This is a genomic window from Allobosea sp. (assembly GCF_030695125.1).
Classification (GTDB): domain Bacteria; phylum Pseudomonadota; class Alphaproteobacteria; order Rhizobiales; family Beijerinckiaceae; genus Allobosea.
Genome location: NZ_JAUYTP010000008.1, coordinates 227,504 through 335,032 on the forward strand (window position 1 = coordinate 227,504; position 107,529 = coordinate 335,032).

A 107,529-nucleotide genomic window follows, 5' to 3' on the forward strand; every position below is an offset into this window, starting at 1 on the left:
CGAGCATGCCGAGCCCCCCAGTCGCGCCGCCGATCAGGAGCTGCCAGGCGGCGATCGTCAGCGCCGGCGCGCTCACCGGCCAGCGCTTGCTGACGATGGTGCCCAGCGCCCAGCTCACGCTCGCGATCAGTGCCAGCAGTAGGCCGAAGGAGAGGCCGCCACCGGCGATCAGGGGCAGGCCGAGGCAGGCCAGCCCCGCCATGCCCAGCCCGAGCCCGACCAGCCGCCGCCGGTCGATCGGCTCCGCCAGGCTGAAGCGCGCGAGCAGCGTCGCCCAGATCGGCATGGTGAAGGTCAGGATCGCCGCGCGCGAGGTCGGCGCGGCGAGCTGCGCGAAGGCGAGCAGGATGTTGAAGGCCGCGATCGACAACAGCCCGGCCACCGCCAGCCGCAGCCATTGCGCCCGCGGCACCGCCAGCGGCACGCCGCGCCCCAGCGCGACCGCGACGAGGAACAGCCCCGCGAAGGTCATGCCGCTCGCCCGCAGCGTCCAGGGCGCGATCTCGGTCAGCGCGATCCGCACCGCCGGCCAGTTGAAGCCCCAGAGCAGGCCCAGCAGCGGGACGAGCAGCAGCGAACGACTAGGCGGTTGCGACATCGTGCGACTATGCGCGGGCCGCCGCGCGCGGCGTCATGCGATTTCGGATGCGGCCCGATGCGTGATGGGCATTGGGCAGGCCGTCATGGTTGGCCCGCCTGCAGGATCAGCACCTGCGTCTCTCCGTAGTCGCGCCGCTCCAGCAATTCGAACCCGTCGGGCAGCGCGATCTCGACATCGCCGGCCTCCTCCAGCACCACCAGCGCCCCAGGCGCGAGCCAGCCGCCGTCGCGGGCGGAGATCAGCGCTTGCTCGCCGAGGCCCTTGCGATAGGGCGGGTCGCAGAACACGACCGCGAACGGGGCCATCGCCGAGATCGCGCCGAGCTTGGTCGCATCGCGCCGGAAGACGCGGCTGTGCCCAGCCAGTCCCAGCGCCATCTGGTTCTCGCGGATCAGGCCGCGCGCCTCGGTGCCGTCATCGACCAGCAGCGCGAAGGCGGCGCCGCGCGACAGCGCCTCGAAGCCGAGCGCCCCGGTCCCCGCGAAGAGATCGAGCACACGCGCGCCGTCGAGCGGGTCGTCATAGGCATGGGCGAGCACGTTGAAGAGGGATTCGCGCAGGCGGTCCGAGGTCGGACGGATGCTCCCGATCCCTGGCTTTGGGCCAGCCAGCGCCCGCCCGCGCAAACGTCCGCCGACGATCCGCATCGGTCAGACCTTGACGATGATGCGTGGAAACACGCCGTCATCCTGGGGCCACCGGAGGTCGTCCCGGGATCGATCGAAGGACGCGACGGAGCCCGATGATGGATCCCGGACGGCGCGGCTTTCGCCGCTTGTCCAGGATGACGGTGTGGTTTGGGCGACCATTGGGATCGATGCCCTCAGTCCCGCTTGCCGCCGGCGCGCGGGCCCTTGGAGCCGCCGCCGGGACGACCGCCGCTTGGGCGGCCACCGCCGGGACGCCCGCCACCGCCCGGCTTTCCGCCGAAGGGGCGACCGCCACCGGGCTTGCCACCGGGTTTGCCACCGAACGACCTGCCGCCACCCGGCTTGTCCCCGAAGGACTTGCCTCCGCTGCGCTCGCCGCTACGGCCCGCGGGCCGCTCGCTGGAGCGCGCCGCATAGCTGCGGGGCGCGCCGCCCGGCTTGTCGTCGAACCGGCGCGGCGGACGCTCGCCACCCTCGCGCGGAGCCCGCTCGGGCCTGTCGCCGCGGGGCGCGCGCTCGGGCCGCTCGCTGGAAGGACGGTCGCCATAGGGCCTGTCGCCGCCGGCTCTCTCGGGTCTCGGCGCCCGCGCGGGACGCTCAGTGCGCGGCCCGGCATCCTGCCAGGGCCGGTCCTGCGTGCGGTCGCGATCGCCGCCTTCGATGCGGGGGCGTCGGGCGGGGCGCTCGCCGCCGTTCGCCCGCTCCGGCGCACGAGGGCTGCGTGCCTCGGCCGCTGCCGCGCCGCGCTCGCTGCGCGGCAGCCGGTCGGGCCGTCGCTTGGGGTTCACGCCGTCGCGCGCCGGTCTTTCCGCGCGAGCCGGCCGTTCCGCACGCTCCTCGCGGGGTGCGGCGCCGACGCGCTCGACCAGCACGCGGCGGCCATTGGGATCGGCGATCGCCTTGTCGCGACGGCGGACCACCTCGCCGCCGGCCTCGCGGGTCTGGCGCTCGGCCTTGGGATCGGCGCCGCGGCGCGGGGCGGCCTTGCGCTCGCGCTGCGGCTCGGCTTCGGCATCGCGCCACACCGTGCGCTTCCACGGCTTGTCGCTGCGGTCGTCGAGCGAGGGCGTGCGCTTGGCGTCGCTCTGCCAGCGCTCGCGCTCGGGCTTGCCGTCGCGGTCGCCGCTCTCTCGCCGACGCGGGCGGTCGTCGCCGCTGGGCGGGCTGGGGGGGCGCGGGGGAGCCGCCGGCAGCTCGTCACGGCGCGGCGCCTCGAAATCGACGCCGGCCTTGGCCATCAGCTCCTCGCCGAGCTGGTCCTTGAGCACGCGCGAGCGGATCTCGTCGACCTCGCCCTCGGGCAGGTCGCCGAGCTGGAACGGCCCAAAGGACACCCGGATCAGCCGGTTCACGTCGAGGCCGAGATGCTCCAGCACCGTCTTGACCTCGCGGTTCTTGCCCTCGCGCAGATCGACCGTCAGCCAGGTGTTGGAGCCCTGCTGGCGCTCGAAGCGCGCCACGACAGGGCCGTAGGACACGCCGTCGATGGTGACGCCGTCGCGCAGCGTGTCGAGCCTGTCCTGTGTCACCGAGCCGAAGGCGCGCACGCGGTAGCGCCGCAGCCAGCCCGTCTCCGGCAGTTCCAGCATCCGCGCCAGCCCGCCATCATTGGTCAGCAGCAGCAGGCCTTCGGTGTTGATGTCGAGCCGCCCGATCGAGAGCACGCGCGGCAGATCCTCCGGCAGCGCCTCGAACACGGTCGAGCGGCCTTCGGGGTCATGGTTGGTCGTCACCAGCCCGCGGGGCTTGTGATAGAGCCACATCCGCGTGCGCTCGCGCGCCGGCAGCGGCTCGCCATCGATCAGCACCACATCGTCGGGGCCGATATCCCGCGCCGGGCTTTCCAGCACCCGGCCATTCACGGTGACGCGGCCCTCGAGGATGATCGCCTCGCTGTCGCGGCGCGAGGCGACGCCGGCGCGCGCCATCACCTTGGCGATGCGCTCGGGCTCCTGGATCAGCGAGGGCAGCAGCTTGGCGTCGGAGACCGGCGCGGGCGCCTCCTCGCGGGCCCGCCGCGGACGCGCGGGGCCGTCGGAGCGGGGTTTGTCGAAGCGCTTGGGTCCGGCGCCAGGTCTGCCCGGACGCTCACCGCCCGCACGCTCGCCACGCGGCGCAAAGCCCTCGCGCGGCGGGCGGCTCGAACTGCGCTCGCCCTCGGGGCGGGCCCGGAACGGACGCTCGGCGGCGCCTTCGCGGGGCGGTCTGCTGGAGCTGCGCTCGCCATCGGGACGGGCCGTGAACGGGCGCCCCGCGCCGTCGGCACGCGCAGGCCGTTCGGGCCCGTCGCTGCGGCCGCGGAACGGCTTGCGCTCGCCGCCGGCCGAGCCGCCCGCGCGCGGGCCCTTGCCGCCGAAGCCGCCGCCGCCGGGACCGCCGCGAGATCCGCCGCCACTGCCACCGCGACCGCCGCCGGTTCCGCCGCCCTTGCGCGGGCCCCGGCTTTTCTGATTGTTGTCGTCGCTCATGACTGCTCCTGAGCGTGCCGCGCCGAAAGTGCCAGGCACTTTCGCGAAAAGGTCAGCTCGAAATCTGTGTGTAGCCGGCGCTTGTAGCAGAGCGACCCTGCGCCTGCGAGCGCCAAAACGGAGGTTCCATGCCGCAATCGCGCCCTGTCCCGGCGCCCGACCCCATGGCGCTCGCCTTCGACGAGGCGCGTGCTGCGGCCGCGCGCGGCGAGGTGCCGGTCGGCGCGGTCGTCAGCCGCGACGGCGTCGTGCTGGCGCGCGCCGGCAACCGCACGCTGGAATGGAAGGACCCGACCGCCCATGCCGAGATGCTGGCACTGCGGCTCGCCTGCGAGACGGTCGGCTCCGAGCGTTTGATCGGCTGCGACCTGCACGTCACGCTCGAACCCTGCCCGATGTGCGCGGCGGCGATCTCCTTTGCGCGCATCCGCCGGCTCTATTTCGGCGCGGGTGATCCCAAGGGCGGCGCGGTCGAGAACGGCGTCCGGCTCTACGCCAGCCCGACCTGCCACCATCAGCCGGAGGTCTATGGTGGCCTGCGCGAGAGCGAGGCGGCCGAATTGCTGCGCAGCTTCTTCAGGGGCCGGCGCTGAGGCGGGTCAACCCGCGAGCATCCGCTCCGATCCGGCGGGCTCAGCCGCCGGTGGCCACCATCGAAGCGGTGCCGTGCGAACCGAGGCCGTGACCGTCCGTGCGTGGGCTGGCGGCTTCGCGCGCCATCGGGTGGTCAGGCAGAGCCCCCTCCATGACGAGGGCCAGCGCATCGATCGCGGCCAGGGCATCGCGCCGGGCCTGCTCGATCTCGCCGATCTGCGCCTGGGCGTAGAGCGCGCGTGCGAATGCGGCGATCTGCGTGACGCAGCAGAAGATCGCATCCTCGACCGGTGGCGAGAGGACAAGGAAGCGCAGCACGCGTTCGAGATGGGTTTCGGCCGCGGCGCCGAGCGTCTTGGCGTTCAGGGCGCCGGCGCGAAAGACCGCGCTGCGCAGCGTCTCGATTTCCGATGTCAGATAGTTCTGCACCTCGTCGGCCATGCGCGCCTCCGCGACGGAAGATCGGAACGTCCGAGCCTTACCATGCGGCAGAATGGCTGGCGCGGCCGGCGCGCGAGACCGGTTAGCCGCTGGTCAACGCAATGCCGTCAAATCGCCCCGTCTTGCGGCGAGGCTTGATCCCGGCACCGAGCCGATGGCGGCGCGCCGCCGATGACGAGACGTCTCGTGAAGCGCCCTCGCAAGCGAGCGTAAATCCATCGTGCCGATCGGTCGTTCCGAAGCGTTGTTGGTCTCCGTTCGATCGGTCGGCGAGTCTGTCTGGCAACAGCACCAGATGATCGATTTCGCCAGTGCCTTGTTTTTGCCTCGGCATCGATTTATCAGGATCGCCGAACCGCTCAGCCAGACCATGTGATGGTGGCTTGAGCCTTCCATTCCCCCTATCATGTCAGGTTAGTAATGCGTTGTATTGTTGCGGCCGTGATCTTCACGGTCTCTGTGCCTGTGCTTGCGCAGGCCGAGCCCGTGATCCAGCAGGTATCCTTCCAGCCCCAGGTGAAAAGTCTTCGCTGTCTCAAGCCGGAAGCGGTCGCGATGATCAGGGAACTGGTCGAGAAGATCGGCGCGATCGAGATCACCTCGACCTGCGGCGGCCGCCACGCCCGCAACTCGCAGCACTACCGTGGCAAGGCGATCGATTTCCGCCCGCTGGCGACCACGCCGCGCAAGGCGGCCGCCATCGCCAAGACGCTCGACAATGTCGGCGGCGTCGGCTCCTACTCCAACGGCCTCGTGCATGTCGATGTCGGCGACCGGCAACTGGCCTGGTACGGCATCAAGCGGGCCAGCCGCCGCTACGCCTACAATGCGCGCCGCTGAGGTGTCGTGTCCCGCTGCGGAGCGTCAGCCGGCTGCCCGCAGCACGAGGTAGCTCCCCAGCGCCAGAAGCCCTGCGAAGAAGCAGAGCTTGAAGGTTTTCGCCGAGATGCGGCTGCGGATCATCGTCCCGGCCGCCATCCCGGCGAGGGCCGGCAGCAGCGCCAGAGCCGAGTGCCACGCCACCTGCAGGTCGAGCGCGCCCGCCCCGACCAGCCCGATGGACAAGGCCAGCGTCGAGACGAGGAAGGACAGGCCGAGCGCCTGCACCAGTTCGTCCTTGTCGAGGCCCAGCGCCTGCAGATAGGGCACGGCCGGCAGGACGAAGACGCCGGTCGCCGCGGTCGCGACGCCAGTGGCGACACCGATGAGCGGCGAAAGCCAGCCCTCGGCCCGGGCCGGCACGCGCAGCTTGGCCGCCTTCAGGCCGACCAGCGCATAGATCACCAGCGCGACGCCGAGCCACAGCGTCGCCGCACCGCCCTTCTGCTGCTCCAGCAGGCCTGCACCCGCCCAGGTGCCAACGCCGATTCCCGCCAGCATCGGCCACAGGCGCAGCAGGGTCGTCCTCAGCGCGGGGCCCCTGGCCACCTGCCAGCCATTGGTGACGATGTTCGGCACGGCCAGCAGCGCCGCCGCCTGCGCCGGCGCCATGATCACGCCGAGAACACCGATCGCGATGGTCGGCAGGCCGAGCCCGATGACGCCCTTGACGAAGCCCGCGAGCAGGAAGGTCGCCGCGATGAAGAGGATGAGGCTGAGATCGGTCATGAGCCGGTTGTGCCATTGCCGACGCGCCCTGTCGCGAGGCGACGCTACGGTGAGCCACGTAGCGTTCCCGCTTGCGGGCGTGACCCAGCAGAGCATCATGTCGCGATGAGCACGAACGGCCCCTATCTCGCCGAGATCGCCCATCTGATGGGTGACCCCGCCCGCGCCAACATGCTGCACGCGCTGATGGATGGCCGCGCCCTGACGGCCAAGGAACTGGCCTTCCTCGCCGGCGTCGCCCCCCAGACAGCGAGCGGCCATCTCGGCAAGCTGATGCAGGGCGGCCTGCTCGCCGTGACCGTCCAGGGGCGCCATCGCTATCACCGGCTCGCCGGTCCCGAGGTCGCCCAGGCGCTCGAAGGGCTGATGGTGCTGGCTGGCGCCGGCACAGGCGGGCGTCGCCTGCCGGCGCGCGTCGGCGCAGAGCTGAGCCAGGCGCGCACCTGCTACGACCATTTCGCCGGCCGACTCGGCACCGCCATCCACGACGCGCTCGTAGCGGGCGGGCATCTCGCGGTCGCCGAGGGCGGCTATGGCCTGACGGCTTCGGGCGAGGCCGTCTTCGCCGCGCTCGGGGTCGCCCGGCCGGACAAGCCGCCGCGCCGCGCGCTCCTGCGCCCCTGCCTCGATTGGAGCGAGCGCAGGCCGCATCTGGCGGGGCATCTCGCTGCCGCGCTGGCCTGCCGCTGCTTCGAGACCGATTGGGTCCTGCGCCGCAAGGACAGCCGCGCGGTGACGCTGACGCAGGCAGGCCGGGCGGCGCTCGCTTCGGCGCTGCCGGGCTTCGTCTGCGACGCGCCGGAGCCCACCGAAGCGCCGGTAGGATGCGTACCCGAGGCGGTCGCCTGACGCCGGTCCGGCGCGCTCAGAAGCTGACGCGCAGCTGGGCCGTGCCGCCGACGCGCCGTGTCTGAGCCGACAGTTCGCTGTCGAGGCGGACCCCGAGCGAGACGCGCTCGCTCAGCCTGGCGTCGAGGCCTGCGGCCAGAAGCGCGCCGTTGCGATCGGGTCGCGCGCCCGCGATCGCGAAGCTCGCGCCGGTTAGGCCCTGCAGGCTGGCGGTCAGGCCGGCGTCGCGCTGGAAGTAGTGCGCCCAGGCCGCCCTGGCGAAGCCTGTGAGCGGCACCCCTGCGAGAACCATCTGCGTATCGATTTGCAGGCCGAGTTCCGAGCGGCTGGTCAGATCGTTGCGCTTGGCGACGGCGAGCGCGCCGGCCGCGCCGCCGGCCGCTGCCTGCTCGATGAAGGCCGGGCTGCGCAGATGCACGGCCTGCACCGCGGCGAGCGGCGAGACCGAGACGCCGTTCCAGTCCAGCATCCGCGCACTGGCCTGCAGCCGGCCGCTCCAGGCGGTGCTGACATAGCCCGAGGTCAGCACGCTGCCGAGAGCCGGGATCGAGCGGGTGGCGTCGTTGTCGAGCCGCGCATACCCGGCGGCTGCGGCGAGATCGATCGGGCCGAGCCGCGTCACGCCGTAGAGTCCGGCCTGGAAAACGTCGCTCTCGACCTTGCCAAGACCGTGCGCCAGCGAGGACCGCGCGTGGCCACCGGACACGGCGAGGCCCGCGATCGTGCCCGGCGCGATCGAAAGATCGATGCCGACCGACAGATGCGCGTCCGCGAGATCGCGGGCCGCCGAGCCGGTGCGAGCGATCCCGTCATGGCGCCCCAATGAGCCGGAGGTCGCGCCCCAGAGCGCGTAGCGCGGCGCATCCAGAAAGGCAGGGCGGGTCGATCGGTCCGAGCCCTTGCTGTCCATGGCGGAGAATGCGGCCGTCCCGGGCCCGGGAAGGCCGCTGGCCGACAGGCGCCCCTGCAGGCTGGTATCGAGCATCGAGCCGAGGAACTGGCCGGCGGCGGAGGTCGCGATGACCGGTGCCGCAGTATGGGCCTCGCCCGAAAGCTGGTTGACCGCCGCCGGGATCGCTGCGGCCGGCAGGTTGTAGATGCCAAAAAGCGACGAGACGTTCGCGCCGCCGGCGACCGCGCGGTCGAGCGCGGAGGCGACGGCATAGGCGTTGGACGGTGCACCGACGCCCAGGGTCCGGGGCGCCGACCCCGCGGGTTGCGAAACGGGGCCGGGCATCGGATCGCTCATGATCGGCGCGAGCGGCTTGGGCGTCAGCGTCAATTGCACCGTCTGGCCGGTGTAGCTGACGGTGCTGGCGACGCCGTCGCCGAACGAGCCTGTGGTATCGACGGTCGCAAACGTGCCGCTGCGACCGCCCGCGGCCGAGAGCAGCGTGTAGGCGCTGTTGAAGCTGTAGCTGCCGCCGAGAGGCACCAGGCGCAGTGTGCCGTTGAGCGTCGCGGTGCCGGTGACCTCGACCCGGTCCGCGACGGGCCCCTGTACCTCGGCGATGTAGAGCGAGCCGGCGTTGAGGACGAGGTTGCCGGCGACCGTCAGCGTGCCCGGCGAGTTGCCCGGCGAAATCGTGCCCGACACCGTTGTCGAGGGCAGCGTCCCGGAGCCGCCCACCGTGGCGCCGGCAGCGACCGTCACGCCCGAGGAGGAGGTGATGGAGCCGTTGACCACGAGTGTACCGGTCGTGATGACCGTCGGCCCCGTATAGGAACTCGTGCCGGCGATCGTCGTCGTGCCGCTGAAATTCTGGTTGATGCCGCCGGCGCCCGAGATCGTCCCGGCGAAGCTGGCGGCGCTGTTGTCCCAGGTCGTCAGCGTCTGGCCGCCCGCGATGGTGACGAGGGCCCCCGTCACGCCCGAAAGAGAGCCGATCGTCTCGCTCTGCGCGATGGCCAGCGTCGCCCCGCTGTCGATGGAGACGCTGGAACTGTCGCCGATGGCGTTACCGCCCGTCGCCGTCAGCGTGCCGGCCCTGACGAAGATCGGCCCGGTCGCCGTATTGACTCCCGACAGCGTCAGGTTGCCGGCGCCCTCCTTGGTCAGGCTGCCGCTGCCGCTGATCGCTCCCGAGAACGTGCCCGCCGTCGTCTGGTTGAAGACGACCGCCGCGTTGTTCGCCAGCGCACCGCGGATGCTGGCGGTCGTTCCGGTCAGCGTACCGGCCGAGACCGTCGTGCCGCCGGCATAGGTGTTGGCACCCGTCAAAGTGAGATTGCCGCTGCCCGTCTTGGCAACCGCGCCCGCACCCGTGATCGCGTTGGAGACGGTGACATCGGACGGCTGGGCGAAGGTCAGCGAGCCGGCCGCGATCGCGATGTTGCCGATCAGGCCCGACGTGGGGTTGCTCAGCGTCAGCGTGTTGGCACCGCCGGTGAAGCGCAGCGCATCGAGGCTGCCGCTGCCGGTGCCGGCTGCGATCGTGCCGGAATTGACGATGGTGAGGTTCTGCCCGCTGATGCCAACGCCCGCCGCTCCTTGCGGGCCGTTCCCGGTTCCCCCGTCGCCCCCCTGGATCGTCCCGCTGTTCGTGATCGTCGCGCCGGTCGTCGTGTTGACGACGATGCCGGAGCCGCCCGTGCCGCCGGTGCCGTCGTCGAGCGACGGGGAGTAGCCGCCGCCGGCGCCCGTGCCGCCATTGCCGCCACGGCCACCGGTGATCGTGCCGCTGTTGCTGATGGCCGTGCCGTTCAGCACGACGCCGGCACCACCGCCGCCGCCCCCGCCGCCGCCGGTCCAGCTATCGCCGTCGGCGCCGTTGCCGCCATTGCCGCCTCGGCCGCCGGCGATGGCGCTGGTATTGGTCAGGGTCGTCGTGACTGTCGCCCCCCGGCCGCCGCCGCCGCCGCCACCGCCCGCGCCTTGTGCGCCGTCCGACCGGCCGCCGCCGCCGCCGCTGTCGGGGCCGCCGCCGGTTCCGGTGCCCTGGCCGTCGGGGCCTGTGGCGCCGCCCGCCGGGCCGCCGCCGGGTGCTCCACCGCCATTGACGCCGCCTGCGCCGCCCGTGCCGCCGGTAAAGCTGCCATCGCCCGCAAGGCCGCCTGTGCCGCCGACGCCGGGAGTCGAACCCGATGCGTTGCCGCCATTGCCCCCATCGGTGCCGACGAACTGGGCCTGGGCTGGCCCTGTGGTGGCGACGACGAGCGCGGGCAGGCAGGTCCCGGCGGCCAGGAACAGCAGCAACGGAAGCAGGACGGCGGAGGGCGCAGACGGATGGGAGGGCATGTTCGCAAGCGAATCAGGAGGGAACGAGTCCGCACGCTTGCCGTGGACAGCCCGTTGAGGAAATGAAAGATCGTGTCTCGCATCGATCGAGGCATCGATGCGGCAGAAATGGCACGGATGAACCGTGATTACGTAAGGGCAATTAACTTACGGTTCGGAACTTAATTCTGTCGATGAGCGCCGAATGCTGCTTCCAATCTGCGCTTGACCTCGTCTTTCACCGGCTCCGTCGCGTCCAGGATTGCCTTCGCCTTGAAGAAGTCGAGCCCGCCGATGCCGTCGGCTCCGGCGCGGATCAGGATGTCAGGGGGCTGGCGCTCGATCATGCGCTGCACGATCGTCCGCGTCAGGATCTGGCTGACGCCGAGCATGGCCTCCAGCGGGCTTGGAACGCGGGTCTCGCTGACCGTGGCGGGCGCGCTGGTGTCGACCGCCATGACAATACGGCCCGGCGCCATCAGCCGGTCATAGGGCAGCGGGTTGATCGCCCCGCCATCGATCAGCACGCGCCCCTCGATCACCACCGGCCGGATCAAGCCGGGAATGGCGAGCGAGGCCGCGACCGCCGGCGTCAGCGGGCCCCTGCTCAGGGCAACCTCGGCATGGAGATGATAATCGGTCGCCGTCGCCAGGAAGGGCATCTTCAGATTCTCGAAACGGTCCGGCACGGCGTCCGGCCAGAACAGGTCGAGCATCCGCTCGCCATCGATCAGGACGGGGTTGCCGAGCCCGCGCATCAGGTCGGTAAACTTGCCGACGCGGGCATCGAGCAGCCGCGCGATCACCTTGGCCCGGTCGCGGAAGGCCATGGTCACATGCTCGCGCAGCTCGCGGCCCGACAATCCGGCGGCATAGGCGGCGCCGATGATCGCGCCCATCGAGCAGCCGGCGATCAGGCTGGGCCGGACGCCGAGTTCGTCGAGCGCTTCCAGCACCGGGATATGGCTGAGGCCGCGTGCGCCGCCGGCCCCGAGCACGAGGGCGAGTTCGGGCTGGCCGGGCTGCGGCTGCGGCACCACGGCCCCTTCATGCGGCGTGATATCGGGAGGGCGGGGCTGGCGGCGCGGCATCACCCGAATCTGGCCCTTCGCCCTGTTTCAGGCAATGGGTTGCGACAGGAAGGGCGCGAGCGCCGCCAGGGTCGCCTCCGGGTTCTCCTCGGGCAGGAAATGCCCGCTTTCGATCGCCTGTCCTTCCGCCTGGGGCGCGAAGGTCTCGCGCCAGGTCTCGAGCGGGCTCGCGCCCTTCGCCGGGATGCCGGCCTCGCCCCACAGGATCAAGGTCGGGCAGAGGATGCGGGTGCCCGCTGCGAGATCGATCCGGTCATGCTCGACATCGGTGGTCGCGCCGGCGCGATAGTCCTCGCAGGCGGCATGGATCCGGGCGGGGTCATTGAAGGACTCGCCATAGGCCTGCATCGCCAGCGGGTCGAACAGCGCGAGCGATTTCGCCCGCGTCCAGCTCGCGATGGTGTGGTCGAGCCAGCCCAGCGGATCGCCTTTGATCAGGTTCTCGGGCACCGGCTCGGGCTGGGCGAGGAACGTCCAGTGATAGACCTGCATGGCCCGGCCGGCATTCATGCCGTCCCACATCGAGACCGTCGGCAGGATGTCGAGCAGCGCCAGCCTCTCGACGCGGCCGGGGTGGTCCAGCGCCAGGCGGTAGGCGACGCGCGCGCCGCGGTCGTGGCCGACGACGGAAAAGCGCAGATGCCCGAGCGCCTGCATCACCGCGACGATGTCCTCGCCCATGGCGCGCTTGGTGTAGGTCTCGCGTCCACCGTCGCCATGCGGCGCCATCGACCAGCCATAGCCGCGCAGATCCGGGCATACCACGGTATGGGTCCTGGCCAGTTCGGCGGCGATCTTGTGCCATTCGGCATGGGTCTGCGGAAAGCCGTGGATCAGCACGACCGGCGGCCCCTCGCCGCCGACGCGGGCGAAGATCTTGCCGACCGGCCCGCTGATCCAGCGGCCGGTGAAGCCGGGGAAGAGGCTGTCGAGATTGCTCATGGGTGGGCTCCGGTCGCGGCAGCCGAGACGATGTCGGTGTGGATGAAATCGCTCCCCTTGTAGAGCAGCGGTGCATTCAGCGATTTGGCGAGTGCGTAGGAGAAGCAGTCGCCGAGATTGAGCCTCGCCGGGTGGCGGCCCTTGCCGAAGCGCAGGAAGGCTTCGCTGGCCAAAGCCGATTGTTCTGTATCGACAGGCAGCTGTTCGATGGCCAAGGTCTGCAGCGCAGCCGCTAGCCCTGCCACGCTCAGGTTCGCGATCCGCGATGACAGGACCATGAACGTCTCGACGAAGGTTACGCTCGAGCAGTAGCTGATCGGCCTCGCATCGAGGAGATCGGCTAGGACCGAGGCCCCGGCCTCCTCGGTCAGGATCGCGACGATCGCGGAGCTGTCGACGACGAGGGGGCCTTGCGTCACGAAGGCAGGCCGGTCTCGTCGTAGCCGATGATCTCGTCATCCGTCCGCGGATCGTCGATCCGGTTGGCCCGAAACTCGGCAAGGATCGCTTCAAGGCGGGCCCTGTCCACAGAACCGGATCGCCGCTGCTGCGCAGCGGGCAGCCTCGCCAATCGTTCTTCCGCTGCGATCGCGACAGCCTCGGCGATCGTCTCGCCGGTGCGGCTCGCGAGTTCGCGCACGACGCGATCGGCGCGGTCGTTCTTGATCATCAGCACCATGCTCGCCTCCAGTATAGATCGAGCCTCGTACCGTTATATAAGCCGTCGCGCCTTGCTTGTCAGCCTTCGCGCTCGCGCTTGACCGCCTGCCAGCCGATGTCGCGGCGGCAGAAGCCCTCGGGCCAGTCGATCGCGTCGACGCCGCGATAGGCGCGCGCCTGCGCCTCGCTCACCGTCTTGCCCAGCCCCACGACATTGAGCACGCGCCCGCCGCTGGCGACGATGTCGGTCGCGGTCTGCTTCGTGCCGGCATGGAAGACGAGCACATCATCGAGTGCCGCCGCCTTGTCGATGTCCTTGATGACGCTCCCGGTCTCCGGCTTGGCCGGATAGCCACGCGCGGCCAGCACCACCGTCAGCGCGGCCTCGTCCGACCAGCGCAGTGTGATGTTGTCGAGCACGCCGTCGCAGGCGGCGAGCAACGCCGGCACGATGTCGCTCTTCAGCCGCGGCATCAGCACCTCGCATTCGGGATCGCCGAAGCGGACATTGTATTCGATCAGCTTGGGGCCCTGCGCGGTGATCATCAGCCCGGCATAGAGAATCCCCTGAAAGGGCGAGCCCCGCTTGGTCATGCCCGCGAGCGTGGGCATGATGATCTCCGCCATGACCTGGGCTTCGAGAGCCTTTGTCATCACCGGAGCGGGCGAATAGGCGCCCATGCCGCCGGTATTGGGGCCGGTGTCGCCGTCGCCGACGCGCTTATGGTCCTGCGCCGAGGCCAGCGGCAGGGCATGTGTCCCGTCGCAGAGCGCGAAGAAGCTCGCCTCCTCGCCGATCATCCACTCCTCGATGACGACCTCGGCACCGGCGGCGCCGAGCCCGCCGGAGAACATCATCTCGATGGCCTCATTGGCCTCATCGAGCGTCTCCGCCATCACCACGCCCTTGCCGGCGGCGAGGCCATCGGCCTTGATCACGATCGGCGCGCCCTGGGACGCGACATAGGCCTTGGCAGACGCCGCATCGGCAAAGCGTCCGAAGCCGGCGGTCGGAATGCCGAACTCGGCGCAGAGCTCCTTGGTGAAGGCCTTCGAGCCTTCGAGCTGGGCTGCCGCCTTCGAAGGACCGAACACCTTGAGGCCGGCCGCCACGAGATCGTCGGCAAGGCCGGCGACCAGCGGCCCCTCGGGTCCGACGACGACCAGCCCGATGCCCTGCAGCTTGCAGAAGGACGCAACCGCGCCATGGTCGGCGATGTCGAGCACGACATTCTCGCCGCATTGCGCCGTGCCGGGGTTGCCCGGCGCGATGAAGAGCCGGTCGCAGAGCGGCGAGGCCGAGATGGCCCAGGCCAGCGCATGCTCGCGGCCGCCCGAACCGATCAGAAGAATCTTCATCGTCGTCTCCTTGGACACCCGTCCACCCTCGTCATCCCGGGCGAGCGAAGCGAGACCCGGGATCCATTCCGGAACGGGTCAGGCATGGATCCCGGATCTCCGCTGCGCTGCGTCCGGGATGACCCGTAGGGCGACGCTCGCCGCGATGCTGGGGCGGCAATAGCCGCCGCGCGGCGCGACGGCAACGCTTCTGCGCCCGCTCCGGTGCCGCTATGGTCGCGGCCATGGACAGCGAATCGCCAAAGCCCGTCGGCAACACCCCTGAATGGTCGGTCTCGGATCTGTCGGGCGCGCTCAAGCGCACGCTGGAGGACGCTTTCGGCTTCGTGCGCGTGCGCGGCGAGATTTCGGGCTATCGCGGCCCGGTCGGCTCGGGCCATGTCTATTTCTCGCTGAAGGACACCAACGCCAAGATCGACGCGGTGATCTGGAAGGGCGTCTTCGGGCGGCTGAAGACGAAGCCGCAGGAAGGCCTGGAGGTCATCGCGACCGGCAAGATCACCACCTTCGCCGGCAAGTCGAGCTACCAGATCATCATCGATTCGATCGAGCCCGCCGGCATCGGCGCGCTGATGGCGCTGCTCGAGGAGCGCCGCAAGCGGCTGGCCGCCGAGGGGCTGTTTGCGGAGGAGCGCAAGCAGCTCATCCCCTATCTGCCCCGCGTCATCGGCGTCGTCACCTCGCCGACCGGCGCCGTCATCCGCGATATCCTGCACCGGCTGGAGGATCGCTTTCCCCGCCATGTCCTGGTCTGGCCGGTGCGGGTGCAGGGCGAGACCAGCGCGGCCGAGGTCGCCGCCGCCATCGCCGGCTTCAACGCCCTGCCGGAAGGTGGGCGCATCCCACGGCCGGACGTCATCATCGTCGCCCGCGGCGGCGGCTCGCTCGAAGACCTGATGGGCTTCAACGAGGAGATCGTGGTGCGCGCCACAGCCGCCTCGCTGATCCCGCTGGTCTCCGCCGTCGGCCACGAGACCGACGTCACCCTGATCGACCATGCCGCCGATCTGCGCGCACCCACGCCGACGGGTGCGGCCGAAAAGGTCGTGCCGGTGCGCGCCGAGCTGATGAGCCTCGTCGCCGATCTTTCGCGCCGCCAGGCCGGAGCGATGCGCCGCCTGTCCGACCGCAGGCGCAGCGATCTGCGCGCGCTCGCCCGCGCCTTGCCGGGGCCGGAAGCCGTGCTGTCGGGTCCGCGCCAGCGGCTCGACCTTGCCGCGACACGGCTCGCGCCGGCCCTGGCGCGCAATGCCCGCGTGCATGAGCAGCAACTGGCGCTGGCGTCGCAGCGGCTCGCCCGCCAGTCGCCTCTGGCGCGGCTCGCGGGCTTCTCGGCCCGGCTCGACGGCCTGTCGAAGCGCCTCCTGGCCGGGCGGGACGCTCTCCTGCGGGCGCAGAGGGAGCGGGTCGGTCGCGCCTTCGAGCGCGTCGCCGATCTCGATCAGCGTGCAGCCCGCGCCCTGGCGCGCAGTGTCGCGCAGCGCGGTGAGCGCTTGCCCGCTATCGAGGCGAGGCTGGCGCGCGCCTTCGCCCAGCTCGTCGCGCGTCGGCGCGATCGTCTGCGGTCATCGACCTCCCTGCTGGCCTCGCTCGGGCCAGAGGCGGTCCTGGCGCGTGGCTATGCGCTGGTTCGCGATGACGCTGGCATGCTCGTGCGCGAGATCGGTCAGGCGCGGCCCGGTCAGGCTCTCAGCGTGCAGGTCGGCGACGGACGCTTCGGGGTCGTGGTGGCGGGTTCGGGAGAGGGGCCGCCGCGATCGTCGCGACCGCCGCGGCGGAACATGCCCAAGGCCGGTCAGGGCGACCTGTTCTGAACGGGGGCTTCAGAGCCCCTTCAGAAACGCCTTGACCCGCGCGATCGCATCCTCGCGCGCGGCCGGATTGGTGCCGACGGTGGCCTTGCCGGTTCCGGTCGCGGAATAGGCGATGTCGCTGCGCTCCTTCACCTCGCGGCGCGGATGGTCGAAATCATGCAGGGCGCCGGGATAGATCACCAGGTCGATCGCCTCGCCACGCGTCCGGGCGGCCTTGGTGAGGAAATCGCAGGGCGCTGCGGGGGTCCAGTCGTCGAGATCCCCGATCAGCATCAGCAATGGCAGGCGGGCGGCGAAACTGCCCGATTCCAGCTGTCCGCGGCAGCCCGGATAGAAGGCGATCGCGCGCGCGAAATCGGGCCGTTCGTCGGCAGGCCGCCGGTCCTTGCGAATGGCGGCCAGAACTGTCGAGCCGCCGCCAGACCAGCCGAGCAGGGCGATCCGGTCGGGACGGATATCGCCGCGGGTCTGCAGCCAATGGCGCGCGGCCGCCGCATCGGCGACGCGCTCGCGGCTCGGCCGGACCGTCAGTTCCTTCACGCCGCATTGCGAGCCGAGTTTGCGTGAGCCGAAGCTGTCGGGCATCAGCACGAGGAAACCGTCCTCTGCCAGGCGTTCGCCCCAGTCGGAGTGCCGCAGCGAGAGCCTGCCATTGTCGCGCCACAGCCCGCCGCAGCCATGCAGCGCGACGACCGCGCGAAACGGGCCCGGACCCTTGGGGCGATAGAGCACGGCATCGAGATCGCCGTCATAGCTCGGCAGGCGCACGCGCTCGTAGCCGCCGGCCAGGGCAGCATGCGTCAGAAGCGCCAGCCCCGTCAGGACCAGGGCGAAGCGTGCGAGGGTTGGCATCACGAAGCTGGACATCGTCGGCAGGAGCGCTATCACGAAGCGCCGATTATCGCGACAAACCTCTCATCGATCAACGTTTTAGATATATCATCATGAACATCAGCGAACGCCCCCCGGTGCCGGGGCCGGAAGCCGCGCTCGACTACGGCCATGGCGAGTTCCGCGTCGTGCGCCCCGGCGCCTTCGTGCGCTGCGCCGTCACCGGCGCGCCGATCCGGATCGAGGATCTGCGCTACTGGTCGGTCGATTGGCAGGAGGCCTATGCCTCGCCCGAGGCCGTCCAGCTAAGGCTGCGCCGGGCCGGCCGCGCCTGAGCCGCCGGGCATCGCGGCTGCGACCAGCGCGCCGATCCGGTCGCGCTCTTCGAAGACGAGCCTCACCGGCACGGGCACGAGCCGGCTGCGCTCGGCATCGGGCCAAAGCGGCGACAGCTTGACCATGTCCTTTTCCGTGGTCGCGACCAGGCTGTCATAGAGCTGCGCCTCCGCCACGATCGCCAGCACATCGTCTCGGGTGTAGGCATGGTGATCGCCGAAGATGCGCTCCGCCACGATCCGCGCCCCGGTCTCGCGCAGGGTCGCGGCAAATTTCTCCGGCCGGCCGATCCCGGAAACGGCCAGGACCGCCTGGTCTGTCAGGCGAGACACCGCGTCGGGCGCGGTTTCGAGCCTGGCCTGCACGGTCGCGATGCCGCGCGCCTGCGCCTGAGCCGCCACCGCTGCGCCCGCCGCGCCTCCCCCGATCACGAGCACGGCATCGGTTGCGCCCAACTGCCCGTCGAGCGGTGCGCGCAGCGGGCCCGCCGGCAGGCAGTGGCCATTCCCGACGCCCGACGCCCCATCGACGACGGCGATCCGCAGCCGCTTGGCGAGCGCCGGGTTCTGCAGCCCGTCATCCATCACGATCACGCGCGCGCCGAGCGCCTTGGCCAAGGCGGCGCCGGCGCGCCGGTCGCGCGCCACCACCGTCCGCACATGTCGCGCCATCAGCAGCGGCTCGTCGCCGACAGCGTGCGCGGCGTGATGGGAGGCGTGAACTTCGACCGGCCCGCGCAGCGTGCCGCCATAGCCGCGCATCAGCACGAAGGGGTTGTCGCCGCGGCGGGCCAGAAGCTCGGCCAGCGCGATCGCGGTCGGCGTCTTGCCGGCCCCGCCCGCGACGAAATTGCCGACGCAGATCACCGGGATGCCGGGGTCGTTGCCCGCGGCCTGCATCCGCCGCAGCGTGATCGCGCCATAGAGCCAGCCGAGCGGCGCCAGAAGCCAGGCGAGCGCGCCGGCAGGCCGCCACCAGAAGGCGGGTGCGCGCATCAGGCGGCGCCGTCGCGCTGACCCAGCGCGATCCGCATCAGCAGTGGCTCCAGCGCCTGGATCGTCCGGTTCAGCGCCCCGCCGAGCTCGGCGCTGGTCTGGGCGGCGGCGCGGGCGGCCTGCCGGGCGCTGGCCGGGTCGCTGAGCCAGCGGTGCACGGCGCCCGCCAGCCCCTGCGCATCGGCGACCTCGCGCGCACCGCCATCCTTGTCGAAGGCGGCGAAGATCTCGGCATTGTTGTGAACGAAGGGGCCGTGCAGCAGCGCGCAGCCGAGCTTGGCGGGCTCGATCGGGTTGTGCCCTCCGATCATCGGCACCAGCGAGCCGCCGAGATAGGCCACCTGCGACAGCCGGTAGAACAGGCCGAGTTCATTGACCGTGTCGGCGATGTAGAGCTCGATCTCGCGCTCCGGCAGCTGTCCCGTGGCGCGTCGCGCGACAGCGATGCCATTGGCCAGCGCCAGGGCCTCGATTTCGTCGCCGCGCTGCGGATGGCGCGGCGCGATGATCGTCAGCAGCTTCGGCAGATAGGGTTTGATCCCCAGATGCGCGGCGATGACCTGCTCGTCCTCGCCGGGATGCGTGCTGGCTGCGACCCAGACCGGCCGCCCGGTCGTCAGCCCGTCGAGGATCGCCAGCGTGTCGGCATCGGCCGGCGGGGCGGGCACGTCGAATTTCAGGTTGCCGGCGACGCTGACGCGCGGGGCGCCGAGCTGCGCCAGCCGCTCGGCATCGCCCTGCGACTGGGCGAGGCAGGAGTTGAAGCAGGAGAGCAGGAAGCGGGAGGTCCGCGGCGCCTTGTACCAGCGCGCGAAGGAGCGCTCCGACATGCGCGCATTGACCAGCACCAGCGGCACCTCGCGCTTGCGCGCCTCGATCAGCAGATTGGGCCAGATTTCCGACTCGCAGATCAGCCCGAGCGAGGGCCGCCAGTAGTCGAGGAAGCGGCGCATGTAGCGCGGTACGTCGAGCGGCAGATACTGGTGGATCACGCCGGCCGGCAGTCGCGCCGCCAGCAGCTTGGCCGAGGTCACGGTGCCGGAGGTCACCAGCACGGTCAGCCCGCGCTTCTGCAGCCGCGCGACCAGCGGCAGCAGCGTCACCGTCTCGCCGACGCTGGCTCCATGCAGCCAGACGAGCGGCCGGTCGGGCCGTCTGACGCCGGGATAGCCGCGCCGTTCGGCCAGCCGCGTCGGGTCTTCCTTGCCGCGCCGTCGCCGCCAGACGAGGAGCCCCGCGGCAGCCGGCTCGAACAGGCCCGTCAGCAGCCGGTAGCTCGTGAGGATCGGGCCCTTGCCGCTCATGATGGGTTGCCCACAGCGGCGCCCTCGGCCGGCCTCAGGCCCGCGCCGGGGTCCTGCGCGCCGACCAGCGCATATGCGCGCGCATGGACCGCGTCGAGCCCGGCCTGGAGCGCCAGCCGCGCGGCCTCGCAGGTGGCCTCGTCGGCGTCGCGGTCGACCTGGATGGCTTCGCCGACGACGATGGCGCCGCGGCCGAAGGGCAGGCCGATCGAGGCCCGGTCCCAGCTCTTGAAATCGATGCGCCGGCTGGTCACCACCGCGATCGGATGCACCGGCCGGCCCGAGGCCCGCGCCAGCTGGATGATGCCGGGCCCGGCGACGCGGGCCCTCTTGGGGATGTCGGCGGTCAGCACCATGGTCTCACCGGCCTTGAGCCGCTTCATCATGGCGAGGAACGCGCTGGCGCCGCCCTTCTCGCGGATCTTCTTGCCGAGCGCGCCCGAGCCGCGGATCGCGCCGATGCCGAGCTGGCGCAGCGCGACCGCGTTGAAGCCGCCATCGCCATGGCGCGAAACCAGCGAGCAGGCCGGCATCCAGTCGGGCCGCGAGAACGGGATCATGATGTGCTGGCCATGCCACATCGCGATGATCAGCGGCAGCTCCGGCCGGACGCGGTCATAGATATCCGCCGGCTCGACGACGAACCGGTTCGTGCGCTGCACGAGGCGCAGATAGCCGGCCAGTATGCGGCCGAGCGTCTCCTGCGCCACGCGCGTCTTGAGAATCGAAAAACCCATGAAGCTTGCGTCGAAGCCTTCAAGTCTCGGGGTCGAGCAGGCGGTGCAGATGCACGATGAAATAGCGCGTCTGCGCCTGGTCGACCGTCGCCTGGGCCTTCGCCTTCCAGGCGGTATGGGCGCTGGCATAGTTGGGGAACACGCCGACGACGTCGAGCTTGGCGAGATCCTTGAAGGTCACGCCCTCGAGCGAACTCAGCTCGCCGCCGAAGACGAGGTGGAGAAGCTGTTTCTGTTCCGGTTCGGCAACCATCGATCCCTCCAGCACGAATAGGCGCGGTTCGCGAACCGCGCGGCCTCAGTTAAGCTATCCGGGCGTCGGGCGCGAGGGCTCCAGGGCGGGAAGCTGCACCCGATCGGCGATTTCTGAGACGATCGAGGCGTCAGCTGCGCTGCGGCTGCGCATCGCGCAGGCGCTGCATGGCCGAGACCAGCGGCTTCGACAATCCGCCGCCACTCGCCACCAGCAGGCCGTGGACCGGGGTCGCTCGGTTGTAGACCACTGCCTCGCCGGCCGCGCCCGACATCCGGCCGCCGGCCTCCTGCAGGATCAGATCGGCCGCAGCGAGGTCCCAGTCGCGGGAATCCGCCGAGATCAGCCCGGCATCGATCGAGCCGTCGGCGATCCGCGCGAGCCGCAGCGCCAGCGACGGGATCTTGTCGACAGGCTCGAAAGGCTCGATCCGGGCCAGTGCGTCGAGCATTGGCTTGGGGCCTGCGATCCGGGCCACGCCGAGCGTGGTGATTGCGGTGGCCGCGATGTCGCTGCCGTTCTTCTGGGCGCCGCCGCCGCGCAGGGTCGTGTAGGTCGCCTCGCTGGCCGGCGCATGGACCACGCCGAGGATCGGCACGCCCTCGTCGAGCAGCGCCACGCAGACCGCCCAGTCCGGCGAACCGCTCATATAGGCGCGCGTGCCGTCGATCGGATCGACCACCCAGACGAAGCGGCGCGACAGCCGCAAAGCGTCGTCGACCGTCTCCTCCGACAGCCAGGCCGCCTCCGGCAGCAGCACCGACAGCCGGATGCGCAGGAAGGTGTCGACGCCAATATCGGCTTCCGTCACGGGCGAGCCGCCGCTCTTCGACCAGGTCCGCGCCGCCGTCTTGGCGCCGGGCCGGAACAGGTCGGTGGCGATCGCGCCAGCCTCCAGGCAGCTCTCGCGGACCGCCCTGAGCAGATCCGGTGCGATGGGTAGCGGGGGCGTGCTCATGGGCTGTCCGTACGAATGGCGCTGCTGCGCTTCAAGCCGAAAATGCGCCCGCGCACCGAAAGATTCCGTCAATCATCATGCATGAAACAGGCCATCGGGGCGCTCGGAACGCCCGAAACACGGTCCCTTAACCCAACCGCTTAAGCGCTCGGAGAGAGCTGCGACGCAATCTCGACCTGCAAGCACGAGAGCCCCGCATTCGCACAGAGGGCTCCGCTGCGGCAGGGATTACAGAGAGGCGTTGAACCCATGGCCAGAGTCACCACGGCCGCCGGGGAGCTCGGTTTCATGCCGAGTCTCCCCGGCTGCGCGATCGATCCGACGATCGTTTCCAGCAACCCGATGCCGGCGCAGCCACAGGCGCCGCGCATCGAGCGTCTCGGCTCGGTCCGCATCCTGCGCGCCGGCGCCGGCTGGCGTGGCGTTTCGCTGCGGTTGGCCAATGCCACGGGCGACGACCAACTGTTCCAGCTCGCTTTGACGGCGGGCGACGGCCGCTCGGTCACGATCGCGACGGTCGACCAGGACGACGCCGTGGCGCTCTGGCGCGATTGCGGCCGGGCGAGCGGCATGCCGCTGCTGCTCGAAACCAGCGATGGCGAGATCTCCGAGCCCTTTCCGCAGATCGGCCCGCTTGCGCTGGGGCCGATCCGGGTCCGGCGCCGCCATGCCTTCCTGAACGGCCGCCGCCCGCGCTTCCTGGTGCGGCGCAAGACCGGCAAGCTCGCCGAGCGGCCGGTCCTGGTCGGCGGCGACAGGCTGACGGACTGAGGGGCGCCCTTCAGAATGCGGATCGGGCGAACGCATCCAGCGCGAAGCCCGCCGCCAGCAGCAAGCCCGCATGCCAGTTCGAGCGGAAGAGCGAGAGCGCGACCTGCGCGCTCGCGCCCTTGAGCTTCGAGACCTGCCAGCCGAGATGGCCCGCAAAAGCGGCCAGACCCGCATAGGCGAGCGGCCCGCCGCCGGCGCTCCAGGTCGCGAGCCCCGCCAGCACCACCGCCAGCGCGAAGCACAGCGCGATTGCCTCCCGTCCATGCGCGCCGAAATAGCGCGCGCTCGACTTGATGCCGGCGATGACGTCGTCCTCGATGTCCTGCATCGCGTAGATCGTGTCGTAGCCGACCGTCCAGACGACCGCCGCGGCGTAGATCAGATAGGCTGGCGCATCGAGCCGCCCGAACACCGCGCTCCAGCCGAGCAGCCCGCCCCAGGAGAAGGCCAGCCCCAGCACGAACTGGGGCATGTTCGTGATCCGCTTCATGAACGGGTAGACCGCCACGATCGCCAGCGACGCGATGCCGGCGGCGATGGTGAAGGCATTGAACTGCAGCAGCACCACGAAGCCGACGAGCGAGAGCCCGACCATGAACAGCGCCGCCGCCTTCGTCGTGATCTGGCCCGAGGGCAGGGGGCGGCCGCGCGTGCGCGCCACCTGCGCGTCGAGCTTGCGGTCGATGATGTCGTTGAAGGTGCAGCCGGCGCCCCGCATCACGACCGCGCCGATCAGGAAGAGCAGGACATGCCACGGGTTCGGGTAAGGCTGCCCGGCGGCGATCGCCGCCAGCCCCGCCGCCCACCAGCATGGCAGCAGCAGGAGTTGCCAACCGATCGGGCGTTCGATTCGGGCCAGCTTCAGAAATGGACGAAACCGCCGCGGCGCGCGCGTATCGACCCAATGGCCCGTGAGGGCGTCGGGCAGGGGAGCGTCGGCGACCGGCACGTCAGGAATGGGCTTCCCAGGCGCCGGCATGGCTGTCCCGTGTCGAGGTCAGAGCGCGCCCTGGGGGATGCGCATGCCGCCCCCGGTGATCGCATCGCCGCCGCTGAACGGATTGCCGCGGCCCTGCGCCTGTTGCTGGGCCCGCCGCATCATCTCGGCCTGCTGCTTCACGGCGTTGCAGGCCTGAGTGCGGACAGCGGCCGCCTTCTGGTTGTCCGCCTTCATGCCATCGATGAAGGAGGGCGGAATCTGGCACCAGTCCTGGTTGTCCGTGGCGAATTTGACGGTGGCCGTGCCGTTGTTGACCAGCCGGCCCATCGTGCTGCAGGCCTGCTGCGGCGTCAGCTTGCGCTTCGACTTTTGCGCGGCGTTGAGCGAAGCGACCAGCGACTGCCGCTCCTGGAGCAGCGACTGGATCTTCTCGCAGCCCGAGGCCTGCGCGCGCGCGGGAGCGGCGTCGATGAAAGCGGCCGTTGCGAGACCGATCGTCGCAAACACTCCGGATGCCAACCTGCGCCGCATTGTGATTCCGCTCCGAACTCTCTGCGCGGGCGCCATGCCCCTCGCGATTTCCTTAACAGCAAGGCCGTGATAGCGCCAAGAACCTTTGCAGGTCCACACCGACCATTGCAGATACCCTCGTCGCGTTCACGTGGCAGACAAGCTGAAGATTGCCAGATAGGCCCCGATTGTGGCGGTTTTCGCGCCATGGGCCGGGCGCTGCCGTCGCAGGGGCGCGAGATGGCCTGCCGGGCGGCCGAAAGGAACCAGTCTACCCATGTCGATTCCAGATTTTGCCCGCTATCGTCTCTGCCTCGACCATGACCTCGCGGCGGATGTCAGGCTGCCGCTGGAGCGCGATCAGGCGAACTATCTGATCAGCGTGCTGCGGATGAAGCAGGACGACACGGTCCTGGTCTTCAACGGGCGCGACGGCGAATGGCTCGCGGCGATCACGGTCGAGGGCCGCAAGCAGGCGAGCCTGACGCTGCTGAGGCCGACGCGCGCCCAGCCCCCCGCGCCCGATCTGCACTACCTCTTCGCGCCGCTGAAACAGGCCCGGCTTGACTACATCGCCCAGAAGGCGGTCGAGATGGGGGCGGGCGTCATCCAGCCCGTCCTGACCCGACGGACCCAGGTGGCGCGGCTGAAGTTCGACCGCATGCGGGCCAACGCGATCGAGGCCGCCGAGCAGTGCGGGATCCTGTCCTTGCCGGAGATCCGGGCCGAGCAATCGCTCGACGCCGCCCTCGAAGCGCTCGATCCCGGCCGGATTCTGGTGTTCTGCGACGAGGCGATGGCGCAGGAGAGCCCGGTCGCGGCACTGTCGCGCGTCGCGCCGGGGCCGCTGGCCGTGCTGATCGGCCCCGAAGGCGGCTTCGATGCGGCCGAACGCGCCAGGATCCTGGCCAGGCCGGCGACGCTGCCGATCTCGCTGGGGCCGCGCATCCTGCGCGCCGATACGGCCGCCGTCGCCGCGCTGGCGCTGGTCCAGGCCGTGCTGGGCGACTGGCCGCGGGGCTGATCGCGTGCTTGTCGGCGCGGGGCGCCCCGTCCCAGCCCCGCGCGGCCTGCATGGCGGTTGCGGCGCCCGTCTTCCAACGCGTAGCGGAGGTCGTTGTCGCGCGTTCGCTCCTCGCCTATGTCTGGCGCTCCTGGAGCCTGATCCCCCCTGCCGTCGGCGCGGGCGGACGCCCGGCTGCCTTGTTGTTCTGCCGGAGCGCCCATGGCTCGCGATGTGTCCGATTCGACCCCGATCGTTTCCAAGGACGAACTGATGTCCTGGATGGCCGCCGGCGAAAAGCCGTCCTCGGCCTTCCGGCTCGGCACCGAGCACGAGAAATTCCCGTTCTACACCGACGATCTCTCGCCCGTTCCCTATGAGGGACGAGCGGCGGCCGAAGGGCGCCCGGCCGCGGGCGGCATCCGTCATCTCCTCGAAGGCATGCAGGCCAAGCTCGGCTGGGAGCCGATCGTCGATGCAGGCCACATCATCGGGCTGGCCGGTCCCGATGGCGGCGGCGCGATCTCGCTGGAGCCCGGCGGCCAGTTCGAGCTTTCGGGTGCCCCGGTCGAGACATTGCACCAGACGGCGGCCGAGCTCGCCGGGCATCTGGCGGATGTGAAGGCGGTCGCGCAGCCCCACGGCATCGGCTTCGTCTCGCTCGGCCATTCGCCGCTCTGGACCCGCGCCCAGACGCCGATGATGCCCAAGAGCCGCTACAAGATCATGGCGAACTACATGCCGAAGGTCGGCACGCGCGGCCTCGACATGATGTTTCGCACCTGCACCGTGCAGGTGAACCTCGATTTCGCCACCGAGGCCGACATGGTCAAGAAACTCAGGGTGTCGCTGGCCCTGCAGCCGCTGGCCACGGCGCTGTTCGCCGCCTCGCCCTTCAGCGAGGGCAGGCTCAATGGCCTCCAGTCGATGCGCTCGGAGATCTGGCGCGACACCGACAAGGCCCGCTCGGGCATGCTCGCCTTCGCTTTCGACGCGGCCATGTCCTACGAAGCCTATGTCGACTGGGCGCTGGACGTGCCGATGTATTTCGTCAAGCGCGGCGACACCTATCATGACGTCGCCGGCGCCTCCTTCCGCGATCTCCTGGCGGGAAAACTTCCGCAACTCCCGGGTGAGACGGCGACGATTTCCGACTGGGCAAACCATCTCGGCACCCTGTTCCCCGAGGTCCGGCTCAAGCGCTTCCTCGAGATGCGCGGCGCCGATGCCGGCTCGCCGGAGATGCTGAACGCGCTGCCCGCCTTCTGGGTCGGCCTGCTTTACGACCAGGCGGCGCTCGATGCCGCCTGGGATCTGGTCAAGGGCTGGAGCGAGGACGAGCGCCAGGCGCTGCGCGACGCCGTTCCGTCGGCGGGACTCGCGGCGTCTGTCGCCGGCCGCACGCTGCGCGACTTGGCGCGCGAGGTGCTCGCCTTGTCGCGTGCCGGCCTGGTGCGCCGCGCCCGCCGCAGCGAGGCCGGCGCCGACGAAGCCGGTTTCCTCGACCCGCTCGACGCCATCGTCGCTGCGGATCGCACGGTGGCGCAGGACCTCGCCGCACGGTACGGGGACGCCTGGGGCTCGCGCATCGAGCCGCTCTTTACCGAGCTGAAACTATAGGAGGCGGCGAGGCGGTTCGCTTCGCATTGTCGCGCCGGCATTAACCGTACGTCAGTCTTCCCCGGTCAAAATGGCGACATGCGAACTGTGTCTGGCAAATGGCTCGATTTTCTCCGCGACGAGAGCGGCGCGACCGCCATCGAGTATGGCCTGGTGGCCGTTCTGATCTCGACGACGATCATTATCTGGGCCGCGCAGATCGGCGACTCGGTCAAGGCGTTCTTCATAGCGGCCGCCACCGGCATCAAATCCTGAGCCGGTCGGCCGGCGCCGCTACTCAGCAGCGGTCTTGAAACTCGCCAGATTGTCCAGGCTCTGGATGATGTGCTCGGCCAGCGCGTTCGACAGCACCGAGGGGTCGAAACGCGTCCGCAGGAGCCCGATCTTGCATGAGGGCAGCGCCGCATAGCCCTCCGACGGCCCCAGGATCCGCATGCCGGGCCGCACCGCGCTCTCCGGCAGCACCGACACTGCCAGCCCCGCGACGACGGCGGCGCCGACCGCGGTCGAGTTCCAGCTCGCATAGAGCACGCGGAAACGCCGCCCCTTGCTCTCCAGTGAATCGACGGCCGCCTGGCGCCAGTTGCAGTTCGGTCGCCCCAGCGCCAGCGGCAGCGGGTCTTCCTCATGCACGGCATGGCGCGCCGAGGTCACCCAGAGCAGGGGCTCGATGCGGATGATCTCGCCCTGGCCGCGGCTCTCGACATGGGTGACGATCGCCAGGTCGATGTCGCCGGTGGCGATCCGCTCGGCCAGCATCGGTGTCGGCTCGCAGACGACCGTGACCTCCGCGCGCGGGTTGGAGCGCGCGAAGCGCGCCAGGATCTCGGGCAGGTAGCGATCGGCATAGTCGTCGGGCACGCCGAGCCGGATGCGCCCCTTGAGGTCGGCATCGGTGAAGCTCGCGACGCATTCGAGGTTCAGCCGCACGATCCGCCGGGCATAGTCGAGCAGCCGCTCGCCATCCTCGGTCAGCTTGGCGTGACGTCCGTCACGGCCGAAGAGCGGCCGGCCGACGCGCTCTTCCAGCCGCTTCATCTGCATCGAGACCGCCGACTGCGTCTTGAAGACGATCTCCGCCGCGCGGGTGAAGGAGCCGGTGTCGGCGATGGCCACGAAGGTCTTGAGCTGGTCGGCATCGAGCACATGAGCCATCGGGACCCCCGGCAATCGGTTCATCAATATCCGTGTTGTCCGGCATCATAAGCATTCGTTTGGCTGATGGCTAGGACAAAGCTATCGTCACGCCAGTTCTTGGTCTCTGCCAGCGGCGCGTCCGGGCGGGGGCGAGGAATGCCTGTCGCTGTCGATCCAAAGGAGGCCGTCATGCTGCTCATGACCATCGCCACGAAGTTGCTCTCGTCCGTTTCGGCCGGTGCCACGCGCGTTGTCACCCTCGCGATCAAGCCGGCGGCGTTCCTCGTGAAAGCGCTCATCCATCGCCGAGAGGTGATGCGCCTGGGCGAGCTCGACGAGCGGGGCTTGAAGGATATCGGCCTCGTCCGCTCCGATCTCGACGGCGCGCTCGCGGTGTCCTGGCTGTCGGACCCCTCCGTCATCCTGGCCGAGCGGTCCAGTGCGCGCTCGGGCGCCGCGTCCCTGCGTCGGCAGGTCGCGCTTCAGCAGATCGCGTTGCGGGAGGCCCCCGCGACAAAGGCGGCGAGCGCCGCGGCCCAGCCCGGCGAGGCTGGCCGCATGCCCGCCCGGCCCGCGGTCTCGCAGGCTCTCGAGGTTAATCCGGTTGCGTGCAGTGCCTGACCCCTTGGGGCTGCGCGTTCCTGCGGGCGGGGGCTTCGTGCCTCCGCCCTTTTTTATGCCGTCCGCCGTCAGCGCTTCTGTCCGCCGAACATCGTGTCGAAGATCGACTTCATCGCCTGCTGATGGCTGTCCTGGACCTGGCGGCCGGTCTCGAACATCTGGTTGAGCGCGTCGAGGCCGATCGCGCCTGGCCCGGCCTCGGCCGGGGCGGGTGCGTCTTCGGCCTCGCGCTCCGGGGTGCGGCGCGGGGAAGGGGCGGCGCGCGGCGCCGGTTCGGGCTGCGGTTGCGCGCCGCCCAGCATCCCGGTCAGGATCTGGCCGAACATCCCGCCCATCTGGTCCATGCCCATCTGCCCGCCCGGCATCTGGCCGCCGCCGAAGGGGCCGCCGCCCTGCGTCTGGCCGCCGCTCGGCGCCTGTCCATTGCCGAACATGCTGCCGAGGATCGCCTCGAGCGGGTTGGCGGGGCTTTGCGGCTGCGGCGCCGGCTGCATCCCCGGCATCTGGCCGCGCATCATCTCGGAGAATTGTCCGAGAATGCCGCCGAGACCGTTGCTCTGCATCGATTTGGTCAGGCCGCCCATCACCATCGCGGCGATGACCGGCAGCATCTGCTTCAGCACCGCCTGGGCGACGCCGCTGGTGGCCGCCGCCTGCGCGGCCACCGCATTGCTGACCTCCTTCGAGCCGAAGAGCTGGCTGAGGACATCGGTGCCGGCGCTGCGGGCATTGTCGGGGATGCCGTCGCCATTGGCGTCGAAGATGCGGCCGAAGGGCGAGGCCGTCATCATCTGCGCCAGCGAGCCGAAGGCGTAAGGGTCCTGCGTCTGGCGCTGCAGCCCCATCGAAAAGGCCGGCAGCAGCGCCTCGATCGCGGCCTGCGTCTGCTGTGCATTGAGGCCGTATTGCCGCGACAGGTTCTGCATGGCCTGGCCGTTCTGGGCCTGCTGCATCATCTCGAACAGGTTCATCATGGCTTGGCCTTGGGCTGCTGCGCGGTCTCTCGCCGCCTGAGCGGCAAACGATAGCAGTGTCGGGGGGCGAGGCAAGGCGCAGCCTGCGCGCCGCGAGCCGGCGCAAGCGGTGCGTATGGCCTCAGCCGGTCGCCCTGGCCTCGCGTTCCAGCCGGGCGATGCCGCGATAGGCGAAGACCAGCGCCAGCACGCCGAAGGCGACGGCGCCGAGCGCCGAGCCGACCAGCGCGCCCTTGGGCCCGCCATACTGCGCGCCGAGCCAGGCCAGCGGCATCGTGCCGAGCGTGGCGCGCCCCCAGCTGAACAGCGTCGACAGCAGCGGCATGCCGAGATTGTTGAAGGCGGCGTTGGCGACGAAGAGCAGCCCGACGAAGAGCCACATCGGCCCGGCGACGAGGCAGAAGAACATCAACAGCTCGCCCGTCAGCCCGGTGGCGCCGAAGGCGCTCGCGATCGGCCCTCGCGCCAGCGCCAGGATCACCCCCGAGACGATGACGCAGCCGATCGCGAACTGGGCCGAGGCCGTCAGCCCGCCGCGCATCCGGTCGAAACGTCCCGCGCCCCAGTTCTGCGCCAGGATCGGCCCGACGGCGCCGGTCAGCGCAAACAGCACCCCGAAGGCGACCGGCACGAGCCGGTCCATGATGGCGAGCGCGGCCATGGCGCCATCGCCGAAGCGGGCGAAGATGCCGGCGAAGACGGCGTTGGCGATCGGGTTGGAGAGGTTGGTCAGGATGGCCGGTCCCGCGATGGCGAGCGTGGCGCCCCCGTCCCGGCGCAGGGCGGCCAGGCTCGGCCGGGCGACCATGTCGTGGACGCGAATGGCCCCATACAGCCCGGTCGCGACGATGATGACGCGCGACATCACGATCGCCCAGGCCGCGCCGTCGGGCCCCAACCCGAAGCCGAAGATCAGCAGCGGATCGAGCCCGGCCGTCGCGATGCCGCCGCCCAGCGTCACGAACATCGCCCGGCGCGCATCGCCGACGGCCCGCAGCACGCTCGACAGCCCCATGCCGACCGCCATCAGGACATTGGAGGGCAGCACGATCCAGAGGAAGGAGAGCGCCACCGCATAGGCTTCGCCCCGGGCGCCGAGCAGGCGCAGGAGCCAGGGCAGGCAGGGCAGGGCGACGACCGTCAGCACGAGCGCCGCCAGCGCCATCAGCGTCAGCGTCGAGGCGGCGAGCCGCCGCGCCCCGGCGCGGTCCCCGGAGCCGAGCGCCCGCGCGGTGAGCGCCGCGACTGCGATCATCAGCCCGATATTGATGGAGATCATCAGGTAGAGCACAATCGTCGCGAAGCCGACGCCGGCCGTCGCTTCCGGCCGGCCGAGCCAGGACACGTAGAGCAGCGACAAAAGATCGACGACGAAGATCGCCATCAGGCCGATCGCGCCTGTCCCGGTCATCACCGCGACATGCCCCATCAGCGAGCCGCTGACGAACAGGGCGGTGCTGGCGCCGGCCTTCGCGCTCAAGCGGGGCTCCCGTCGCGCAGCCGGTCTGCGCCGACTATCGGCGCCATCGGCAGGAAACTGGGGCGGGACATCTCGGCCATGCAGGCGTCATCCGGATCGATCGAGGAGGTCGCGGCGCAGGCGCAGCCGCCATCGCCCCTGTCTAGGCTCGTCCGTGCGCGCAGGCGAGAGGCGATCTGCCGCTGGCGCCAGCCGCCGCCATGCGGGCAGCTCCGCGCCGGGCTTTCTTGACATCGTCCGCGCCACGCCGAAAGAAGACGCCACGCCCACCGGATCGTTTTCGTGACCAAGCCGCCGCTCGACATCCTGCTCTGCGCGCCGCGTGGCTTCTGCGCCGGCGTCGTGCGCGCGATCGACGCCGTCGAGAAGGCGCTGACGCTGCATGGCGCGCCGGTCTATGTCCGCCACGAGATCGTTCACAACAAATACGTGGTCGAATCGCTGAAGCGGAAGGGCGCGGTCTTCGTCTCCGAACTGTCGCAGGTGCCCGATGCGACGCGGCCGGTGATCTTCTCCGCGCATGGCGTGGCGAAATCCGTGCCCGCCGAGGCGCAGGCGCGCAATCTCTTCGCCATCGACGCGACCTGCCCGTTGGTGACGAAAGTCCATCGCGAGGCCGAGGTCCACCACAAGCGCGGGCGCCATATCCTGCTCGTCGGCCATGCCGGCCATCCCGAGGTGGTCGGCACCATGGGGCAGCTCCCGCCGGGGGCGATCACGCTGATCGAGACGCTCGAGGATGTCGCGGCGCTGGAGCCGCCCGCCGGCGCGCCGCTCGCCTTCGTCACGCAGACGACGCTCTCGGTGGACGACACGCGCGGCATCGTCGAGGCGCTGCAGGCGCGCTTTCCCGCGCTGATCGCGCCGCACAAGGAAGACATCTGCTACGCCACCACCAACCGCCAGGAGGCGGTGAAGCGCGTCGCCCCGCTGGTCGAGGCGCTGATCGTCGTCGGTTCGCCGAACTCCTCGAATTCCCAGCGCCTGCGCGAGGTTGCCGAGCGCGCCGGCTGCCCGGTGGCGCGCCTCGTGCTGCGCACCGACGAGATCGACTGGGCCGCCTTCGGCGCCATCCGCACGCTCGGCATCACGGCCGGCGCCAGCGCGCCCGAGGTTCTGGTCGAGGAAATCATCGACGCGTTCGCGCAGCGCTACGAGGTCCGCGTCGAGACGGTCTCGACTGCCGACGAGAACGTCTTCTTCCCGCTGCCGCGCGCCCTGCGCGACGCTCCGGCCGCGGCCGAGTGAGCGGCTCCTTCAGAAAGCGATCCCTTGGCCGTCTATACCGAAGTTCCCGATGACGAACTGGCCGCTTTCGTGGCGCGCTACGGCATCGGCGACCTGCTCGCCGTGAAGGGCATCGCCGAGGGCGTCTCCAACTCGAATTTCCTCCTGCACACGACGCAGGCCTTCTTCATCCTGACGCTCTATGAGGAGCGCGTCGATGCCGCCGACCTGCCGTTCTTCATCGGTTTGATGGAGCATCTGGCCGATCGCGGTCTGATCTGCCCGCAGCCGGTGCGGATGCGCGACGGGCAGGCCGTCGGCCGGCTGGCGGGCCGCCCGGCGGCGATCGTGACGTTCCTGGACGGCATGTCGGTGCGCCGGCCCAACGCCGCCCATTGCGCCGAGGTCGGGCGCGGGCTTGCCTTGCTTCACCAGGCGGGGGCGGATTTCCCGATGGCGCGCGCCAATGCACTGGCCGTGGCCGACTGGCGACCGCTGGCGGAGCAGGCCGGCGCGGCGGCCGACACGGTCTCGCCCGGCCTGTCGCGCCGCATCGCCGCCGAGATCGACGCACATGAGCGGCACTGGCCGCAGGACCTGCCGCGCGGCGTCATCCATGCCGATCTCTTCCCCAACAACGTCTTCTTCATCAAGGACCGGCTGTCGGGCCTGATCGACTTCTACTTTGCCTGCACCGACGCCTTCGCCTACGATCTGGCGATCTGCCTGAATTCCTGGTGCTTCGAGGCGGATTCCTCCTTCAATCTGACCAAGGGCCAGGCGATGCTCGCCGGCTACGAGAGCGTGCGCCCGCTGACTCAAGCCGAGATCGAGGCCCTGCCGCAGCTCTGCCGCGGCTCGGCGCTGCGCTTCCTGCTGACGCGCCTGGTCGACTGGCTCAACGTCCCGCCAGGCGCGCTGGTGCGACCGCTCGACCCGCTCGAATACGACCGCAAGCTCGTCTTCCACCAGCGCGTCGCCGACGCGCGCGACTACGGGCTGAGACGATGAGCGGTGCGACCATGACTGACGCTGTGGAAGTCTGGACGGACGGCGCCTGCTCCGGAAACCCCGGCCCCGGCGGCTGGGGTGCGATCCTTTCCTACAAGGGCACGCAGAAGGAGCTGTCGGGCGGCGAGGCGATGACCACCAACAACCGCATGGAGCTGATGGGCGCGATCGCGGCGCTGGAATCGCTGACGCGGCCCTGCACCGTCGCGCTCCACACCGACAGCCAGTATCTGCGCCAGGGCATCACCGCCTGGATCTTCGGCTGGAAGAAGAACGGCTGGAAGACCGCCGACCGCAAGCCGGTCAAGAACGAGGAACTCTGGAAGCGCCTCGACGCCGCGCTCAAGCAGCACAAGATCGAGTGGAAATGGGTCAAGGGCCATGCCGGCGACCCCATGAACGAGCGCGCCGACGAACTGGCCCGCGCCGGCATGGCCCCGTTCAAGCCGGGGCGGTGACGATCGCGGCCTGAGCACCGGGGCCGGACCCGCGCCCCATCCCTTCATTCGAATGGGGGATGTGCCGGCGGTGCTGCTACGCGACCCTGATCCGCTCCAGGTCGGGCGGCATGGAAAGCACGCGATGAAGCACCTCTGCGTCCTGGCTCTGGCTCTCGCGGCCCCGCTGCCGGCCGTCGCGGAAGCCTTGTTCGTCTCCTGCGACAATGGACGACGCTGCGCACGCGCGCCCTGCCCGTCGCGGGACGTCGTCCTGTTGCCGTCGGGCAAGCGCTATGCGCTGACCGCCCCCCGCCTCGAGGATGTCTCGCCGGCCGATCTCCGACGGCTGGAGCAGGGGCATGGACTCTATGAGGGAACGATCGTCCTCGGCGGCATCGTCGAGGACGGGCCTCCGGTTCGGATCGTCGCCAGGCTGGTGGTCCGCGCCGCGACGGCACGGGAGGCGGCGCTGTGTCGCCGGAAGGCGTCGCGCTGACGTCCGATCGCGCCGCCGCGTTCGCGAAGAGGTCTTGCGTCGAAGCGGCCTCAGACCGCCAGCCGGTTGACGTCGATTCGCAGCGTGATGACGGCGCCGTCCTCGCTCCAGTCGCGCGTGACGCTGCCATTGAGTTGGGACTGCATGCTGCGCATCAGCATCTTGCTGCCATAGCCGCTGGTCTCCGGCGGGGCGGTGATGCGCGGACCGCCATGCTCCGTCCAGACGAGGACGAGTTCCTCGCCATCGACGACGCAGGCGACGTCCAGCGTGCCGGACGCCGCCGACAGCGCCCCGTACTTCACCGAGTTGGTCGCCAGTTCGTGCAGCACCATGGCCAGCGACGTCGCGCCGCTCTCGCCGACCGACATGCGCGGCACCGAGACGCGGATGCGCCCGCTGAACGCGGCATCGTCGTTGTAGGGCGCCAGCAGGATGGTCAGCATGTCGCCCAGCAGCGCGCCGTTCTCCTTGCGCCCCGGCACCGGCCGGACGAGATCATGCGCCCGCCCCAGCGCCGAAAGCCGGCTGATCAGCTCGCCGGCCATATGCCCGGCCGAGGTGGCGGAGCGGGAGCTGATCGAGGTCAGGGCGGTGGCCATGCTCAGCAGGTTCTTGACCCTGTGGCTCATCTCGCCGGCGAGCAGTTCGTTGGCCTCCTCGGCCTGCTTGCGGCCGGTGACGTCGAGGAAGACGCCATACATGACGCGACCCTCGATGTCGGCGTCGTCGCCCTGGCCCCGCGCCGAGATCCATTTGACCACGTCGCCGATCATGATCCGGAAATCGATTTCATAGGGCCCGACGATGGCGCGCGTCGCGGCGAAGGCTTCGCGCACCCGGTCGCGATCGGCGGGATGGATCTTGGCCGAGAGCTCCTCGAACACCACGATCGGTGCGGGCGGCAGATCCCACATGTCGAAGCCGTGGCCGTCCATCGTGAACGCGTCGCTGTCGACGTTCCACGACCACAGTGCGATTCCGGCGGCATCGATCGCCAGCCGGAGATGTCGGGGCGACCAGCGGGGCGGCTCGACGAGCGGCGCCATTTTATCGAGTGCTTTCAATGAAGAAACCGCCAGGGCCGTATACGACAACGATGTATTACCATTATCGCGCTAAAATGCGTGAACTATATCGGTATCTGCCGGTTATGCTTTCCTAACGAGAGTTGTCGCAAATGCCTGAAATTGTCGTTCTGATCGTGGATGACGAGCCCCTCATCAGGATGGACCTGGCCGACATGGTCAGGGACGCCGGCTATGCCGCGCTGGAAGCAGCCGATGCCGACGAGGCGATCAAGCTGCTCGAAACGCATCCGGCCATCCGCATCCTCGTCACCGATATCGAAATGCCGGGGTCGATGGACGGCCTTAAACTCGCCGCGGCCGTGCGCGAGCGCTGGCCGCCGGTGGCGATCATCGTGACCTCCGGTCGCATCCTTCCGGCCACCGCCGAACTGCCGACCGCCACGGCCTTCCTTGGCAAGCCCTACAACAGCGCGAGCATGGCGGCTGCCCTCGGCAAGGCTGCCGAGACGGTCCGGCGCGCCGACGACGCCGCGTGATAGCCCTCTGACGGGCGCCGCGCCGCGCGGTGCGAAACCCGCCCGTCAGATATAGGCGATGCCGTCCGTCTGCAGCATCTTGCGCTCGGCGGCGACGCCGAGCCCGTGGCGCAGCGTCACGACAGTGCCCGGCTGGGCGTCGGTGAAGCTGATCTCGGCGTCGAGCTGTTGGGCAATCGCCTTGACGATGCTCGTGCCGAGCCCGCCCTTCGTGTCTGCGGCGGTCGAAGGCATCCCGATGCCGTCATCGCTGACATTCAGCGCCCATTCGGTCTCGCCGGCGCGATAGGTCACCTTGATCTTGCCGCCCTGGCCATCGGGATAGGCATGCTTGAGGGAGTTGATCACGAGCTCCGTGACGATGAGTCCGAGGCTGATCGACATGTCGGCATCGACGGTGCTGTCGTCGATCTCGGTCTCGAGCATCAGCAGCGTGTGATCGGGGATCATCGAGGCCGCGATGCTGCGGCAGAGATTGGTCAGGTAACCCCGCAGAGGCACCCGCCCGAGTTGCGACGTCGCCAGCTGCTGCTGCAGCGAGGCGATCGACATCACCCGGCTATGGGCATCCTGCAGATGGCCCCGGGTTTCCTCCGACTGAACCTTGCGTGCGCTCTGCATCAGGATGCTGGCGATGATCTGCAGGCTGTTGGCGACGCGGTGCTGCAACTCCTGGAGCAGGATCGCCTTTTCGCGAAGCAGGTCGTCTTTCTGCTTTTCGCTGCGGCGGGCGTCGGTGACGTCGGTGACCGACAGCAGGATCTGGGCCTCCCCCGCCCCGGTATAGGCGAGCTTGTGAGCGTTGATGATCAGGCGCCGCGGATCGTTCGCGCCGCGTTGCAGGGTCATCTCATAGCCTTCCACCTCGGCGAAGCCCGAAGCCGTGGCTCTCAGAAGCCCGTCAAGCTGCGGCACTTTCCACTCGCCGGCCCCGATCATACCCATCTGCTGCCCGACGATACGGGCCGGATCGAGCTGAAAGGCGCGGCAGAAGGAGCGGCTGGCGACGACGACGGAGAGCTCCTGATCGAGGAGCAGGAGCGGAGCGTCGGATGTCGAAATGACCGCAAGGGCCAGCCCGAGGGCCAGTTCGGGCGGGGCCACGGTCGATGAGGGGGCCATGAATGGCCTTTATGACTGCCGTGAGCCTTCGGAGTGAAAGCGGAAACCACAGGTGTCACTGCGGATGTGGGCCGTCTCGACGGACGGACCTTCTCCTCGTTCGATCACTCTAGCACAACTGTGGGTGCAGCGCGGCACAATCGCACGGCAGGCCCTCAGGGCGAAGGGTGGCCATGCCCGGTCGCGGCCGCGCCATGCGGCATCAGTCTCAGCGCGCCCGCGATGATCAGGACCGCCGCCGGCAGCACCAGGTAACTCGCGTCGAGCGGGGTCTCGACGCTGGCCATGTCGGTCGCGAAATCGACGATCAGAAACACCAGGATCGCCTGGCAGAAGGTGCTCTTGAGCTCTCCCATCTCGCTCGGCTTGATCCAGCCCGGCAGGCTGTGCGTGGCGAACACGCTCTCGTTGAGCACGAAGGAGGCCAGCACCTTCGTGCCGAGCAGCATGAGGATGATCGCAAACAGGCATTCGTCGACCGTCTTCATGATCAGCGACACCGCGCTCTTGGCATGGTCCTGCGCGAGCATGGCGCGGGCGGCTGCGACGACATTCGCTCCGGCTTCACCGAGCAGGACGAGCGCGCCGCTCATCATGCCCAGGGCCGCCAGGGCGATGATCGCCCGAATGGCAAGGCTCGCTGCACGCATTGTTTCGTCTCCCCCGTCAGCGCCTCACGTCCCTGCGGGGACCGGAACGGGATAGGGATCGAGGCGCGGCCCGTCCATGGCTTTCGCGCACCGCGCTCTCGGACTGTCAGCCCAGCGGCTGGCGATAGACGATGAAGCCGGACTTGTCGGCGACCTTGTCGTAGAGCGCCTGCGCCTGCGCGTTGCTCTCATGCGTCTGCCAGTAGACACGAAAGCACCCCTTGGCCTGCGCCATCTGCCTGCCCGCCTCGATCAGCGCCCGTCCCGCGCCGGTGCCGCGCGCTTCGGGCGCGGTGAACAGATCCTGCAGGTAGCAGATGTCCTTCGTGTTCCAGGTGGTGCGGTGGATCACCCAATGCACGAGGCCGATCAAAGCGCCCTCGCGCTCGGCCACGAAGCCGCCCATCGGCTCGGCACCGCCGGTCAGCCGCGCAAAGGTGGCATCGCTGATGTCGGACGCAATCGAGGCTTTGTAAAAAGTCAGGTAGCCCTGCCAGAGCGGGTCCCAGGCGGCGCGGTCATCGGTGGTGAGCGGGCGGATGGTGAGGGCGGTCATGGCTTAGCTCCGGCAATGATCCCCAACGCTAAGGCGGGCCGCGCCGGCTGTCTCATGACGAAGCGAGATCGGATCGATCAGCGGTGGGAGAGGGGTGCGGGTGGGGCGAGCTTCTGCTTCCGACCCGTTGCGGACATGTTTTGAACAGCGCCGCTTGATGCGACGAACCCAACTTGTCGCTAGATGTGATATCGATCGAGCCAGCGAGACAGCCCTACAGCATTTCTCATATGACGAACTCATCCTATCGCGTGTTTGGCACGCTGTTATGTTCATTACTGGCTGCGCTATCGCTCTATTGCGCCTCGCGGTTAGATTGGCTTGCTATCCCGCTCGCCCTATTCGCCATTTTATCAGCAATATCGGTTGGTCGTTACGCCGCTTTTGCCTTGATTATCGTGGCCGCTTTCGTGCTGGTCGGATATTTTTCGAATGCGTTTTACTTCATCGATTTTGCGGCTTCACAGGTACGCGGGTTAGATGCGGCCAAGCTCGCCGGCAGTCATTCGATGAAAGGGCGCTATATTTTGAATAGCGGCTTCCTCGACGTTTCGCGGCATATTGCGGTGATTGAAGGCGATGCTGCAGACCTCGATGCCTTTCAACGCCAATCGTCGCTATATCTGACCGATCTAAGCCGAGGAGCCTGCAGAAACACAATCGTCCGGGTCACACAGCGTGCCACGGTCGTCGACTCGTCCTGTCAAGATGGTGCAGAGCGCAAGAATTAAATGTCAGCTCCCGACCCATAGCGGACGGGATGTACGGCCCTCAGCAGTCACGTTGCCGCATAGATGGCGGGATGTAGAAGCTCGATGCGATGATAGGCGTGATCGCGGACGATGGATCATCTAACGGTCCGGCGCATGCCATTATCACGCCCGTCCTTCCAATTTGAGGAATCTGAGGGCATGAGCCTTGACGTTTTATCTTCAAAACAGAAGCATCAGAATTGCCACGAACTATGGATACAATTCGTGCTTCAAACGCGAACTCAGCATTCTTTTCGAAAATGCTGACTACCATGACTTCAGCTATAAAATTACCTCTCAAGTATGAGGCGCTGCTGTGGAGATAGCCTGACGCTACCCTGCATGCGCTCGCTGGGGTCGAGACGGCGGCTGATGCTACAGCTAAGATGATCACATAAAGGATTCTTGCGAACGCCATACGCACTCCACCTGTGTTTTGCCTGCTTCTGACCCATAGCCGACGGACGCGCCCCTCAGACGGATCACCCCCTCCCACACAGCAAAAAGCCCGCGCCACCCTTGCAGACGACGCGGGCTCGATGAGGGAACGCCTGCGCTCAGAGCTGCTTGAGCAGCGCCTCGGCGCCGGAGATCTCGGCCTTGCCCGGGCCTTCCTCGATGTTGAGCGCGGTGACGACACCGTCGTCGACGATCATCGAATAACGCTGCGAGCGGGTGCCCAGGCCGAAGCCCGAACCGTCGAGCGAGAGGCCGATCTCCTTGGCGAAATCGGCATTGCCGTCAGACAGGAATTCGATCACGCCGGCAGCGCCGGTGGCCTTGGCCCAGGCGTCCATGACGAAGACGTCGTTGGTGCTGGTCACCATGATCGCGTCGACGCCCTTGGCCGTGATCTCGGCGGCCTTCTCGATATAGCCGGGCAGGTGGTTCTTGTGGCAGGTCGGCGTGAAAGCGCCGGGAACCGCGAAGAGCACGACCTTCTTGCCCTTGAACAGATCGTCCGTGGTCTTGGCCGCCGGGCCGTCGGCCGTCATCAGCCGGAAGGTCGCCTGCGGAAGCTTGTCGCCCACCTTGATGGTCATCGTGCCTGTTCTCCGTGAAGCCTGCGGCCAGCGCCGCAAGGCTGACGAATTAGGGCTTGGCGGCTGGTATGTCGAGGTCGAGCCGGGTCTCGATCGCCGATGGCTTGCCGCGCACCGTGATGATGAAAGGGACGGGGCCCGCGCTGCCCTTGGGCCGATCGACGATGCGCAGCAGCGCCACCGTCGTGCCGTCCGGCTGGGCGCTCAAGGTCGGCTTGCCGAAGGACCACATCCCGGCCCCCTCGATGAAGACGTCCTCGACCTTGCCCTCTGGCGGGGCCTGCAGCAGGAGGCGCAGGCCGGGCTCGATCGCGCCCTCGTCGAGCTTGGCTTCCAGAATCGCGAGCTTGCTCTTGCTGGCGCCCAGCTTGACCGGCGCCGGCACGCGCGCCTCGAAGCTCTCCAGGCGCGGCGAGGTCACGGAGGTGACCCCCGGCTCCAGCCAGAGGCGCGCCTCGCCCTTCACGGGAATACAGATCTTTTCGCAGACGGCGAAGTCGAGCTTCAGCACCAGCATGACCGGCTTGGCCGGGTCGGCGGGCTGGACGGAGACCGGGATCACCACTTCGCCGACATAGCCCAGCGAGTGGCCATTGCCGTCCTCGAATCGCTCGGGCGCCGGCCAGCGCACGTCTAGGCCGCCGATATTGGTCGATCCGCTCCAGTCGAACACCGGCGGCACGCCGAAATCGCCGGGGCTGCGCCAATAGGTCTTGTAGCCCGGTGCCATCACGATCTCGACGCCGACCCGCTGCTTGCCCGAGGCCGCGGTGGCGCCCGCGATCAGCCGCAGCGATGCGTGGTCGCCCTTCGACCACGGCGACATCGCCGCCTCCTGCGCCTGCACGGGAGCGGCCAGGACGACGGCGACGAGCGCCAGAAGGGTCAGAATACGTTTCACGCCCGATATTTAAGGGCTGCGGTTGGAAAATGCGACCGAAACCCGCGCGCCCGGCCGAACAATCGCGTGATCGCCCCGTCGCCGCTGCGTCCGGTCGCGCTTGCGCCTGCGGACCGGCCTGGCCTTGCGGCACAGTGCCCGCCGATGATTTTCAGCGCGGCCACCCTGTTTCCAGCGCGAGGGAAAGTGATCTAGCATGATGTCATGAAGATCGGCTCCCACCAGCGACTCAGCGGCCGCAGCTACCTCGACGGGCAGTGCCTGATCGCGATGCCCGGCATGGCCGACACGCGCTTCAGCCGCAGCGTCGTCTATGTCTGCGCCCATTCCGAGGATGGGGCGATGGGCATCATCGTCAACAAACCGGCTGCCGATACGCGCTTTCCCGATCTCCTGGTCCAGCTCGACGTCATCCCCTCCGACGAGCTGATTCGGCTGCCGAGCCAGGCGGAAAAGCTCCAGGTGCTGCGCGGCGGCCCGGTCGAGACCAAGCGCGGCTTCGTCCTCCACACCGCCGATTTCTTCCTGGAATCGGCGACGCTGCCGATCGATGACGGCATCTGCCTGACCGCGACGCTCGACATCCTCAGGGCCATCGCCATCGGCAGCGGGCCCGAAAGCGCGGTGCTGGCGCTGGGCTATGCCGGCTGGGGCGCCGGCCAGCTCGAATCCGAGATCCAGGCCAATGGCTGGCTGCACTGCGCCGCCGACCCCGCTTTGCTCTTCGACGACGGCATCGACACGAAATACACCCGCGCGCTCGGCAAGATCGGGATCGACCCGGCGTTCCTGTCGAGCGAAGCCGGACACGCCTGAGGCGATTGGCCGTCTACGGCCTCCGCCGATCGGGTTCGGACAGCAGAGCCGCGTGGATGCAGTCGGCAAACGGCCCGTAGCGCCCGGCATGCGCGGCCTTCGACGCCTCCATCCAGCTCTCGCGGGCGATGCGGGTCAGGTCGATCGGGTGTCCGGCCTGTCGCGCCAGAGCCTCGAGGTAGAGCGCCTGCGTGCGCCCATTCCCTTCGCGAAAGGGATGGACATAGTTGAGGTCGCCGATGAACTCGCCGGCCTTGTCGGCGAAGGCGCGCGCCGAGAGGTTGCGAAGGTAGCCGGCCGCGACGATGCGCCGGTGAACATCGGCCATCCCGGTGGTGATGTACTGGCGGAACTGGAACTGGTTGCCGCCCTTGGCGATCTCCACGGTGCGAAGCTCGCCGGCCCAGTCGTAGACATCCTGGAACAGGTGGCGGTGGATCGCGCGGAGGTGAGCGAGATCGAAGGTGCCGGAGGGGATGCCGTCCTCGATTCGCTGGACGACCGAGCGTCTTTCGTAACGATCGAGCTCGATGGGGTCGGTCAGACCAAGCTTGTTCTTTAGGACCCTGTAGTCGGGCGGATAGCAGTAAACGGGGTCGCTCATTCTGCCGCGACTGCGGACTGCGCTTTCACCGCTTGATCGCGGATATAGGCCCGCCGCCTGTCCGGCGACCAGCCTTCGCGCTCGAACATCTCAAACATCTCGATATCGGCGGCATCGAGCGGATTGTCCTCGATCGCCTGCAGATGCATAGCGACCCGCCGCCGCTCGCGTGCGCGTTCGGCGTCCGCCTCTGCCAATCGATCCGGCGCGTGATCCATGGCTCGCACCTTACCAGATGGGCCCTCTGAGAGCCACCGGCTTCATCACCGCGCGCTTACGCCGCCTCGCTGGCACTCGCAGCCGCCGCGCCCATCAGTCGGCGCGCTTCGGCGGCGCTCATCGGCTGGCCGAAGATGTAGCCCTGCGCGTACTGGCAGCCGAGCTGGTAGAGCTCGATCGCATCCGACTCCGTCTCGGCGCCTTCCGCCACCACATCCATACGCAGATCGGCGGCGAGCTGGACGATCGAGCGCAGGATCACCGGCGGCTTGCCGTTGCCCATCTGGCGCACGAAGCTCTGGTCGACCTTGATCGTGTCGAACGGAAAGCGCTGCAGATAGGACAGCGAGGAATAGCCGGTGCCGAAATCGTCGAGCGAAAGCCCCGCGCCGAGATCGCGGATGCGCGAGAGCATCTGCGCGGCATATTCCGGGTTCTCCATCACCAGGCTCTCGGTGATCTCGAGCTTGAGCGTGCCGGGCAGGATGCGCCGCCGCGCCAGCACGGTCTTCACGTCATGCAGCAGATCGTGGCGCAGCAGCTGCCGGCTGGAGACGTTGACGCTGGCGAAGATCGGCGGGTCGACGTCGAGCGCCGCCTGCCAGGCCTCGAGCTCGCGCGCGGTCCGGTCCATCACATAGACGCCGAGATCGACGATCAGCCCGGTTTCCTCGGCGATGGCGAGGAAGTCCTGCGGCATCAGCCGGCCCTCGCGCGGATGGTCCCAGCGCACCAGCGCCTCGAACCCGGCGATGGTGCGGTCCTCCAGCCGGACGATCGGCTGGTACATCACCTGGATCTCGCCGCGCTCGATGGCCCGGCGCAGATCGCTCTCCAGCGCCAGCCGGTCGTTGCGGTCGGTCCGCATCGCCGGCACGAAGACCTCGATCTTGTTGCCGCCCTGGCGCTTGGCATGGCCCATCGCGAGTTCGGCGTTCTTGAGCGCATCGTCCTTGCGGGCGGCGGGCGCGGGGTCGAACAGGGCGAGCCCCACCGAGGGCGTCAGCAGGATTTCGCGCTCGGCGAAGGTGATCGGCGTCGAGACGGCGCGGCGCACCAGTTCCGCCAGCGCCAGGATGCGCTCGGGGTCGCGCTCGGAGACCAGGATCATCGCGAAGATGTCGCCGCCGATGCGCGCCAGCGTGTCCTGCGCCCGCAGCAGACGGCCGAGCCGCCGCGCCAGCGTCAGCAGGATCGAATCGCCCGCCGAGAAGCCGACCGATTCGTTGACTTGCTTGAAGCGGTCGATGTCGATCACCAGCACGGTCGGGCGGATGTTCTCATCGGCGCTGGTGAAGCCGAACACCGCCGTCAGCCGGTCCTGGAACAGCTTGCGGTTGGGCAGGCCGGTCAAATTGTCGTGGACGGCGTCGTGCAGCATCCGCTCCTGGGCGGTGCGCTGCTCGGTGACGTCGGCGAGCGTGCCGATGACGCGGATGACCTCGCCGTCCGAGCCGATCACCGGCCGCGCCTTGAGGTTGAACCAGTGGTAGTTGCCGCCGGCCGCGCGCAGGCGCAGGTCGAGATTGAGCTTGCCGCGGCGCTGCTCCAGCACGGCGTCGAGCGAGACGCGGTAGCGGTCGCGATCGGCGACATGCATGTGCTCGAACCAGCGCGAGGCCGAACCTTCGAGCGAGCCGCGCGGCAGCCCCAGCAGCGTCTCGATCTGCGGCGAGACGAAGATCTTGTCGGCGCTGACGTCCCAGTCGAAGACGAGGTCGCCCGAGCCCGACAGCGCCAGCGCCCGCCGCTCGGTGTCGGAGACCAGCCCCTGCGACAGGCCGCTGCCGGCAAAGGCATGCTGGATCACGGTGAAGCCGATCAGCAGAACGATCAGCACGAGCCCGCCGAGCAGGGCAGGCGCGACCAGATCGCGCTGGAACTGGCCGGTGACGGTGAAGCCGGCCGCGGTCACCCAGACCGCGAGCAGGAACCAGGTCGGGATCAGCATCACCGCGCGCTCGTAGCCATGCGTCGCCAGATGCAGGATCAGCACGAAGCCGACCGCCGCCACGGCCGCGATCGATATCCGCGCAATGCCCGACGCCATCGGCGCATCGAACACCGCCAGCCCGACGAGAGCGCCGAGCCCCAGCATCCAGACGATGGTGACGTGGCTGTAGCGCACATGCCAGCGCGCCAGATTGAGATAGGCGAACAGGAAGACCAAAAGCGTTGCCGCCAGCACCACCTCGGCACCGGCGCGATAGATCCGCTCGATCGCCGGCGTGAGGGGGAAGATGCGCTGGAAGAAGCCGAAATCGAGGCCGGCATAGGCGAGCACCGCCCAGGCCAGCGCCGCGGCCGCGGGAAAGATCACCGCGCCCTTGACCACGAAGATGATCGTCAAGAACAGCGCCAGCAGCCCGGCGATGCCGATGATGATGCCCTTGTAGAGCGTCAGCCCGTTTGTTTTCTGGCGATAGGCCTCCTGCTCGTAGAGATAGAGCTGCGGCAGGTTGGCGGATTTCAGCTCGGCGACGAAGGTCACCGTCGTGCCGGGGTCGAGCGTGATCAGGAAGACGTCGGCGTCGGGGCTCGCCTCGCGATCGGGCGAAAGGCCCTGGCTCGCGGTCACGGCTTCGATCCGGCTGTCGCCGAGATCGGGCCAGATCACGCCCGAGCCGATCAGCCGGTGAAACGGCGCGACCAGAAGCCGGTCGATTTGCTCGTCGGAATCATTGGTCAGCGCGAACACGATCCAGTCCGGACGCGCGCCTGATTCGCGCGCCCGCACCGCGATGCGGCGCACGATCCCGTCGGGCCCCGGCGCGGTCGAGATCTGGATGACGTCGCCGTCGGATTTGTTGCGTTCGACGACATTGGTCAGGTCGAGCACGGCGGCATCGACGGGCACGCGCACGGCCTCGACGGCGGCTGCGGGCCCGGCTGCCGTGAGGACGAGCCAGAGCACGAGCCCGACAAGGCTGAGGCCGAACCGGCACACTCGGTCGGGGAGGGTCAAGCTGCGCTCGGGTCTGTGGCGGGGAACGGTCATGCGGTCTTCGGCGTCAGTCCTATCGGCGGCTCGTGGCAAGGGCAAGGCATCGGCGGAGGGGCATGGCCGGCCCTGCACCGACGAATCCGTCACCGCGCCTCGCCCGGCAGCCTGTCGCTCGCCAGCGCCGCGTAAAGCAGGTGGTCGGCCCAGGCGCCGTTGATGCGCAGATAGGACCGGGCCAGCCCCTCCCGCTGGAAGCCGACGCGCTCGAGCAGGCGGCGCGAAGGCTCGTTTTCGGGCAGGCAGGCGGCCTCGACGCGGTGCAGCGCCAGATCCTGGAAGGCGAAGCGCAAAGCCCCGCGCACGGCCTCGCTCATATGTCCCTTGCCGGCATGGCGCGCGCCCATCCAGTAGCCGAGCGTGCAGGCCTGGGCGACGCCGCGCCGGACGAGCCCGAGCGTCAGCCCACCCAGCAGCGTCTCGCTGTGTCCGTCGAGGATGAACAGCGAATAGGCCTCGTCGGACGCGATCTCGCGGGCGGCGCGCTTGACCCGTAGCCGAAACGAGGTCCGCGTCAGGTCGTCCTCGTTCCAGACCGGCTCCCAAGGCGTCAGGAAGGCGCGGCTTTCGGTTCGCAGCACGGCCCAGGCGGCATAATCGCTGGCGGCCGGCGCACGCAGGATCAGGTTGGGCGTGCGGATCAGCGGTCGAGACGGTGGGTCGGTCGCGAAGCGGAAGAGCGCCATCCCCGTCAGTCCGTCGCCCGGGCCGCGTGCTTGAGCCGCTGGGCCGGCGGCAAGCCCTGCAGGGGGCCCACCGCCGCGATCGTCGGCTGGTGGCCGAGCAGCGAGCGCCCGGCGGCCCGCACATCCTCCAGCGTCACGGCGTCGAGCCGCGCCGCCAGCTCCTCACGCGGAATCGCGCGTCCAAACAGCAGCACCTGGCGGGCCATCTGCTCAAGCTTGCCGCCGGGGCTCTCCAGCGATGCCAGCAGGCCGAGCTTCATCTGGGCCCGCGCGCGCGCCACCTCGGCCTCGGTGGTGTCTTCCGCGGCCTGCCGCAGGCAGGCGAGCGCGACCTCGATCAACTCGCCGACATCCTCCGGCGCCGTGCCGGCGCCGATGCCGAAGACGCCGCAATCCGAGAAGGGCCAGTGGAAGGCATCGACCGCATAGGCGAGCCCGCGCTTTTCGCGCACCTCCTGGAACAGCCGCGACGACAACCCGCCGCCCAGCACCGAGGAGAAGATCTGCAGCGGGTAATGCGCGCCGTCCTTGAAGGCCTGGCCGGGGAAGCCGAGCACCAGATGGACCTGCTCCTCGTCGCTGCCGATCCGGGCTTCGCCGCCGCGATAGTGCCCGTCCTCGCGAGCCGGCAGGGTGGCGGGGCTGGGCGGCAGGGCGGAGAGGTGCTCTTGCGCCAGCGCCACCAGCTCCTCGTGATCGACGGCGCCGGAGGCCGCCAGCACCATGTTGCCGGCATGGTAGTTGCGGGCGAGATAGCCGCGGATCGCGTCGGGCGTGAAGCCCTTGACCGTCTTGGCGGTGCCCAGGATCGGTCGGCCCAGCGGCTGGTCGGGGAAGGCCGCCTGCAGGAAGCGGTCATAGACGAGATCGTCGGGCGTATCCTGGACGGCGCCGATCTCCTGCAGGATGACGCCCTTCTCGCGCTTCAGCTCCTCTTCGGTGAGAGAGGAGGCGGTCAGGATGTCCGCGAGGATGTCGACCGCGAGCGGCAGGTCGGAGCCGAGCACGCGGGCGGTGTAGCAGGTGTATTCGACCGATGTCGCGGCGTTGAGATCGCCGCCGACGCTTTCGATCTCCTCGGCGATCTGGAGGGCGCTGCGCCGGGCCGTGCCTTTGAAGGCCATATGCTCGAGCAAATGCGCCAGCCCATGCTCATGAGGCAGCTCGTCACGCGAGCCCGAGCCGATCCAGATGCCCAGCGAAACCGTCGCCGCATGCGCCATGCGCTGCGAGACGACGCGCAGGCCAGACGGAAGCGTGGTCAGTCCGACATCGGGATCATGCGCGCCGCGCACGCCGGTCGCCGCGACCTCGGCCGCCTCGGCGGGCCCCGTTGCGCTCATCTCAGCCTGTATCTCCACAATCGTTTTCGCACTCATGCCGCGGCGCTCCGGACGGCCCGGGCCTTGGCCCGCACGAAGGCCTCGATCGCGCCTTGGTCGTTGGGCAGCGAGGAGAACCGCTCCTGCCGCTCCATCAGATCGGCAAGATGGGCCGGGAGAGCCGGCGTCTCGCCGCTGGCGAGCTTCACAGCGGCCGGGAACTTGGCGGGGTGCGCGGTCCCCAGCACAATCATCGGCGTCGCGAGGTCCTTCAGCAGACCCCCGCGCGCGGCCGCGACGCCCACCGCCGTATGCGGATCGAGCAGATAGCCTGCCTCGCGCCAGGTCCGGCCGATCTCGGCAGAGGTCGCCGCCTCGTCGATGCCGACGGCGTCGAACTCGGCGCGGATGGCGGCCAGCGGTTCGGCTGCGATCTCGAAGCGCCCCGATTGCTGGAGGGACTGCATCAGCCGGCGCACGGCTGCGCCGTCCCGGCCATGCACCTCGAACAGCAGCCGCTCGAAATTCGAGGAGATCTGGATGTCCATCGAGGGCGAGGTTGTCGCGTGCACGCCCTTCATCTCATAGGCGCCGGTGGCGAGCGTGCGCGCCAGGATGTCGTTGCTGTTGGTGCCGATCAGCAGGCGCTCGATCGGCAGACCCATGCGCTTGGCGACAAAGCCGGCCAGCACGTCGCCGAAATTCCCGGTCGGCACGGCAAACGAGACCTTGCGGCCAGGGGCACCGAGCGAGACGGCCGCGGTGAAGTAATACACCACCTGCGCGGCGATCCGGGCCCAGTTGATCGAGTTCACGCCCGACAGGCCGATCTCGTCGCGGAAGGCGTGGTGGTTGAACAGCGCCTTCACCAGGTTCTGGCAGTCGTCGAAGGTGCCGTCGACCGCGATGGCATGGACATTGTCGGCCTCGACCGTCGTCATCTGCCGACGCTGCACGTCCGAGACGCGGCCCTGCGGATAGAGGATGAAAATGTCGACCCGCTCGAGCCCCTTGAAGGCGTCGATCGCTGCGCCGCCGGTGTCGCCTGAGGTCGCGCCGACGATGGTGGCTCGCTCGCCGCGCAGCTTCAGGACATGGTCCATCAGCCGCCCGAGCAGCTGCATCGCGACGTCCTTGAAGGCGAGCGTCGGGCCGTGGAACAGCTCCAGCACGAAGAGATTGTCGCCGATCTGGTTCAGCGGGCAGACTGCCGGGTGCCGGAAGGTGCCGTAGGCCTCCGCGATCATCGCAGACAGCGCGGCCCCCTCGACATCGCCATCCGCCAGCGCGCCAATGACCCGCTCCGCGACCTGCGCATAGCTCTGACCGGAGAAGCCGGCGATCTCGTCCTGCGTTATCGCAGGCCAGCTCTCGGGCACATAAAGCCCGCCATCGCGGGCGAGCCCGGCGAGCAGCGCATCGGAAAAGGAGAGGGCGGGAGCCTCCCCGCGGGTGGACACATGCAGCACGGCGTCTTGTCTCGGTGATCGGGGCAGGGCGTGATCGTGGGGGAAGCTATAGGCCCGTGGGTCGCGGAGGGCAAAGGGCGAGCGGCACGCAAAGCGGCTAGAGACAGGGCACTCCGTCATGCTCGCCCTCGTGGCGAGCATCCACGTCTCGATCATAGGGCTCGACGCAAGAGACGTGGATGGTCGGGACAAGCCCGACCATGACGGCGAGTAGGCTATGGATTGCCTTGTCCGTCTTTCCCGCGCCCCTGCCAGGCAAACGCCGCAAACACCCCGATCAGCGTCGCCGCCAGCCCGAACCAGGTCAGCGCATAGGAGAGGTGGTTGTCGGGGATGCGCGCGATCAGCTCGTTGGCATCGACGCCGGCCGGGGGCGTCAGCCCGTCGCCCTGGCGCTCGGCCTCGAGATAGAACGGTGCCGCTGCCCCGATACCCAGCGAGGCGGCGATCGCTGCCGGATCTCGGGTGTAGAACTCGCGATTGGCCGGCAGATCGGCCGGCGTGAAGGAGCCGCGGCCTTCCGGCGCGCGCAGGAAGCCGGTGACGGTCGCAGGCCCCGAGGCCGGCTTGATCTCGCGCAGCCGCCCTTCCGGCACGAAGCCGCGATTGACCAGGATGACGCCGCCATCGGCGAGCCTAAACCCCTGGAAGATCCAGCGGCCGAAGCCGGCAAGCTGGCGTGTTCCCCGTTCGCCGGCGGCGATGGTCGTGCGGACCCCGGCGAAGGGGCCATCGATGAAGGTTCCCAGTGCGCTCACCCGCGTCAGGTCGAGCGTGGCGGGATCGAGAGAAGCCCAGTTCGCGGCGGCCGGCATGGCGGCGGGCGCGCCGGCGGCCTGCGCGGCGAGCCGGTCGATGAAGACGCGCTTCTCGCTCATCCGCGCGATCTGCCACGCCCCGAGTGTGCACAGGATGGCAACACCGAGGATCGACAGCAGCGCCGGCCAGAGCAGGCGGGGACGGCGCGGGGAGAGGGCGGCCGAGGGGGCGGTCTCGCTCACTTTTCGAGCCTGCCTTCCTGCGCCTTGTGGACATATTGCAGCGACACCGCGAGGCCTTTCATCGGGCGCAGCAGGGCGAGGCAGACGATCACCGCCAGCGGCAGCCAGATCGCCAGATGCAGCCAGATCGGCGGCTCATAGGCGATCTCGACATAAAGCGCCGCGCCCAGCACCGAAAAGCCCGCGATCAGCATGATGAACACCGCCGGCCCGTCGGCCGAATCGGCGAAGCTGAAGTCCAGCCCGCAGGCCGCGCAGCGCGGGCGCACCTTCAGGAAGCCTTCGAACAACAGGCCCTCGCCACAGCGGGGGCAGCGCCCGGCGAGGCCGGTCTTGTAGGGCGAGGGCAGGTGGACGTGATCGTCGGCCATGGCGGCCTCCTGGAGTGTCATGCCAGAGCACGACGACACCGGTCGAAAACGCGACCGTCATCCTGGACAAGCCGCGAAGCGGCGCAGCTCCGGGATCCATCATCGGGCGACATCCTGCCCGATGATGGATCCCGGGACGACCTGCGGTCGCCCAGGATGACGACGTGGTTCAACGCGAAATCATCAGCTCTAGAAAGCGCAAAGGCGGCCGCGAGGCCGCCTTTGCCGTTGCGATGTCGTTGCAGCTCAGTGCGCGCCGGGCGTGCCGGCCGCCCAGACATAGATCGCGGCGAACAGGAACAGCCAGACCACGTCGACGAAATGCCAGTACCAGGCTGCGAACTCGAAGCCGAGATGCTGGGCCGGCTTGAAGTGGCCGAGATAGACCCGGTACAGGCAGACCGCCAGGAAGATCGTGCCGATCACCACATGCGCGCCGTGGAAGCCGGTCGCCATGAAGAAGGTCGCGCCGTAGATATGGCCGGCGAAGGCGAAGGAGGCGTGCGAGTATTCGTAGATCTGGCAGATCGTGAACAGCACGCCGAGAATGACGGTCAGCCACAGCGCCTGCTTCAGCCCGGCCCGGTCGTTATGGATCAGGGCGTGGTGGGCCCAGGTCACGGTCGTGCCCGAGGTCAGCAGGATCAGCGTGTTGAGCAGCGGCAGGTGCCAGGGATCGAAGGTCTGGATGCCGGTCGGGGGCCAGACGCCGCCGGTGAATTCCTTGCGGGTGTAGTTGATGGCCTCGCCGGCGAACAGGCTGGCGTCGAAGAAGGCCCAGAACCAGGCGACGAAGAACATCACCTCGGAGGCGATGAACATCAGCATGCCGTAGCGGTGATGCATCTGCACGACGCGGGTGTGGTGGCCCTCATGCTCGGCCTCGCGCACCACATCCATCCACCAGGCGAGGAAGGTGTAGAGCACGCCGAGCGTGCCGATCCCGAAGACGAGCGGGCCGAGCTTCATGCCGCCCAGTTCCATCGCCTTCATCCACATCACGGCGCCGGTCGCCATGATCGTCGCGCTGGCCGAGCCGACGAGCGGCCACGGGCTCGGATCGACGAGGTGGTAGTCGTGGTTCTTGGTGTTGGCCCCGGCCATCGTGATCAGTCTCCGCGTCCGACTATGTAGCGCTCGTTTCCGGCGCCGATCTCTACAGGTTCGATTTGCCCGCGTCACCCTTGACGGGGGCTGCTGCACCCTGGGCGAGGGGTTGCCCGCCCTTCGAGGCGAAATAGGTATACGACAAGGTCACCGCCTTGAGCCCGTCGAGTTCGCGCTTATCGGCGATTTCGGGGTCGATGTAGAACACCACCGGGGCCTCCAGGCTCTCGCCGGGCTGCAGCGTATGCTCGGTGAAGCAGAAGCACTGGATCTTGACGAAGAAGGCGGCACCCTTGTCAGGCGCGATGTTGTAGCTCGCGATGCCGGTCGAGGGCCGGTCGGTGCGGTTGGTGATCTTGTAGAACACCGTCTTGGTCTCGCCGACGCGCAGGGTGACCTCGGGGCTTTCGGCCTCGAACTTCCAGCCCAGATTGGGCGCGACATTGGCGTCGAACCGCACCGACATCGTCCGGTCCAGGATCGTGCTGGCGCCGGCCGTCCCGACCATGGGCGTGCCGCCGAAGCCCGTCACCCGGCAGAACATGTCGTAGAGCGGCACGGCGGCGAAGGACAGGCCGGTCATGCCCATCACGACGCCGAGGCACACCAGCACGGTGCGGCTGTTCTTGTGAGACCGCCCCTGCGGCGGCGTCGGTGCGGTTTTCGCAGATATGTCCATCACAGCGGCCTGTTGAGGATGGCGGGACCCGTCTTGACCAACGTTACGATGAAGAAAAACACCACGAGCCCACCGAGCACGAGTGCGAGTGCGATCGAACGACGGCGGCGGCGCGCCATGTCCTCCGGCGAAAAGGCCGCGGGGACGATGGGCTGCTTGACGGGTTCGGTCATCCGATCACCTTGGGCAGCGCCCACATCAGGCCGAGGCCGTTCTCGACCAGCAGGACGGCAAAGAGACCGAACAGATACAGGATCGAAAAGCCGAACAGGCGGTAGCAGGCCTTGGTCGCGGCCTCGCCCTCGGTCGTCCGCCAGACGCGAATGGAGAGCGCGATCATCACCAGCCCGGTCGCGATCGAGACGATGAGATAGGCCAGCCCGCCGAAGCCCATCAGGGCGGGCAGCACGGCGACCGGGGCCATCGCCAGCGTGTACAGCACGATCTGGCGGCGCGTCGCGGCGGGGCCTGCGGCGTTGGGCATCATCGGGATGCCGGCGCGGCCGTAATCGGCCGCCTTGACCAGCGCCAGCGCCCAGAAATGCGGCGGCGTCCACAGGAATATGATCGCAAACAGCACGATCGAATGAATGCCGAGATCGCCGGTGACGACCGCCTCGCCGATCATCGGCGGAAAGGCGCCCGCCGCACCGCCGATGACGATGTTCTGCGGCGTCCAGCGCTTCAGCCACATCGAATAGACCACGGCGTAGAAGAAGATCGTGAAGGCGAGCATCGCCGCCGAGAGCAGATTGGCGACCAGCCCCAGCACGATCACCGACCCGACCGACAGCGTCAGCCCGAAGGCGAGCGCCTCCGAGGGCAGCACGCGGCCCGCCGGAATCGGGCGCTTGGCGGTGCGGCTCATCAATTGGTCGATGTCGGCGTCGTACCACATGTTGAGGCAGCCCGACGCGCCGGCGCCCACGGCGATTGCCAGCAGGGCCGCGAACGCGATCACCGGATGCACCGAGCCCGGCGCGGTCGCCATGCCGGCCATCGCCGTGATCACGACCAGCGACATCACGCGCGGCTTGAGCAGCGCAAAGAAATCGCGCGCCTCCCCGGTGGAGGTCAGCGTGGCGCTATCGGTCTGGGTGTCGAAAGCAGCAGACATCGGCTTTGTGGTCTCGATTCCCGTCAACGCGTCGGATGCGCGTTCCGGTCAGGTTCAGCGGCATTGGCCGCCCGTCTCCGGAACGCCTGCGCGAGGCGCTCGGGGGAGGGGCGGCGGCGGGCCCTGGGGCCCGCCGCCTGTGACGATCAGTGGTCCGAGCCGGCGATGCGCGGCAGCGTCTCGAACTGGTGGAAGGGCGGCGGCGAGGACAGCGTCCACTCCAGCGTGGTGGCGCCTTCGCCCCACGGATTGTCGCCGGCGAGCTCCTTGCGGGTGAAGGCGACATAGAGGCCGTAGAAGAAGATCAGCAGGCCGCCGGCGAAGATGTAGGAGCCGATCGACGACCAGTAGTGCCAGCCCGCGAAGGCGTCGGGATAGTCCACATAGTGACGCGGCATGCCGGCCAGCCCGAGGAAGTGCTGCGGGAAGAACAGCAGGTTCGAGCCGAAGAAGGCCACCCAGAAATGCAGCTTTCCGATCCAGTCCGGGATGATGTAGCCGCTCATCTTCGGGAACCAGTAGTAGAAGCCGGCGAAGATGCCGAACACGGCGCCCAGCGACAGCACGTAGTGGAAATGCGCCACGACGTAGTAGGTCGCATGCAGCGAGCGATCGACGCCGGCATTGGCCAGCACGACGCCGGTGACGCCGCCGACTGTGAACAGGAAGATGAAGCCGATCGCCCAGACCATCGGCGCGGTAAAGCGAATCGAGCCGCCCCACATCGTCGCGATCCAGGAGAAGATCTTGATGCCGGTCGGCACCGCGATGACCATCGTCGCGAACACGAAATAGCGCTGCGTGTTGAGCGACAGGCCGGCGGTGTACATGTGGTGCGCCCACACGATGAAGCCGACGACGCCGATCGCCACCATGGCGTAGGCCATGCCGAGATAGCCGAAGATCGGCTTGCGCGAGAAGGTCGAGATGATGTGGCTGATGATGCCGAAGGCCGGCAGGATCATGATGTAGACTTCCGGGTGCCCGAAGAACCAGAACAGGTGCTGGTACAGGATCGGGTCGCCGCCGCCGGCCGGGTCGTAGAAGGTCGTGCCGAAGTTGCGGTCGGTCAGCAGCATGGTGATCGCGCCCGCCAGAACCGGCAGCGCCAGCAGCAGCAGGAAGGCCGTCACCAGCACGCCCCAGGCGAACAGCGGCATCTTGTGCATGGTCATGCCGGGCGCGCGCATGTTCAGGATCGTGGTGATGAAGTTGATCGCGCCGAGGATCGAGGCCGCACCCGCCAGGTGCAGCGCGAAGATGCCGAAATCCACCGCCGGGCCCGGATGTCCGGAGGATGAGAAGGGCGGATAGATCGTCCAGCCGGTTCCGACGCCCTTGGCGCCCGGGGCGCCGTCCATGAACATCGACATGATCAGCAGGATGAAGGCGGCGACCGTCAGCCAGAACGAGACGTTGTTCATGCGCGGGAACGCCATGTCCGGCGCGCCGATCATCAGCGGCACGAACCAGTTGCCGAAGCCGCCGATGACGGCGGGCATGACCATGAAGAAGATCATGATCAGGCCGTGGCCGGTGACGAAGACGTTGTAGCTCTGGCCGTTGGCGAAGATCTGCAGGCCCGGCTGCTGCAACTCGATGCGCATCATGATCGAGAGGAAACCGCCGACCAGCCCCGCCACGATCGAGAAGATCAGGTAGAGCGTGCCGATATCCTTGTGGTTGGTCGACATCAGCCAACGGCGCCACCCGGTCGGGTGGGCATGTTCGGCGTCGTGATGTCCGTGGGCGGGAGCGTGCGGAGCCGCTGTTGCCATCGCCTTGGTCTCCTCGTGCGAAATCGGTTCGCGACAGTCAGTCAAATCGGGGTCGATGCGGGCATCGCCCGCATGATGGGAAGGCTACTGGCCGGCGACCGCGACCTTGCCGGCCGCGTCGCCGGCATTGGCGAATTTCTGCTTCGATTCGGCCAGCCACGCGGTGTAGCGCTCCTGGCTGACGACGCGGAAGGCGATCGGCATGTAGGCGTGATTCTGCCCGCAGATGAACGAGCACTGGCCGTAATAGATGCCTTCGCGATCGGCCTTGAACCAGGTTTCGTTCAGGCGGCCGGGGATGGCGTCGATCTTGATGCCGAAGGACGGCACGGTGAACTTGTGGATCACGTCGGCGGCGGTGACCTGGACGCGAACGATCTTGCCGACCGGCACCAGGGCCTCGTTGTCGACGGCGAGCAGGCGAGGCGCCTCTGCGGCGGCGATCTTGTTGCCCGCGATCGCCTCGGCGCGCTGCTTCTCGTCGAGCATCAGCGAATCGAAGGTGAAGGCGGCGCCGTCCTGCGGGTACTCATAGGACCAGTACCACTGCTTGCCGGTCACCTTCACGGTGATGTCGGCCTGCGGGATTTCGAGCTGGAGCTTGAGCAGCCGGAAGGACGGGATGGCGATGACGACCAGGATCAGCACCGGAACGACCGTCCAGGCGACCTCGAGCAGCGCGTTATGCGTCGTCTTCGACGGGGTCGGGTTGGCCTTCTCGTTGAAGCGCCAGGCCACATAGATCAGCAGCCCCAGCACGAAAATCGTGATCGCGAAGATGATGACGTTCAGCCAGTCGCTGAACCAGCGGATATAGGCGGCGACTTCGGTCGCGGCGCCCTGCAGGTTGAGCTGCCACGGGCTCGGCATGCCGGTCCCGGCGGTGGCGACGTCGGGAAGCAGCGTCGTCGCGCAGACGGCGAGGGCCGATGCGGCCACGGTGGCTAAGGTCCTGCTCATAAATCGCATCGATCCGACATAGCTCCTCATCACGCCGCGCCCGGGCAGTGTGCTTTGGCATCCCCCGGGATGTCCGTCGCCCGCTTCAACCCATGCACGACCATTGCGACCGCGAGGTCACCTTGCTCTTCGGGATTGCGATAAATCAAAGATCACGCTTGCGCCAGAGGGGCAATGCGAGGCGCCGACGCATCCTATGCGGCATAATCGCGCGAGATCGAGCCCGCCGCGACGGGTGACGAGCGGGCTGCGCCTTGACAGGGCGGAGCCTGCATGGTCCCAACGCAATCGATTGATCAGCCGCGGCGGGCTTCCCTTTGCGGGGTCGCCATGATGCCCCAATCCTCCTCATAGACATGCGAGGCGGGATATGGAGGCGGGCCCGGCATAAGTCCGCCGGTTTGGAGGAAACGCAGCGATGGGTAGGATCATCGGACCTGTCTGCGCCGCCGCGCTGTCGCTGGCCGCCATGGGCATGACGGCCGGCACGGCGCTGGCGCAGGGCGCCGTCAAGTCGACGCATGGCGACTGGCAGATGCGCTGCGAGGTGCCGCCCGGCGCCAAGACCGAGCAATGCGCGCTCGTCCAGAACGTCGCGGCCGAGGACCGGCCGAACCTGACGCTGCTCGTGATCGTGCTCAAGACCGCCGATCAGAAGAGCCGGCTCCTGCGCGTGGTCGCCCCGCTCGGCGTGCTGCTGCCGTCGGGGCTCGGCCTCAAGATCGACGACAAGGACATCGGCCGCGCCGGCTTCGTGCGCTGCCTGACCACCGGCTGTGTCGCCGAGGTGGTGATGGACGACACGCTGCTCGGGCAGCTCAAGGGCGGCAAGAGCGCCACCTTCATCGTGTTTCAGACGCCGGAAGAGGGGGTGGGCGTTCCCGTCTCCCTCAACGGCTTTGGCCCCGGCGTGGAGACCCTGCCGTGAGTGATGCGCTTTTTCGTCGGCCCAGCCTGCTGGCCGTCCCTTTCCTCTGCCTCGGCCTCGCCGGCTGCGGTTCGTCGGGCTCGTCCTCGGGGCAGCCGAGCGCGATGCAGACGTTCGGCAACGTCGTGATGTTCCAGTCGACGACGCCTCCGCCGGCCGACCAACTGCCGAAGGACGAGGAGGATGAGCGCCTGATCTGCCCGGAGGTGGTCATCGCCGATGGCGGCGCCGCGGTGCGAGCCCAGTCCGGCCAGGACAGTGGCGGCCTGCGCCACCAGATCTCGATCCTGAACGTTGCGCGCGAATGCACGCCCACCGGCAATGGCGGCTATCGCCTCAAGGTCGGCGTCGAAGGCCGCATCCTGCTCGGCCCCGCCGGCGGCCCCGGCACCTATGGCGCGACGCTGACGACGCTCGTCACCCGCGGCACGACGCAGATCGCCCGCCGCAGCGCGCGCGTCGGCGGCACGGTCGCATTGGGGCAGGGCGGCACCGATTTCTCGCATGTCGAGGACGGCATCGTGGTCCCCGCCGGTCGCGGCGAGGTCGAGATCATCGTCGGCCTCGGCGCTGGCGCGGCCATGCCGGCGCGTCGGCGCTGAGCAGCGGAAAGCCGCGGCAAGACCTGATTGCCTCCCACCGCAAGCGGGGGAGGGAATTCGAAGCCTGCGCTGCAAAGAGTCGCGCGGGTTGCCTGTTAAGAAGGCAGCGCCGCGATTGACTTGGGCGGGGCGTCTAGTATCTCTGCCCCCAGCCGCAACATCCCCGCGGGAGAGACCGGGACTGGTTCAGGCCAGACCCGGCGCCGAAGGCGCAACCGCCCCGGAAACGCTCAGGCAAACGGACCGCGTGGGAACTGGCACTCTGGAAAGCGGCGGGAGAAATCCCGTCCACCGACGGGTGTAACCTGTCCGGCGCCACCATGCCGGCTCGGGGAAATCTCTCAGGTTCCAAGACAGAGGGGGCGCGTTCCGGACACATCCGTCCGGGGCTTGCGCTCGACTCTGGAAGGGGCCGTCGATGGATGCCGCTGTTGCCGATGCCGGGGCTTCGCCCGAGGCCATCGTACTCAAGACCCCCCTCCATGCCCGCCATGTCGCGCTCGGCGCCCGCATGGTGCCCTTCGCCGGCTACGACATGCCGGTGCAGTACCCCACTGGCATCCTGACCGAGCACAACTGGACCCGCGAGAAGGCCGGTCTCTTCGACGTCTCGCATATGGGCCAGTGCTTCCTGGTCGGCCCCGATCACGAGACCACGGCGCGCGCCCTCGAGGCGCTGATTCCCGCCGATATCGTCAATCTCGCGCCGGGCAAGCAGCGCTATTCGCAGCTCCTGAACGAGGAGGGCGGCATTCTCGACGATCTGATGGTGACGCGCTCGATCGATCCCGACGAGGACGGCGCGCTCTATCTCGTCGTCAACGCCGCCTGCAAGACGGACGACTACGCCCATATCGAGGCGCGCCTGCCGGCAAACGTGAAGCTGATCCGGGCCGAGCATCGCGGCCTGATCGCGATCCAGGGCCCGGCGGCCGAAGCGGCGCTGGCCGCGATCGCCCCCGAGGCCCGCGAGATGGCCTTCATGACCTCGCGCACCATGAAGGTCGCCGGCATCAAGGCCAATGTCAGCCGTTCCGGCTACACCGGCGAGGACGGCTACGAGATTTCGGCCGCAGCCACCAAGATCGGCGAGATCTGGGACACGCTGCTGCTCGACGCCACGGTCAAGCCGATCGGGCTTGGCGCGCGTGATTCGCTGCGGCTGGAAGCCGGCCTGTGCCTCTACGGGCACGACATCGACACCACGACATCCCCCGTCGAGGCCGCGCTGACCTGGTCGATCCAGAAGCGCCGCCGCGAGGAGGGGGGCTTCCCCGGTGCCGCCCGCATCCAGCGCGAATTTGCCGAGGGCGTCGGCCGCGTCCGCGTCGGCCTGCTGCCGGAAGGCCGGGCTCCCGCTCGCGAGGGCGCCGAGATCGCCACCCCCGAGGGCGAGATCGTCGGCAAGGTCACCTCCGGGGGCTTCGGCCCGACGCTGAACGCCCCCTGCGCCATGGGCTATGTCGCCAAGGCGCACAGCGCGCCGGGCACCCCGCTCCACCTGATCGTGCGCGGCAAGCCTCTGCCGGCCGTCGTGGCGGCGATGCCCTTCGTCCCCAACGGCTACAAGCGCTGAACCTCACCCCGTTTTCTGTTCCCGGAGACTGAACTCATGTCCGAGACCCGCTACACCAAGGACCACGAATACATCCGCATCGAGGGCGATACCGGCATCGTCGGCATCACCGACTTCGCCCAGGGCCAGCTCGGCGACGTCGTCTTCGTCGAATTGCCCAGCCTCGGAAAGACCGTCGCCAAGGGCGGCGAGGCGGCCGTGGTCGAGAGCGTGAAGGCGGCCTCCGAGGTCTACGCGCCGGTCTCCGGCGAGGTCGTGGCCGTCAACAGCGAACTCGAAGGCGCGCCCGGCACGGTCAACGAGGATCCCTCCGGCAAGGGCTGGTTCCTGAAGCTCAAGCTCAGCGACGCCGCCGAGCTGGAGGGCCTGATGAGCGAGGCCGAGTACCAGAACTACCTCAAGACGCTGTGAGCCGAACCTCCCCGTCATTCTCGGACGCAGCGAAGCGGAGATCCGAGAATCTCGTGAGGAGAGGGCACTGGTTGAAGAGATGCTCGGGTCAGGCCCGAGCATGACGCCATTCGAGGAAAACCCATGCGCTATCTCCCCCTGACCGACACCGACCGCGAGGACATGCTCGCCCGCATCGGCGTCGCGGATGTCGATGCCCTGTTCTCCGACGTGCCGGCCGACAAGTTGCTGAAGGCGCCCGTCGATCTGCCGCGTGCCCGGGGCGAGCTCGAAGTCGAGCGCATCATGGCCAAGATGTCGGCCCGCAACGTCGCGGCCTCCTCAGTGCCCTTCTTCGTCGGCGCCGGTGCCTACAAGCACCATGTCCCGGCGACGGTCGACCATCTGATCCAGCGCTCGGAATTCCTGACAAGCTACACGCCCTACCAGCCCGAGATCGCGCAAGGGACCCTGCAATATCTCTTCGAATTCCAGACGCAGGTCGCGGCGCTGACCGGCATGGATGTCGCCAACGCCTCGATGTATGACGGCTCGACCGGCACCGGCGAGGCCGTGCTGATGGCGCACCGCGTCACCAAGCGCAAAAAGGCCGTGCTGTCGGGCGGCCTCCACCCGCACTATGCCGATGTCGTGCGCACGCTGTCGGAGATGGCGAGCGACACGGTCGTCTCGCTGCCGCCCGATGTGACGGCCGGCGAGGACATCCTCGCCCAGATCGATGACGAGACCTCCTGCGTCGTCGTCCAGAATCCCGACGTCTTCGGCAATCTGCGCGACCTGAAGCCGATCGCCGCCAAGGCCCATGCCCATGGCGCGCTGCTGATCGCGGTCTTCACCGAGGTCGTCTCGCTGGGCGCCATCGAGCCGCCGGGCGCGCAGGACGCCGACATCGTCGTCGGCGAGGGCCAGTCGATCGGCAATGCCCTGAACTTCGGCGGCCCCTATGTCGGGCTCTTCGCCGCCAAGTCGAAATACATCCGCCAGATGCCGGGCCGGCTCTGCGGCGAGACGGTCGATGCCGCCGGCCAGCGCGGCTTCGTGCTGACGCTCTCGACGCGCGAGCAGCATATCCGCAGGGACAAGGCGACCTCGAACATCTGCACGAATTCCGGCCTCTGCTGCCTGGCCTTCACCATCCATATGACGTTGCTCGGCCAGACGGGGCTGGAGCGCCTCGCTGAGGTCAACCACGCCAATGCCGTGGCGCTCGCCGACGCGCTGGCCGGTGTGAAGGGCGTGTCTGTGCTCAACGACAGCTTCTTCAACGAGTTCACCGTGAAGCTGCCCAGGCCGGCGGCCGATGTGGTCGAAGCGCTCGCAGCGAAGGGCATTCTCGGCGGCGTGCCGGTGTCGCGCCTGCTGCCGCAGGCGGGGCTCGACGACCTGCTCCTGATCGCTTCGACCGAAGTCAACACGAACGAGGATCGGGCGGCCTTCGTGGCGGCGCTCGCGGAGGTGCTGTGATGGCACTGGATAATCGAGAAATACTAATCGATTTTACATCGAAAAAGACTCCGGAAGCCTGGAAAAATTTAGTAATCGATTTTTCCTATAATTTTACCGACATGTACTTCAAGTTAATCGGATGGTTAATTGCTTTGTCGGCGCTCTTATTGTTATTTTCTAGGACAAAATCAATATTAATATTAGCAATATACATGATAGGTCAGTCGCTAGTAATATTATTTTTATATAATTTGTTTATAAATAGACTGACAATTAAGGTTTCTTCGTCGAACGATAATATAAATTTGGTATTAACGGTATTTATAGGGTTAATTGGTGCGGCTGCTTCGGTGTTCGTTCCGTTGAAAATCCTGTCGTATTTCGCGATGGCTCAAATCGTGCCGACTTCAAAGTAGGATCTTAAAGATGCTGAACCGTCAGGGACGTCCCACCCAGGGCACCGTGTCCGCCCATGAGCCGCATGCGACCTTCACCGGCAACCGCGCGCTGCAGCAGATCGAGCCGCTGATCTTCGAGATCGGCCATCCCGAGACCACCGGCGTCGACATCGACGCGCCCGCGCCGTTCAAGAGCCGCCTCGGCAGCCACGCCCGCAAGGGCGAGATCGGCCTGCCCGGCCTCTCCGAGCCCGAGGCGATGCGCCACTATGTGCGCCTCAGCCAGAAGAACTACGGCATCGACACCGGGCTCTTCCCGCTCGGCTCCTGCACGATGAAGCACAATGCCCGCCTCAACGAGAAGACGGCGCGCATGCCCGGCTTCTCCGACGTGCACCCGCTTCAGCCGGTCTCGACCGTGCCGGGCGCGCTCGAGGTCATGCTCGAGCTCTCGCGCTATCTGATGACGCTGACCGGCATGCCGGCCGTCGCCCTGTCACCCAAGGCCGGTGCCCATGGCGAGGCCTGTGGCATGATGGCGATCAAGGCCGCCATCGCCGCCAAGGGCGAGGGCGCGACCCGCAATGTCGTGCTCGTCCCCGAATCGGCGCACGGCACCAACCCGGCGACCGCAGCCCTGATCGGCTTCTCGGTGCGCTCCGTCCCGGCGCGCCCGGACGGCACCGTCGCGGTCGAGGACGTCAAGGCCCTGCTGGGCCCCGACATCGCCGCGATCATGCTGACCAACCCCAACACCTGCGGCATCTTCGAGCCGCAGATCGTCGAGATCGCCGCCGCGATGCATGAGGCCGGCGCGTATTTCTACTGCGACGGCGCCAATTTCAACGCCATCGTCGGCAAGGCCCGGCCGGGTGATCTCGGCGTCGACGCCATGCACATCAACCTGCACAAGACCTTCTCGACGCCCCATGGCGGCGGCGGCCCAGGCTCGGGCCCGGTCGTGCTGTCGGAGCGGCTTGCGCCCTTCGCGCCGATGCCGTTCATCCATGTCGAGGGCGGCGCGGCCCGCCTGGTCGAGAACGCCGCCGATGCGCCCGAGGGCAACCAGCCCTTCGGCCGCATGACCGCCTTCCATGGCCAGATGGGCATGTATGTCCGCGCGCTCACCTACATGCTCAGCCATGGTTCGGATGGCATGAAGCAGGCCTCAGAGGACGCGGTTCTGAACGCCAATTACATCCGCGCCGGCCTCTCGGACCTGATGTCGCTGCCGTTCCCGGATCACCCTTCGATGCACGAGGCGCTGTTCGACGATGAGTGGCTGAAGGGCACCGGCGTCACCACGCTCGACTTCGCCAAGGCGATGATCGACGAGGGCTATCACCCGATGACGGTGTATTTCCCGCTGGTCGTCCATGGCGCCATGCTGATCGAGCCGACCGAATCGGAATCGAAGGCCTCGCTCGACCTCTTCATCGCGACACTGCGCGACCTCGCCATGGCCGCCAAGGGCAACGACAAGCAGCGCTTCACCGGCGCCCCGCACCACGCCCCGCTGCGCCGCCTGGACGAGACCCGTGCCGCGCGCCAGCCCGTGCTGAAATGGGTCGCCCCGGCGCCGCTGGCGGAGGCGGCCGAGTAGGGGGCGTCAGGCCGCGTCCCAGGGGTTTAGGATCGGCAACCCGAGCCGTGCGAAATCCCGGACATTTCGCGTTACCAGGGTCAACCCATGAACCACGGCGGTGGCCGCCAGCATGGCGTCCATCATCTGGAGGTTCAGGCCGTCGCGACGCGACGCGGCCATGATGTCACCCCAAGCTGCCGCCGTCGGCAGGTCGAAGGGAAGCAGTCGTTCGCCGAAGCGGGAGGGCAGTTCCGTTTCGATCCAGTGCGCCAGCCGGTCACGACGGCGGCCGCTGTCCATCAGCGCCAGGCCGCGATGGAGTTCGGCCATGGTGACGACGCTGAGGTAGAGGCTGTCTTCGTTCACCTGCGCCAGGAACTGGATGACCTCGGCATTTGGCGCCGGCTTCTCGCCCTCGGAGATGACGTTCGTATCCAGCAGGAAGGTCACAGATCGATATCGCGCGGCGGCTGATCGTCACGCGTCAGGTCAATTCCGGAGCCGCGCAAGGGCGAATTGAGCAGGAAGTCAGCGAAGGTCCCCTTGCGGGTCGTCCTGCGTTCCCACTCCTCGACAGACACCACAACGGCGGTCGGTCTCCCGTTGCGGGTCACTGTTTGCGGACCCTCATTCGCCGCCTTCTCCATCAATTCGGAGAATCGTGCCTTTGCCGCGGCGACGCTCCAGAGGTGGTTCACAGCTATGGTCACGTGTGCCTCCTACGATGAAATGACCTAGATGGTCATGATAGTCACCGGCGGGAGATGCGACAAGACTCCCCAGCAACACTCCGACACCAAATCCTGCCACCGCCTTAAGCCTTCCTTGACCATGCGCGAGGGATGCTTCCGCTATGCGTCTGTGACGCTGTGTGGGATCACGTCCATGTCCGTGCGTTTCGTCAAAGCCTCCGTCGCCGCCCTGGCCCTTCTGCTCGGCGGCGTGGGAGCGCGGGCCACCGAGCCCAGCTACGGCCCCAACACCTATGATCGCACCCTCGAGGCGCTGATCGCCCATGAGGACATCGCCATCCGCGGTGGCTGGCCGAAGGTGCCCGCCAGCGTCACCGCGCTGAAGCCGGACGCTCAGGGGCCCGACGTTGCGGCGCTGAAGCAGCGCCTGGTGCTGAGCGGCGATCTGCCCGCCGACGCGCTGCCGGGTGACGTCTACGACGCGAATGTCGTCGCGGCCGTGAAGCGCTTCCAGGTCCGGCACGGCCTGTCGGATCTCGGCACCGTCGGGCGCCTCACGCTGAAGGCCATGAACACCCCCGTCGAAATGCGCCTCAACCAGCTCACCGCCACGCTGGAGCGGCTGAAGGGCAACGGCTTTTCCTTCGCCGAGCGCTATGTCGTGGTCAACATCCCCGGCGCCAGCGTCGAGGCGGTGGAGAACGGCCTCGTCCAGCGCCGCCACCTCGCCATCGTCGGCCGGCCCGACAGGCCCTCGCCGGTGCTGCAGGCCAACATCACCTCGGTCAATCTCAACCCGACCTGGACGGTGCCGACCTCGATCGTGAAGGCCGACATCATCCCGCATATGCGCAAGAATCCGGGCTTCCTCGCCAAGTCGCACATGAAGCTGCTCGGCGCCGAGAACCGCGAGATCGACCCCGCCACGGTCAACTGGGCTGGCCTGACCGCGCCCTATTTCACCGTGAGGCAGGATCCCGGCCCCGACAATGCGCTCGGCCAGATGAAGATCGACATGCCCAATACGGAAGCCGTCTATCTCCACGACACGCCGAAGCAATCGTTGTTCCGCAACGATGTCCGCTTCAACTCATCGGGCTGCGCCCGCGTCGAGGGCGTGCGCGATCTCGGCGCCTGGCTGCTGGAGGGCACCGAATGGACCACGCCGGCGCTGGAGGCGGAGATCGCCAAGGGGGAGCGCAAGAACATCCCCTTGAAGAAGTCCGTTCCCGTCGCCTGGGTCTATCTCACCGGCTGGCAGGGGGCCGACGGGCTGGTCCAGTTCCGCGAGGACATCTACGGGCTCGACACGCCGCAGGGCATCGTCACCTCGACCATTCCCGCCCGCAAGCCCAAGCCGAAGCTGATCGGCACCGGCGAGCCGAAGCCCGCCCCGCGCGCCCCGTCGAAGACCGCCGCGAACTGAAGAGCCCCGAAACTGCCGGCTGTGGCGGCGTCACGGCGGCCTTCGCCAGAGCGCATTGATCCGGAAACGCTCCGGCGTCGGTGAGAACGAAAAACGGCGCGACCCGAAGGTCGCGCCGTTGATCGACTTTATGGTGTCCGAGACACCGACGCTGGCGCGCTCAGTTCAGCTTGGCCTTGACCTCGTCGAGGCCGGTGGCGAACAGTGCGTCGCCGGCCTTGCCGCCGACCTGGGCGCGGATGATGATCTCCGCAGCCTTCGTCGCAGCCTCGGCGGCGGCGGCGCGAACATCGGCCTCGGCCTGGCTTTCGGCCTGCGCGATCTTCTCCTGTGCCGATTTCGTCCGGCGGGTGACGAAGTCGTTCAGCTTGGCCTCCGCCTCGGCAGCGAGGCGCTGGGCCTCCTCACCGGCGGCCGCGATGATCGAGGCGGCTTCGGTTTCGGCGGCCTTGCGCTTGGCCTCGTACTCCGCCAGCAGCTTCTCCGCTTCCAAGCGCAAGCGGCGCGCCTCGGCGAGCTCCTGCGCGACCTTCTCGCCGCGCCCGTCGAGCGCGGCGATGATCGCCTTCGGCACCCCGAAATAGGTCAGGATGCCGAGGAAGATGAAAAACGAGACGCCAACCCAGAAAGTATCCATCGGTCTTCTCCTCAGCCGCGCGCCAGAACCTGATCGACCGCCTCGGACGCCTCGGTGGCGCTCGGGGTCTGGCCGGTCAGCTTGGTGACGATCGCGACCGCGACCTCGCTGCCGAGACCGCGAACATTGGTCATGGCGCTGGTCTTGGTGGCGGCGATGGTGGCTTCGGCCTGGGCCAGCTTGGCGGCGAGTTCGCCCTCGACGGTGTGGCGGCGGGCGTCGGACGCCTTGGTGCTGGTGTCGCGCGCAGCCTGGGCGATGCCCTGGGCGTTCTTGCGGGCCTCTGTCAGGGCCGTCTCATAGGCGAGGGCGGTCGCTTCCGCCTTGGCCTGCATCTGCGCGGCATTGTCGAGATCGCGCGCGATGGTGGTCGCCCGCTCGTCAAGGATCGCGCCGACGCGCGGCAGGGCGATGGTCGACATCAGCCAGTAGAGCGCGCCGAAGGTGATGGCGAGCCAGAACAGCTGGCCGGCAAAGGTCGTGACGTCGAAGGGAGGGAAGGCGGCCTTCTCGCCGCTCAGCGACGGCGTGGCCGCGCCGGCCGCGCTCACCACCAGCGGCGCGGTCAGCACCGAGGCGACGAAGCCGGCCAAACCTTGCCTGACGAACCGTGAAGATCGAACCGGCATGGGCTGCCTTTCAGCGGAAGAGAATGGAAAGTCGCGCCCGATCCCGCGATCGGGAGTTCGGGCGCGACGGGAAGCCGGTGGTCGAAACGCGTTCAGACCACGAAGAGCAGGATCAGCGCGACGACGAAGGAGAAAATGCCCAGACCTTCGGCGAGCGCCGCGCCGATGAAGGCGCGCGGGAACTGGCCGTCGGCGGCCGACGGGTTGCGCAGCGCGCCCGAGAGGAAGTTGCCGAAGATCGTGCCGACGGCAATGGCGGCGAGGCCCATGCCGAGACAGGCGATACCCGCAGCGATGAATTTGGCAGCGACAGGATCCATAACTTTTCTCCAGGTGACAGGTTTGCGTAAAGGGAGGGGGTGAACGGGGGCTCGCCTCGGGCCGTCAGTGGCCCGGGTGGAGGGCGTCGTTGAGATAGACGCAGGCGAGGATGGCGAAGACATAGGCCTGCAGGAACGCCACCAGGAATTCCAGGGCCGTCAGGGCGATCGCGAGGATCATCGGCAGCGGCGCCAGCACGGTGAAGATGCTCACCTGCGCCGTCAGCATCACCACGAAGCCGCCGAAGACCTTGAGACCGATATGGCCGGCCAGCATGTTGCCGAACAGGCGCAGCGCCAGAGAGATCGGCCGCGACGCGAAGGAGACGACCTCGATCAGCACCATGAAGGGGATGAGCCAGGCCGGCGCACCGGACGGCACGAACAGCCCGAAGAAATGGCTGCCATGCTTGGCGATGCCGTAGATCAGCACGACGCTGATCACCAGGACCGCAAGGCCGGTGGTGACGATGATGTGGCTGGTGACCGTGAACGAACCCGGGATCATGCCGAGCAGGTTCGCCGTCAGCACGAACATGAACAGCGAGAACACCAGCGGGAAGAACTTCATGCCTTCGCGGCCCATCACACCGGTGACGGTGGAGGCGACGAACTCATAGGTAATCTCGGCGAGCGACTGAAGGCGGCCGGGAACGACGGCGCGCTGGCTCGAGCCATAGATCATGATCGCCGAGATCACGCCGACGGCGAAGACCATGAACAGCGACGCGTTGCTGAACGACAGGTCGAGGCCGAACGGCCGCAAGCCGATGATCGGCTTGATCTGGAATTGGGAAATCGGATCAATTCCGACGCCAGCCGCCATGTCGTTTCAGCCCCTTGTCGTGCGGCCTCTCGGCCGCCAGCCTTGGTCAGTCCTTTGGTGCGTCGTCTGTCGACCCGGAGGTCGGACGCGAACCGAGCCGATAGACGGAACGCAGCCCCGCAATGGCGCCGATCACCAGAAAGATGATCAGCAGGAACGGTGAGGTTCCCAGCCACCGGTCTGCGAGGATCCCGATCAGGGCGCCTGCGATGATGCCGCCTGCCAGATCCGTTGCGGCGCGAAAGCCTGAAGATACTGCGCCAGCCATGGCGCCGTCTCGTCCAGCCGGGCTCGCGCCCGGCTTTTCGTTCCCTTCCGCCTGCCCAAGGGCCGTCTTCAGGGAACCCAGTCTTGCGCGCAACTCCGAGTCTGAAGCGTTTTTGTCGGGTTCGGACATGGCGCTGGCCCCCTGAGAGATCGTGAAATGGCCACGATCCTGCAGAAAACCACACGATCCCTGTTCGAGCCCGCGCATCGAGCCGTCGTCAGCAGGGCCTCCTTTATTGCCCGCTCCCCACGCTGTCAAGGCAGGGTGGTGGAGCCTAACGCATTGGAATATCTATAAATTCGGCTCGGGTGCGACATTCTTGCCGCACTGCGAAGACGATTGTGGCGCTTTTTCACCGGCTCAGACCGCCTCGCGGATGCGCTCGGCCGTCGCGAGATCGACCGAGACCATCTGGCTGACGCCGCGCTCGGCCATGGTGACCCCGAAGAGACGGTCCATCCGGGCCATGGTGATCGGGTTGTGGGTGATCAGGATGAAGCGCGTCTGCGTATCGCGCGCCATTTCGTCGAGCAGGTTGCAGTAGCGTTCGACATTGGCGTCGTCGAGCGGCGCATCGACCTCGTCGAGCACGCAGATCGGCGACGGGTTGGTCAGGAACACCGCGAAAATGAGGGCGATCGCGGTGAGCGCCTGCTCCCCGCCCGAGAGGAGCGTCATCACCTGCGGCTTCTTGCCGGGCGGGCGGGCGAAGATCTCGAGCCCGGCATCGAGCGGGTCCTCGGCGTCGACCAGCTTCAGTTCCGCCGTGCCGCCGCCAAACAGCACGCCAAACAGCCTCTGGAACTGTGCGTTGACGATCTCGAAGGCGGCCAGCAGCCTTTCGCGGCCCTCGCGGTTGAGCGCGCCGATCGCCTGCCGCAGCCGGCGGATGGCCTCGCTCAGATCGTCGCGCTCGGCGGTGAGCCCCTCGCGCTTGGCCTTGATCGCCGTCAGCTCGTCCTCGGCCCGCAGATTGACCGCGCCGAGCCGCTCGCGCTCGGCCTTGAGCCCCGAAAGGCGCCGCTCGACGCCGTCGGGCTCGGGCGGCGTGTCGCCGGCTTTCAGGCCTGCCATCGCGCTGAGGCCGTCGAGCCCGGTTTCCAGCCCGTCCTCGATCTGCCGTGTCACATCCGCGACGCGCTGGCGCGCCGCATCGCGCCTCGCCTCGGCGGCGGCCCGGACTTCGCGGGCGCCGGCCAGCCCGTCGAGCGCGATTCGCGCCTGGCGGTCGGCCTCAGCCAGCGCCGCCTCGCCGACTGCCAGCCGGTCGGCCGCCGCGCGCCGCGCCGCCTCCGCAGTCTCGATCTCCGCGACGAGCCGGCGCCTTTCGGTGAGAAAGCTGTCGGGCGCTTCCTGCAGCGCCCGCTGCTCGGCGGCGACCGTCTCGATCCGGCTGCGCGTCTCGTCGGCGGTCTGGCTGCTGCGCGCCGCCCGTTCTCGCCAGGCGGCCATATCGGTTGCGATCGCGCTGCGGCGCTGCGCCCGCAACTCCGCCTCGCGCGACAGGGTCTGCACCCGCGCCCGCGCATCCGACGCCGCGATGCGCTGCTCGCCGAGCGCCACGCGTGCCGTCAGCAGCGTGCTGTCCAGCTCCGCCGAGGGCGGCAGCGCGGCCACCGCCTGTGCCTGGGTCGCGGCCTGCGCCGCGGCCTCGGCGATGGAGCGGCCGAGGCGTTCGATCGCCTCGGTCAGGGCCGAGCGCCGTGCCGCCGTCTCGGCCGCCTTGCGTTCGGCCGCGGCGAGCTGCTCGCGTGACTGGTCGAGCGTCCGCCGGGCCAGCCGCGCAACCTCCAGCGCCGCAGCCTCGGCCTGGCCGGCCGCCCTGGCGTCGCGCGTTGCGGCGTCGAGTGCGTCGCGGGCCGCTTCGGCGGCCTCCTGGGCGGCCTGGGCCTCGCGCTCGAGATCGTCGAGCCGGTTCTTCTCGGCCAGACGGCGCGCGGCGGGCGAGGGCGCCTCGGCCGCGCCGGTGAAACCGTCCCAGCGCCAGACGTCGCCCTCGCGCGACACCAGCCGCTGCCCGGGTTGCAGCGCCGCACGCAGGCGGGGGCCGTCCATGCGGGCGACGACGCCGATCTGCGCCAGCCGCCGACGCAGCGCCGCAGGCCCACGCACATGCGCGGCCAGGGGCTGAGCGCCCTCGGGCAAGGCGGGATCATCGGCGCCGGGGCCGGTATCGTGCCAATGGCTGGGTGCGGCGGTGTCCGTCGCCGCGTCGAGATCATCGCCCAGCGCCGCCCCGAGCGCGATCTCGAAGCCCTTGGCCACGGTCACCGCATCGAGGATCGCCGGCCAGCGCCCGCCGCCGGTCGGCGCAAGCAGCTTTTTCAGCGTCCGGATCTCGGTTTCGAGCCGCTGCGCCAGGCGGTCGGCCTCGGCGAGCGGCGCGCGCAGCTGCGTCTCGCGCTCGCGGGCGGTGGCCAGGGCTGTCCGGGCCGCGGCCGCGCCGGCATCGGCCTCGCGCATGGCGCTCTCGGCGGCCGCGAGCGCGCCACGCAAGCCGTCCAGCGGCACGGCGGCGCTGCCGGCGTCCAGCGCCGCCTGGTCGCGCAGCAGGCGCTCGCGCTCGGAGGCCGCACGGGCCTCGCGCTCCTGCGTCTCGCGCAGCGCCCGCTCGAGCGCGCCGCGTCGCGCGCCGAGCTCGGACAGGGCCGCCTGCGCCGCGCCATGTGCGGCCTCCGCCGCGGCCAGCGCCGCTTCGGCCTGCGTTAGCGTAGCGGTGGCGGCTTCGGCGCTCCCGGCCGCGCCCTCGCCGTCGCGGGCGAGCGCCGCATCCTCCTGGGCCAGGCGCGCCAGGCTCTCGCTGGCGTCGCGCGCCAGGCTGTCCTGCCGGGCGAGATCGCCCTGCAATTCGGCCAGCCGCCGGCCCAGTTCCTCCATGCGCTGCTTGGCGCGCCGGTTCTCGGCCACCAGCTCGTCGAGTCCGCGCTTGAGCCGCACCAATGCGGCAGCGGCTGCCGCCTCGCCGTCGCGCAGCGCCGGAAGCTCATGGGCGGCCACCGCCTGCCGCTTGGCGGCCTCCGCCTGGATGCCGGTCTGGTCGGCCACTGCGCGCTGCGCCGCATCGAGCGCCTGGCCCGCCTGCGCCTCCTGCAGCCGCGCCTCGTGGTGGGAGATCAGCGCCAGCGTCGCCTCGGCCCGGCGGATGTCGGCGGCGAGGCTGCGATAGCGCGAGGCCTGCCGCGCCTGGCGCTGCAGCGCCTCGATCTGCCCGTCGATTTCGCCGAGCACGTCTTCGAGCCGCGTCAGGTTCTCTTCCGCGCCCTTCAGCCGCAGCTCCGCCTCATGGCGGCGGCTGTGGAGGCCGGCGATGCCGGCGGCGTCCTCGAGGATGCGCCGGCGCGATTGCGGCTTGGCGGAGATGATCTCGGCGATCTGGCCCTGGCGCACGAGCGCCGGCGAGCGCGCGCCCGTCGCCGCATCGGCGAAGAGCAGCTGCACGTCGCGCGCGCGGACCTCCTTGCCGTTGACGCGGTAGGTCGAGCCTTCCTCCCGCTCGATCCGGCGGGTGACCTCGAGCACATCGGTCTCGTTGAAGGCGGCCGGCGCCTTGCGGTCGGCATTGTCGAGCGTCAGCGCGACCTCGGCCATGTTGCGGCCGGGGCGCTCGTTCGAGCCGGCGAAGATGACGTCGTCCATCCCCGAGCCGCGCATATTCTTGAACGAGCTTTCGCCCATCACCCAGCGCAGCGCTTCGACGAGGTTGGACTTGCCGCAGCCATTGGGGCCGACGACGCCGGTCAGCCCCGGCTCGATCAGGAATTCCGTTGGCTCGACGAAGGTCTTGAAGCCGGTGAGCTTGAGGCGCGTCAGCTGCATCGGCGCGCCCGGTCTTTGTGACCCTCCGCCGTCATCCCGGGCGATCGAAGATCGACCCGGGATCCATTCCGGAACGGTTCAGGCATGGATCCCGGATCGGCGCGGCTGCGCCGCTGGTCCGGGATGACCGCGCGGATGGTTGGAGGCCAGCCGCCCTCAGCCCGCCAGGAGCGGCTCGAGGATCTTGTCGAATTCGGCCATCGAGAGCGCACCTGAACGCTTCTGCCCGTTGATGAAGAAGGTCGGCGTGGAATCCACGCCGGCCTTGGCTCCACGATCCTTCACGACTGTGACGGCGTCATAGATATCCTGCCTTTTCAAGCAGGCTTCAAACGAATCCTGTGTGAAACCGGCCTGTTTGACCATGGTCGAGAGCGCGTCGACCGGCTTGTCGGTGAAAGCCCAGACCCGCTGCTGGGCGAACAGCAGATCGGTCATCGCGACATATTTGTCGTTGCCGTTGCAGCGCGCCAGCATGAAGCCGGCCGTCGCCAGCGGGTCGAGCGGGAATTCGCGCAGCGTGAAGCGCACCTTGCCGGTGTCGATGTACTTCGCCTTCAGCGCCGGCCAGGTGTCCTTGTGGAAGGTCGCGCAATGGCCGCAGGTCAGCGAGGCGTACTCGATGATCGTGACCTTCGCGTCGGCCGAGCCGATCCAGACATCGCCGAGCGGGCCGGGCGTGGCCAGATCGGCCTGGGCCCGCGCGGCGGGCGCGCCCAGCATCGCGGTGGCCGCGAGCCCGGCTGTCGCCGTCAGAAGCTGTCGCCTGTTCGTCATCGTCGCTGTTCCCGAGAAGTGCAGAGGTTTGGAAGTGCAGAGGCTTGAAAGCCGGCATGCGGTTGCGCGGACCATAGAGGCAGCGACGATTGTGGCAAGATCGTCACCGCGCAGGCGGCGCCCGCTCACGAAGCCGTGTCGATGGCGCGGCGCTTCGTGTTCTGGGCAACATGGACACCAAGTCGTGCCAGCGCCGCCCGCAGATCCGGATCCGCGATTCCGGCGACCTGCTCGCCCACGCGCGCCGCCAGCGCCGGGTCGGGCGGCGGTGGGGCACGCCGGGGCGCCGGCGCCTCGACCGGGCCCTGCTTGAGCACGAGCTTGCCGACCGCACGCCAGCCGAGATGGGTGTTGACCCGCTCCAGAACGATCGGCGCGAGCTGCTGCATTTCGAGCGCGAACGCGCTTTCGACCCGCACCACCATCGTCGCCGGCTCGGAGGCTTCGCCCGGGGCGGGTCGGCGGCGCGGCCAGTCGATCTTCAGCGGCCGCGTCCGCGCCGCCAGGCGTTCGCCGACGATCTCCGGCCAGAGCGAGACCACGGCGCGCCCGGCAAAGCCCTGCGCGGCCAGCGCGGGCGCCAGCAGCGTGTCGATCAGATCGGCGAGGGGTTTGACGGCCATGAGTCATTCTGGGGCGGCGGGGCAGGGGGCGCAAGCCGGCCGGTCCGCCCGCTTGGTCAGCCGGCGGCGCGCTCACGCCCGACCGAGAGCCGCTGCGGCGTCGCGCCCAGGCGCCCCGCCAGCGCATGGCCCTTGGGCAGGATCAGCCCCGGCCGCAGCCGGCGCGGCCCCAGCGACAGGCCCGCCCGCTCGCGCAGCGAGCCGGAGAGGCCGCGCAGCGGGATCAGCGCCGGCCGCTGCGGGGCGAGAATGAGATGGCGCTCGACCGCCTGCGCCCAATGCAGCTCCGGCACGTCGCCGGCTTCGAGCAGGAAGAGCCAGTCCCCGCGCGCCTGGGCGGCGCCGGCGAGCCAGCTTTCCGCACCGTCGGCCCGCAGATAGCTCGCGCCTGTCCCGTCGGCGAGGCGCTCGACATCGGCCGTCCCCACGCCGTCGATCACCACGGCATGGCCGAGGAAACCGTCGGCGACGGCCGGAATCAGGACGGAGAAGGTCGCGGCGAGCGCCTCAGTCGAACCAGCGACGCGTATGACCGCAGTGAGCATACGCAAACCCATATGACGCAGCGCAGCATGTCGCAATCCTGTCACTTGCAATCTGTTCCCTTTATGTTCACATAGATCGACACCGAATCCGCCGATTCCCGGCGAGGATCAGGCAGGTCCAGCGCCATGCGCCAGAGCACACCCTCGTCGAGGCCGATTTCAGCGCAGCCGCTGAAGCAGCACGGCAGCCTGCCGATGGCGGTCTCGGCGCGTGTGGCGCCGGTCGAGCCGCTGGCCTATGCCGGCCACCGCATCGACCCCGAGCGTCGGCGTGGGCGCGGTGCGACGATCAATCCCGGCGGGCGCTACGAGGCGCAGCAACGCATCAGCGAGGATGATGGCTGGGGCTCGCTGGGCGAGCTCGAACCCTTCAAGACCGAGGTCGCGGTCGAGAAGCCCCGGACGATCATCACGAAGAACGATTCCCCGGATATCTCCTTCGACCGCTCGATCAACCCCTATCGCGGCTGCGAGCATGGCTGCGTCTACTGCTTCGCGCGGCCGACCCATGCCTATCTCGGTTTGTCGCCGGGTCTCGATTTCGAGAGCAAGCTGACCGCCAAGCCCGACGCCGCGCTCCTGCTGGAGAAGGAATTGTCAGCGGCCTCCTACCAGCCGCGCACCATCGCGATCGGCACCAACACCGACGCCTACCAGCCAATCGAGAAGAAGCTGCGGATCATGCGCAGCATCCTCGAGGTGCTGGAGCGCTTCAACCACCCGGTCGGCATCGTCACCAAATCGGCGCTGGTTCAGCGCGACATCGACATCCTCGCGCCGATGGCGGCCAAGGGGCTGGCCAAGGTCGCGATCTCGCTGACGACGCTCGACCCCAAGGTCGCGCGCGGCATGGAGCCGCGCGCTGCCTCGCCCGCCAAGCGGCTGGAGACGATCAAGGCGCTGACGGATGCCGGCATCCCCGTCACTGTGCTGGTCGCCCCGATCATCCCGGCGATCAACGAGCACGAGATCGAGCGGATTCTGGAAGCGGCGCAGGCGGCCGGCGCGCGCGAGGCCGGCTATGTCCTGCTGCGCCTGCCGCTGGAGGTGAAGGACCTCGTCCAGGACTGGCTCCTGACCCACCATCCCGACAAGCTGCGCCATGTCGTCTCGCTGATCCGCTCGACCCGCGACGGCAAGGATTACGACGCGGCCTGGGGCCAGCGGCAGGTGGGCTCGGGCCCTTACGCCTGGATGATCGGCCGGCGTTTCGAGATGGCGGCCGAGCGTTTCGGCTTCAACGGCGCGCGGACGCGGCTGCGCAGCGACCTGTTCGTGAAGCCGGAGAAGGATAAGGCGCAGTTGAGCCTGTTTTGAGCCGGTCGCTCGTGACGTTTGAGATCAGGCCGCGACCTCCAGCGGCTGTGCCCGCTCGATGCGGGCGCGTTCCGCGGGCGAATGCAGCGTCTCCCAGAGATCGGTCCGTCGCTGCACATTGAGCCAGAACTCGGCGGAATTGCCGAAGACGCGGGCGAGGATGAGCGCGGTGGCGGCCGTCAGGCCCCGGCGATCCCGGCAGAGTTCGTTGACATGCTTGCGGGGCACGCCCATCGCCTGGGCCAGCCGAATCTGCGTCAGCCCCAACGGCCGCATGAACTCCTCGACCAGGATTTCGCCGACCGTGGCGGGTTTGCGTTTCGTCGTCAGCATGGGCCACCTATCGATAGCTGTGGTCGTCGAGATACAGGCCGCGCGCCTCGCCGCGGCGCCCGTCCCAGGCAAAGATCAGCCGCCACTGTTGGTTGACCCGGATGCTGTGCAGCCCATCCAGCGCACCCCGCAGTTTCTCGAAATGGTTGCTCGGCGGCACGCGCAGATCAGAATCGGTCGCCGCGTCGTCGATCATCTGCAGTTTGCGGAACAGGCGCGCCTCGATCTCGGGCGGAATCTGTTTCGCGTGGACGTCATCGACGAAGAAGGCCCGCAGCCAGTCATCCCGAAAACTGACGATCATGCCATTCTCCGCCTGAGATGATGTACCATATCATGGGTCACATCTCAAGCCGTGACGACAGGGCTGACGCTCTTGTTGCGTGCGCCGCCTCTGCGGCATAAGCCCCGGCCATGACCGCCACCTTTCATCGCGAGACCCACGCCATCGCCCGCGGGCTCTGGCCGCTCGCCGGGGTCGATGAGGTCGGGCGCGGGCCGCTGGCCGGGCCGGTGGTGGCGGCGGCCGTGATTCTCGATCCGCAGGCGGTGCCGGACGGGCTCGACGATTCGAAGAATCTGAGCGCGGCGCGGCGGGAGGAGCTGTTTGCGCTGATCGCGCAATCGGCGCTCGCCATCGGCGTCGCCAGCGCGACCGCCGCCGAGATCGACGTCATCAACATCCGCCAGGCGACCCTGCTGGCGATGCGGCGCGCCGTGGCGGCGCTGGCGATCAGGCCCGTTTGTGTGCTGGTCGACGGCAATGATCCGCCCGTGCTGCCCTGCGCCTGCGAATCCGTTATCGGCGGCGATGCGCAGATCGCCTCGATCGCGGCGGCCTCGATCATCGCCAAGGTGACGCGTGACGCGATGATGGCGCGGCTGTGCGCGCGTTATCCGGCCTACGGCTTTTCCGCCCATGCCGGCTACGGCACGCCGCAGCATCGCGCCGCCCTGCTGGCGCAGGGCCCCTGTCCCGAGCACCGCTATTCCTTTGCGCCGGTGAAGGGCGTCTGGCGGCGGTAAGCCGGCATCGGAACCACGCCGTCATCCCGGATCTCCGCTTCGCTTCGTCCGGGATGACCCGCGCGTGTTGCACGGGAGAGAGGCGTTAACTCCGGATTAGCAATTCCCCATATCCGCCAAGGGGCTGGGCAATAACTGCAGCCCCAGAATGGGACGCATTTTTTTCGTCCCGGAAACGCGGCTTTTACCCTGACTGGCCAATATCGCGACTGTTCAAGTTGCGTAACGGTCTTGGGGCGTCATGGGTATTTTGCGTACCGGGACCACCAGCGCCGCCGTCCGGATTCAAGTTTCGCGTACCGGACGGCCCGCGCTGCAGTCACCGATCAAGGCGCCCCGGATCAAGCCGGCAAGCCTCCCGGTCGAGCTTCCGCTCGACCAGATTCTGGTGGGCGACTGCATCGCCGCCATCGAACGTTTGCCGGCGGCCAGCGTCGATCTCGTCTTCGCCGACCCGCCCTATAATCTCCAGCTCGGCGGCGATCTGCGCCGTCCCGACGACAGCCTCGTCGATGCCGTCGACGACGACTGGGACAAGTTTTCCTCCTTCGCCGAATACGACGCCTTTACCCGCGCTTGGCTCTCGGCCTGCCGCCGCGTGCTGAAGCCCGACGGCGCGCTCTGGGTCATCGGCAGCTACCACAACATTTTCCGCGTCGGCTCGATCCTGCAGGATCTCGGCTTCTGGATGCTCAACGACATCGTCTGGCGCAAGGCCAACCCGATGCCGAATTTCCGCGGCCGGCGCTTCACCAACGCGCATGAGACGCTGATCTGGGCGGCGCGTGGCGAATCCTCGAAATACACCTTCCATTACGAGGCGCTGAAGGGTGGCAATGACGACCTCCAGATGCGCTCGGACTGGTATCTGCCGCTCTGCACCGGCGAGGAACGGCTGAAGGACGGTAGCGGCGCAAAAGTCCACCCGACGCAGAAGCCCGAGTCCCTGCTCGCCCGCGTCATGCTCTCGGCCAGCAATCCCGGCGACGTGATCCTCGATCCGTTCTTCGGCACCGGCACGACCGGGGCCGTGGCCAAGGCGCTCGGCCGGCATTTCATCGGCTGCGAACGCGACGGCACTTATGCCACTGCTGCCCGCAAGCGCATTGACGCGGTCACGCCGCTGCCGCCAGAGGCCTTCGCGACCGCGCCCTCCAAGCGCAGCGAGCCACGCGTTCCCTTCCTCGCGCTCGTCGAGGCCGGGCTGGTCAAGGCCGGCGAGACCGTCACCGATGAGAAGCGCCGCCACAAGGCGATCATCCGCGCCGACGGAACGCTGCTGCTGGACCCGGCGGTGGGCTCGATCCACAAGGTCGGCGCGCTGGCGCAGGGGCTGCCGAGCTGCAACGGCTGGACCTTCTGGCATGTCGAGCGCGCGGGCGGGCTGATGCTGCTCGACGTGCTTCGCGGCGAAATCCGGGCGCAGATGGCCGCGACCTGAGAACGGATCAGGCGTCTGCGCGGCTCCTAATTCCCGCCGTCTCCAGAACCTTCAGCATCACGCTGGAAAAGGGCTCCTCGCCCAGCGCCGCGAGCAGCGTGAACCGCATCCCCTCCGGAGCCTGCGTCCGCGCCGGCGCGCTCGCCCTGAACACCGTCAGCTCCAGCGGGAAATGCGTGAAGACATGGCGCACCGGGGGGCCAATCTGCTCCCAGCGCGTCACCACCGGCGCATCCTGCCAGGCGCCGTCCAGCTCGTAATCGGCGCGCCAGTCGCTCGTCGGCACCTCGGCCATGCCGCCGAGCAGCCCCTTGGGCGGGCGGGTGCGCAGCAGCAGCGCGCCGTCCTCGCGCTGCAGCACGAAGGCCGCGCCGAACCGCATCGCACCGGCCTTCTTGGCGGCCTTGCGGGGAAAGCTCTCCTGCGTTCCCGCCTGTCTCGCTTGGCAGGGCTCGCGCCAGGGGCACAGGCCACAAGCCGGGTTGCGCGGCGTGCAGATGGTGGCGCCGAGATCCATCAGCGCCTGCGCGAAATCGCCGGGCCTGTCCTGAGGCATCATCGCCAGCACGCGCTCGCGCACCAGCGGGCGCGCGCCTGGCAATTGCTCCTCGATCGCGAAGAGCCGCGTCATTACCCGCTCGACATTGCCGTCCACCGCCGCGGCCGGCCGGTTGAAGGCGATCGCCGCCACGGCGCCGGCCGTATAGGCGCCGATGCCGGGCAGGGCGCGCAGGCCTTCCTCGCTGTCGGGAAAGCGCCCGCCATGCTCGGCGACGACGGCGATGGCGCAGGCATGCAGGTTGCGGGCGCGGGAATAGTAGCCGAGCCCGGCCCAGGCCTGCATCACCTCTTCCGACGGCGCGGCGGCCAGCGCCGCCACCGTCGGAAAACGCGCCATGAAGCGCTCGAAATAGGGCTTCACGGCGGTAACCGTGGTCTGCTGCAGCATGATCTCGGAGGCCCAGACCCGGTAGGGGTCGGCGCTCTCGCCGGGCCCGGCGCGCCAGGGCAGGGCCCGGCGGTGGCGGTCGTACCAGGCGAGGAGGTCGGCGGCTGCAGGGCTCATCGGCCGGGTCTATAGCCGCCCGGTGCGCGCCTGCAAGCGGCTGCCGCCGCTCAATCCTGTTTGGGTCGGTCGCGTGCGTGCTGCGAGGCCTCGGCCTGGGGCGCGAGCCAGTGTTCGCGCCGGATGGTCCAGAGCTCGTAGCCCGGTGCGATGGAACTCGGCCCGCCATCCAGCGTGCCGAGCTTGATCTCGATTTCGTCGGACCCCTCTTCCCAGCAAAACAGCGAGGATCCGCAGTGCGGGCAGAACCGGTCGCCCCCCGCGCGGCTCTGCCAGCAGGCGAGATCGCCCGACAGCGTCACGCTCGCCCGGGGCCAGACGCCGAAGAAGGAGAAGGCCGATCCCGACGACTTCCGGCAGCTCTCGCAATGACAGAGCCCGGTGCGGATCGGCTCGCCCTCGATCGCATAGCGGACCTGCCCGCAATTGCAGCCACCGGAGAGTGTCATCGCCATCCTCGCACGCGATCGCCCATCGAGCATCCTGCAATGAGGGTACACCCTTCGCCCGGGCTCGCTAGCGGGCGCCGCGTTGGAGCGGGGCATGCGCCGGCATGGCCTCCGGTGCGGCGTCGTCGGCATCGAGCGCCAGGACCGTGCGCAGCAGAACCGTCTGCAGCGCCGCCAGGTCCACCGCCTCCTGGGCTTCGGCCGAGCGCTGGGCTGCCTGGGCCGCGGCCTCGACGGCGCTGAAGCCCAGCGTTGCGGCGACGCCCTTGAGCGTGTGGAACTCGCGGATGGCGACGCGGGTCTCGCCGCGGGCGCAGGCCTTGCCGGCTTCCGCGACCATTCGCGTCGCGTCCTCCCAGAAGCCGCGCGTCAGTTCGTCGAGAAGGGCGTCTCCGACCTCGCGCCGCAATTCCGCCCGCGCGCCCTGGTCGATCAGCGCGGGCCCGCTGTCGGGATCGCGCGATCCTGCCTGTGCCGGCGGCGCGCGCTCCTCGGCGACCATGGTGTCGACGCGCAGCCATTTGGCGAGGATCGCCGCGATCTTCTCCCGGTTGATCGGCTTGGCGACGAAGTCGCTCATGCCGGCCTCCAGGCACGCCTCCCGGTCGCTGGCGAACGCATTGGCCGTCAGCCCGACGATCGGGAGATCGGCCAGGCCCCGCGCGCGCATCATTTGCGTCGCTTCCAACCCGCTCATGACGGGCATCTGCATGTCCATCAGGACCAGATCGTAAGGGGTGGCGCAGGCGAGATGGACGGCGATCTCGCCATCGGGCGCATGATCCACCGCGACGCCGAAGCGCTGCAGCAGCTCGCGCGCCACGGTGAAGTTGACGAGATTGTCTTCCGCCACGAGCACGCGGCCGGAAAACGCGCCGGCAGGGAGGGCGTCGGGCCGGGGTTGCGCCTGCCCTTGCGAGGCCATTACCGGGCCGACCGGCAAGGTGAACCAGAAACGGGTGCCGCCGCCTTCGCGCGGACTGACGCCGATCTCGCCGCCGAGCGCGCCGATCAGCCGCCGGCAGATCGCCAGGCCGAGACCCGTGCCGCCGAAGCGTCGGTTGATCGTGATGTCGAGCTGGCTGAAATCCTGGAACAGCCGGTCGCGGGCCTCCTGCGGAATGCCGATGCCGGTATCCTCGATCTCGACATGCAGCCGGTCCGCCGCCAGGGTGCAGACCACCCTGACCCAGCCCGTATCGGTGAATTTCACCGCATTGCCGACGAGGTTGAACAGAATCTGGCGCAGCCGCGTCGCATCCGTCGTGACGAGTGCTTGCGGGTTGTCGACATGAAGCGCGATCCCCTTGTCCTGCGCACGCTGCCCCATCACGTCGCCGACGGCGGAAAAGACCTCGCCCAGCTCGAACGACGCCATCTCGAAATCGACCGCGCCCGATTCGAGCTTCGAAAAATCGAGGATGTCGTCGATGAGCGCCAGCAGCGTGTCGCTGCAGTGGCCGATGATCCCGAGCTGGTCGCGCTGGCCCGCGCTCATGGTGGAATCGCGCATCACGTCCACCATGCCGATGATGCCGTTCAGCGGCGTCCGGATTTCATGGCTCATGGTCGCCAGGAAGATCGACTTGGCGCGCGCGCCCGCCTCGGCCCGCCTGGCCGCATCCGCATTCTCGTTGCTCAGCCGCTCGAAGCGTCGGCGGGCGCTGCGGATGAAATAGAGCTGGACCGCAAGATAGACCACGATCAGGCCCAGCGACGCGATCAGCGCCGTCAAGGCGTTGGCGAGCTGGCTGTAGGCCGCACCCAGCTCGGCGCGGTCCTGCACCCGGATGCGCGACTGGGCGAGATTGGAGACGTTCAGCAGCCGCTCGGAAACCTGCGCCATGGGATCGAGCGCGACCAGCAATGCGGCCATGTCCGAAGGGCCGGCCTGGTCCAGCGCATCGACCAGCGGCGCCAGCGCCAGTATGCGCTGCCTCGCCTCTCGCGCGAGGATGGTGATCTCGATGTCCTGGCCGAACTTCGTGGCGTAGTGGTCGCTCGTGAGCACGGTGGTGCGGCTGTAGAGAATGTCGTAGCGCAGGGTCACGTCGGCGCGCCGGTCGCTGGAGAACCCGGCGTCCAGTTCGCGGACCGCGTGGACGAGCTTCTTGACCTCCCGATCGAGCTGGTAGGCAGCCCAGACGACGTCCTCCCGCACGCTTTCGTCGCTGGCGCGATGGCGCGTTCCCAGCGCGGAGAACGTCGACAGCACGACGCCGCCGAGCAGGAGGCTGACGCAGAGCAGCGCCAGAATGCCGATGTTGAGCAGCCGCGTCTGCATCAGCTGCAGCCTCTCCCGTTGGCGCTTCAGCGCACCTCGATCGACTTGAGCTGCCAGGCCGACCGGCCGAAATAGAGTTCGTTGTACAGGCTCGGCTCCTCGTCGAAGGGGTAGATCACGAAGAGCGGGCCCTTCTCGCGCACGGAGATCGGCTTGCCGTCAATTTTTGTCGCCAGGATCACCGGCCATTTGCGCAGATCGGCGACCGGGATCTCGACGGCATAGTCGTTGAGCGCGGTGACCCGCAGGACGGTCCCGGTCGCGCCGACCAGATCGAGCAGGGCGGCGCCGAGCGGCCCCTCGAAGCGGGTCTTCTGCGGATACCAGGGCGTCGTGGCGACGGTCACCCGGCTCGGCAGGGCCTCCAGCATGGCGGCGTCGAGCGTCACGCCGGCCGGGCCGTTGCTGTTGGAGATCTTGCCGCTGACGGTCAGGATGACCGGGCCTTTGGGCGTAGGAATGTCCGCGGCGGTCGCCAGGCTGGCGGTTCCCAGCAATGCGAGGCAGACGATGAGGAGACGCTTGAGCATGGGACGATCCCTTGGGTGACGGGTGCGCGACATCAGCTTGCGAGCGCGACGGGGGTGACGGGAGCCGGCGAGGCGGCCTGCGACGAGGGGGCCTGCATCAGGGCCGCGATCTTGTTCCAGTTCGCCTCGAAGGCCGCCACGCAGGCGGGATCGAAGTGGCGGCCTGAGCCGGACCGGATGAAGGCGCGCGCCGTCTCGATCGGCTGTCCGGGCCGGTAGACCCGGTCGGCGCAGAGGGCCTCGAAGACATCGGCCACGGCCGCGATCCGGCCTTCGATCGGGATGGCGTCGCCGGCCAGCCCGCGCGGGTAGCCCTGGCCGTCCCAGCGCTCGTGATGGGAGCTAGCGATCCGCTCGGCGCAGCGCATCAGCGCCGAGCGCCCATTCGCCAGGATGGCCTCGCCGATCGAGACATGCGTGCGCATCACGGCCATTTCCTCGTCGCTGAGGCGGGAGGGCTTCTGCAGGATGTGATCGGGGATGCCGATCTTGCCGACATCATGCATCGGCGCAGCCGCATAGATCGTGTCGCACTGCGTCTCATCGAGGCCCAGCCCCTCGGCGATCAGCCGGCACAGCGCCGCCATCCGCGCGACATGGTCGCCGGTATGGCCGTCGCGGCACTCGATTGCGCGCCCCAGGCGCCTGGCCATGTCGCGCTGACTTTCGGAGAGCTCCCGCGTCGCCTGCCGCACCGCCTGCGCCAGCCAGGTGGCCTTGTCGCGCATCGCCGTCTGCGCCTCGCGCAGGTTGAGCAGGTTCTGCACCCTCACGCGCAGCTCGACCGGCTCGATCGGCTTGCGCAGGAAATCGGTCGCGCCGGCATCCAGCGCCGCGATCCGCGTCTCCCGCTGCTCGGCGGTGGTGACCATGACGATCGGCTGGTCGCGATGGTTCGGCAGTTGCCGCAGGGCCTGGATGAAGGCGATGCCATCCATTTCAGGCATCATGTAGTCGACCAGCACCAGGTCGAACTCCGTGCTTCCCGCCGCCTCCAGCGCCTCCAGCGGATTGGAGAACACGAAGATCGCGTGATTGCCGATGTTGTGCACGATGCTGCGCAACAGCATCAGATAGGTGTGGTTGTCGTCGACGATCAGGACCTTCATGCGCGGTGGCCCGCGACGATGGATCTCGCGCCGCGATCGGCCGAGCGGCCCTCGGTGGGGCGGCGACGACAGGCCAGGGCAAACAACATGGACAAGCCTCTCGCAACGGAAACTTATGATCCCGCAATAATAGCGTGACGTCGCTGATAGGCTTCGAAACTTAAAATAAGTTCAATTCAATCTCAGAAATGACGACGACTACGTCACTTTTGTTCTCGCAGGCCGCCTGTCGCCGCTCGCCTGCCGGCTTCGGCGCGCGGACCGTGGAACCGCATCGAGACGAGGGCGCCGCCGCCGGGCGCATCGGCGATGCTCACCTGCGCCTGATGGGCTTCCGCGATGCGCTTGACGATGGCCAGGCCGAGGCCGGTGCCGCCGAGATCCGAGGCCGCGCCGCGCCAGAAGCGCTTGAAGACGGCCTCGCGACGGTCTGCGGGAATGCCGGGTCCGTGGTCGCGCACGCTCGCGAGGCCGTTCTCCTGAACGCTGAGGGTGACCTCGGTTCCGGCCGGCGTGAAGCGCAGGCCGTTGTCGACGAGGTTGCGCAGCGCATGGGCTATGGCGTCGGCATCGCCCATGACGGGGCAGGAATCGGGCCCCTCATAGGCGATCTGCCGCCCCGCCGCGATCGCGATCGGGGCCATGTCGGCGGCGACGGCGCGGGCGATGGCCGCAAGGTCCGACTGCATCGCCGGATCGACCACCAGCGTATCCGCCTGGGCGGCCGAGAGCATCTGCTCGACGAGCCGGGTCAAACTCGCGACGTCGTCGCGCAACGGGTGCGCGCCGGGTATCTGCGGCAGCTGCGCCACGCGGGCGGAGAGGACGGCGAGCGGAGTGCGCAGGGCATGGGCAGCCTCGGCGGTGAAGGCGCGTTCGGCCTCGAGCGCGTCTTCGAGCCGGCCGAGGGCGTCGTTGATCGCTTCGACCATGTCGAGGATCTCGGCCGGCAATCCCGCCGTCGGCAGGCGCCGCGTCGTCGTGCCGTGGCCGGTCTCGCGGGCGGCGCGGGCGGCCTCGATCAGCGGCCGCATCGACTGCCGGACGGTGACGATGTTGACCAGCAGCAGGCAGACGGCAAAGGGCAGCAGCGCGACGAAGACATGCACGAACAATTCGTCGAAGAAGACGAACAGCACGAGGCGCGAGGGGTCGCCGACCGAGGCAAAGCCGATCCGCGCCGGGCGTCCGCCGACGACGACTTTCTGCGAGCCGACGAGCACGGTGCGCCCCTGGTGTTCCACGCTCGACGAGGCGGCGTCGGACGCGGCGACCCCCGCCCAGACGTCTGGGGACACCAGGCCCGGATTGGCTTCGCTGACCAGCCGGCCGTCATGGTCGAGGATCCGGTAGGCATAGGCGTCCGGATAGTCGCGGAAGTCGTCGATGAGCCGGTCCCCCGGCGAGAACCGCAGCGCGCCATCGGGTCCGCGCGAGAGTGCCGCCTCGATCCGGCTGATCTGCCGGAAGATCTTCGCGCGCTGGAGTTCGTCCCGATCCAGGCTGTAATAGCCCATCACCAGGGCGATGTTGACCAGCGTCAGCAGCACGCTGCCGAGGACCAGCCGGCGCGTCAGGACCGTGATCAGCGAACGCGGCGTCACCGGGGCGCCTCCGTCAGGAGATAGCCGACGCCTCGGACCGTGTGCAGAACCACCTTGGCGCCGGCCTCTGTCAGGCATTTGCGCAGGCGCGACACGGACGCCTCCAGCGCATTGGGCCCCGGCGCTTCGTCGATCGTGTAGATCGCGGCCTCGATGGCGGGGCGCGGCACCACCTTGCCGCTGCGCCGCATCAGCACCTCCAGGACATCGACCTCGCGTCGGGCGATCGCGAGCGGCTGGTCGCCGAGCAGGGCGGCCCGGCTGACGGTGTCCAGCGTCAGGTCGCCGCAGGTCAGCTGCCCGCCGAGGAGCCCGCCGGGGCGTCGCAGCAGGGCCCGGCAGCGCGCGGCGATCTCCGCGGGCGCCGCCGGCTTGCCGAGATAGTCGTCGGCGCCGCGGTCGAGGCCCGCGATGCGCTGGTTGAGGCCGGTCTGGGCCGTCACCACCAGGATGGGAATCGCGAGGCCCTCACGGCGCAGCCGGGCCAGCAGCGTCAGCCCGTCGCCGTCCGGCAGGCCGAGATCGAGCACGATGACATCGGGCGGCGTCACCGCGAGCAGTTCTTCCGCCGCGCGAACCGAGCGCGCGACATCGACGCGGAAGCCTTCGCTTTCGAGATGGCGGCTGGTGAGGTCGGCGAGGGCGCCGACGTCTTCGATCAGCAGCAGCTTCATTCATCAGGACTCCGTCAGGCAGGAAACCTAGGCCCGGTCTGTAACGTCACAACCAGGTCTGCTTCATGCACGGGATCGCCGCCGCTCTTCTCAGCCATGTCCCTCTCGTCGCCTACCCCTATCGTGGCGAGCGTCGTCCCTGCAATCTCTGCGGCGAGACGGCGATGACCGTGGTCTGCCGCTACGACCGGCGCCTGAAACCGCTGACCACCGTCAGTTGCGATGGCTGCGGCCTGCTGCGAACCGACCCGATGCCCAGCGAGGACGAACTCGGGCGGTATTACGCCTCGAACTACCGTCTCGATTACCAGCTCGCCCGCAACGGCGCGCCGCCGCGCCTTCATGTCAAGCGCAGCCGGGCCGAGGCATCGGCGCGCTTCGATCTGCTGGCAGGCTATCTGAGCCCGGGCTCGCAGGTTCTCGATCTGGGCTCCGGCTCGGGCGAGTTCCTCGACATCCTCGCGAAGGCCGGCCACGAGGCGACGGGCATCGAGCCGGGGCGCGATTTCGCCCGCTATGCCCGCGCGACCTATGGCGCCTGCGTCATCGGCGCCTCCTGGCAGGACGCCGATCTTCCGGCCGCATCCTTCGACCTGATCTCGGCGCAGCATGTGCTGGAGCATCTGCGCGAGCCCGTCGATGCGCTCCGCCGCCTGGCGCACTGGCTGGCGCAGGACGGGTTCATCCATGTCGAGGTGCCCAATGCGGCGGCCGCACGGCCCGATCCACTGCAGCAGTTTCACTTCGCCCATATCCACCATTTCACGCCCGACACCCTGATCACGGCGGCGGAATGCGCCGGGCTCGCCCTCCAGGCGGGTGGTCATCCCAGCGCCACCACGATGATCTTTCGCAAGCGTGCGCCGGGCGAGGCGCCGAGTCGGCCCGTGCCGCTCCCGGCCGGGCCGCCGTTGCAGCTCGGCACGCTGTCCCCGTCCAGCTACCTTCTCTCGGGGCGCTGGGCGATGAACGCGGTCCGTCGCGCCCGCAGCTTCCTGCGCGATGTCGGCCGCCCGTCACCCGTGGGCCGAGCCGGCTCAGACCTGGGCGGGCTTGAAGGTGTCGCAGCTCTGCATCGAGCCCGTCCGGAACCCGGTGCTGAACCAGCGCTGGCGCTGGGCCGAGGAGCCGTGGGTGAAGGAATCGGGCACGACCTGCCCGCGCGAGGCCTTCTGCAGCATGTCGTCGCCGATCGCGGCGGCGGTGCGCATCGCCTCCTCGATGTCGCCGGCATCGATGCGCCCCATCGCCTGGATGTTGTGGGCCCAGACCCCGGCGAAGCAGTCGGCCTGCAGCTCGACCCGCACCGAGATCGCGTTCGCCTCCCGCTCGGATGAGCGCTGCTTCAGCTGGTTGGCCTTGGGCAGGATGCCGAGCAGGTTCTGGATATGGTGGCCGACCTCGTGGCCGATGACATAGGCGTAGGCGAAATCGCCGCCGCCACCGAGCTTGCGCTGCATCTCCTGGAAGAAGGACAGGTCGAGATAGACGCGCTTGTCGGGCGGGCAGTAGAACGGCCCCATCGCCGACTGGGCCGTGCCGCAGGCCGAGCTCGAGACCCTGTCGAAGATCACCAGCCGTGGCGGCTCGTAGCGCATGTTCGCCTGCTGCGGCAGAAGCTTGGTCCAGACGTCCTCGTTCTGCGCCAGCACGGCCGAGACGAAGCGGCCCATCTCGTCCTGCGGCGGCCCCGACGAACGGCGCGTCTCCTGCGTCGGCGCCTGCCGTCCGCCGATGCCGCCGATCAGTTCCGCCCCGCCGATCAGCAGCCGCGGATCGATGCCCAGCGCCCAGCCGACGAGCCCGAGCACGACCATCGTGCCGATGCCCAGGCCACCGCGCCCGCCGGGAAGCCCGGCGAAATCGCCGCCGCCCCCGCCGCCGCGCCGGTCCTCGACATTGTCGGACTGGCGATAATCTTCCCACTGCATGGCGTCGTCCCCGTAACCCTGCCGGCAATCTCTACGGAGAGGGGGCCGGAACTCAAGCGGTCAGTCAACCCGCGCCGTCGGCGCCGGTTCCGGCGCCCCGCCGGCCGCTTCGAGCGCGGCCTTCAGCGACCGCATGTCGCGCCAGGCCAGCCGCTTCTGCAGGGGCTGCCGCAGCAGATAGGCCGGGTGCAGCGTCGCCATCGCCCGGATGCGCCGGGTGCCGGTGTCGTATTCGGACCATTTGCCGCGCGACGCCAGGATGCCGGTGAGCCCGAGCAGGCCCTGCGCCGCGGGGCCGCCGACGCAGACCAGGATGTCGGGGTTCGCCAGCTGGATCTGGCGCTGAATGAAGGGCAGGCAGATCGCCACCTCCTGCGGGGTCGGCGTGCGGTTGCCCGGCGGCCGCCATGGCAAAAGATTGGCGATGTAGACGTCGGTTTTGCGCGCGAGTCCGATCGCGCCCAGCATCCGGTCGAGCAACTGGCCCGAGCGACCGACGAAGGGCAGGCCGACGCGGTCCTCGTCGGCGCCCGGCGCCTCGCCGACGATCATGACCCGCGCCTGCGGGTTGCCGTCGGCAAAGACGAGATGTTTCGCGGTGGCCTTCAGCGCGCAGCCCTCGAATCGCGCCAGCGCCTCCTTCAGGGCCTCCAGCGTCGGGGCCTCCTGCGCCATCGCCCGGGCGGTGACCGCCGCGTCCTCGGGGGCCGTCGCGGCGGCGGCGTTGGGGCGTGCGTCGAGGGCAGGGCTCTGTCCGGCGCGCGGCGGCAGCGTCGGCCGGGGGCGCGAGGGCTCGCTCGTGGGCTGTGCGGCCGCGAAATGGTCGTGCGGCGTCTCGTCCAGCGCCTCGGTGATGCCCATTTCGGCATACCAGGCGACAAGCTCGGCGGGGGAGGGCGCAAGGGCGAGAGACATCGGCGTCTGTCTAGCATGGCGCAGTGCGACTTCGCGAGCCGATCCGGTTGCAAATTGAACCCCGCGCTTGGATAGAGGGTTTCCAGAGTGCCGCCCGGCGCGCCTTGAAGCGGCGGGGGCGATAGTTTACATATGAACTAATTCGATTGGGGCTGAGTGCCTGTTTTGGCGCAGGCAGCAGCGCAGGTCTCAAGCGCACGGTTTCGGAGGGCAGGATGAATCTCGAACAGGCACAGGCCGAACCGCGCGAGAGCATGGATTACGACGTCGTCATCGTCGGGGCCGGCCCGGCCGGGCTCGCGGCGGCGATCCGGCTGAAGCAGCTCGACGAGAACGTTTCCGTCGTCGTGGTCGAGAAGGGCGCCGAGGTCGGCGCGCACATCCTCTCGGGCGCGGTGATCGATCCCTCCGGCCTCGATGCGCTTCTGCCGGATTGGCGCGAGGACGAGGCCTGCCCCCTGACCACGCAGGTCACCGAGGACATCTTCTACTTCCTGACCGAGCCCAACGGCATCCGCCTGCCCAATGTCGGCATGCCCAAGCTGATGAACAACCACGGCAATTTCGTCGGCTCGCTCGGGCTGGTGACGAAATACCTCGCCGCCCGGGCCGAGGCGCTCGGCGTCGAGATCTACCCGGGCTTCGCTGCGGCCGAACTGCTCTTCGACGACGGGGGCGCGGTCGTCGGCGTCGCCACCGGCGACATGGGCATCGCCAAGGACGGCACCGTCTCCGAGCGCTACACCCGCGGCATGGAGCTGCGCGGGCGCTACACGCTGCTGGGCGAGGGCGTGCGCGGCTCCCTCTCGAAGATCGCGATCCGCCAATACGGCCTCGACGCCGGCCGCGAGCCGCAGAAATACGGCATCGGCCTCAAGGAAATCTGGCAGGTCGCACCGGAGAAATTCGTCAAGGGCCGGGTGCAGCATTCCTTCGGCTGGCCGCTCGACGGCTCCACCGGCGGCGGCTCCTTCCTCTACCATTTCGACGACAACCTGGTCTCGGTCGGCTTCGTCGTGCATCTCAACTACGAGAACCCGACGCTCTCGCCCTTCGACGAGTTCCAGCGCTTCAAGACCCATCCGCTGATCCGCGACCTGTTCGAGGGCGGCAAGCGCCTGTCCTATGGCTCGCGCGCGATCAGCGAAGGCGGCTGGCAGTCGGTGCCGAAGCTCTGCTTCCCGGGCGGCGCGCTGATTGGCTGCTCGGCCGGCTTCGTCAACGTTCCCCGCATCAAGGGCAGCCACAACGCCGTCGTCTCCGGCATGCTGGCGGCCGAGAAGCTCGTGCCAGCGCTGGCCGCCGGGCGCGCCCATGACGAGGTCGTCGAGATCGAGACCAGCTGGCGCGAGAGCGCCATCGGCGCCGATCTCAAGCCGGTGCGCAACGTCAAGCCGCTCTGGTCGAGATACGGCACGCTGGCCGGCATCGCGCTGGGCGGCATCGACATGTGGCTGAACCAGCTCTTCGGCTGGTCGCCCTTCGGCACGCTCAAGCACGGCAAGCCCGACTACGCGACGCTGAAACCCCTGAGCGAGGTCAAGCCGATCGTCTACCCGAAGCCCGACGGCAAGATCTCCTTCGACAAGCTGTCTTCGGTCTTCCTGTCCTCGACCAATCACGAGGAGGATCAGCCGGCGCATCTGAAGCTGACCGATCCGTCGATCCCGATCGAAAAGAACCTGCCGCTCTATGGCGAGCCGGCGCGGCTCTACTGCCCGGCCGGCGTCTACGAGGTGGTCTACAAGGATGCGGACGCTAAGACCGAGCCGCGCTTCGTGATCAACGCGCAGAACTGCGTCCACTGCAAGACCTGCGACATCAAGGACCCCGCCCAGAACATCACCTGGACGGTGCCCGAGGGCGGCGGCGGGCCGGGCTATGCGAACATGTGACGTGGCCGCTCATCGCAGCCGGACATGAAAAAGGGGGCGTGCCGGCTGGCGCGCCCCCTTTTGTCTGGCGCCGGCCGGGGCCGGCGCAAAGACGATCAGCCCTTGCGGGTCACGGCCGGGGTCGGCTTCTGCGGCTGGGCGCAGCCGGCGGCGAAACCGGCAAGCAGAGCGACGGCGGCAACGCTGAGAACGAGCTTCTTCATGGGGGCAATTCCTGTACGAATCGTGATGGCGGGGTACAACGCAAGTATCGTAGCGCCAACAATCCTGACGATACGATAAAGAATACGACATGACGCTACGGCGCTTTACGGTTTTGCGACACTGTGGCACGCCGGCTACGAAACCGCCCCTTTCGCCCGGCGAAAGGCTTGCCCGCCTGCCTGGAAACCGCCATCTTGCCCGACTACGCGAAGCGGTCACGGTCGCGCTGAACAGACCACGCCTCACGCGACGATCGTGGCGGCGGACCGAGGGAGAATGGCTGTCGTGGTATTGCGAATGAAGAACCGTGGCGCGCTCACGGCGGCGGCCTTGGCTTTGCTGCTGGCCCTGCCGGTCGGCGCGGCTGCGCAGGGTGCAACGCCGCGTCCCAACGAGCAGCTCGAGCCGGCCGAAAGCCTCGAGGGCAATTATCTGGCGGCGATCGTCGCCGGTGCCGGTCGCGATCTCGGTGCGGCTTCGGTTTTCCTGCGCGAGGCGATCAAGGGGGATCCGCAGAACAACGATCTGCTTGAGCGCGCCTTCGTCGCCTTCCTCGCCGATGGCGCGATGACCGACGCCTTCCGCGCCGCCGACAAGCTGATCCAGCGCGATCCCAGCAACGGGCTGGCGCAGCTCGCCATCGGCATCCGCGCGCTCAAGCAGAAGAACTACCAGACCGCCCGCAACCATCTCCAGCGCGGCGGCCGCGGCCGCGCCGCCGACATCACCGCGACGCTGCTCTCGGCCTGGTCCTATCTCGGCTCCGGCCAGACCAACCGCGCCATCGAGACGCTCGAGCGCCTCAAGGGCGAGGCCTCCTACAACCTCTTCCGGGATTATCACGCCGGCCTGATCCTCGACGCCGCCGGCCGCAAGGCCGATGCCGAGAAGCGCCTGAAGAGCGCCTATGATTCGGAGAAGACGACGCTGCGCCTGGTCGATCTCTGGGCCCGGATGCAGGCGCGAAACGGCGATTTCGAAGCCGCTGCCGTGACCTATGGCGAATTCGACCGGCTCTTGCCCAATCACCCGATCATTCGCGACGGTCTCGCCAAGGTTGCGGCCAAACAGGCTCCGCCGCGCCAGGTCGGCAACGCCCAGCAGGGCGCGGCCGAAGTACTTTACGGCCTCGCCAGCGCCGGCAACCGCCAGGGCGACGAGGCGGCGGCCCTGCTGTATCTGCGGCTGGCGCTCTATCTCGACCCCAACCACGACCTCGCCATCCTGACGCTGGGCGACATCCTGGAGCGCGCCCGCCAGCCCGAGGACGCGGTGGCGGTCTACGAGAAGATGCCGGTGACCTCGCCCCTGCGGCCCAATGCCGAGATCCAGGCCGGGCTCGCGCTGGAAAATCTCGGCCGCTCCGAGGAGGCGGTGAAGCACCTCACCGGGCTGATCAGCGAGCGGCCCGACGACATCGACGCGCTGTCGGCGCTGGGCAATGTCTACCGCTCGCGCAAGATGTTCCAGGAGGCCGCCGACACCTACGACAAGGCGATCGCCAAGCTCGCCTCGCCGGGCCGCGCCAACTGGGACCTGTTCTATTTCCGCGGCATCGCCCGCGAGCGCATCAAGCGCTGGCCGGAGGCCGAGGCCGATCTGCGCAAGGCGCTCGAACTCCTGCCCGAGCCGCTCGGCCGCGAGCGCGCGCTGGTCCTGAACTATCTCGGCTATTCGCTGGTCGACCAGCATCTCAAGCTCGACGAGGCGCTCGACATGCTGCGCCGCGCGGTCGAACTGCGCCCGCGCGACGGCTACATCATCGATTCGCTCGGGTGGGCCTATTACCGGCTGGGACGCTACACCGAGGCGACGCGCGAACTCGAGCGCGCCATGGAACTGCGCCCGTCCGATCCGGTGATCAACGATCATCTCGGCGACGTCTACTGGAAGACCGGGCGCAAGCTGGAGGCCGGCTTTCAGTGGAACCATGCCCGCGACCTCAATCCCGAGCCTGAGGATCTGGTCAAGATCAAGCGCAAGATCGAGCGCGGCATGGAGGACGGCCCCAACGCCAACGTCGTCGAGCCGAAGGACCCGGCCGAGCCGAAGAAGGATGGCGGCTGATCTTCAGCCCGATTTCGCTCGGCGCCTTGTCTCCCTCGCCGTCATCCTGGACAAGCGGCAGAAGCCGCGCAGCTCCGGGATCCATCATAGGACACGACAGCGCCTGATGATGGATCCCGGGACGACCTTCGGTCGCCCAGGATGACGCCGTGTTTCCGCATGTCACCGTCAAGCTCGGGCACACGGCATTGCAAGCTCAACCGACCGGCGATCCCCCCCTCACCACCCGCGCCCGCGCCAAGATCAACCTGACCCTGCGCGTGCTCGGCCGCCGCGTGGATGGCTATCACGAGCTCGAAAGCCTCGTCGCCTTCGCAGGCACCGGCGACGCCCTTTCGCTCGTTCCCGGTCCTGACCTCTCGCTCACCATCGACGGCCCGCGCGGGCAGGGGCTGCCGGTCGACGACAGCAACCTGATCCTGCGCGCAACGCGCGCGCTCGAAGCTGAAACCGGCCCGCTCCGGACCGGCCATTTCCATCTCGTCAAGCGCCTGCCGGTGGCGTCGGGCATCGGCGGCGGCTCGGCCGATGCGGCCGCCGCGCTGCGCCTGCTGGCGCGGCTCAATGGGCTCTCCCATGACGATCCCCCGCTGCTGCGGGCGGCGGCTGCAACCGGCGCCGACGTGCCCGTCTGCCTCGCCTCCCGCGCCCGCATCATGGCCGGCATCGGCGAGCGGCTGGGCCCCCCGCTGACCCTGCCGCCGCTGTTTGCGCTGCTGGTCAATCCCGGTGTGCCGGTCGAGACCGCGCCGGTGTTCAGGGCGTTGGCCGCTCCCCCTTTGTCTCCCGCTTTGATGGGCGGTGCCCCGTCGTCATTGCGAGCGCAGCGAAACAATCCAGGAGCGGCAGTGCCCGACGCCCCCCTGGATGGCGTCGCGACGCTCGCCATGACGCTTGGCGCGACCGGAACCGGTCCAGGCACGGCCGCCGCGCTGATCGCCGCCCTCAGCGCTGCGGGCAACGACCTCGAAGCCCCCGCCCGCCGCGTCGCTCCCGTCATCGACACGGTGCTCGCCGCCCTGCGCGCCCAGCCCGGCTGCCGCCTCGCCCGCATGTCCGGCTCGGGCGCGACCTGCTTCGCCCTGTTCGACGACTGCCGCGCCAGCGCCGCGGCGGGGAGGGCACTGGCGAGGAGCCATCCCGGGTGGTGGGTGAAGGCGACGGTGCTGCGGTGAGGGGCGGCGGGCGGGCGACAGCGCCTGTTGCCGCGACGCGCGCCCATCCGTAATCTCGTCTGCGATCTGGCGACCGCTGCGAAGTGAACTGCACGACAGGGGGCCGTCTCATGCGTATCATGCTGGTTCTGGTCCTGATGGTCGCGGCCGTCGCAGCGCGTGCCGCGCCGCTCGATGATGCGATCTCCGCCTGGCTCGCCGATGATGACGCGGTGGCGCTGCCCGCCCTGTCGGCCCTCGCCCAGGCCGGCGATGACGATGCGATGCTGGCCCTGGGTGTCATCGAGCCCCGTGCCTGGGAGGGGCCTTATGTTCAGGGGCTGGACCGCGCGCAGCGCATCGCGGTGCTGCGCCGGCCGGGCGGTCTGTCCGGCGAGAGCTGGCTCGCGAGCGTCACGGTCCGCCGCCCCCTGGCGGAGGCGGTCCTCCAGGCCCGGCAGAAGGGCGACCCCTGGCCCTTGATGGCGCTGGGCCAGACCGATGCGGCGCGCGGCGCGCTGGCCATGGCCTTCAACCAGAACCCGTCCTCGCTCGCCGAAAGCGCGTGGCAGAGGGATGTTCCCGACGCGCTGCGCGGCCTGGTCTGGCGGGGCGCCGCCCTGCGCCTGGCGCGAACAGTCTATCCGACCCCGCCTTCGCCGGATGTCGAGCGAAGCCTGCGCGCCGTCGTCGCACAGGCCTTTGCGCCGGAATGGAGCGGCAGCCTCCAGCAGATGCTGTTCTTCAGCGGCGAGCCTGACCTGGGTGTCGGCATCCCCGTGCCCCAGGCGGCCAGTCTCGTGGGCCGCGTCCTGCGTCAGGGGCGTCTCCTGGCCGAAGGCGACACCCGTTTCAGGAGCGCATCCGAGCCGGCGCGCGACCGGGCGCTCGCCGCGGCGCGCACCCTCCTGACCACGGCTCCCGAGGCCGCCGCCGTGCGACAGTTCTGCACGCCGTCCTGTGAACAGACCCTCGACAGCTGCGTGGAAACGCTTTGGTCGTTGACGGGCGGCGCCGACGCACAGGCCCATCTCCATACGCCCCTCGATGCGCTGATCCCCCAGAACCGCTATGTCGGGAGCCCGCGCCATCGCGGCGACATGATCCGGATGGCACAGAAGCGCTTCCGCACGGCCCCGCCCGGCATCGACGCCTGCGCGGCAAAACTCGTCTTCGGCGGGTGAGGGCGGCCCGGGCGCGAGTTGCTCCGCCCTCCGAGCCGTTCGCGGCGCAACCCTTCCGCAACAGCTGCGTTGTCAGCGGTGCGCCCTCCTGCGCTGCCCCTCTGACGGACCCCTCCCATGACCTCGCGCTTTCTGTGGCATGTCTCCCAGATCACGCGGCGGATGTGGTTCCGCGCCAGCCTGTTCTCCATCCTGGCGGTGGTCACCGCGCTGGCGGCGATCGTGCTGGCGCCCTACATCCCGAGCGACCTGCCGACCAAGATCGGCGCCGACGCCGTCGACAACGTGCTCGGCATCATCGCCTCGAGCATGCTGGCGGTCACGACCTTCTCGCTGAGCACGATGGTCGCGGCCTATGCGGCGGCGACCAGCAACGTCACGCCGCGCGCGACCAAGCTGGTGATGGAGGACACCACGACCCAGAACGTCCTGGCGACCTTCATCGGCTCCTTCCTCTACAGCCTCGTCGGCATCATCGCGCTGAGCACCGGCGCTTATGGCAGCACCGGCCGCGTCGTCCTGTTCGTCGTCACCGCCGGCGTCATCGTCCTGATCGTGGTGACGCTGCTGCGCTGGATCGATCACCTGTCGCGCCTGGGTCGGGTTACCGAGACCACGGCGCGTGTCGAGAAGGCCGCGACGCAGGCGATGCGCCTGCATTGCAAACAGCCATATATGGGCGGCAGTCCTCCGGCTGATATCCCGACCTCAGCCCGGCCGATCTATGCCGCAAAGATCGGCTATGTGCAGCATCTCGACGTCGGGGCCCTGTCGGACATCGCTGAGGGCGGCAAGGGCCGGATCCATGTCTGCGCGACGCCGGGCGCCTTCGTCACGCCGGTCGATCCGATCGCCTTTGCTGAGGGTCTCGACGTCGCCGAGAAGAAGAGCGAGATCCGCGCCTGCTACACGATCGAGGATGTCCGCTCCTTCGATCAGGACCCGCGCTTCGGTGCCTCCGTGCTGTCCGAGATCGCCTCGCGCGCCTTGTCGCCGGGCATCAACGATCCCGGCACCGCGATCGACGTCATCGGCCGGGCGGTCCGCATCCTCGCGATCTCGGCTGAACCCGCCGATCCGCAGCAGGAGGTGGCGTTCCCCCGCGTGAATATCTCGCGGATCGGACTGGATGATCTCTTCGACGATCTCTTCACCCCGATCGCAAGGGATGGCGCCGGCGTCGTCGAAGTCGGCGTCAGGCTGCAGAAGGCGATGCTGGTCCTCTCGCGGCTGGGGCCCCCTGAATTCGCCCAGAACGCCGCGCGCCATTCGACACTGGCTTTGCAGCGCGCGAGCCACGGCCTGACCCTGGAGCAGGATCTGGCGATCCTGCGCGATCTGGCGGCGCAGGTCGGTCGGGAGCGATCCCGCTGATCGCGGTCGTCGGATAGACGGTCGCACGGAGCCTTTCGGCAACTGAGGGGTTGTCCATATGTCGCTCCGCTCCGGCGGAGCCGTTAAGGGAGGCTACCATGCCAGCAGGACAGTCCAGCGGAACCGGCGCCATGACCGAATTGCAGGACGAGGACGTCCGCAAGGACGACATCTTGAGCAATCGCGACAAGGCGCAGCGCCCGCCTGATCAGGGCCTCGATGGAAAGGGCGTGCAGGTCGACGAATACAAGGACATGCCCACTAACCGGCGGCCCACGCCCGACAGCGAGGAGCCGTCATCATGAGCACGGACAAGATCAAGCCCCAGCCCCTGACCGATGCCGACAAGGCCAAGCAGGACGCGCAGACCAACCGTCCTGGATTCGACCTCGGCGGCGCCAAGGGCAAGGACAGCGCCGGTCGTGGCCTCGGGCTGGGCACCGACGCCAAGGACGACCGTGAAGGACAAAGACTGCCGCGCAACGGCGATAAGGCGCCGTGAAACGCCAGCGGAAGGCTGACGCGTGAACTGGCAGGGTATGCTGTTTCAGGACTGGGAGGGCGTCGTTAGGACGCTCTTCGTCGGCGTGCTGGCCTATGTCGTGCTTGTGGCGTTTCTGCGGATGTCCGGCAAGCGAACGCTCGCGAAGCTCAACGCCTTCGATCTGGTCGTGACCGTCGCGCTGGGATCGACCCTGTCGGCCATCCTCCTGCAGGAATCGATCGCGCTCGCCGAGGGCGCTGCCGCGTCGGCGTTGCTGATTGCGATGCAGTATTCCGTCGCCTTCCTGTCGGTCCGCTGGCAGGGCTTCGCCAAGCTCGTTCGGTCCGAGCCGAGTCTGCTGATCCGCAACGGCGACTTTTGTGATGCCGCGCTGCGGTCCGAGCGTGTCACGCGCGATGAGGCTGTCGGCGCGATCCGCGCGGCCGGGGGAAGGGCCGTCGAGGATGCCAGCTTCGTCATCCTGGAGAGTGACGGCACGATGAGCGTGGGGCTTCGGTCCGCAACCTGAACGGCGCCCGCGGGGATAATCCTGCACCCCTATCCCCGCCTGCCACCCCCATGCCTATGCTCCCCCCGCTGCACCCGACCAAGGGGGCTGTCGCGAGGCATCGTGCGGCCGGGTGTGGTGGCGGGTTTCGGGAGGCGTCGCCGTCGCGGGCGGGGGCTCCCGGAGGTCGAGCGGTGGTGAGTCCCGTAGCCAGGGACGAGCGGCCGGGACGCCCAAAACACCCGCGCGCGGAGCCGGGCGGCGCGAGATCGGCGCTGCATCGACACCTCGACATCGACACTCGACATCGGCACGCGGCACTGGTCCGCGCGCCACCCGGCTCCGCGCATCCCCTCTGGGGGGCAATGATGCGAAACCCCGCGGCTCAGGTCGGTCGGGGGTTTTGGTGTGCCTTGAGACGAAAAGCACGGGGAACCCCTCTCCTGTAAGGAGAGGGGCAGGGGAGAGGTGTGGGCCCTTCGACCAGCACAGCGCCAACCCCACCGCAGCGGCGGTGAGGTCACGGCCACCGCGTCAAAAGGCCGACCCCTCACCCTGCCCTCTCCCTACGGGAGAGGGTTCCCCGCGACTGCTTCTCCAGCGTCGAGCGCCGCCCAGCCGCCGCCGCTCAATGCGCCCTTGCGACGCAGAAATCGACGGTCTCGTTCAGCGCCTGCTTCATCGCCGAGGCCGGGAACAGCCCCAGCGCGTCCTTGGCCATCTTGGCGTAGTGCTCGGCGCGCTCGATCGTGTCCTCCAGCGCGCGATGGCGCTTCATGATCGCCTGCGCCTCCACGAGATCGCCGTCGCGGATCTCGCCATCCTGCAGGGTGCGCGTCCAGAAGGCGCGCTCGGCCTCGCTGCCGCGCCGGAAGGAGAGCACGACGGGGAGGGTGATCTTGCCCTCGCGGAAATCGTCGCCGGTGTTCTTGCCGAGCGTGTTGGCGATGCCGCCATAGTCGAGCGCGTCGTCGATGAGCTGGAAGGCGATGCCGAGGTTGAGGCCGTAGCTGCGGCAGGCGGCGGCGTCGGCCTTGGGCGCGTTGGCGATGACCGGGCCGACCTCGCAGGCGGCGGCAAACAGTTCCGCCGTCTTGCCGCGGATGACGGCGAGATACTCGTCCTCGGTGGTCTGGGTGTTCTTGGCGACGGAGAGCTGCAGCACCTCGCCCTCGGCGATCACGGCGGCCGCCGTGGAGAGAATGTCGAGCGCCCGCAGCGAGCCGACCTCGACCATCATCTTGAAGGCCTGGCCGAGCAGGAAGTCGCCGACCAGCACGCTCGCCTCATTGCCCCAGAGCATGCGGGCGGCGAGCTTGCCGCGGCGCATGTCGCTCTGGTCGACGACGTCGTCATGCAGCAGCGTCGCCGTGTGCATGAACTCGACGGAGGCCGCGAGCTTGACATGGCCCTCGCCGCGATAGGCGCTCAGCGCCGCCGTCGCCAGCGTTAGCATCGGCCGCAGGCGCTTGCCGCCCGACGAGATCAGGTGGTTGGCGACCTCGGGAATCATCGTCACCTCGGAGCCGGTGCGCGACAGGATCATCGCATTGACCCGCTCCATGTCGGCGCGCGTCAGCTCGACCAGCTGTTCGATCCGGGCCTGGCTTGCCTTCGCGGTGCCTTGGCCCGCTTCCTTGTCCTCGAACGCGACGACGACGCCCATATCATTCACTCCGGCGGCCTGCCCAGCTTGCAGCGCGCTCAAGCCTTGCCACAACCGGCGCATCGGTGACCAGCCCCCGCGCGCCGGCTCCGACGCCGCAGGAGCCGATCTGGGAGGCAATCGGACGGGGGGCTTGCGTCGGCGCCCGCGGACAGGCTCCATCGGGCGATGCATGAACTCGTCCGCACCAACGACATCGTCCTGCTCGGCGCCATCGAGGCCTTGCTGACCTCGGCCAATCTCGGTTGCCTGATCGCCGACCAGCATATCAGCGCGCTGGAGGGCATGATCGGCGCCTTTCCGCGCCGGCTGCTCGTGCGGGAGGCCGACCGGATGCGGGCGCGCGCCCTGCTGATCGAGGCCGGTTTTGGTGGAGAGCTGCGCGATGGCTGATGCGCTGCCCGGCCTGGGCGAGATCGGCGAGGACCGTCTGCTCGACGGCCGCCTGGTCCTGCGCCAGCCCCGGCGCGGGCATCGCGCCGGCAGCGACGCGATCCTGCTCGCCGCCGCCATCCCGGAACTGGGCGAAGGGCCGCTCATCGATGTCGGCGCCGGCGTCGGGACGATCGGGCTGGCCGTCGCGCTGGCGCAGCCTGCCCTGCATGTCGTGCTGCTGGAGCGCGACCCTGAGCTGGCCGTCCTCGCGGCGCAGAACATCGCCGCAAACGATCTGGCGGCCCGGGTTTCGGTCGTCGCCGGCGATGTCGCCGGTCCTGCGGCGGCGCTCGGCCTGGCGCCCGGCAGCTTCGCCTGCGTCGCGATGAACCCGCCCTTTTATCCGCGCGAGGGCACGAAGGCCTCGCCCGTGCCCAACCGCCGCGCCGCCCATGTCGCGGAAGCGGGCCTCGAGCCCTGGTTCAGGGCGGCGCGACGCCTGCTGCGCCCGGGCGGGCGGCTCGCGCTGATCCACCGGGCCGAGGCGTTGGCGGAGGTCCTGGCGGGGCTCGGCAAGGGCTTCGGCGAGATCGCGGTCCGGCCGGTCCATGCGCTGCCTGAACGCCCGGCGATCCGCATTGTGGTGACGGCGGTGCTCGGCAGCAAAAAGCCGGCAGAGCTGCTGCCGGCTTTCGTTCTCAACACATCCGAGGGCGGTTTCACGCCGCAGAGCGATGCCCTGCACCGCGGCCGGGCCGGGCTTGAGCCGGCGACGGCAGGTGAGCCGCCGCGCGATCAGTAGTAATAGCGCGGCCCGTAGAACGGCACGACCGGCGGCACGAAGACCGGCGGGGGCGGCGGACCGTAGAAGCGCGGCGGGCCGTAATAGCGGCGCGGCCCATAATAGCGCGGCGGCCCATAGTGGCGCGGCGGGCCATAGTAGCGGCGCGGGCCATAAACGCGCCGCGGCGGGCCATAATACTGCGCCGGCGCGAGCAGGCCGGTCCCGGCTTCGATCGCCGGTCCGGCCGCCACCGGCGCGGCGCCGGCAGGTGCGGCGGCCAGCGACAGGCCACCCAGCGTCGTCGCGGCCGCGATGGCGAGAAGCGTTTTGCGGAACATGGATGAGATCCTCTGTGGTAGGCGCCGCCCGCCTTCGCGGAGCGGCCGACCGCTGTCCTGAGCGGCGGATTCGAGACTTCGGATGCCGAACGCCACGGTGTCGCGCCGTTCAGCTTGTCGTGAGATTGCGGCCGGATCTCGGCGCCGGGCCCGCCTCAGCGGCAGACGCGGACGGGGCGGATCACCCAGCGATAGCCGTTCCAGACCCTGCGATCGACGAAGAAGCAGCGCGGGCGATAGACCGGGCGGCCATAATAGCGCGGCGGACCGTAGTAGCGCCGCGGGCCGTAATGGCGACGCGGGCCATAATACTGGGTCTGCAGGACGAGGCCGGCCTCGGCCGGTGCGGTCTGGGCCAGGCCCGCCGAGATCGGTGCAGCCGAGGCCGGCGCAGCGGCGAAGGCGGCAGCGGCGAGGCTGAGGGCGCCGAAGATCGCGGCGACGATACGAGATGACAGCATGATGGGCTCCTCCATGCGTAAGACCGTCGATTCGGCTCGAGCGCTCCCCCCGATCGCCGCGAATCCACCGGATGCCTGCGAGATTATCGCGCCGATGATGAACAGAACCTGTCCGCCGCCGCGCCCCGCCGCCGCTTGACCGAAAGCCCGGCGAGCCCCTAAGCACGGCCCATTCTCGTCTTTCGGAAGGCTTCGACCCCGTGTCCGCCCTCGCTTCTCATTCCACCGCCGCGGCTTCGGCCGCGATGGACCCGACCCGCTCCTTCCAGGGGCTGCTGCTGACGCTGCAGCGCTTCTGGGCGGAGCGCGGCTGCGTCGTGCTCCAGCCCTACGACATGGAGGTCGGCGCCGGCACCTCGCATCCCGGCACGATGTTGCGCTCGCTCGGGCCCAAGCCCTGGAAGGCGGCCTATGTCCAGCCCTCGCGCCGCCCCAAGGACGGGCGCTATGGCGAGAACCCCAACCGCCTGCAGCACTATTACCAGTTCCAGGTCATCCTGAAGCCGAACCCGCCGAACCTGCAGGAGCTCTATCTCGACTCGCTGAAAGCCATCGGCATCGACGTGCTGCTGCACGACATCCGCTTCGTCGAGGACGACTGGGAAAACCCGACGCTCGGCGCCTGGGGGCTCGGCTGGGAGTGCTGGTGCGACGGCATGGAGGTCAGCCAGTTCACTTACTTCCAGCAGGTCGCCGGCATCGAATGCGCGCCGGTCTCCGGCGAACTGACCTATGGGCTGGAGCGCCTCGCCTGCTATCTGCAGAATGTCGAGAGCATCATGGAGCTCAACTTCAACGGGCTGGAAGGCGACGAGAAGGTCACATATCGCGACGTCTTCCTCCAGGCCGAGCAGGAGTACTCCCGCTATAACTTCGAACACGCCGACACCGCAGCGCTGTTCACCCGCTTCGCCGAGGCCGAGACCGAATGCCGGGCCCTGCTCGCCAAGGGCGAGAGCGGCGAACGCCACCTGATGGTCCAGCCGGCCTATGACCAGTGCCTCAAGGCCGGCCACAGCTTCAACCTGCTCGACGCCCGCGGCGTGATCTCGGTCACCGAGCGCCAGAGCTACATCCTGCGCGTGCGCGAACTCGCCAAGGCCTGCGGCGCCGCCTGGCTGAAGACGGCCGGCGGGGGAGCCAACTGATGCCTGATCTCCTGCTCGAACTCTTCTCCGAAGAGATCCCCGCCCGCATGCAGCGCAAGGCGGCCGACGATCTCAGGAAGCTCGTCACCGATGCGCTCGTCGAGCGCGGGCTGGTCTATGAGGGCGCCAAGGCCTTCGCCACGCCGCGCCGGCTCGCGCTCCATATCGCCGGCCTGCCCGTGCGCGGCTCCGCCATCCGCGAGGAGCGGAAAGGTCCGCGCGTCGGCGCGCCGGATGCTGCCGTGCAGGGCTTCCTCAAGGCGGCGGGCCTGGCCTCGCTCGACCAGGCGACCATCGTCAGCGACCCGAAGAAGGGCGACTCTTACATCGCCGTCATCGAGAAGCCCGGCCAGGAAACCGTCGCGGCGATCGCCGAGATCGTGCCGGCCGTGATCCGCAGCTTCCCCTGGCCGAAATCGATGCGCTGGGGCCAGGCTTCCGCCGCCGGCGCCAGCCTGCGCTGGGTGCGGCCGCTGCACTCCATCCTCTGCACCTTCGGGGCCGAGACGGAGGAGCCCGAGGTGGTGTCCTTCGAGGTCGACGGCATCGTCTCCGGCAACACCACCCATGGCCACCGCTTCCATGCGCCGGGCGCCATCACCGTGCGCCGCTTCGACGATTATGTCGCCTCGCTGGAGCAGGCGAAGGTCGTGCTCGATGCCGACCGTCGCAAGGAGATCATCCTCGCCGACGCCAGGACGCTGGCCTTCGCGCAGGGCCTCGAACTGGTCGAGGACGAGGGGCTGCTGGAGGAGGTGGCGGGGCTGGTCGAATGGCCGGTCGTGCTGATGGGCGCCTTCGAGGAGCGCTTCCTGGAAATCCCCGGCGAGACGATCCGCGCCACGATCCGCGCCAACCAGAAATGCTTCGTGCTGCGCGATCCCGCGACGGGCAACCTCGCCAACCGCTTCCTACTCACCTCGAACCTGATGGCGAGCGACGGCGGGGCTGCGATCGTCGCCGGCAATGAGCGCGTCGTGCGGGCGCGTCTCTCCGACGCCGCCTATTTCTTCGCGACCGACAAGGGCAATCTGCCCGATCTCGACACGCTGAAGGACAGCGCCGCCAAGCTTGGGCTCGACCTCGCCAAGCCGCTCGACCAGCGCATGGCCAAGCTCGACAGGCTCGGCGTCGTCTTCCACGCCAAGCTGGGCACGCAAGGCGAGCGCGTGCAGCGCATCGCCGCGCTGGCGCGCGAACTGGCTCCCATCGTCGGCGCCGATCCCGATCTCGCGGAGCGCGCCGCCAAGCTCGCCAAGGCCGATTTGCCGACCGAGATGGTCGGCGAATTCCCCGAGCTGCAGGGCCTGATGGGCCGCAAATACGCGGAGCTTCAGGGCGAGCACCCCTCGGTCTGCGCCGCCATCGAGGAGCACTACAAGCCGCTCGGCCCCTCCGACCGCGTCCCGACCGATCCGGTCTCGGTGGCGGTCGCGCTCGCCGACAAGCTCGACACGCTGGTCGGTTTCTGGGCGATCGACGAGAAGCCGACCGGGAGCAAGGATCCGTACGCGCTGCGGCGGGCGGCACTGGGGGTGATCCGGCTGGTGGTCGAGAATGGGGTCAAGCTCCGACTGACTGCGCCAGTTGCGCGACAGTTCGGTCGAGTAACCAGTGCTGGACGGTTCGCTGAATTGAGCGATGTCGCCGCGAACGCTGTTCCGCTACGAGATTTCATTGGAGGTGAGCTAGCCGAAGCTTTTGATCAACATCTTGCTTCGCAATACAGCCCAGATGCAGCGCGGAACATTATCAAGCAGACTCGAACTGCGGTTTTGGCTGCCTATCGGGATCTCCGCAGCTTTTTACACGATCGGCTGAAGGTCATGCTCCGCGATCAGGGCGCGCGGCATGATCTGGTCGATGCGGTGCTGGGCGAGGGGACACCGGCTTCCGAGGACCTGCTCCTCATCACCCGCCGCGTCGCCGCGCTCGGGCGCTTCCTCGAAACCGAGGACGGCAAGAGCCTGCTCGCCGGCTACAAGCGCGCCGCCAACATCCTCAGGGCCGAGGAGAAGAAGGACGGCGAGGGCGCCTTTGCGGGCGCCGCCGATCTCGGGCTGATCGCGCAGGCCGGGCTGATCGAGGAGAAGGGGCTGGCGGTCGCGCTCGCGCAGGCGACGCCGAAGGCCGAGAGCGCCGTCGCGGCGGAAGACTATGAGGGCGCGATGGCGGCGCTGGCCGATCTGCGCCCTGCGGTCGACGCCTTCTTCGACAAGGTCACCGTCAACGATCCCGATCCGGCGCTGCGGGCCAACCGCCTGCGGCTGCTCAACCAGCTGCGCGCGGCGACCCGCGCGGTCGCGGATTTCGGGCGGATTGCGGGCTGAGCCCCTGACGAGCAAAGCGCGGGGAACCCTCTCCCGGAGGGAGAGGGGCAGGGGAGAGGGGTCGGCCGTTGGACGCCGCTGCCGTGACCTCACCGCGCGCTGGCAGGTAAGCGATCCACCGGTCCAGGGGCCTACACCTCTCCCCTGCCCCTCTCCTTACAGGAGAGGGGTTCTCCGTCGCGGCTCGCCGGCCTCATCCCCACCCTTCGCCGGCAAAACTCACCCCTGCGGAACCTATTCGCCCCCCGCGACGTTCTGTCAGCGGATTGAGGTGCTTGCGAATGCGTCGCGGCATCGGCTCCGGGGGGCCGGCTTTCGGCCGATACCAAAGGTTCATTTCATGTCGATTCTGATTTCCCTGCTGATCACCGTTCTGGTCATCGGCCTCGTACTCTATCTCGTGCGGATGCTGCCGCTCGACAGCCAGATCAAGAACGTCGTCCAGATCATCGTCATCGTGATCGGCATCATCTCGCTGCTGCGCTATCTCGCCGTGTTCTGAGAACCGCTGCCGCGGCGGGGCCGGACTCAGGGCGTCCGGCCCCGTGGCGGAACTCTGGGCTGCCCGGGCCGCGGCGGAAGCGGCGGCCCTTTTTGCCGTGGAGGAACCTGGGGTGCCGGCCGGTTGCGCGGCGGGGGCGGCGCTGGCCTGCCATTGGCCCGGCGAGCGGGCACCGGGGGTTTGCCCTGCGGCAACGGGTTGGCGGGCACGGGGCCGTAGAAGGTCGTGATCACCTCGAGAATCCAGGTCGTGTTCACGTCGTAGGCGTAGGGGGACTTGCCGTCGCGCCCCGTGTAATTGCGCAGCAGCTTTTCCGCGAAGAACTGCCGGCCTTCTATCGTATTGGCGACGATGTGTCCGTCGACGGCTTGTTTCCACAGAGCCGCCACGCGCTTCTTGTGCTCGATTTTTTCGCTGACGTATTTCTGCGCGGCGGTGTCGTTGGCCACATAGGCGGTCTGCTGGCCGAGCAGCAGCGCGCGGGCCCAGTTGCCGCGGTTCTGGATGAAGTCGCGGCCGCTGACGCAGTGCCGGCGGGCGTAGTCGTAGATCTGGATGCCCTGCACATTGACGCCGTGCATCATCAGCGTCTGCAGGAAGCTCATGAAATTCGCCTCGTCGGGCTGGTAATGGCCGCTGTCGTTGCAGACGGCCTTGATCATCCCCTGCTCGATCAGGATCGTGCCCGCGCATAGCACGGGATCGCCGCCCAGATAGGACGAGTGGTAGAAATTGCCGCCGCTGCCCGGGCCGGCGCTGCCCTCTCCGCAGTGATGGCGCGCCATGTAGAGGTCGCGGCCCATGCTCATCGCAAAGCCGCCCCACTGCTTCAGACCGAAGACGTTCTTGTTCGAGGCGCTCTCGGACTCGGCGAGGACGAGCTTCATGCCCTTGGGCTGCTTCTTTTCCTGCGTGACCAGCCCGCCATCGGGCGTCGGCCGCGTGAGTTCGTGCCCCTTGCCGGGCCACATCCACATATAGGCTTTGCCGTTGCGGAAGCTGAGCCTGTACTTCGCCACCTCGGCGCGGGTCAGATAGGTCGCGAACTGGCCAACGAGGTCGAGATGCTCGCCGTGATAGCTGAGCTTGCGGCCGAAATGGCGCTCCAGATGCTCCGGCAGGGTGTTGATCTTGCAGGAGAGCGCCTCGGCGAGCGAGTCGGCTGTATACTTGTAGAGTTCGTAGATCACCGGCCGCCGGCTCTTGTCCATGCCGGGCGTGTTGCCATGCACCTTCAGCCAGTAGTCCAGCGTGAAGAAGAGATCCGAATGAAGCTGGATCTTGGCATAGGCTGACCGGTGCGGCCCGTATTCGCGCAGCAGTGCGTCGATGCGGGTGAGGATGATGTCGTCCTTCCGCCGGGCGAGGGCGACGCTGCTGTCCTTGAGCCACTGATCGAGCGTAGGCATGTTCTTGTATTCCTTAGCGCCGGCCATGCCTCACTCCCCCTGCCTGAATTCCCTCTGTGGACCCACGCCTCGAGTTTGAACGAAGTCGTCATGTCTGTCGCGGATTAAGGGCGCTGCGGCGGCTCAAGTCGTCGTGCCAGTGCAGGTTGACCACCTGCGGCTCTCGGCTCATACTGCTCAATTGGGCGAGAGGTCCCGGGCAGCGAGCCTGGGACCTTTTGCTTTTGCAGGCTTCGGACCCGGCTATGAGCTCCCCCAACCGCACCACCCATACCCGCCTGACCTCCTACCCCGAGCCCGGTAGCGCCGCGGCCCGCTTTCCCATCCACTGGGGCGCGCAGACGCCGGCCGGGCGCGGCCCGGTGATCGCATCGACCACGACGCCGGCCGACCGCAACGTCATCGGCGCCCATGGCGGCTCCTATTCGGTCTATCGGGCACTGGCGATCTCGGCGCGCGCGATGAACCCCTCGCAGCGCCCGGACCTGCACAACACCCATCCGACCGCCGAGATCCCCGCGCAGCCGCAATGGTTCGAGCCCGGCAAAATCGTCTCGATGGACCCGTTCGGCCACCGCGTCGCGCAGGATTTCGGCGGGCTGATCGGCGAGGGCATCGACATCCGCCCGACCATCGCCATCACCAAGGCCCGCCTCAACCTGCCGGAGATCCTGGCCGCGATGGGCGCGCATCGGCTCGCGCCTGACGAGCACATCCTGCACGCATCGGGCGACATCAGCGTCACCAAGATTGCAATCGACCCGGTCTGGCACCTGCCGGGCATCGCCGAGCGCTTCGGCACGACCGAGGCCGAACTGCGCCGCACGCTCTTCGACCAGACCGGGGGGATGTATCCGGAGCTGGTGACACGACCGGATCTCCACGTCTTCCTGCCGCCGATCGGCTCGATCACCGCCTATGTCATCGGCGAGATTTCGGCCATCACCGATCCCAGGCGCCGCGTCTCCTGCCGGGTGCATGACGAGTGCAACGGCTCGGACGTCTTCGGCTCGGACATCTGCACCTGCCGGCCCTATCTCGTCCACGGCATCGAGGAGGCGGTGAAGGAGGCTCAGGGCGGCGGCGTCGGGCTGATCGTCTACAACCGCAAGGAAGGCCGGGCGCTCGGCGAGGTGACGAAGTTTCTCGTCTACAACGCGCGCAAGCGCCAGGTGGGCGGCGACACGGCCGACCAGTATTTCGCGCGCACCGAGTGCGTGGCCGGCGTGCAGGACATGCGCTTCCAGGAGCTCATGCCCGACGTGCTGCACTGGCTGGGCATCACGAAGATCCACCGCCTGGTCTCCATGAGCAACATGAAGTTTGATGCCATCACCGGCTCGGGCATCGAGGTGGGGGAGCGCGTGAACATCCCCGACGAGCTGATCCCCGCCGACGCGCGCGTGGAGATGGACGCCAAGATGGCGGCGGGCTACTTCACGCCCGGCGTGGTGCCCGACGCCGAGGAGCTGAAGATCGCCAAAGGCCGGGGGCTGAGTTGATCACCGACACCCACACGCCCGCAGGCGCGGCCCGCGCGCTGCGCTCCACCACGGCCGTGCGCGAGCGTTCTCAACAGCTGCTCGTGCGTGCCCGCGCGGGCGAGTCCGACAGCTTCTCTGTCAACGACGGCGCGCTGGCGCTGGCCGCCAGCACCGTGGCCGAACTCACGCGCGCCCGCTTCCCGGATGGGGGCATCCCGTACCACAGCCGCTGGCGGCACTTCGAGGCCGGCGGGGTGGACCGGGCGGGCCAGCTCGACGCGCTGCTCGGCCCGGTGGATGCCGCGGCGCGCGCCCGCGC

General features: G+C 68.6%; 110 protein-coding genes, 1 pseudogene and 2 riboswitches (1 of these 113 running past the window's edge). Of the genes and pseudogenes, 43 read left to right on the forward strand and 68 right to left on the reverse strand.

Annotated elements, in window-relative coordinates; translation table 11 throughout:
• The 3 genes from Q8S38_RS02315 to Q8S38_RS02325 form a co-directional block, all read right to left on the reverse strand.
• A protein-coding gene (locus Q8S38_RS02315; RefSeq protein ID WP_305678796.1) for a DMT family transporter crosses the window boundary here: on the reverse strand, positions 1-598 show its 5' portion. It extends 308 nt beyond the left edge of the window; only the first 598 of its 906 coding nucleotides appear in the window; the start codon lies at positions 596-598; the stop codon falls past the left edge of the window.
• An 83-nt stretch (positions 599-681) separates the two neighbouring features.
• Positions 682-1,248 (reverse strand): 16S rRNA (guanine(966)-N(2))-methyltransferase RsmD, encoded by a 567-nt coding sequence (gene rsmD / locus Q8S38_RS02320; RefSeq protein WP_305678797.1) that lies wholly within the window; start codon positions 1,246-1,248, stop codon positions 682-684.
• Between the two features lie 176 nt (positions 1,249-1,424).
• Positions 1,425-3,719 carry a pseudouridine synthase gene (locus Q8S38_RS02325; protein ID WP_305678798.1) on the reverse strand — a complete coding sequence of 765 codons (2,295 nt, stop codon included), beginning with the start codon at positions 3,717-3,719 and terminating at the stop codon, positions 1,425-1,427.
• 128 nt (positions 3,720-3,847) lie between these two features.
• Here Q8S38_RS02325 and Q8S38_RS02330 point away from each other — a divergent pair, with 128 nt between their 5' ends.
• Positions 3,848-4,312 carry a nucleoside deaminase gene (locus tag Q8S38_RS02330; protein WP_305678799.1) on the forward strand — a complete coding sequence of 155 codons (465 nt, stop codon included), beginning with the start codon at positions 3,848-3,850 and terminating at the stop codon, positions 4,310-4,312.
• A 40-nt stretch (positions 4,313-4,352) separates the two neighbouring features.
• Here the strand turns inward: Q8S38_RS02330 and Q8S38_RS02335 are convergent, their stop codons facing one another.
• A complete protein-coding gene (locus tag Q8S38_RS02335) occupies positions 4,353-4,754 on the reverse strand; it encodes a hypothetical protein (RefSeq protein WP_305678800.1) in 402 nt (133 codons plus the stop codon).
• A gap of 420 nt (positions 4,755-5,174) precedes the next feature.
• On the opposite strand from Q8S38_RS02335, the gene Q8S38_RS02340 reads away from it, so the two are divergent.
• Positions 5,175-5,594, forward strand: coding sequence for a peptidoglycan L,D-endopeptidase MepK (locus Q8S38_RS02340; RefSeq protein ID WP_305678801.1), 420 nt, complete (start codon positions 5,175-5,177; stop codon positions 5,592-5,594).
• Positions 5,595-5,618: 24 nt separating this feature from the next.
• On the opposite strand, the gene Q8S38_RS02345 is transcribed toward Q8S38_RS02340, so the two are convergent.
• Complete coding sequence (locus tag Q8S38_RS02345; protein WP_305678802.1) at positions 5,619-6,362, reverse strand: sulfite exporter TauE/SafE family protein; 744 nt, start codon at positions 6,360-6,362, stop codon at positions 5,619-5,621.
• Between the two features lie 105 nt (positions 6,363-6,467).
• On the opposite strand from Q8S38_RS02345, the gene Q8S38_RS02350 reads away from it, so the two are divergent.
• Positions 6,468-7,211, forward strand: a complete 744-nt coding sequence (locus Q8S38_RS02350; protein ID WP_305678803.1) for an ArsR/SmtB family transcription factor — start codon at positions 6,468-6,470, stop codon at positions 7,209-7,211.
• A gap of 16 nt (positions 7,212-7,227) precedes the next feature.
• On the opposite strand, the gene Q8S38_RS02355 is transcribed toward Q8S38_RS02350, so the two are convergent.
• The 6 genes from Q8S38_RS02355 to purD all read right to left on the reverse strand — a co-directional run bounded on the left by Q8S38_RS02355 (position 7,228) and on the right by purD (position 14,480).
• Positions 7,228-10,449: an autotransporter outer membrane beta-barrel domain-containing protein gene (locus tag Q8S38_RS02355; protein WP_305678804.1), complete on the reverse strand. Its 3,222-nt coding sequence runs from the start codon at positions 10,447-10,449 to the stop codon at positions 7,228-7,230.
• A gap of 161 nt (positions 10,450-10,610) precedes the next feature.
• Entirely contained in the window at positions 10,611-11,519 is a 909-nt protein-coding gene (locus Q8S38_RS02360) for a patatin-like phospholipase family protein (protein WP_305678805.1), read from the reverse strand.
• Positions 11,520-11,546: 27 nt separating this feature from the next.
• Positions 11,547-12,461: an alpha/beta fold hydrolase gene (locus Q8S38_RS02365; protein ID WP_305678806.1), complete on the reverse strand. Its 915-nt coding sequence runs from the start codon at positions 12,459-12,461 to the stop codon at positions 11,547-11,549.
• A complete protein-coding gene (locus tag Q8S38_RS02370) occupies positions 12,458-12,880 on the reverse strand; it encodes a type II toxin-antitoxin system VapC family toxin (RefSeq protein WP_305678807.1) in 423 nt (140 codons plus the stop codon). The genes Q8S38_RS02365 and Q8S38_RS02370 overlap by 4 nt, the downstream gene beginning before the upstream one ends.
• Positions 12,877-13,140 (reverse strand): type II toxin-antitoxin system VapB family antitoxin, encoded by a 264-nt coding sequence (locus tag Q8S38_RS02375; protein ID WP_305678808.1) that lies wholly within the window; start codon positions 13,138-13,140, stop codon positions 12,877-12,879. Before Q8S38_RS02375 ends, Q8S38_RS02370 begins: the two co-directional genes overlap by 4 nt.
• A 59-nt stretch (positions 13,141-13,199) precedes the next feature.
• Positions 13,200-14,480 carry a phosphoribosylamine--glycine ligase gene (gene purD / locus Q8S38_RS02380; RefSeq protein ID WP_305678809.1) on the reverse strand — a complete coding sequence of 427 codons (1,281 nt, stop codon included), beginning with the start codon at positions 14,478-14,480 and terminating at the stop codon, positions 13,200-13,202.
• 224 nt (positions 14,481-14,704) lie between these two features.
• On the opposite strand from purD, the gene xseA reads away from it, so the two are divergent.
• Positions 14,705-16,294, forward strand: coding sequence for an exodeoxyribonuclease VII large subunit (xseA, locus tag Q8S38_RS02385; RefSeq protein ID WP_371125815.1), 1,590 nt, complete (start codon positions 14,705-14,707; stop codon positions 16,292-16,294).
• A 9-nt stretch (positions 16,295-16,303) separates the two neighbouring features.
• Here xseA and Q8S38_RS02390 read toward each other — a convergent pair whose 3' ends face one another.
• Positions 16,304-17,146, reverse strand: coding sequence for a dienelactone hydrolase family protein (locus Q8S38_RS02390; protein ID WP_305678912.1), 843 nt, complete (start codon positions 17,144-17,146; stop codon positions 16,304-16,306).
• A 92-nt stretch (positions 17,147-17,238) separates the two neighbouring features.
• Between Q8S38_RS02390 and Q8S38_RS02395 the strand changes: the two genes are divergently transcribed.
• A complete protein-coding gene (locus Q8S38_RS02395) occupies positions 17,239-17,460 on the forward strand; it encodes a DUF2093 domain-containing protein (RefSeq protein ID WP_305678811.1) in 222 nt (73 codons plus the stop codon).
• Here Q8S38_RS02395 and lpxK read toward each other — a convergent pair.
• From lpxK to Q8S38_RS02420, 5 genes are all read right to left on the reverse strand, one after another.
• Positions 17,431-18,456 (reverse strand): tetraacyldisaccharide 4'-kinase, encoded by a 1,026-nt coding sequence (lpxK, locus tag Q8S38_RS02400; RefSeq protein ID WP_305678812.1) that lies wholly within the window; start codon positions 18,454-18,456, stop codon positions 17,431-17,433. The genes Q8S38_RS02395 and lpxK overlap by 30 nt on opposite strands.
• The gene (locus tag Q8S38_RS02405; RefSeq protein ID WP_305678813.1) at positions 18,456-19,760 is read right to left on the reverse strand and encodes a 3-deoxy-D-manno-octulosonic acid transferase; all 1,305 of its coding nucleotides are present in this window, start codon (positions 19,758-19,760) and stop codon (positions 18,456-18,458) included. The genes lpxK and Q8S38_RS02405 overlap by 1 nt, the downstream gene beginning before the upstream one ends.
• A complete protein-coding gene (locus Q8S38_RS02410; protein WP_305678814.1) occupies positions 19,757-20,497 on the reverse strand; it encodes a lysophospholipid acyltransferase family protein in 741 nt (246 codons plus the stop codon). The genes Q8S38_RS02405 and Q8S38_RS02410 overlap by 4 nt, the downstream gene beginning before the upstream one ends.
• A gap of 19 nt (positions 20,498-20,516) precedes the next feature.
• On the reverse strand, positions 20,517-20,750 hold the full coding sequence (locus Q8S38_RS02415) for a DUF4170 domain-containing protein (protein ID WP_305678815.1): 234 nt from the start codon (positions 20,748-20,750) through the stop codon (positions 20,517-20,519).
• 130 nt (positions 20,751-20,880) lie between these two features.
• Positions 20,881-21,708, reverse strand: coding sequence for a 3'(2'),5'-bisphosphate nucleotidase CysQ (locus Q8S38_RS02420; RefSeq protein ID WP_305678816.1), 828 nt, complete (start codon positions 21,706-21,708; stop codon positions 20,881-20,883).
• 288 nt (positions 21,709-21,996) lie between these two features.
• Here Q8S38_RS02420 and Q8S38_RS02425 point away from each other — a divergent pair, with 288 nt between their 5' ends.
• Complete coding sequence (locus Q8S38_RS02425; RefSeq protein WP_305678817.1) at positions 21,997-22,479, forward strand: DUF6101 family protein; 483 nt, start codon at positions 21,997-21,999, stop codon at positions 22,477-22,479.
• A gap of 10 nt (positions 22,480-22,489) precedes the next feature.
• Here Q8S38_RS02425 and ubiA read toward each other — a convergent pair whose 3' ends face one another.
• Together ubiA and Q8S38_RS02435 are read right to left on the reverse strand one after the other, a co-directional pair.
• The gene (ubiA, locus tag Q8S38_RS02430) at positions 22,490-23,458 is read right to left on the reverse strand and encodes a 4-hydroxybenzoate octaprenyltransferase (protein WP_305678818.1); all 969 of its coding nucleotides are present in this window, start codon (positions 23,456-23,458) and stop codon (positions 22,490-22,492) included.
• Positions 23,459-23,476: 18 nt separating this feature from the next.
• Positions 23,477-23,926 (reverse strand): hypothetical protein, encoded by a 450-nt coding sequence (locus Q8S38_RS02435; RefSeq protein WP_305678819.1) that lies wholly within the window; start codon positions 23,924-23,926, stop codon positions 23,477-23,479.
• Between the two features lie 280 nt (positions 23,927-24,206).
• Here Q8S38_RS02435 and Q8S38_RS02440 point away from each other — a divergent pair, with 280 nt between their 5' ends.
• The 3 genes from Q8S38_RS02440 (at position 24,207) to Q8S38_RS02450 (ending at position 26,807) form a co-directional block, all read left to right on the forward strand.
• Positions 24,207-24,953, forward strand: a complete 747-nt coding sequence (locus Q8S38_RS02440) for a 16S rRNA (uracil(1498)-N(3))-methyltransferase (RefSeq protein ID WP_305678820.1) — start codon at positions 24,207-24,209, stop codon at positions 24,951-24,953.
• A gap of 201 nt (positions 24,954-25,154) precedes the next feature.
• Entirely contained in the window at positions 25,155-26,552 is a 1,398-nt protein-coding gene (locus tag Q8S38_RS02445) for a glutamate--cysteine ligase (protein WP_305678821.1), read from the forward strand.
• A 78-nt stretch (positions 26,553-26,630) separates the two neighbouring features.
• Complete coding sequence (locus Q8S38_RS02450) at positions 26,631-26,807, forward strand: Flp family type IVb pilin (protein WP_305678822.1); 177 nt, start codon at positions 26,631-26,633, stop codon at positions 26,805-26,807.
• An 18-nt stretch (positions 26,808-26,825) separates the two neighbouring features.
• Here Q8S38_RS02450 and Q8S38_RS02455 read toward each other — a convergent pair whose 3' ends face one another.
• Entirely contained in the window at positions 26,826-27,707 is an 882-nt protein-coding gene (locus Q8S38_RS02455) for a LysR substrate-binding domain-containing protein (protein ID WP_305678823.1), read from the reverse strand.
• Between the two features lie 180 nt (positions 27,708-27,887).
• Here Q8S38_RS02455 and Q8S38_RS02460 point away from each other — a divergent pair, with 180 nt between their 5' ends.
• Positions 27,888-28,310, forward strand: a complete 423-nt coding sequence (locus tag Q8S38_RS02460) for a DUF1127 domain-containing protein (RefSeq protein ID WP_305678824.1) — start codon at positions 27,888-27,890, stop codon at positions 28,308-28,310.
• 68 nt (positions 28,311-28,378) lie between these two features.
• Here Q8S38_RS02460 and Q8S38_RS02465 read toward each other — a convergent pair whose 3' ends face one another.
• Both Q8S38_RS02465 and Q8S38_RS02470 read right to left on the reverse strand, forming a co-directional pair.
• Positions 28,379-29,284 (reverse strand): DUF937 domain-containing protein, encoded by a 906-nt coding sequence (locus tag Q8S38_RS02465; protein ID WP_305678825.1) that lies wholly within the window; start codon positions 29,282-29,284, stop codon positions 28,379-28,381.
• A 121-nt stretch (positions 29,285-29,405) separates the two neighbouring features.
• Positions 29,406-30,764 carry an MATE family efflux transporter gene (locus Q8S38_RS02470; RefSeq protein WP_305678826.1) on the reverse strand — a complete coding sequence of 453 codons (1,359 nt, stop codon included), beginning with the start codon at positions 30,762-30,764 and terminating at the stop codon, positions 29,406-29,408.
• Positions 30,765-31,046: 282 nt separating this feature from the next.
• On the opposite strand from Q8S38_RS02470, the gene ispH reads away from it, so the two are divergent.
• The 4 genes from ispH to Q8S38_RS02490 all read left to right on the forward strand — a co-directional run bounded on the left by ispH (position 31,047) and on the right by Q8S38_RS02490 (position 33,938).
• Positions 31,047-32,012: a 4-hydroxy-3-methylbut-2-enyl diphosphate reductase gene (ispH, locus tag Q8S38_RS02475; protein ID WP_305678827.1), complete on the forward strand. Its 966-nt coding sequence runs from the start codon at positions 31,047-31,049 to the stop codon at positions 32,010-32,012.
• A 24-nt stretch (positions 32,013-32,036) separates the two neighbouring features.
• Positions 32,037-33,002 carry a homoserine kinase gene (locus tag Q8S38_RS02480; RefSeq protein ID WP_305678828.1) on the forward strand — a complete coding sequence of 322 codons (966 nt, stop codon included), beginning with the start codon at positions 32,037-32,039 and terminating at the stop codon, positions 33,000-33,002.
• Between the two features lie 11 nt (positions 33,003-33,013).
• Positions 33,014-33,460, forward strand: a complete 447-nt coding sequence (gene rnhA, locus Q8S38_RS02485) for a ribonuclease HI (RefSeq protein WP_305678829.1) — start codon at positions 33,014-33,016, stop codon at positions 33,458-33,460.
• Positions 33,461-33,584: 124 nt separating this feature from the next.
• Positions 33,585-33,938 (forward strand): hypothetical protein, encoded by a 354-nt coding sequence (locus tag Q8S38_RS02490; protein ID WP_305678830.1) that lies wholly within the window; start codon positions 33,585-33,587, stop codon positions 33,936-33,938.
• A 50-nt stretch (positions 33,939-33,988) separates the two neighbouring features.
• Here the strand turns inward: Q8S38_RS02490 and Q8S38_RS02495 are convergent, their stop codons facing one another.
• Complete coding sequence (locus Q8S38_RS02495; RefSeq protein WP_305678831.1) at positions 33,989-34,987, reverse strand: sensor histidine kinase; 999 nt, start codon at positions 34,985-34,987, stop codon at positions 33,989-33,991.
• A gap of 131 nt (positions 34,988-35,118) precedes the next feature.
• Here Q8S38_RS02495 and Q8S38_RS02500 point away from each other — a divergent pair, with 131 nt between their 5' ends.
• The gene (locus tag Q8S38_RS02500) at positions 35,119-35,505 is read left to right on the forward strand and encodes a response regulator (protein WP_305678832.1); all 387 of its coding nucleotides are present in this window, start codon (positions 35,119-35,121) and stop codon (positions 35,503-35,505) included.
• Between the two features lie 45 nt (positions 35,506-35,550).
• Here the strand turns inward: Q8S38_RS02500 and Q8S38_RS02505 are convergent, their stop codons facing one another.
• From Q8S38_RS02505 to Q8S38_RS02515, 3 genes are all read right to left on the reverse strand, one after another.
• On the reverse strand, positions 35,551-36,627 hold the full coding sequence (locus tag Q8S38_RS02505; RefSeq protein ID WP_305678833.1) for a sensor histidine kinase: 1,077 nt from the start codon (positions 36,625-36,627) through the stop codon (positions 35,551-35,553).
• A 155-nt stretch (positions 36,628-36,782) separates the two neighbouring features.
• Positions 36,783-37,277, reverse strand: coding sequence for a YqhA family protein (locus Q8S38_RS02510; protein WP_305678834.1), 495 nt, complete (start codon positions 37,275-37,277; stop codon positions 36,783-36,785).
• Positions 37,278-37,383: 106 nt separating this feature from the next.
• On the reverse strand, positions 37,384-37,833 hold the full coding sequence (locus Q8S38_RS02515; RefSeq protein WP_305678835.1) for a GNAT family N-acetyltransferase: 450 nt from the start codon (positions 37,831-37,833) through the stop codon (positions 37,384-37,386).
• Between the two features lie 230 nt (positions 37,834-38,063).
• On the opposite strand from Q8S38_RS02515, the gene Q8S38_RS02520 reads away from it, so the two are divergent.
• Entirely contained in the window at positions 38,064-38,564 is a 501-nt protein-coding gene (locus tag Q8S38_RS02520; RefSeq protein ID WP_305678836.1) for a hypothetical protein, read from the forward strand.
• Positions 38,565-39,142: 578 nt separating this feature from the next.
• Here Q8S38_RS02520 and Q8S38_RS02525 read toward each other — a convergent pair.
• Positions 39,143-39,628, reverse strand: coding sequence for a peroxiredoxin (locus tag Q8S38_RS02525; RefSeq protein WP_305678837.1), 486 nt, complete (start codon positions 39,626-39,628; stop codon positions 39,143-39,145).
• A 49-nt stretch (positions 39,629-39,677) separates the two neighbouring features.
• On the reverse strand, positions 39,678-40,529 hold the full coding sequence (locus Q8S38_RS02530; protein WP_305678838.1) for a protein-disulfide reductase DsbD domain-containing protein: 852 nt from the start codon (positions 40,527-40,529) through the stop codon (positions 39,678-39,680).
• Between the two features lie 204 nt (positions 40,530-40,733).
• Between Q8S38_RS02530 and Q8S38_RS02535 the strand changes: the two genes are divergently transcribed.
• Positions 40,734-41,345 (forward strand): YqgE/AlgH family protein, encoded by a 612-nt coding sequence (locus tag Q8S38_RS02535; protein ID WP_305678839.1) that lies wholly within the window; start codon positions 40,734-40,736, stop codon positions 41,343-41,345.
• Between the two features lie 13 nt (positions 41,346-41,358).
• Here the strand turns inward: Q8S38_RS02535 and Q8S38_RS02540 are convergent, their stop codons facing one another.
• From Q8S38_RS02540 to coxB, 14 genes are all read right to left on the reverse strand, one after another.
• Entirely contained in the window at positions 41,359-41,949 is a 591-nt protein-coding gene (locus Q8S38_RS02540; protein ID WP_305678840.1) for a Fic/DOC family protein, read from the reverse strand.
• A complete protein-coding gene (locus Q8S38_RS02545; RefSeq protein WP_305678841.1) occupies positions 41,946-42,167 on the reverse strand; it encodes a hypothetical protein in 222 nt (73 codons plus the stop codon). The genes Q8S38_RS02540 and Q8S38_RS02545 overlap by 4 nt, the downstream gene beginning before the upstream one ends.
• Before the next feature lie 56 nt (positions 42,168-42,223).
• A complete protein-coding gene (locus Q8S38_RS02550; protein ID WP_371125816.1) occupies positions 42,224-45,166 on the reverse strand; it encodes an EAL domain-containing protein in 2,943 nt (980 codons plus the stop codon).
• Between the two features lie 89 nt (positions 45,167-45,255).
• Positions 45,256-45,855 carry a GNAT family N-acetyltransferase gene (locus Q8S38_RS02555; protein ID WP_305678842.1) on the reverse strand — a complete coding sequence of 200 codons (600 nt, stop codon included), beginning with the start codon at positions 45,853-45,855 and terminating at the stop codon, positions 45,256-45,258.
• A 5-nt stretch (positions 45,856-45,860) separates the two neighbouring features.
• The gene (locus Q8S38_RS02560) at positions 45,861-47,198 is read right to left on the reverse strand and encodes a M16 family metallopeptidase (protein WP_305678843.1); all 1,338 of its coding nucleotides are present in this window, start codon (positions 47,196-47,198) and stop codon (positions 45,861-45,863) included.
• 32 nt (positions 47,199-47,230) lie between these two features.
• The gene (thrC, locus tag Q8S38_RS02565) at positions 47,231-48,646 is read right to left on the reverse strand and encodes a threonine synthase (protein ID WP_305678844.1); all 1,416 of its coding nucleotides are present in this window, start codon (positions 48,644-48,646) and stop codon (positions 47,231-47,233) included.
• 215 nt (positions 48,647-48,861) lie between these two features.
• Positions 48,862-49,647, reverse strand: coding sequence for an SURF1 family protein (locus tag Q8S38_RS02570; RefSeq protein WP_305678845.1), 786 nt, complete (start codon positions 49,645-49,647; stop codon positions 48,862-48,864).
• Positions 49,644-50,018 (reverse strand): DUF983 domain-containing protein, encoded by a 375-nt coding sequence (locus Q8S38_RS02575; RefSeq protein ID WP_305678846.1) that lies wholly within the window; start codon positions 50,016-50,018, stop codon positions 49,644-49,646. The genes Q8S38_RS02570 and Q8S38_RS02575 overlap by 4 nt, the downstream gene beginning before the upstream one ends.
• A 246-nt stretch (positions 50,019-50,264) precedes the next feature.
• Positions 50,265-51,122: a cytochrome c oxidase subunit 3 gene (locus Q8S38_RS02580; RefSeq protein ID WP_305678847.1), complete on the reverse strand. Its 858-nt coding sequence runs from the start codon at positions 51,120-51,122 to the stop codon at positions 50,265-50,267.
• Between the two features lie 52 nt (positions 51,123-51,174).
• Complete coding sequence (locus Q8S38_RS02585; RefSeq protein WP_305678848.1) at positions 51,175-51,804, reverse strand: cytochrome c oxidase assembly protein; 630 nt, start codon at positions 51,802-51,804, stop codon at positions 51,175-51,177.
• Positions 51,804-51,977, reverse strand: a complete 174-nt coding sequence (locus tag Q8S38_RS02590; protein WP_305678849.1) for a hypothetical protein — start codon at positions 51,975-51,977, stop codon at positions 51,804-51,806. Before Q8S38_RS02590 ends, Q8S38_RS02585 begins: the two co-directional genes overlap by 1 nt.
• The gene (locus Q8S38_RS02595; RefSeq protein ID WP_305678850.1) at positions 51,974-52,921 is read right to left on the reverse strand and encodes a heme o synthase; all 948 of its coding nucleotides are present in this window, start codon (positions 52,919-52,921) and stop codon (positions 51,974-51,976) included. The genes Q8S38_RS02590 and Q8S38_RS02595 overlap by 4 nt, the downstream gene beginning before the upstream one ends.
• 146 nt (positions 52,922-53,067) lie before the next feature.
• Positions 53,068-54,699 (reverse strand): cytochrome c oxidase subunit I, encoded by a 1,632-nt coding sequence (ctaD, locus tag Q8S38_RS02600; RefSeq protein ID WP_305678851.1) that lies wholly within the window; start codon positions 54,697-54,699, stop codon positions 53,068-53,070.
• A gap of 84 nt (positions 54,700-54,783) precedes the next feature.
• Complete coding sequence (coxB, locus tag Q8S38_RS02605; RefSeq protein ID WP_371125817.1) at positions 54,784-55,659, reverse strand: cytochrome c oxidase subunit II; 876 nt, start codon at positions 55,657-55,659, stop codon at positions 54,784-54,786.
• Positions 55,660-56,077: 418 nt separating this feature from the next.
• Between coxB and Q8S38_RS02610 the strand changes: the two genes are divergently transcribed.
• The 6 genes from Q8S38_RS02610 (at position 56,078) to gcvPB (ending at position 62,623) form a co-directional block, all read left to right on the forward strand.
• The gene (locus Q8S38_RS02610; protein WP_305678852.1) at positions 56,078-56,587 is read left to right on the forward strand and encodes an invasion associated locus B family protein; all 510 of its coding nucleotides are present in this window, start codon (positions 56,078-56,080) and stop codon (positions 56,585-56,587) included.
• On the forward strand, positions 56,584-57,189 hold the full coding sequence (locus tag Q8S38_RS02615; RefSeq protein ID WP_305678853.1) for a hypothetical protein: 606 nt from the start codon (positions 56,584-56,586) through the stop codon (positions 57,187-57,189). The genes Q8S38_RS02610 and Q8S38_RS02615 overlap by 4 nt, the downstream gene beginning before the upstream one ends.
• A 156-nt stretch (positions 57,190-57,345) precedes the next feature.
• Positions 57,346-57,445, forward strand: a riboswitch (glycine riboswitch).
• Positions 57,446-57,556, forward strand: a riboswitch (glycine riboswitch).
• 51 nt (positions 57,557-57,607) lie between these two features.
• A complete protein-coding gene (gene gcvT / locus Q8S38_RS02620; protein ID WP_305678854.1) occupies positions 57,608-58,765 on the forward strand; it encodes a glycine cleavage system aminomethyltransferase GcvT in 1,158 nt (385 codons plus the stop codon).
• Between the two features lie 36 nt (positions 58,766-58,801).
• Positions 58,802-59,176 carry a glycine cleavage system protein GcvH gene (gene gcvH, locus Q8S38_RS02625; RefSeq protein WP_305678855.1) on the forward strand — a complete coding sequence of 125 codons (375 nt, stop codon included), beginning with the start codon at positions 58,802-58,804 and terminating at the stop codon, positions 59,174-59,176.
• Positions 59,177-59,299: 123 nt separating this feature from the next.
• On the forward strand, positions 59,300-60,640 hold the full coding sequence (gene gcvPA, locus Q8S38_RS02630; RefSeq protein ID WP_305678856.1) for an aminomethyl-transferring glycine dehydrogenase subunit GcvPA: 1,341 nt from the start codon (positions 59,300-59,302) through the stop codon (positions 60,638-60,640).
• 408 nt (positions 60,641-61,048) lie between these two features.
• A complete protein-coding gene (gene gcvPB, locus Q8S38_RS02635; RefSeq protein WP_305678857.1) occupies positions 61,049-62,623 on the forward strand; it encodes an aminomethyl-transferring glycine dehydrogenase subunit GcvPB in 1,575 nt (524 codons plus the stop codon).
• A 6-nt stretch (positions 62,624-62,629) separates the two neighbouring features.
• On the opposite strand, the gene Q8S38_RS02640 is transcribed toward gcvPB, so the two are convergent.
• Together Q8S38_RS02640 and Q8S38_RS02645 are read right to left on the reverse strand one after the other, a co-directional pair.
• Positions 62,630-63,055, reverse strand: a complete 426-nt coding sequence (locus tag Q8S38_RS02640; RefSeq protein ID WP_305678858.1) for a type II toxin-antitoxin system VapC family toxin — start codon at positions 63,053-63,055, stop codon at positions 62,630-62,632.
• A complete protein-coding gene (locus tag Q8S38_RS02645) occupies positions 63,052-63,315 on the reverse strand; it encodes a type II toxin-antitoxin system Phd/YefM family antitoxin (RefSeq protein WP_305678859.1) in 264 nt (87 codons plus the stop codon). The genes Q8S38_RS02640 and Q8S38_RS02645 overlap by 4 nt, the downstream gene beginning before the upstream one ends.
• A gap of 175 nt (positions 63,316-63,490) precedes the next feature.
• Here Q8S38_RS02645 and Q8S38_RS02650 point away from each other — a divergent pair, with 175 nt between their 5' ends.
• A complete protein-coding gene (locus Q8S38_RS02650; protein ID WP_305678860.1) occupies positions 63,491-64,723 on the forward strand; it encodes a L,D-transpeptidase family protein in 1,233 nt (410 codons plus the stop codon).
• A 160-nt stretch (positions 64,724-64,883) separates the two neighbouring features.
• Here the strand turns inward: Q8S38_RS02650 and Q8S38_RS02655 are convergent, their stop codons facing one another.
• The 9 genes from Q8S38_RS02655 to Q8S38_RS02695 form a co-directional block, all read right to left on the reverse strand.
• Positions 64,884-65,360 (reverse strand): F0F1 ATP synthase subunit B family protein, encoded by a 477-nt coding sequence (locus tag Q8S38_RS02655; RefSeq protein WP_305678861.1) that lies wholly within the window; start codon positions 65,358-65,360, stop codon positions 64,884-64,886.
• Between the two features lie 11 nt (positions 65,361-65,371).
• The gene (locus Q8S38_RS02660; RefSeq protein ID WP_305678862.1) at positions 65,372-65,953 is read right to left on the reverse strand and encodes a F0F1 ATP synthase subunit B family protein; all 582 of its coding nucleotides are present in this window, start codon (positions 65,951-65,953) and stop codon (positions 65,372-65,374) included.
• Between the two features lie 128 nt (positions 65,954-66,081).
• Positions 66,082-66,309 carry a F0F1 ATP synthase subunit C gene (locus Q8S38_RS02665; RefSeq protein WP_305678863.1) on the reverse strand — a complete coding sequence of 76 codons (228 nt, stop codon included), beginning with the start codon at positions 66,307-66,309 and terminating at the stop codon, positions 66,082-66,084.
• A 64-nt stretch (positions 66,310-66,373) separates the two neighbouring features.
• Positions 66,374-67,135 (reverse strand): F0F1 ATP synthase subunit A, encoded by a 762-nt coding sequence (locus Q8S38_RS02670; protein WP_305678864.1) that lies wholly within the window; start codon positions 67,133-67,135, stop codon positions 66,374-66,376.
• 46 nt (positions 67,136-67,181) lie between these two features.
• On the reverse strand, positions 67,182-67,610 hold the full coding sequence (locus Q8S38_RS02675; RefSeq protein ID WP_305678865.1) for an AtpZ/AtpI family protein: 429 nt from the start codon (positions 67,608-67,610) through the stop codon (positions 67,182-67,184).
• A gap of 153 nt (positions 67,611-67,763) precedes the next feature.
• Positions 67,764-71,219, reverse strand: a complete 3,456-nt coding sequence (locus tag Q8S38_RS02680) for a chromosome segregation SMC family protein (protein WP_305678866.1) — start codon at positions 71,217-71,219, stop codon at positions 67,764-67,766.
• A gap of 156 nt (positions 71,220-71,375) precedes the next feature.
• The gene (locus Q8S38_RS02685) at positions 71,376-71,996 is read right to left on the reverse strand and encodes a DsbA family protein (RefSeq protein WP_371125818.1); all 621 of its coding nucleotides are present in this window, start codon (positions 71,994-71,996) and stop codon (positions 71,376-71,378) included.
• A gap of 125 nt (positions 71,997-72,121) precedes the next feature.
• Complete coding sequence (locus Q8S38_RS02690) at positions 72,122-72,619, reverse strand: DUF721 domain-containing protein (RefSeq protein WP_305678867.1); 498 nt, start codon at positions 72,617-72,619, stop codon at positions 72,122-72,124.
• Positions 72,620-72,675: 56 nt separating this feature from the next.
• Positions 72,676-73,164 (reverse strand): hypothetical protein, encoded by a 489-nt coding sequence (locus Q8S38_RS02695; RefSeq protein ID WP_305678868.1) that lies wholly within the window; start codon positions 73,162-73,164, stop codon positions 72,676-72,678.
• Positions 73,165-73,359: 195 nt separating this feature from the next.
• On the opposite strand from Q8S38_RS02695, the gene Q8S38_RS02700 reads away from it, so the two are divergent.
• Positions 73,360-74,481, forward strand: coding sequence for a PA0069 family radical SAM protein (locus tag Q8S38_RS02700; protein ID WP_305678916.1), 1,122 nt, complete (start codon positions 73,360-73,362; stop codon positions 74,479-74,481).
• 24 nt (positions 74,482-74,505) lie between these two features.
• Here the strand turns inward: Q8S38_RS02700 and Q8S38_RS02705 are convergent, their stop codons facing one another.
• Complete coding sequence (locus Q8S38_RS02705) at positions 74,506-74,814, reverse strand: HigA family addiction module antitoxin (protein ID WP_305678869.1); 309 nt, start codon at positions 74,812-74,814, stop codon at positions 74,506-74,508.
• A gap of 7 nt (positions 74,815-74,821) precedes the next feature.
• Positions 74,822-75,118 (reverse strand): type II toxin-antitoxin system RelE/ParE family toxin, encoded by a 297-nt coding sequence (locus tag Q8S38_RS02710; RefSeq protein WP_305678870.1) that lies wholly within the window; start codon positions 75,116-75,118, stop codon positions 74,822-74,824.
• 110 nt (positions 75,119-75,228) lie between these two features.
• Here Q8S38_RS02710 and Q8S38_RS02715 point away from each other — a divergent pair, with 110 nt between their 5' ends.
• Positions 75,229-75,840 carry a ribonuclease HII gene (locus Q8S38_RS02715; protein ID WP_305678871.1) on the forward strand — a complete coding sequence of 204 codons (612 nt, stop codon included), beginning with the start codon at positions 75,229-75,231 and terminating at the stop codon, positions 75,838-75,840.
• 241 nt (positions 75,841-76,081) lie between these two features.
• Complete coding sequence (locus Q8S38_RS02720; protein ID WP_305678872.1) at positions 76,082-77,281, forward strand: site-specific DNA-methyltransferase; 1,200 nt, start codon at positions 76,082-76,084, stop codon at positions 77,279-77,281.
• A gap of 7 nt (positions 77,282-77,288) precedes the next feature.
• On the opposite strand, the gene mutY is transcribed toward Q8S38_RS02720, so the two are convergent.
• The 7 genes from mutY to Q8S38_RS02755 form a co-directional block, all read right to left on the reverse strand.
• The gene (mutY, locus tag Q8S38_RS02725) at positions 77,289-78,347 is read right to left on the reverse strand and encodes an A/G-specific adenine glycosylase (RefSeq protein WP_305678873.1); all 1,059 of its coding nucleotides are present in this window, start codon (positions 78,345-78,347) and stop codon (positions 77,289-77,291) included.
• 50 nt (positions 78,348-78,397) lie between these two features.
• Complete coding sequence (locus tag Q8S38_RS02730) at positions 78,398-78,796, reverse strand: GFA family protein (RefSeq protein WP_305678874.1); 399 nt, start codon at positions 78,794-78,796, stop codon at positions 78,398-78,400.
• Positions 78,797-78,863: 67 nt separating this feature from the next.
• Positions 78,864-81,080: an ATP-binding protein gene (locus tag Q8S38_RS02735; RefSeq protein WP_305678875.1), complete on the reverse strand. Its 2,217-nt coding sequence runs from the start codon at positions 81,078-81,080 to the stop codon at positions 78,864-78,866.
• A gap of 26 nt (positions 81,081-81,106) precedes the next feature.
• Complete coding sequence (locus tag Q8S38_RS02740; RefSeq protein WP_305678876.1) at positions 81,107-81,610, reverse strand: putative pterin-binding protein; 504 nt, start codon at positions 81,608-81,610, stop codon at positions 81,107-81,109.
• Between the two features lie 32 nt (positions 81,611-81,642).
• Positions 81,643-82,719 (reverse strand): HD domain-containing phosphohydrolase, encoded by a 1,077-nt coding sequence (locus Q8S38_RS02745; RefSeq protein WP_305678877.1) that lies wholly within the window; start codon positions 82,717-82,719, stop codon positions 81,643-81,645.
• A 203-nt stretch (positions 82,720-82,922) separates the two neighbouring features.
• Complete coding sequence (locus Q8S38_RS02750) at positions 82,923-84,323, reverse strand: sensor histidine kinase (RefSeq protein WP_305678878.1); 1,401 nt, start codon at positions 84,321-84,323, stop codon at positions 82,923-82,925.
• Positions 84,320-84,997, reverse strand: coding sequence for a response regulator (locus Q8S38_RS02755; RefSeq protein WP_305678879.1), 678 nt, complete (start codon positions 84,995-84,997; stop codon positions 84,320-84,322). Before Q8S38_RS02755 ends, Q8S38_RS02750 begins: the two co-directional genes overlap by 4 nt.
• A gap of 251 nt (positions 84,998-85,248) precedes the next feature.
• Between Q8S38_RS02755 and Q8S38_RS24980 the strand changes: the two are divergent.
• Positions 85,249-85,749 (forward strand): annotated as a pseudogene (locus Q8S38_RS24980) (class I SAM-dependent methyltransferase); the annotation flags it as partial.
• A 285-nt stretch (positions 85,750-86,034) separates the two neighbouring features.
• On the opposite strand, the gene ypfJ reads toward Q8S38_RS24980, so the two are convergent.
• Both ypfJ and Q8S38_RS02770 read right to left on the reverse strand, forming a co-directional pair.
• The gene (gene ypfJ / locus Q8S38_RS02765; protein WP_305678881.1) at positions 86,035-86,928 is read right to left on the reverse strand and encodes a KPN_02809 family neutral zinc metallopeptidase; all 894 of its coding nucleotides are present in this window, start codon (positions 86,926-86,928) and stop codon (positions 86,035-86,037) included.
• Positions 86,929-86,988: 60 nt separating this feature from the next.
• Entirely contained in the window at positions 86,989-87,843 is an 855-nt protein-coding gene (locus Q8S38_RS02770) for a uracil-DNA glycosylase (protein ID WP_305678882.1), read from the reverse strand.
• A 215-nt stretch (positions 87,844-88,058) separates the two neighbouring features.
• Between Q8S38_RS02770 and Q8S38_RS02775 the strand changes: the two genes are divergently transcribed.
• The 8 genes from Q8S38_RS02775 (at position 88,059) to Q8S38_RS02810 (ending at position 96,734) form a co-directional block, all read left to right on the forward strand.
• Positions 88,059-89,738: an electron transfer flavoprotein-ubiquinone oxidoreductase gene (locus Q8S38_RS02775; RefSeq protein ID WP_305678883.1), complete on the forward strand. Its 1,680-nt coding sequence runs from the start codon at positions 88,059-88,061 to the stop codon at positions 89,736-89,738.
• Between the two features lie 480 nt (positions 89,739-90,218).
• Entirely contained in the window at positions 90,219-92,009 is a 1,791-nt protein-coding gene (locus Q8S38_RS02780; protein WP_305678884.1) for a tetratricopeptide repeat protein, read from the forward strand.
• 188 nt (positions 92,010-92,197) lie between these two features.
• Positions 92,198-93,184: a 4-(cytidine 5'-diphospho)-2-C-methyl-D-erythritol kinase gene (locus Q8S38_RS02785; RefSeq protein ID WP_305678917.1), complete on the forward strand. Its 987-nt coding sequence runs from the start codon at positions 92,198-92,200 to the stop codon at positions 93,182-93,184.
• 110 nt (positions 93,185-93,294) lie between these two features.
• Complete coding sequence (locus Q8S38_RS02790) at positions 93,295-94,347, forward strand: hypothetical protein (protein ID WP_305678885.1); 1,053 nt, start codon at positions 93,295-93,297, stop codon at positions 94,345-94,347.
• Positions 94,348-94,464: 117 nt separating this feature from the next.
• A complete protein-coding gene (locus tag Q8S38_RS02795) occupies positions 94,465-95,721 on the forward strand; it encodes a DUF2254 domain-containing protein (protein ID WP_305678886.1) in 1,257 nt (418 codons plus the stop codon).
• A gap of 131 nt (positions 95,722-95,852) precedes the next feature.
• Complete coding sequence (locus Q8S38_RS02800; protein ID WP_305678887.1) at positions 95,853-96,026, forward strand: hypothetical protein; 174 nt, start codon at positions 95,853-95,855, stop codon at positions 96,024-96,026.
• Positions 96,023-96,223 carry a hypothetical protein gene (locus Q8S38_RS02805; RefSeq protein WP_305678888.1) on the forward strand — a complete coding sequence of 67 codons (201 nt, stop codon included), beginning with the start codon at positions 96,023-96,025 and terminating at the stop codon, positions 96,221-96,223. The genes Q8S38_RS02800 and Q8S38_RS02805 overlap by 4 nt, the downstream gene beginning before the upstream one ends.
• An 85-nt stretch (positions 96,224-96,308) precedes the next feature.
• Positions 96,309-96,734: a DUF421 domain-containing protein gene (locus Q8S38_RS02810; RefSeq protein WP_305678889.1), complete on the forward strand. Its 426-nt coding sequence runs from the start codon at positions 96,309-96,311 to the stop codon at positions 96,732-96,734.
• A 607-nt stretch (positions 96,735-97,341) separates the two neighbouring features.
• Here Q8S38_RS02810 and Q8S38_RS02815 read toward each other — a convergent pair.
• Positions 97,342-98,379, reverse strand: coding sequence for a polyprenyl synthetase family protein (locus tag Q8S38_RS02815; protein ID WP_305678890.1), 1,038 nt, complete (start codon positions 98,377-98,379; stop codon positions 97,342-97,344).
• Positions 98,380-98,547: 168 nt separating this feature from the next.
• Between Q8S38_RS02815 and Q8S38_RS02820 the strand changes: the two genes are divergently transcribed.
• Positions 98,548-98,772: a putative signal transducing protein gene (locus Q8S38_RS02820; protein WP_305678891.1), complete on the forward strand. Its 225-nt coding sequence runs from the start codon at positions 98,548-98,550 to the stop codon at positions 98,770-98,772.
• On the forward strand, positions 98,765-99,556 hold the full coding sequence (locus Q8S38_RS02825; RefSeq protein WP_305678892.1) for a tRNA1(Val) (adenine(37)-N6)-methyltransferase: 792 nt from the start codon (positions 98,765-98,767) through the stop codon (positions 99,554-99,556). Before Q8S38_RS02820 ends, Q8S38_RS02825 begins: the two co-directional genes overlap by 8 nt.
• Here the strand turns inward: Q8S38_RS02825 and Q8S38_RS02830 are convergent.
• Together Q8S38_RS02830 and Q8S38_RS02835 are read right to left on the reverse strand one after the other, a co-directional pair.
• Positions 99,550-99,876 carry a hypothetical protein gene (locus tag Q8S38_RS02830; RefSeq protein WP_305678893.1) on the reverse strand — a complete coding sequence of 109 codons (327 nt, stop codon included), beginning with the start codon at positions 99,874-99,876 and terminating at the stop codon, positions 99,550-99,552. The genes Q8S38_RS02825 and Q8S38_RS02830 overlap by 7 nt on opposite strands.
• 155 nt (positions 99,877-100,031) lie before the next feature.
• Positions 100,032-100,337, reverse strand: coding sequence for a hypothetical protein (locus Q8S38_RS02835; RefSeq protein ID WP_305678894.1), 306 nt, complete (start codon positions 100,335-100,337; stop codon positions 100,032-100,034).
• A gap of 245 nt (positions 100,338-100,582) precedes the next feature.
• On the opposite strand from Q8S38_RS02835, the gene Q8S38_RS02840 reads away from it, so the two are divergent.
• The 3 genes from Q8S38_RS02840 (at position 100,583) to Q8S38_RS02850 (ending at position 104,317) form a co-directional block, all read left to right on the forward strand.
• Entirely contained in the window at positions 100,583-101,485 is a 903-nt protein-coding gene (locus tag Q8S38_RS02840; protein ID WP_305678918.1) for a glycine--tRNA ligase subunit alpha, read from the forward strand.
• Positions 101,485-103,815, forward strand: coding sequence for a glycine--tRNA ligase subunit beta (glyS, locus tag Q8S38_RS02845; RefSeq protein WP_305678895.1), 2,331 nt, complete (start codon positions 101,485-101,487; stop codon positions 103,813-103,815). Before Q8S38_RS02840 ends, glyS begins: the two co-directional genes overlap by 1 nt.
• A gap of 340 nt (positions 103,816-104,155) precedes the next feature.
• Entirely contained in the window at positions 104,156-104,317 is a 162-nt protein-coding gene (locus Q8S38_RS02850) for a Thivi_2564 family membrane protein (RefSeq protein ID WP_171905132.1), read from the forward strand.
• A gap of 26 nt (positions 104,318-104,343) precedes the next feature.
• On the opposite strand, the gene Q8S38_RS02855 is transcribed toward Q8S38_RS02850, so the two are convergent.
• Positions 104,344-105,753 (reverse strand): hypothetical protein, encoded by a 1,410-nt coding sequence (locus tag Q8S38_RS02855; RefSeq protein WP_305678896.1) that lies wholly within the window; start codon positions 105,751-105,753, stop codon positions 104,344-104,346.
• Positions 105,754-105,971: 218 nt separating this feature from the next.
• Between Q8S38_RS02855 and Q8S38_RS02860 the strand changes: the two genes are divergently transcribed.
• The gene (locus tag Q8S38_RS02860; protein ID WP_305678897.1) at positions 105,972-107,228 is read left to right on the forward strand and encodes a GTP cyclohydrolase II; all 1,257 of its coding nucleotides are present in this window, start codon (positions 105,972-105,974) and stop codon (positions 107,226-107,228) included.
• A partial coding sequence (locus tag Q8S38_RS02865; RefSeq protein WP_305678898.1) for a DUF1688 family protein occupies positions 107,225-107,529 on the forward strand: 305 nt, incomplete at its 3' end. The genes Q8S38_RS02860 and Q8S38_RS02865, both read left to right, overlap by 4 nt.

Coding starts and splice junctions, on each gene's coding strand:
- rsmD (WP_305678797.1), bottom strand. CDS start 1,248: ATGCGGATCGTCGGCGGACGTTTGCGCGGGCGGGCGCTGGCTGGCCCA.
- Q8S38_RS02325 (WP_305678798.1), bottom strand. CDS start 3,719: ATGAGCGACGACAACAATCAGAAAAGCCGGGGCCCGCGCAAGGGCGGC.
- Q8S38_RS02330 (WP_305678799.1), top strand. CDS start 3,848: ATGCCGCAATCGCGCCCTGTCCCGGCGCCCGACCCCATGGCGCTCGCC.
- Q8S38_RS02335 (WP_305678800.1), bottom strand. CDS start 4,754: ATGGCCGACGAGGTGCAGAACTATCTGACATCGGAAATCGAGACGCTG.
- Q8S38_RS02340 (WP_305678801.1), top strand. CDS start 5,175: ATGCGTTGTATTGTTGCGGCCGTGATCTTCACGGTCTCTGTGCCTGTG.
- Q8S38_RS02345 (WP_305678802.1), bottom strand. CDS start 6,362: ATGACCGATCTCAGCCTCATCCTCTTCATCGCGGCGACCTTCCTGCTC.
- Q8S38_RS02350 (WP_305678803.1), top strand. CDS start 6,468: ATGAGCACGAACGGCCCCTATCTCGCCGAGATCGCCCATCTGATGGGT.
- Q8S38_RS02355 (WP_305678804.1), bottom strand. CDS start 10,449: ATGCCCTCCCATCCGTCTGCGCCCTCCGCCGTCCTGCTTCCGTTGCTG.
- Q8S38_RS02360 (WP_305678805.1), bottom strand. CDS start 11,519: ATGCCGCGCCGCCAGCCCCGCCCTCCCGATATCACGCCGCATGAAGGG.
- Q8S38_RS02365 (WP_305678806.1), bottom strand. CDS start 12,461: ATGAGCAATCTCGACAGCCTCTTCCCCGGCTTCACCGGCCGCTGGATC.
- Q8S38_RS02375 (WP_305678808.1), bottom strand. CDS start 13,140: ATGGTGCTGATGATCAAGAACGACCGCGCCGATCGCGTCGTGCGCGAA.
- purD (WP_305678809.1), bottom strand. CDS start 14,480: ATGAAGATTCTTCTGATCGGTTCGGGCGGCCGCGAGCATGCGCTGGCC.
- xseA (WP_371125815.1), top strand. CDS start 14,705: ATGGACAGCGAATCGCCAAAGCCCGTCGGCAACACCCCTGAATGGTCG.
- Q8S38_RS02390 (WP_305678912.1), bottom strand. CDS start 17,146: ATGCCAACCCTCGCACGCTTCGCCCTGGTCCTGACGGGGCTGGCGCTT.
- Q8S38_RS02395 (WP_305678811.1), top strand. CDS start 17,239: ATGAACATCAGCGAACGCCCCCCGGTGCCGGGGCCGGAAGCCGCGCTC.
- lpxK (WP_305678812.1), bottom strand. CDS start 18,456: ATGCGCGCACCCGCCTTCTGGTGGCGGCCTGCCGGCGCGCTCGCCTGG.
- Q8S38_RS02405 (WP_305678813.1), bottom strand. CDS start 19,760: ATGAGCGGCAAGGGCCCGATCCTCACGAGCTACCGGCTGCTGACGGGC.
- Q8S38_RS02410 (WP_305678814.1), bottom strand. CDS start 20,497: ATGGGTTTTTCGATTCTCAAGACGCGCGTGGCGCAGGAGACGCTCGGC.
- Q8S38_RS02415 (WP_305678815.1), bottom strand. CDS start 20,750: ATGGTTGCCGAACCGGAACAGAAACAGCTTCTCCACCTCGTCTTCGGC.
- Q8S38_RS02420 (WP_305678816.1), bottom strand. CDS start 21,708: ATGAGCACGCCCCCGCTACCCATCGCACCGGATCTGCTCAGGGCGGTC.
- Q8S38_RS02425 (WP_305678817.1), top strand. CDS start 21,997: ATGCCGAGTCTCCCCGGCTGCGCGATCGATCCGACGATCGTTTCCAGC.
- ubiA (WP_305678818.1), bottom strand. CDS start 23,458: ATGCCGGCGCCTGGGAAGCCCATTCCTGACGTGCCGGTCGCCGACGCT.
- Q8S38_RS02440 (WP_305678820.1), top strand. CDS start 24,207: ATGTCGATTCCAGATTTTGCCCGCTATCGTCTCTGCCTCGACCATGAC.
- Q8S38_RS02445 (WP_305678821.1), top strand. CDS start 25,155: ATGGCTCGCGATGTGTCCGATTCGACCCCGATCGTTTCCAAGGACGAA.
- Q8S38_RS02450 (WP_305678822.1), top strand. CDS start 26,631: ATGCGAACTGTGTCTGGCAAATGGCTCGATTTTCTCCGCGACGAGAGC.
- Q8S38_RS02455 (WP_305678823.1), bottom strand. CDS start 27,707: ATGGCTCATGTGCTCGATGCCGACCAGCTCAAGACCTTCGTGGCCATC.
- Q8S38_RS02460 (WP_305678824.1), top strand. CDS start 27,888: ATGACCATCGCCACGAAGTTGCTCTCGTCCGTTTCGGCCGGTGCCACG.
- Q8S38_RS02465 (WP_305678825.1), bottom strand. CDS start 29,284: ATGATGAACCTGTTCGAGATGATGCAGCAGGCCCAGAACGGCCAGGCC.
- rnhA (WP_305678829.1), top strand. CDS start 33,014: ATGACTGACGCTGTGGAAGTCTGGACGGACGGCGCCTGCTCCGGAAAC.
- Q8S38_RS02490 (WP_305678830.1), top strand. CDS start 33,585: ATGAAGCACCTCTGCGTCCTGGCTCTGGCTCTCGCGGCCCCGCTGCCG.
- Q8S38_RS02495 (WP_305678831.1), bottom strand. CDS start 34,987: ATGGCGCCGCTCGTCGAGCCGCCCCGCTGGTCGCCCCGACATCTCCGG.
- Q8S38_RS02500 (WP_305678832.1), top strand. CDS start 35,119: ATGCCTGAAATTGTCGTTCTGATCGTGGATGACGAGCCCCTCATCAGG.
- Q8S38_RS02505 (WP_305678833.1), bottom strand. CDS start 36,627: ATGGCCCCCTCATCGACCGTGGCCCCGCCCGAACTGGCCCTCGGGCTG.
- Q8S38_RS02510 (WP_305678834.1), bottom strand. CDS start 37,277: ATGCGTGCAGCGAGCCTTGCCATTCGGGCGATCATCGCCCTGGCGGCC.
- Q8S38_RS02515 (WP_305678835.1), bottom strand. CDS start 37,833: ATGACCGCCCTCACCATCCGCCCGCTCACCACCGATGACCGCGCCGCC.
- Q8S38_RS02520 (WP_305678836.1), top strand. CDS start 38,064: ATGACGAACTCATCCTATCGCGTGTTTGGCACGCTGTTATGTTCATTA.
- Q8S38_RS02525 (WP_305678837.1), bottom strand. CDS start 39,628: ATGACCATCAAGGTGGGCGACAAGCTTCCGCAGGCGACCTTCCGGCTG.
- Q8S38_RS02535 (WP_305678839.1), top strand. CDS start 40,734: ATGAAGATCGGCTCCCACCAGCGACTCAGCGGCCGCAGCTACCTCGAC.
- Q8S38_RS02540 (WP_305678840.1), bottom strand. CDS start 41,949: ATGAGCGACCCCGTTTACTGCTATCCGCCCGACTACAGGGTCCTAAAG.
- Q8S38_RS02545 (WP_305678841.1), bottom strand. CDS start 42,167: ATGGATCACGCGCCGGATCGATTGGCAGAGGCGGACGCCGAACGCGCA.
- Q8S38_RS02550 (WP_371125816.1), bottom strand. CDS start 45,166: ATGACCGTTCCCCGCCACAGACCCGAGCGCAGCTTGACCCTCCCCGAC.
- Q8S38_RS02555 (WP_305678842.1), bottom strand. CDS start 45,855: ATGGCGCTCTTCCGCTTCGCGACCGACCCACCGTCTCGACCGCTGATC.
- Q8S38_RS02560 (WP_305678843.1), bottom strand. CDS start 47,198: ATGAGCGCAACGGGGCCCGCCGAGGCGGCCGAGGTCGCGGCGACCGGC.
- Q8S38_RS02575 (WP_305678846.1), bottom strand. CDS start 50,018: ATGGCCGACGATCACGTCCACCTGCCCTCGCCCTACAAGACCGGCCTC.
- Q8S38_RS02580 (WP_305678847.1), bottom strand. CDS start 51,122: ATGGCCGGGGCCAACACCAAGAACCACGACTACCACCTCGTCGATCCG.
- Q8S38_RS02585 (WP_305678848.1), bottom strand. CDS start 51,804: ATGGACATATCTGCGAAAACCGCACCGACGCCGCCGCAGGGGCGGTCT.
- Q8S38_RS02590 (WP_305678849.1), bottom strand. CDS start 51,977: ATGACCGAACCCGTCAAGCAGCCCATCGTCCCCGCGGCCTTTTCGCCG.
- Q8S38_RS02595 (WP_305678850.1), bottom strand. CDS start 52,921: ATGTCTGCTGCTTTCGACACCCAGACCGATAGCGCCACGCTGACCTCC.
- ctaD (WP_305678851.1), bottom strand. CDS start 54,699: ATGGCAACAGCGGCTCCGCACGCTCCCGCCCACGGACATCACGACGCC.
- coxB (WP_371125817.1), bottom strand. CDS start 55,659: ATGAGCAGGACCTTAGCCACCGTGGCCGCATCGGCCCTCGCCGTCTGC.
- Q8S38_RS02610 (WP_305678852.1), top strand. CDS start 56,078: ATGGGTAGGATCATCGGACCTGTCTGCGCCGCCGCGCTGTCGCTGGCC.
- gcvT (WP_305678854.1), top strand. CDS start 57,608: ATGGATGCCGCTGTTGCCGATGCCGGGGCTTCGCCCGAGGCCATCGTA.
- gcvH (WP_305678855.1), top strand. CDS start 58,802: ATGTCCGAGACCCGCTACACCAAGGACCACGAATACATCCGCATCGAG.
- gcvPA (WP_305678856.1), top strand. CDS start 59,300: ATGCGCTATCTCCCCCTGACCGACACCGACCGCGAGGACATGCTCGCC.
- gcvPB (WP_305678857.1), top strand. CDS start 61,049: ATGCTGAACCGTCAGGGACGTCCCACCCAGGGCACCGTGTCCGCCCAT.
- Q8S38_RS02650 (WP_305678860.1), top strand. CDS start 63,491: ATGTCCGTGCGTTTCGTCAAAGCCTCCGTCGCCGCCCTGGCCCTTCTG.
- Q8S38_RS02655 (WP_305678861.1), bottom strand. CDS start 65,360: ATGGATACTTTCTGGGTTGGCGTCTCGTTTTTCATCTTCCTCGGCATC.
- Q8S38_RS02665 (WP_305678863.1), bottom strand. CDS start 66,309: ATGGATCCTGTCGCTGCCAAATTCATCGCTGCGGGTATCGCCTGTCTC.
- Q8S38_RS02670 (WP_305678864.1), bottom strand. CDS start 67,135: ATGGCGGCTGGCGTCGGAATTGATCCGATTTCCCAATTCCAGATCAAG.
- Q8S38_RS02675 (WP_305678865.1), bottom strand. CDS start 67,610: ATGCGCGGGCTCGAACAGGGATCGTGTGGTTTTCTGCAGGATCGTGGC.
- Q8S38_RS02680 (WP_305678866.1), bottom strand. CDS start 71,219: ATGCAGCTGACGCGCCTCAAGCTCACCGGCTTCAAGACCTTCGTCGAG.
- Q8S38_RS02685 (WP_371125818.1), bottom strand. CDS start 71,996: ATGACGAACAGGCGACAGCTTCTGACGGCGACAGCCGGGCTCGCGGCC.
- Q8S38_RS02690 (WP_305678867.1), bottom strand. CDS start 72,619: ATGGCCGTCAAACCCCTCGCCGATCTGATCGACACGCTGCTGGCGCCC.
- Q8S38_RS02695 (WP_305678868.1), bottom strand. CDS start 73,164: ATGCTCACTGCGGTCATACGCGTCGCTGGTTCGACTGAGGCGCTCGCC.
- Q8S38_RS02700 (WP_305678916.1), top strand. CDS start 73,360: ATGGCGGTCTCGGCGCGTGTGGCGCCGGTCGAGCCGCTGGCCTATGCC.
- Q8S38_RS02705 (WP_305678869.1), bottom strand. CDS start 74,814: ATGCTGACGACGAAACGCAAACCCGCCACGGTCGGCGAAATCCTGGTC.
- Q8S38_RS02710 (WP_305678870.1), bottom strand. CDS start 75,118: ATGATCGTCAGTTTTCGGGATGACTGGCTGCGGGCCTTCTTCGTCGAT.
- Q8S38_RS02715 (WP_305678871.1), top strand. CDS start 75,229: ATGACCGCCACCTTTCATCGCGAGACCCACGCCATCGCCCGCGGGCTC.
- Q8S38_RS02720 (WP_305678872.1), top strand. CDS start 76,082: ATGGGTATTTTGCGTACCGGGACCACCAGCGCCGCCGTCCGGATTCAA.
- mutY (WP_305678873.1), bottom strand. CDS start 78,347: ATGAGCCCTGCAGCCGCCGACCTCCTCGCCTGGTACGACCGCCACCGC.
- Q8S38_RS02730 (WP_305678874.1), bottom strand. CDS start 78,796: ATGACACTCTCCGGTGGCTGCAATTGCGGGCAGGTCCGCTATGCGATC.
- Q8S38_RS02735 (WP_305678875.1), bottom strand. CDS start 81,080: ATGCAGACGCGGCTGCTCAACATCGGCATTCTGGCGCTGCTCTGCGTC.
- Q8S38_RS02740 (WP_305678876.1), bottom strand. CDS start 81,610: ATGCTCAAGCGTCTCCTCATCGTCTGCCTCGCATTGCTGGGAACCGCC.
- Q8S38_RS02745 (WP_305678877.1), bottom strand. CDS start 82,719: ATGAAGGTCCTGATCGTCGACGACAACCACACCTATCTGATGCTGTTG.
- Q8S38_RS02755 (WP_305678879.1), bottom strand. CDS start 84,997: ATGAAGCTGCTGCTGATCGAAGACGTCGGCGCCCTCGCCGACCTCACC.
- ypfJ (WP_305678881.1), bottom strand. CDS start 86,928: ATGCAGTGGGAAGATTATCGCCAGTCCGACAATGTCGAGGACCGGCGC.
- Q8S38_RS02770 (WP_305678882.1), bottom strand. CDS start 87,843: ATGTCTCTCGCCCTTGCGCCCTCCCCCGCCGAGCTTGTCGCCTGGTAT.
- Q8S38_RS02775 (WP_305678883.1), top strand. CDS start 88,059: ATGAATCTCGAACAGGCACAGGCCGAACCGCGCGAGAGCATGGATTAC.
- Q8S38_RS02780 (WP_305678884.1), top strand. CDS start 90,219: ATGGCTGTCGTGGTATTGCGAATGAAGAACCGTGGCGCGCTCACGGCG.
- Q8S38_RS02790 (WP_305678885.1), top strand. CDS start 93,295: ATGCGTATCATGCTGGTTCTGGTCCTGATGGTCGCGGCCGTCGCAGCG.
- Q8S38_RS02795 (WP_305678886.1), top strand. CDS start 94,465: ATGACCTCGCGCTTTCTGTGGCATGTCTCCCAGATCACGCGGCGGATG.
- Q8S38_RS02800 (WP_305678887.1), top strand. CDS start 95,853: ATGACCGAATTGCAGGACGAGGACGTCCGCAAGGACGACATCTTGAGC.
- Q8S38_RS02805 (WP_305678888.1), top strand. CDS start 96,023: ATGAGCACGGACAAGATCAAGCCCCAGCCCCTGACCGATGCCGACAAG.
- Q8S38_RS02815 (WP_305678890.1), bottom strand. CDS start 98,379: ATGGGCGTCGTCGTCGCGTTCGAGGACAAGGAAGCGGGCCAAGGCACC.
- Q8S38_RS02820 (WP_305678891.1), top strand. CDS start 98,548: ATGCATGAACTCGTCCGCACCAACGACATCGTCCTGCTCGGCGCCATC.
- Q8S38_RS02825 (WP_305678892.1), top strand. CDS start 98,765: ATGGCTGATGCGCTGCCCGGCCTGGGCGAGATCGGCGAGGACCGTCTG.
- Q8S38_RS02830 (WP_305678893.1), bottom strand. CDS start 99,876: ATGTTCCGCAAAACGCTTCTCGCCATCGCGGCCGCGACGACGCTGGGT.
- Q8S38_RS02835 (WP_305678894.1), bottom strand. CDS start 100,337: ATGCTGTCATCTCGTATCGTCGCCGCGATCTTCGGCGCCCTCAGCCTC.
- Q8S38_RS02840 (WP_305678918.1), top strand. CDS start 100,583: ATGGACCCGACCCGCTCCTTCCAGGGGCTGCTGCTGACGCTGCAGCGC.
- glyS (WP_305678895.1), top strand. CDS start 101,485: ATGCCTGATCTCCTGCTCGAACTCTTCTCCGAAGAGATCCCCGCCCGC.
- Q8S38_RS02850 (WP_171905132.1), top strand. CDS start 104,156: ATGTCGATTCTGATTTCCCTGCTGATCACCGTTCTGGTCATCGGCCTC.
- Q8S38_RS02855 (WP_305678896.1), bottom strand. CDS start 105,753: ATGGCCGGCGCTAAGGAATACAAGAACATGCCTACGCTCGATCAGTGG.
- Q8S38_RS02860 (WP_305678897.1), top strand. CDS start 105,972: ATGAGCTCCCCCAACCGCACCACCCATACCCGCCTGACCTCCTACCCC.